Genomic DNA, 95199 nt, shown 5'->3' with positions numbered 1-95199 from the left:
CCAAAGGATGTCGCCGGCCTGCTTTGCCCCGGTTCTAACATACAGAACCTGTCTGTTCTGTGTGGCTGATTATACAAGGATGTCGCTTCGCTCCGCTCTTTTTGCCGCTTCCCGTCCTGCGGCCGGAAACCGGCAGGGATAAAGTGCCGTGCCCTCACGGTAGACGGGCCGCTTCGCCTGCAAGGGAAGCTTCGCCGCCATCCTCACCCGTTCCCCGCCGTACGCGGGACATTCAGTCCGCTCCGGCGGCGCGTGCGGCTTCCGGTGTCGCCCCTGCCTGCTCCGCTTTACGCCCGTCTTTGTGTTGGTCACGGCACCACAGGGGTGCCCCCCGACACTTAGGAGCATAACTATGTCCCGATTCATGCGTGGCGACAGCGTAGAGATCATGGCCGGCTTTCCGGATAACAGCATCGACTTCATTCTGACCGATCCCCCGTACCTCGTCGGCTTTAAGGACCGCTCCGGCCGTTCGATCGCGGGCGACGTAACCGACGAATGGGTGCTTCCGGCCAGCCGTGAAATGTTCCGCGTACTCAAAAAAGACAGCCTGGCGGTGAGTTTCTACGGCTGGAACCGCGTGGACGTCTTCATGCAGGCATGGAAAGCAGCGGGTTTTCGCGTCGTCGGGCACCTTGTGTTTACCAAAACGTACGCATCGAAATCGGCATTTGTCGGGTATCAGCATGAAAGCGCCTACCTGCTGGCCAAAGGGCGCCCGCCGCTGCCGGCAAAGCCTTTACCCGACGTGATGCCCTGGCAGTACACGGGTAACCGGCACCATCCCACTGAAAAGCCAGTAAGTGTGTTACAGCCGCTTATCGAAACCTTCACGAAGCCCGGCGATCTGGTTTTAGACCCGTTTGCAGGTTCCGGCTCGACCTGCGTCGCGGCGGACCAGTGCGGCCGCCGCTGGATCGGGATCGAACTGCTGGAGCAGTACCACACCGCCGGCCTGCGTCGCCTGGGTGAACTGCGCGCCGCCCGTGCCGCTTATGCCGCATAACTTTTTTCTCAACCAGACCATAAGGACAGCACCATGACAGACCAGACACTGACGGCCGGCAACGATCAGCTTAATGACGACATTAACGACCTCGAGGAATCGCTTTACGAGTTTCATCTGCGGTTACGGGATATGACAAAGCGCCATCTTTATCGCGGTGCGGCGCCGGCCCAGAAGATGGCCGGGATGCTGATCGAGCAGATTGATACAGAACTGGTGGCGCTATACCGGCGCGCTGCCGAGATGCGCGGTCACCTGAAATAACGGACGAGGCGGTCATTTTATGACCGCCTGCTGTCTGTGCGCGAAGACTGCCGCCGCTGCGCTTTTTTCCACAGGGTTATCGCCAGGCTATGCACCCGGATTGTGGACAAATGAAAATCGGATGTTGCTGCGCGCCGCTTTATTCCGCCATGCGGCGGGACAGGGCAGAAAACCCGAACCGTGCGGACTGCGGCCGGTGCCGTGACTTCACTTTAGCCCGGCCGCTGCGCGTTCAAGAGATCGCTCCGCTCGCCATCCTCGCCCGTTCGCACTCGCTCCGCCGCGCTTACTTCCGTCGCGCCGCCGCTCAGAAATTCGCGCCAGCGCCGTGCGTAATCCCGTCTCCCGCTCGCTTGCGCTGCGGCCTGCGGTGTCGCTCCTGAACACTCCGCTTTCCGCCGGGCTGTCATTCAGTCACGGCACAGGCCGGAACCTTAACCCCCTCTGACTGCGGAGATGTCTGATGAACACACAACCCCACGTTTTACAGCCGGCGTCTGTTCTTGCCGATTTTGTCAGCCTGCGTTTTCTGCCTTCCCTGTTTGGTCACGATTACGCGCAGGCCGAAAACAACGTGTACCTCTACGCCAGCCGCTACCTGGCGAACTATGACGGTACTGTCTGGAACTTCGTACAGCTGCCGGGCGGCGGCGGTTACATGAAGCCGGAAGGTGAAGAACGCTATATGTACTCCAATCCATACCACTGGACAGAGTTGGAAATCAGCGCCGACGCGGCGGGGATCATCATCACGGCGCTGGTTCTGAACCATCGTAGCTGGCTTTACGACCGCCATGACGACGAAGAACTGAGTGCGCATTTCTGCCAGCGCCACCGCCAGCTTATGGAGTGTGTGAAAACCCATCCCGAAGCCGCCGCCATTTTCTGCGCCCTGAACTGATAAACAGGGGCGGTGATACCGCCCCTGTTTAAAAGGAAAAAACCATGTACGGAACCGTTAATGAACTCTGTGCCCGATTATTACAACGTTACAAATCTGACGAGCTTATGACACTGATTATCTGGACAAAAGAGGACGTGCTGGCCGTTCTTGACGACGAAAGCGTAATGGAAGAAACCGCCGCTGATATCGTGCAGCAAATCAGCGGGCTGGACGCACAGCACGATTATGGCGTGAGCCTGGAAACGCTCCAGGCCGTGCTGGAAAATATCCGTGAGGAGGAAAAGCAGGCCCGCGTAGCGACCGTGCCCGCCGCCGCGCTTGAGACGGCGATCAGGGTGGCGTGGGACTTCATGCGGCTTGAGGATGCGCAGAACGGAGAAGGTGCATCTGCCCGCCGCTTCCCGGCGGAAACGGCGGCGCTCTTTCGGATCAGCGCGCTGCTGAGAGAGCAGAGCGGCGAATAAATCTGTATCTGATAGCACGGGGGCGGCAGGGCCGCCCCGGTAAGGAGAAAACTATGTACGGAACCGTGAGCCAGTTGTGTAGCCGCCTGAAATCGCAGTTTCAGGGCGAGGAAAAGATAACGCTGATCGTCTGGCGTAAAGAGGACGTAATGAAGGTACTCAGTGATGAACACCTGACGGAGGAAACCGCCGCCGAGATCGTCTGCGACCTCGCCACGTGGGACAGGGAGGCGCAGCATGAGGCGGGCGTAGGGGCTGAAACCCTCCGCGTTCTTGCCGACAACATTCACTATGCCGCCGCACAGCGCAACCGTCTGGTGACGCTTTTGGCCAGCGATGTGGAAATACTGTTGCAGGCGGCGGGCAGGCTGCCGGATGCAGGCGCAGGCAGAGAAACGGATGCGCTTCAGGCCGCACTCAGGCGCGCATGCCTCGCCATGAACCAGTAACAAAGAGGGCAGGCAGGGCAGGGAAGCCCGCCGCCATTTCCGGCCCGGGCGAAACCCCGCCGCCTGCGGCGGCATAACGGCAGAAGACGCGCCTGACGGCGCGCTTCACGCAGTTATGCTCAATCCTGCTGAGTGCCGGGGATCAGGGGAAATAGAACCAGGCCGCTGAAATGAGATCATCACTGATTTCAAAAACGGCAATGCTTTCAAGTGGAGAGGGTGACAGGCCGTGAATAAATTCATGATCAAACACTTTGTTACCCAGCACCGTTCTCGATATCAGTTCCGCTTTGAGTAAAGGATTATTGAAACGATTGTTGATGTAGAAGTCGCGCAGCGCCGGTTTGCCCTGTGTTGAGGGCGATTCAGTAGGCATGCGGTAGCCTTTGAAATCATCTGCAAAACATGCCATGAAAGCGTCAATATCATGCGCATTATAGGCCTCGAACTGTGCAGCAACAGGGCGTGTGACAGACATGGCAATCCTTCTTCAAGTGAATTTATATGCTTTATGTAAGAATTAATATTCATTGTGAGGCGTTTGACAACAATTTTTTCCGTCCGCGGCAGTTTAACAGCCAAAGGTCCTTTACCCCGAGCGTCCGGGCGCGCTGTCATGCTGCGCACAGAGCCGGCAGGCCGTCTCTGCCCTGCGAGTTTCCATCGCTGACGCAACCCCTGCAACCGGCTAGCGCCGGTGCCTTCACCGCCCCGGCAGAGGGGCCGCCGCGGCTCCAGGGAGGACCGCCGTGCGGTCCCTGACGGCTTTTACTGCCTTTCGGCCTGGTCTTTCGCGGAGGGCTTTTCGTAGCACCCTCATCCGCCCTGCCGTATAGGTACGCTTCGCCGTTCCTCGCCCGTTCGCACTCGCCATAAACCCGGCTCGCTTGCGCTGCGGCCTCCGGTGACGCCCATACTCCGGTCGTCTGCCGTTGCTCCTTTGCCCTTCGCCGCGAAAGGCCAGACCGGAAAGATAAAACCCGCGTCAGAGAAGGTCTTTTTCGGGTCCGCAGCGCGTGCTGCACCCACTCAGCCGGATTTAAGGAGCTATGCCATGCAAAACACACTCGTAAACGTCACCCCTGATGCAACAACCAACCGCGCCCCGATCAACGCCGCCGGGGAAGTCATTTCAGAGACCTTTTTTGCGCCCGTTGAAACCGATCTGATTGATAGCCTGCTGGCTCGTTATAACTTCCTGCGCACAAAGCTGAATGACCTGTCCGTATCAATCCGCGGTGGTGACAATCATGAGGCAGTGGGGCACTTCCTGAGAGGCAACCTCCACGGCAGCCGGGGCTACCACGTGCCGCCCGTGTCGAAGCTGTTTGACCTGCCCGGCGCGCTGGCGTCACTGAATGCCGATTTCTGGCAGCAGGCGCTGAGCCTGACCGACGTTTACGAGTACATGCCCAACGATCGCCGCAATGAGTGGAACAATCAGATCCATGAGATGAAAGCGCCGGATTTTGAGGAGAACGCCGTGCGTGCCACGCTCACCGAGCTGCTTTTCTCACGGCAGAAATTTTTCTCCGAGCGCGTTGACGGTATTTTTCGCAGCCTGTCGCGCAGCCACGTGACCAACCGCCCGGAAGGCTTCAGCAAGCGCATGATTATTGAATGCATGTTCGATCAGTGGGGCACGTGCAACTATGACCGCACCGGCTACGTGGACGACCTGCGCAAGGTGATCGCGAAATTCATGGGGCGCGATGCAACCGGCCTGAACACCACCAACAAAATTTTAAAAATTGCGCGTGACCGTTCGGGCGATTGGGTTGCCATCGACGGGGGCGCGCTGCGCGTCAAAGCCTTCCAGAAAGGCACCATTCATCTTGAAGTTCACCCGGATATGGCCTGGCGCCTGAATGACATTCTGGCCTTCCTGCACCCGGCTGCCATACCGGCGGAGCACCGCCAGAAGCCGCGCACGAAGGCGAAAACCTTTGAGCTGCACACAAACCTCCTGCCGTTTTCCGTACTGAGCTTGCTCGGTGACCTCCAGACAGAACGCACCGAGCCAGAGCAGCGCAACCGCCGGGAAGAGCCGCGCCCGCCCGTGACGACAAACCCCTATAACCGCCGCTTTAAGGGCTATTCGGATGAGAACCCGGCTGCGCGCGCGGAAGCTGAAAAAGTGCTGCTGAGCTTGGGCGGCGTAAAGATGAACATTAACGCCTTTACCTGGTTTGAATTCGATTACGACCCGACCACGGCGCTGGAAGATATCCAGCTTTCCGGCGCGCTGCCGGAGCAGAAAACGCATCAGTTTTACCCGACCACGGGCGAACTTGCCGCGCAGCTGCTCGATGAGGCGGACATCCGCGAGGGGGAAACCTGCCTGGAGCCGAGCGCGGGCATGGGAGGGCTGGCCGACCTGATGCCGAAGGCGCAGACCACCTGCGTGGAAACTTCGCCGCTGCACTGCCGCGTACTGGAGGCCAAAGGCCACAACGTGATCGAAGCCGATTTTCTGGCGTGGGCATCGGTGACCGATCAGCGGTTTGACGTGGCGGTGATGAATCCGCCGTTTAGTAAAGGCCGCGCCGTGGCGCATCTGAACGCGGCGGCGGAGCTGGTGAAGAACGGCGGACGCCTGGCGGCCATACTGCCCGCAGGCAGCGACCGCAAAAACCTGCTGCCGGGCTGGGACTGCAGCTGGTCCGCGCCGATGGAGGGCATGTTTGCGGGAACCGGGGTTCGTGTGGTGCGCCTCATGGCCTACAAGCCGGAATAAACCCGGCCCGGCTGGCAGGGGCGACCCTGCCGGACACCGCACCGGCCCGCTAAACGGGCCGGGAAACTGAACCCCGAGACAGAGCAGAACATCATGACCCAGGAAGAAAAATTCACGCTTAACACCCTGCAGGCCTTCACCGGCTGTGATTTTGAAGCCTACCGCAACCGGGGCGAAGCGTTTCGCCAGCGCCTGAGCGGTGCCGTGCTGAACGCGCTGCAGCTGCCGGACAGCTGGCGCACAGACTGCGAGATGCGGGGCGAGTGGGGCGGAGCCTATCCCGTACACCTGCGGCTGACCCTCGCCGATGCCGCCGGGCTTGCCGTCGAGCTGGTCAGCCCGTCGGCCGATTCGCCGGTTTGGTGCGCGGTGCTGACGGATGCGCGCACCCGGTCGCGCGTCCCGCTGAGCGCTGGCTATAGCTTTGAACCTGCTACGCTTCGCACCACGCTTGAAAAAATCGCAGAGTACACGCGGGCGGGCTTCACCGGTGCCGGTGAGCTGGTCGCCGCGCTTCGGATGGGAGGGCACGCCGCATGATCCCGAAATCACTTTCTCTGGTCACCCTTCTGCCGGAACGTCAGGCCGCCCTGCAGGCTATCGCGGTGGTTGAGCACGCGCAGCAGCGGGGGGCACGGCTGGCCCGCCATCCCTACGCCGCCGCATTTATGAAGCAGCTGAGCGGCAGGAGCCGCGTCAGCGTCCAGGCTCTGAACCGCATCCGGGGCATTTACCTGCGCCCGCGCGAAAAGCGCGCGCCGCTGCCCGAGTGGGAAGGGGCGCTGGATGCTTTCCTCAGCACGGCGGGTGAGGTATGCCCGCTGCCGCTGCCGGGCGAGCTGGCCACCACGTTGTTTCCGGAGGCCGTTTTCCTCCGGGCAGAACGTGCGAAACACGCTGCAGATAAGTCCCTCAGCCACGCGGCGCGGCGGGAGCGGCAGGCCGCCGACTATCAGGAACGCCAGCTGGAGAACCGCATCCGCCAGGCTGAAACTGAGCTGGCATTTCGCACGCCGGAGACGCTGCGCGGCTGGTTCGCCGCCTGGTGTGACAGCGTGCCGGAAAACGATCTGAAGAACATGATCGCTGCGTGGGCGCGGCGCTTTCCGTCGCTGAACGGCTTGGAAACCCTGCAGCCGTATGCCGGAGACATTGCCTGCGAAGTGGCGGGAGAAATTCACCTGCGATCGCTGCACATGGACAGCGTGCAGAAGGGCATGAACCGCTGGCTGGTGCCAAACAAGCTGACGGCGCATTCTTATCAGGAACAGGTGACTGATGAATATTGAACTATCCCCAATATGGGGATATAATATCCTCTAGTTGGGGATAGGGACTAACCATGCACGCGTTATTTATTGAGCTTTCTACCTTTGAGAAATACCGGGCCGACTATCTGAATGATGACCAGTTCAGGCTGTTTCAGAGCATGCTGCTGGCCGACCCGGAAAAAGGTGATCTGATCCCGGACACGGGCGGGTTACGTAAAGTCCGGTTCCGGGACGAGCGACGAAACAAGGGCACCCGTGGCGGGATCAGGGTTATCTATTACTGGACCAACGAAAAAGGCCAGTTCATCCTGTTTACCATCTACGATAAAGATCAGCGTGACGATCTGACCAAACAGCAGCGCGACGCCCTGGCGGCGGCGCTGAACGTAATTAAAAAGGGGCTGAGACATGACTGAACGCGACATTTTCAGTGAGCTGATGACCGGCATGCAGGAGCTGAAAGATCACCAGGACGGAAAAATTACGCTCAAGACTTACAAGGTCAGCAAGCGCGAGCCCGTCACCATCGCGCCGCAGGAGCTGCGCGACGTGCGCGAAAAACTTAACCTTTCACAGGCCGTTTTCGCGCACTACCTGCACACGGGCGAGACCACCTATCAGAACTGGGAGCAGGGCAGGGCTAAGCCGAACGCTCAGGCCGTACTGCTGATCCGCATGGTGCAGCAGAACCCGGAAACCCTGCAGACGCTGGCGCAGCTTTAGAGAGCATACCGCTGCACTTTTACCGCGAGGAGATGCCTGATGACGATGTTTACTCCCCCGCATCCAGGCGGCCTGATCACCGAATACATCGAAGATAACAACATAGGGCTGCGCGCGCTGGCGAAGGCGCTGGGCGTATCCGCTTCGGCGCTGGGTAAAGTCGCCAGCGGAAAAGCACCGGTCAGCCCGGAAATGGCGGTGCGACTTGAGGCGGGAATGGGTATTGCGGCGCGCCTCTGGTTATCCATGCAGGCCGCCTGCGACCTGCACAAAGCGCGTGCAACCACAGACGTTTCCGGCGTGCACCTGCATCCGGGCGTGCTGGCCGCTTACGCACAGAATCGGCCCGGTAAGTAACCCTGCGAAAGATAACCGTACACCGCGCCGCCTGGCGCGGTTTTGCTTTGTGCTTTCTGCGAGCCCGGAACAGCAACACCGCCGCCCTGCGGGCCGGGAAAACCGGTGCTGGCGCACCGGTCCTCTCCGCCTGGATGCGTATGGCCATAATCTCCCGACCCGGTTCAGCTTCTGTTTTTCTCCAGTCAGTTCTGACTTCCCGCCGCATAAAAATATGCTTAAACAGCAACAGCAACAGCAACAGCAACAGCAACAGCAACAACAACATGGCCCCCTTCGGCTCCCCGGCAAGCCGGGTCGTCGAGCCCTACTGCGCTAACCGGCAAAGCCGGTAAGCTCCGCCGGAACGCAAAAGGCCGCGCTCCGTGCCTGACGGCTAGGGTCTGATGGCTGAGGTCAACGGCTGCTGCCGGCTTCGCCGTCGCTTTCACCGTCCCGGCAAAACCCCGCCGGGCCTTTAAGGCCAGCCCGCGTAGCGGTCTGAAAGGTCCCTTCTGACGCTTCCCTGCATTCCGGCCAGCCCTTGCGCGGAGGGCTGGTCGTAGCACCGCCGGTTCAGGCAGAAAGGGGTGAAGTGCACGCCGCCAAAAACTTTTCGCCAGGGGCCGCTAAAACTTTTTGTCGTCGCCCCTTTATGCCCTCACTTCGTCGTTGCTCCTTTGCCCTTTGCCGCGAAAGGCCAGACCGGAAAGAAGAAACCCGCGTCAGAGAAGGGCTTTTCAGGCACCGCGCGGCGGTCAGCCGGATCATTAATTTCAGACAGGAGCACATCATGACATCAACCCAGACGGGCACCACCACCGAAATGCGCTGCGTAGCGGCGCTGGGCGACGGCGCATTTTCGCGCGAGCTGGCCACTCACGTCACGGCCGCTTTCAGCAATGTTTTCATTGAGGACGATCAGGGCAGCCACTTTCGCCTGGTCGTGCGCGAGCCGTCAGGCGCGCTTATCTGGCGCTCGTTTGATTTTGAACATGATGCGGGCTACTGGCTGCGCAGGTACATCAACAGCCAGGGCGTGCGCCAGTCCCTGCGTGACCAGCTGACGGCGCTGACCGACCTGAATGACGTCGCGATCACGCTCACCCAGCGCCGGGAATTTATGGCCCATATCCTGAACAACCTGGCTGGAGCCGTGGCGCAGCGGGTGCCGGAAAATCAGATGATGCTTCCGGCTGATGATTCAGAAGTGTGGAAAGAAGCAGGGCGCATCGCGCTGGCGCACTTCGGGCTTCAGGGGGAAAAAGCATTCCTGAAGGCGAGCCAGTGGCTGACCGCTGAGCTGGAGCAGAGCAGTAACGTACAGGCGTAAAAAAAGCAGGGTAGCCCCTGCTTAATTCACGGCGGCCAGTCCCACCTGGCTGCCCTATCAAAGACCAGACTCTCAGGAGAGCAATATGATTTTTGACCCTCAAATCCTCGCACAGGCAACGGCATTTGTAAAAGCTTTCAATAGCGGACGTGGCGTGCGCGTACCGAAAATGACCTTTAACCAGTGGCCACACTTCATGCGGGCCGTACGTCAGCAGCTGGAGGTGCAGGCATGAGCATCGCAACGCCCCTGATTTTACCTTCCGCGCTGGCACCCGTTACGCAGAACGACATTATCCGCGTGCTGGGCGAATACACCTTTATCCGCCTGGATAACGGCGACGAAGCGTTTTATCACCACGGGAACTGGATCACCGGCGCGGACGCGAGCTGCGGTGAGCCTTCCGTATTAGGGCTGGCGCAGAGCATGGCGCGCGCAGGGTGCAAGTCCCTTCGCTACGTCGAACTGCCTGTCCCGGATGATAAGGAGTGGAGCTGGGACGACGTGGTGACGCAGCTGGTATGTGCGTCATTTACGCGTCAGGTGCGCGGCGAATTGATCGTAACAGCAAGCGAAAATACCCGATACGGTCGCGGCGTGCATGTGTGTTCCGATCCGCTGCTGAGTGGAATAAATAATAATCTCTGGTTTCCACTGAACGCGGCAGAAGACTGGCACGCCGGTATCGAGCGCGTGCTGACCATGAACGGCGTGGCGGAGAACGTGGTTCGGCTGGAGCCGCTGCGTGACAGTCCCAAATACACCGATTTTAAGGTGACTTATAACCGCAAAGTCTGCGCCTGATGTGCAGAGGGGCCGGAAAGAATCCGGCCTCATGACGTTGTTTTTCCGTCCCGTTCTGAGCGTCACAGCATTGCAGAGGTCTTCACAATGAAATCCGAATCTATCAACTCACTGACCGCTTCACTTTCTGAAAAAACGTTCACCATCCTTGATTTACAGGCGCTGTCACAGCGTGCGGAAGCTTCTGAAGAGGTGAACGATAACGCCCGCCGCATCAGCCTGGCGGCATCCACACTATTGGGTTTCGCAGAGCAGACGGGGATTGGCGACAGCACCGAACCCGCAGAAACCGCTGTCACCGATCTTCTGACGGACATTATGCACCTGTGCGCGCACTGCTGGCCGGTTGATGGTGCCATCACATTTGTGAGCGTGCTCAATACCGCCCGGATGCACTTCGATGCGGAATCCGATGAACATGCACAGTGGGACTGAATGAAATGAATATGACCATCACAGATATTACGGAAGGCATGAACAGTTCGCACGAAGGCTATGCGGCTCTGGTTGCAGACTCTGTTTCCTTCAGCCTCGGCCGCCCGCTGACAAATGAGGAGTACACGCAAATCTACAACATCACAGAACGCGCAATTTCGGATGCGGTTCAGCAGCTGGAAAACAGCGAAACTGCGGATGATAAACCGCTCACGCAAGAGCAGTTCAACGACCTTGCTGACTACATCTGGCGCTGGGGCGTGTTCACCGGACCGGGGGGAATTCATGGGCATGAATTTCAGGCACTGACCGTCATTGATGAGCCCACCGAGGAACCGGAAGGGCGTAAAATTTACGTCGGTGTTCGCTACCCGTTAGCGGTGTATGACTTTGACATTGGCTTCACGGTTCTGCGCTCCTGAAAAGAAAAATAACATTCCGTGATCGGGCGAAAAACGAGCCTGCTCAACTAACCAAGTAAAATTAAAATCACATGATATCGGGAGCCGTCACTCAGACGGTATGCAAAAATGACATCATTAAATGATGTTCAAAATAAGCCAAATGAACCGGAAATTTTTCGCTGCGCGGTTATCAGTAATGCGCATATGACGCAGCGCGATTCTGAGATTCTGGACTCATTGGCACCTAGGCTGAGTGGCGAAGATGGTGCCTTTCACTGGATACATCCCACGCGGTACGGATTTCTGATCCACTTTCAGCAAGTTCGGAAGCGATTGAGGAACTTAGGATGGCTGGGCTGTCTGATGACTTCTGTCACATTGTCACCTTTCGGTCTGAAAAGCTCCAGGCTTCGGTGATTCACTTTGACGCTGATGCTGACCTGTTTGAAGGATTCAGCGTCCACAACTGGTAAAATAATTCCGGCAGGCACTCATTATCCCTGCCGGAATTCTTCATGATGCAGGCTGATTGTCCTGCGGCGCGTTTTTCTGCTGTACTGCCTCTGTCTTACGCAGAGTCCGTTTTTTCTTTCCACCGCCCTCGTTCAAAACAGCGGAAATTGCCTTTTCACTGAAACGAAACTCCATGGCATCCAGTGCCGACTTAATATCCGCTACCGTGTAACCCTTCTCTTTCGACAGCACCATAATGGTGTCCTTTAGATTTTCCAGTGCCGCCTCTCTGGTGATGCGCTGCGGCGTCAAATCGGGTAGGCTTTCCAGCTTCTTACGCGCCTCATCCAGCTGCTCTTGGGTGAAAACATTACGTGCCGCCATCTCATTTCTTCCTTCGCAATAGTAAAGCCCCGATTTTGCTGGATTTTTACCACCATTTCCACCCCCATCACCTCGCATGACGCTGGTTTACTTATGAGCAGCTAAGTGGCAAAATACTTACTATTGATTAAAACACAGGACAGGAAATGTTTTGTGACCACCGCCAGCACGCTGGCAGTGATTCCCAAAACGACCTGCTCAGGGCTCCGCCCCGAGACCCGGGTAATGTGCCAAGGTTGAGTTATGTCGAAAAGTGAAAAGCGTCAGAGGGAAAAACTGGTTAAGTGCCGCTGCACAGAGGCCGAGTATGAGGCCATCAACAAGAAAGCTGTAGCAGCCGGGCTGACGACTTCTGAGTACCTGCGCCGTACGGCACTTAACCGACGCATCACCGTACGCACTGATGTACGTATGATGAACGAGTTGCTGCGTCTGGGTGGCCTGCAGAAACACCTGTACACCCAAATGCAGACGAACATGACAACCGAATTAAGCCACCAGTTTTCAGAGGTGCTGACAAGTATCAAGCACGCTATTAATACGCTGGACATGACGCCGGTGCCAGTCGAGGACATGAAAGACAGATGAATGTGATTATCCCGCCGAAGCGTCGCGATAAAAAGACAAGCTTTAAAAAGCTGGTCAGCTACGTGAGTACGCGTGAAGAAAAGAAACCGGGTGAAACCGTGTCACCCGATGCAGCTCCTGTCACTGGTGCTGAGTACGTCGCTACGCCAGGATTTGGCCAGCTGGTTGATTATGTCGGACGTAAGCTTGCAGCAACGACTACGGATATCGTCAGCATTTCACCGGAGGGCATTCAGCGCGTGCTCTCCGGTGAAGTGCTATGTGAAACAAACTGCTGGTCTCTTGAAACAGCTGCGTCAGAAATGGACATGACTGCCTCACAGAACCGCCACTGCAAAGATGCGGTATATCATTTTATTCTGTCCTGGCAGGAAGAAGAGGACCCGTCACCCGATGCAGTATTTCGTTCCGTGCGCTACAGCCTCAAACAGCTGGGCATGGAAGAACATCAGTATGTAGCCGCTATTCACCGCGATACCGACAATATCCACTGTCACGTATCGGCAAACCGCGTTCATCCTTCAACGTTCCGCGCGCAGAACATGTGGAACGACGCTGACCAACTGCAGAAGTGTTGCCGCGTGCTGGAGCGCGAACTTGGTTTTAAAGTTGATAACGGCAGCTGGCATATGGATGAGTATGGCGACCTGCACCGCACCCGCCGTGACATGCCTTCAGCTCCTCGAGGCGCAGCAAAACGTGAAATATTTTCTGATAAAGAAAGCCTTCACGGCTATGCGATTCGTGAAGTTCGACAGATGTTATCTGACGCGATTGAGCAGGAAAAAATGAGCTGGGATCATCTGCATAATATTCTGTATACACGCGGACTGGGTCTGCGTGAGCAGGGCGGTGGTCTGGCTATCTATGACCTTATGGATCCTGAAGGTGTGAGTGTTAAAGCCTCCGATGTGCATCCGGACATCAGCCTGAATTCAATGCTCAGTCAATATGGTTCATATCAGCCCGCACCTGCTGTTTACAATCCTGACCGTCCTGAGGACGGCAGGCTGAATATGCAAACCTGTTACATGCCGCAGCTGCACGTGCGAGATCAGGAAGCCCGACGTGAACGTCGTGAAGCCCGAGCTGTAGCCCGCGACATTCTGCGCGCGCGCTATGAGGCTTATCGTACCGGCTGGGAGAAAACAGACCTGCGCGCAGGCGAACGCTTCCGCCAGATAGCTTCACACTATGTTGTGGTTAAAGCGCATGTACGTGGCACCGTAAGGGATCCTCTCATGCGCAAGCTGATGTATCGCGTAGCAGAGTTTGAAAAGATGAAAGCGATGGCTGAACTGCGTCTGCAGCTGCGCGAGGAGCGTCAGGCACTAAAAGATAAGGGTGAGAGCCGTCCGCTAAGCTGGAAGTCATGGGTTGAGCGTGAAGCTGTAAGGGGTGACGCAGCGGCGCTCAGTCAGATGCGCGGCTGGGCTTACCGTGAGAAACGGGCTGCACGTCAGCAAGAAAATACGTGGCCGGTGCCGAATGCCGTTATCCACTATGGCCCGGGCGATAATGTACCAACATTCAAATCAAGTGAGCATGAGACACGTTTGCTCCGCGACGGAACGGTAAGTTATCTCCGTGACGGGAAGCCGGCTGTTACCGATTTTGGTGACAGGGTTGAAATTTATCCTGCGGCCGACAGCAAGTCCGATCGTTACAACAATGACCTGGCCGCCGAGCTGACCGCGTGGCGCAGTGGCGATCATACAATCCTGATCGGAGAGCAAAAGGCTGTTAACCGCGTACTGTATTCCGGAGTAGTCAGGAACATTAATAAACATGACGGTCACGTATTCAAAGTCAGCGACCCGAAACTGATGACCAGCGTACATGCTACGGAAGAAAGTCTGAAGAACCAGAATGTTCAGCCTGAACTTAAACGGGCCGAACCTCAACACAGTGACGACGAAATTGTTCGCCCTGTTAACATAGATTTACCACGACCATAAGGAGATTTATAACGAAGACATAACTCAAATTGAAGTGCTTAGACGCTGATTGCACAGGCTGGACCCCTGTACAACCAGCTAACCATAACAACCTTGCTAGGAGGCTGCCATGGCTGCCGTGGATCCTATTGTATATGCACAATTGTGCAAGCTATTTCCTAAACTAACACAAATCCAGGTCACTGATGCTTGCCTGTATGCATCGGGTGCTACTTACAAAGAAATAGGTGAACTGCGCGGAGTTTCACCGGAAACAATAAAGAAATCGCTCGAAGCAGCTCAAAAACGTCTTGAGATTGGAAATTTACAAACTCTAAGAATGGTTTTTCTGAGCCGAATTATTTTGGGTGGTAGTTCAAATAACACGCAGTTTGAAAGCTCAATCTCATTCGGATCAATCCCTCTCTCAGAAGAAGCCTTTATTCCGCTTGTTCCCGAACTCTCCTTACGACAAGCAACGTATGTGTTTCATTTTGTCTGTGGTTTAACTTTTGAGCTGATAGCTGACGTGGTCGGAGTAGCGACTGAAGATATCAGGAATGCCATCGATGGAGCGCTAAGTGCTCTTCAGATTCCTTCTTTAAGTGCTCTCAGGATATACATTTTAAGCAAGCTGCTTATTAATTTGGTTTTAGTTTCAGGTCCAGCGATTAAACACTAAATATTAGTCTTTATTACGAAAAACTTAGCCTTTATAGCACCCCTGGTAAGGGGTGCTAACATACTCAGTATTTTGTTAAATTAATGATTTATAACACTTTTATCTGCTAAAGGTCACAGACTTCTAATTACTACTACCTGTCAGAGGTAGTTTCACACCTAGGACAAATCCTATTTAATAGCGGGACTTACACAAAACATACAGTTTTTTAAATGGAAGGCTTTCATGGCTGCTGACGTGACAACTAAAGGATTATCACTGCTTTTAAAGTTATCACCTGAGAAAGCTGAAATTCTGGCTGAGTCTGCTGCCCGATCAGGACGGAGTAAAACCAGGGAAGCATTAGTTCGTCTTGAAGACTCACTTGAATCAGTTACCGATCTCGCCTCACCAGGGCTTCGTTTCCCGGTAATCGCAATAAACAAAGAATAAAACCTTCACCAATGCCGGATTAATTCCGGCCAGTTATTACTTATTTGCGCTCGTGCGCAGGGCTTTCCTATGCCTGTTTTAGGCAAGCCGCTCTTTAACAACGTGCCCGTTATTACCCTGATCTCAAGGTCCTCTCTTGCCGACATGCATTACAGATGTGCGGAAGATGTCCGGAGGCTACGTCATGGCCTGCAATACATCAGGGGAACCTGCCGGGAGGCGGGACAGCGAAAGGAGTGACTGTTCGATTTATTAACTCACTTCACTGGCCGGGACAGTGCAAAGTCGGAATTGTGGCGGTGCTGTTATACCCCTACGTACAAATGCGATGTATCCATTTCAGGCCCCGGGGCGATCCGTCGGGCAACCTGTATCTGGAGAAGATTAGCCCTGCACGTGAGTGCGGTCGTGAACGGGCGTCCCTGACAGTAACTACCCACATAACGCACAGTGACATATAGAAGTCTGTGCTTACCCACTTAAATGAGTGGGTAAGCCCGGAACGACTTAATTTTCTTTAATGGCTGATGCCCGAAGCACGGGCTGAAATTTGGGGTGAATCGTGAATCTATCTAAAAACAAACGCGAAGCTCTGAGAAACCAGTTTGGCGGCTGCTGCGTATATTGTGGTGAGCAGCTGCCCGCTCGGGGCTGGCATGCAGAACTTATTGACGAGGAGTACATAAGCAGTGGGCTTGCGGCAGTTTGCAGAGACTGTCGTATAGCTAAAGGCAACGCCACTCCTGAGGCTTTCAGAGCCATCCTGGCAGAGCAGGTTGAACGGGCACAGCGTAGCAGTATCAATTTTCGTACGGCTCTGCGCTTTGGTCTGGTCTGTAAGGTGAAAGAGCCAGTGCAGTTCTGGTTTGAACGTCAACTGGGATCAACAGTCTTAACCGTACGACCTTACACTGCGTCAGTACACCGTAACAGCCTACAAGCCTAATATCTGCGCCTCACTCGAACCTGAATAAATATCACCATGCCGGCTAAGTAACCGGCATTTTTCATTAAATAATACGCCTCATCGAAAAGCGCATTTGCCCTGATCGGCCAGTGCGCTTTTCGTTGCAGCGGACCTGCGGCCAGCGCACGCGGTCAGACTGACATCGGCTTAAATTTCTTTTAATACGATGCGTAGAGTCTAATAACACCGTTCTGGCGTCTGTCAGTCTGGCCAGAACACCGGGAGGCACCCGGCGCTGCAACATCCCTTCTGAATGGCGGGTATCCCGCTTTTTGCACAGTCAATCCCGGGCAGCCTGAGGCCACCGGGCAGACAGTGCCGGCCATGAGCTATCCGGAGTCTTCTCTATGTCACTTATTGAACGGGCAGGGCTGTTTCCGGCTCTGTTTCTGACTGGCTGTGCCCAGCAGGCGGTCATCACCGGGCCGCCGTCGGGCAGCGTGGTGGAGGGCATGCTCTCGCGCAGCGCGGCTGACATCAGCGCCATGCAGTACCGCATACACCAGAGCAGCCCCTCAGCGCAGCGCCCTGCGTCTTCAGCAAGCGTGAAAGCATCAGTGCCGTTGTTATCACGTCCGGCTGTCGCCCCGGCTTCACTTCAGAAACCACAGGGCACGCTTTCGCTATCGTCAACTGCTGGCGCTGGGCCTGCAGACGGCTTTGTGCGGCAGAGTGGCGTGGCGCCAACGCTCCGTGCAGCTCTACGCAAAATCGTCCCGCCCGGGCATACCGTCGTGTTTGATAAGGCCGTTTCCGCAGACGCGCCGGAGCTATGGCAGTGGACGGGTAACGATCGCTGGCCGTTCGTCATCAATAAGCTGCTGGCTACGCGCAGCCTGAAAGCGACCATTAACGAGAAAACGGGCACGGTTACCGTTGAGCCTGCGCAGCGCGCGCAGACAACGCGCGTACCTGGTAAGGGGTTGTCATCGCCCATTCCAGCTGTGGGGTCGAACAAGCCAGTGCCGGCAATGGCACCCGGTAAATCGGACACGGCGGCGCCTGTAAAAAACGTTACTCAGACAGTACCCGGGCGTAATCCGTTCCGTGACGATGCTAAAGCAAAAGCGGCCAGTGCTGCTAATGTGCCGGTTTTACCTGCTTCATCACAGATCCCCATTGTGCCTGTTATCACACCGAAAGTGGTTCAGGTGCGTCACTGGCGCATTGAAACCGGCAGCACAGTGAAGGACTGGCTTTACAGTCAGGCCGCTACAGAGACGTGTACCGTGCCCGGTATTAAAAACTGGACCGTCGCCTGGCTGACGCCGACCAACTATCGGGTTGATGCACCGCTCACCTTTGACGGTAGTTTCCGCGAAATGCTGAACCAACTTTTCATACTCTACGGTACGGCGAAGGTGCCTCTCTACGCCGGAACACGTACCGCTCAGTGTGTGGTGTCGGTGGACGATAAGGAGGTTCATTAATGTTCATGTACTGGCTGCTGGTTATCTTTGCAGGATTCCTGCTGGACGGACTTTCCACTGACCAGCGGGCCGTGCATGAGGCAGGGCAGCTGCAGGACCAGACGCAAAGTCTCCGGGCCACTCAGATGGTGCGCTATATGAACCGCATCAACGACTGGCGCTATCTTAACCCCACGGCGGATAACGTCAGCGTCAGTGATACGCAGCTCACAGGCTGGAAGAGCGTTTCGGGCCTCAGTAACGTGATCGCCGGCGGCAGAACATACGTGTGGCGCGCCGGAGAACCCGGGCTGATGGCGGCGCTGCTGACGCAGACCCGTCAATCCGCCCTCGCAGGACACGTAGTCTCTCGCCGCCTGCTCGACAATAGTGGCACCGATATGCAGCTTACCGTTCCCTCCGCCATACCCGACGGCAGCGTCGTATGGGTTAACTGACTTCCCTTTCTTACAGGATACAGCAATGAAATTACCTCACCGGCTAACCGCGGCGGCGGCGCTCTGCCTGCTGGCCAGCGGCTGCAGCACGCTTGATCGCGTGGATGCCACTGAAAAACGGGCGGGCGCCGCCGAGGCGCAGGCCGATGCTCATAAACGCGCGCTTGAGAGCGGTCAGGTTGTGCGCGATCTGACGTCACAGTGGATTAATCCGGTTCCCATCAGCGGAATTGCCGGGCAGCGCTCAGAGCTCCCTCCGTGCGCGATCAAAATCAACCGCCCGGGCATGGTGTCGCTTGCTTACGTCAGCTCCTTCATTACTGACCAGTGCCGCATTCCGGTTGTTGTAACGCCTGACGCACAGGCAGCGATGGCTGGCAGTGGAGGTGGCGGCAAAACAGAAAAAATTTCCGGCCCGCTACCAGCTCCAGATGCCAGCGGTATGGTGCCGCTGGCTGCAATGGGACAGACCAGCAGTCAGCCGGTTGCAGTGCCTCAGGGCGAGGGCGGTCTGCGCGGCGTCAGCTGGAATGGCTCGCTCAGCGGCCTGCTGGACAACGTGACCACGCGTCTTGGTCTGTCCTGGCGCTACGAGTACGGACATATCGCTATCTTCTGGCTCGATACCCGAAACTTCGCCATCAACTTTATGGACAGCGACGCAAGTTTCGTCTCGAAAACGGTGAGCGGCACAACGACGTCTACCGGGACCAGCGGCGGAGGTGGCGGTAACACAGGAGACAACAGCACCAGTCAGACTACAACGGCGACCATCAAATCTAACATTTTTAAGGATGTGGAAAATACGGTGAAGTCGATGCTGACACCGGGCTCCGGACGTCTCAACCTGTCAGCCGGCGTCCTTACTGTTACCGATACGCCGCGCGTGCTCGATGCCATTGGCCGCTACATAGACGATCGCAACCGCGAGCTTAACCGTCAGGTGATGATTTCGGTGAAGGTCTTCAGCATTGAGAATCGTCATCAGAACCAGCTGGGCATTGACTGGAATGCGGTACTGAACACCGGCAGTGTCGGGATGTCACTGACCAGCCCGTTTACCGGTGCTGCAGCGGATGCGCTGAGCGGCGGTGTGGCGATTCTGGACGGCAAAGGCCAGGGCACGCAGACGTTTCTTAAAGCCCTCGATGAGCAGGCAAAGCTCAGCGTGGTTACCTCCGCCTCGGCGCTAACCACTAACCTGTCTGCCGTGCCGGTACAGAACGCCATTCAACAGGATTACGTACCAAATATCAGCACAAGCCAGACAGCGAACGTCGGGACCAGTACCTCAATTACCACAGCAACGATCACCACCGGCTTTAACATGACTGCATTGCCGTTGTTGTTCCCTAACTCTCCAAAAATGCAGCTGGAATTCTCCATCAGCATGTCGGACGACCCGACATTCACGTCATTTACTTCCGGTGGCCAGAACGCGCAGCTGGCCAAGACAACCCCTAAAACCATTGTTCAGCGAGTGATCATTCAGTCCGGCCAGACGCTGGTACTGAGTGGCTATGAGCAGTTAAGTGACTCCGCTAACCGGCAGGGAACAGGCAGCTACAGCTTCTTTGGCCTGGGCGGCGGCGCGCGCGGCGACGACGGGCGGCGCATGTTCATCATTCTCGTGACACCTGTGGTGCTGGGATAAGGAGACGTTATGGCTTCTGAACTGATGCAGCCGACGATCAGCGCAGTCCCGTCGGGGAAATACGCGCTGATTGCTGGCCTGCACTGGCAGTGGGTAGCTGCGCGGGGTAGCCGGCGCATGAGAATTGAGGCCCGGGATCAACTGGCGAGCTACTGGCTGGCTCTGCCTGCGGGTACGGCTGATGAGCCGGCGGCCTGGCTCGGCGCGCTTGCCGACGACGCGGCAGGCCTGCCAAAGGGTAAACGCCCGGCCTCGCTTACGGCAGCGGTGCTCGGGAGCATACCTGCCGACTGCTGGGGCATTTTTCTACTTCCTGGCGGAAATTACTGGTTCATGGCAGTTACCGGCGGTCACCCCTCGCCCTATGGCGATGTGACGGGCGATGCTGCCACCGTTCTCCGGGCAGCTGAACAATTCCGGGACGCGGCGCCAGCGCCTTCTGCGGGCTGGGTAGTGTTCGACCCGGATTCAATGCTGGAGATGCCGGATGCACGCCGTGATCCGCTTGCAGCTCTGCTTCCAGCAACTGTGCCGTCCCGAGCGCTGCTGAATAAAACTGACAGTCGTACAACATCCCGCTTACTGCTACTGGGCGTGGTCTGTGTGGCCGCAGCCTGGTATGGCAACCACTGGCTTGAAGTCAGAAAGAAAGCGCAGCATGACGCGTGGGTACAGGCTGAACTGACCCGCGCCCGTGAGGCGGCAGCACTCAAGCCCGCCACCCTGGCTAAGCCTTGGGGCGGTCAGCCGGACTTCTCAGGCATGCTCAGCGCGTGCGTGAAGAAGTGGCGCCAGGCGCCGCTGTCGATTGCTGGCTGGGTATTCAGCCAGGTTATCTGCGAGTCAACGGGACAGCTCACGCTTCACTATGCTCTGCCGGATGGCGGAACGGTCGGTGACTTTGCCGCCCGGCTGCCACAGCTTTACGGTCCAGGTATGCAGGCTATTTTCAACATGCCCGGCCCCTCTGACGACGCTTCCTTTAAAGAATCTGTGCGTTTCACTCCGGTCTTGCCCGAGGCACTGTTGCCTGGTGACGAGCAGCTGCGACGCATGACCAGCTATGCGCAACGCCTGCGGGCGAACCTGCGCTTCAGTGAACCAACCCTGCTTGCTCAGACTGTCGGCCAGGACCAGATCCCGCTGCCCTGGAAGCGTTACAGCTTTACGTTCATTACCGATATCCCGCCGGACCGGCTGTTTGACGCCTCGCGTTTCCCGGGCAACGGACTGCGGCTGAGTTCCGTAAAGGCCGAGCTGCACAGCAGCCGGCTGACCTATACCCTGGAAGGAATGCTCTATGCAGAGAAATAAGTGGCGCCCCCTGCTGCTGCCCGCGTTTTTCATCAGCCAGCTGGCTGCTGCCAGCCCGACGGCATCAGTGCCGCCGGCCGCGCAGAATGAGGTTAAAAAGGAGAATGCCCTGATTGGTGCTGGCATTCCTGCATCCCCAGCTGAAGCCGTGAGGCAAGCTGATCCCGTGGCGCAGGACAACAGCTTCGGACGTCTTGAGGATATTCAGACCAAAACGGTGCTGTATGAGTTCCAGCTTGCACAGGCTAAGGCGCTCAATGAACTGCAAAAAAACGGTTATGACGCGGTGCTGGGTGGCCCCTTTAATCCGCAGCCGGCCACACCGACGAAGGACAGTGCCGCTGCGAAACCGGCGGAGGAAAGTCGCGCGCTGCCGCTGATTGTGGAGATATCCGGCGGACAACAGCTTTCCGCAACCCTTCAGCTTGACGGCGGAAATCAGGTTCGCGTGCAGGCAGGCAGCCGCATTCCTGGCACAGCCTGGACGGTAGCTAAAATCACATTCGGTGAGGTGACGGTCAGCAGCCCTGACAAAGGGCTCGTCTCACTGGCATTCGCGGGGTAAGCGTATGGAATTCAGCGAAGAAACTGTGAATCTGCTTCACCTGGACGACAGAAATCCGGAGCAGGTGAGACTGTACGTTTCAACCGAACACCGCGCCAGTCCGGCTGTGCAGTCAGAAATTGCCCGCGCCCGGCGCCAGATCCCGGATCTTGATATACAACCTGTTCACCTGAGCGAGTTGCGCCGACAGCAGACTGGTCGCGCTGGCATCGCCACCGCAGGCGACTGGTCGCCGGAGCAGAAAAAAGTTGTGAGTTTCATGCGTCGCGCAGGGGAACTGCACGCTTCTGACATCCACATCCTCATCGGAACCGATAACATTACGTCGGTAGTATTCCGCATCCACGGTGATCTTGAACTGCAAGCCGAGCTGGACGTTGAGGAGGGCATGAGCCTTGCCTCAACCATCGTCATGTCTATGTGTGACGTTGCGCCTCAGGCTTTCAGTGAAACCGATGAGCAGGACGGACGCTTGCGTAATGAGTTCGTGTCGGCTCTGAACCTTTATGCGGCGCGCTACTCAGCTGTGCCTACAGAATCTGGCCTTTACGTCGTATTACGCGTCATTCTTGATGAAAGTCAGGACATTCCCTCACTGGATACGCTGGGTTACCTGCCAGAACAGCAGAAGCTGATCCGTCGAATGCTTAAGCGTCCTGAGGGCATCATCATCACGGCAGGCCCCACAGGATCAGGCAAAAGCACCACAATGCGGACCTTTTGTCAGATGTATGTAGAGATGACCGGTGGTAAGCGCAGGCTGATAACTGTGGAAGACCCGGTTGAAGGTAAGGTGCCAGGAGCTATACAGACAACGATCATAGCCGACCGTAACGATCCTGAATCTGTAACCCGCGCCTGGCAGCGTCGCCTTTCTGCACTCAAGCGACTGGACTACAACGCCGCGGTGATCGGGGAAATACGCGATACCTGGTCTGCTAATGCCAGCATCAGCGAAGCAAAGAGTGGAACGCTGGTCAAGACAACGACGCACGCCAATGACGGAACCGGCATCATTGATCGCCTGACCGATACGCTGGGCATAGCGCCGGGGATGGTCCTGGATCCACAGGTAGTTATTGGCCTCATCGCGCAGCGCCTGGTACAGATGCTTTGCCCATCCTGCAAAAAAGGGTGGGCAGACGTCAGAGATACCCTTTCAGAAGACGACCGCGAGCTGGTTGAGACCCAATGCGACACTAAAACCGTTGCGTTTCGCAACCATGAAGGCTGTAGCGCACCGGGCTGCTGGCGCGGTATCACCGGGCGCAAGGTTATTGCGGAAGTCATCCGTCCTGACGCCCGCTTTATGCAGCTCTATCGCGATCATGGCAAGCTCGCGGCGCGAAGCTATTGGGTTCATCACATGGGCGGTATTACGCGCGGAGCACACCTTATGCGTTATATCGCGGCCGGGGAGGCTGACCCCATCGATGCAGATAAGCTCAGTCCGCTCGATGAAGACGCCCTTAATCTGCTGCCTCCTGAGACGGTTGCCCTTTATCTGACCGGAGGCGGTCATGAATGATTTCTTTCGCCAGTGGCGTGCACGTCTTCAGGGAGCCCTTACAAAAAGCAGTGCTCGCTCAGAAGGGCTGGGCCGATGGATCGGACAGAAAACCTTCAGCACTACTGATCGCATGACGTTATATGAAGACCTGGCTTTCCTGCTGGAGAACAACCAGAAGACTGAGGACGCTATCGCGGGCATGCAACGTAGCCGACGGCGAAAGAATGATCCGATGCTTCTGTGCCTCAGCGACGTCAGGCGCGCACTGACTCGCGGACGAGGAATAGAAGCCGGGCTGACTGGCTGGGTTCCACCTCAGGAAACAACCATTTTGCGGGCAGGACGCGCGGCGAAAGATTTGCAGGGCGCTTTGCACAGGGCAATTTTCGTAGTCAGGGGTATGGGCGAGATGAAATCGACCACTATCTCAAACCTCAGCTATCCCGCACTGCTAATGGGGAGCACGTTCTACATGATGAAAATGGTGTATGAGCGATTTCTTCCGCAGCTGGAACGGATGGTGCCAGTCGAAAGCTGGACAGGTGCACTGTGGTGGCTTGGGAGCGTCACACATTTCTTTATCGATAACCGGTATTTGCTGGTCTGCGTGCTAGCAACATTTAGTGCATGGGTGATCTGGTCTTTACCCCGATTAACCGGTCTTGTGCGTAAACGCATCCTTGACCATCTTTTTCCCTGGAGTCTCTACCGTGAGATGCAGGGAGTGTCATTTCTTCTGAACCTGAGCGCGCTTTTGCGTGCAAACGTCCGCACGGAAGAGGCACTTGATATGCTCAGCCGCAATGCCACGCCGTGGCTGTATGAGCGCCTGACGGCGGCCAGGCGTCAGGTTGCTCGTGGGAAACATCTTGGACTCGCACTGGCAGATAGTGGCTATTTATTCCCTTCACGTGATGCCATCGATCGTCTGAGTCTCCTGACAGCAAGTCCCGGGGGAGAAGACAATATCGAAAACTTTGCCCGTATGTGGCTCAGCAAAACCATCAACCGCATAAAACGAACGACCCGGATACTTCAGGTAGCCGGAATGCTCACCACCGCTGGCTATTTGCTGCTCACGTTCATTGCTACACAAAACTTGGGCGACTTAATCGGCAACCACTGACCATCATCTCTGAGGCTTATATGTCCACTCTGAAGAAAAAAACTATCTCTGCCGTTCATCGCGGCGCTTTTAACCTGACTGAGGCTGCTATCGTCGGGGTTCTGGTCCTTCTGGCAATTATCTACTACATCTCCAGCGGCAACAGTCTGTTTGGGCGTTCTGATTATACGGAGGAAATTACGAACGCCAGTGACATGATGACAAATACTCGAGGGCTCCTGAAAACAGCCGGGTCATATCAGTTCAGTTCATCATCTGATATGACCGGCGCGCTGATTAAATTTGGCGGCGTACCCAGCACAATCGCTATAACAGGAGATAAGTCAGCTGGTAGTGCAACGATGACTAACCGCTGGAATGGCACTATTACCGTCGCGCCGGTCAGTACAGGTGGCGGTTCGAAGACTGCATTTTCTCTGACATACACAAAAGTGCCGATGGAGGCATGCACGCAGATGTCTCAGAAGTTGAGTGGCGCTAACAACGTCGCATCAACCAGCATTAACGGCAGTACAACCAGTGGCACAGTCAGCGCATCTGTCGCTTCATCTCAGTGTGCAGCAGACAGCGGTTCTACCGGAACAAACACACTGGTCTTTACCAGTAATACCTGACGGGAAGGCCGGGGGAACCCCGGCCTACACCGAGTTCTGTTCTCTGTTCTTTCCCCGGTACACATCATGAAGAAACTTTTCATCCTGCTGCTGGCCAGCGGATTGATGCTGTGCGCTTCCCGCTCTGCGCAGGCATTCTGCTATAACGAAGCGGGCGCTCGTTATCACGTAGATCCACAACTACTGCGCTCTATCAGTAAGGTGGAAAGCGGCTTCAATCCTGTAGCTATCGGCTATAACCGCAATAAAAAAGGGCTGGTTACCAGTCGGGATTTTGGCTTGATGCAGATTAATTCTACGCACGTACCGCAGCTGCGTGCCATGGGCGTGCTGCAGAGCGAGCAGGACCTGCTGACCAAACCCTGCCTGAACGTTATGGTCGGTGCCTGGATTCTGGCCAAGCACCTCCAGGTCTGCGGTGTGACATGGGAGTGTCTTGGCAGCTATAACGCTGGCTTTGCCGACGACAATACCGCCCGGCGCATGATCTATGCGCGCAAGGTTTACGCCGATTACATGGCGCGCCGCTGACCTCCTACACGGAATAATTCATGAATTCATTTACAGACGGTCCGGCTACTGCTGTGTGGCTTGCCTGCTGCGCTGGGCTGTTTTCACTGCAGGCACTTCAGGCCAGCCGCTTTTTACGGATGCACGATGGTCCGTCCCTGACCTGGCCGCTTCTGACTCCGGTTTTCCTGATATACCTGCTTACAGCCGGCTGGCTGCTGGCGCTTCCTCCGGCTTTGCCTTTCAGCTCCGTACTTAGGAGTGTCGCCCTGCTTGTGCTGGCGGTGCCGCTCACTCTTACAGACCTTCGCTGCCAGTGGCTGCCAATGCGCTACACGGTGATGTTCTGGCTCGGCGGGCTGACGTCTGCCGCGCTGCCTGATGCAGTGCTGCCGCTTAAGGATGCAGTGTCGGCCAGTCTGTTAGCGTTTGCACTTTCCGGTGCCGTGCGCTGGCTGGCTAACCTCCGTCAGGATGAGGAACGTATGGGGCTGGGTGATGTTTACCTGATGGCCGGTCTTTGTGCCTGGCTACCCTGGCGGAGCGCTTGCTACGCCGCCGCTGGCGGACTGCTGCTGTGTTGTTTGTGTGCCGCGCTGACGCGCCAGACATCAAAACCATTTGCACCGGCACTGTTTGGTTACCTGTGCGGCTTAAGCCTTTTCTTTCCCCAATTACTGGCGGGAGTGCTCTGATGAAATTACTGAAACGTAAGCCGCGGACGGTACATCGCGGCAACATGCTGCTTCAGCTCGGCATCGTGATGGCCATCATCCTTTTTATCGCACCGGGTGCCATGGATCGCTATGCCGGCATGCAGCAGGAAAAGATCTGGACCGGCACGGCTTCTCACCTGAGCTTTGTGGCGCAGGCTGGCAAGCGCTACGTGCGCGATAACCGTGACAAGCTGCTGACGCAGGTCGCTGGCGGTCCGGTCATAGTTACCGGCGCCACCTTACGCTCGCAGGGCTATCTGCCCGCCGGATTTTCGCTGACAAATGACAGTGGCCAGACTTATCAGCTGGCGGTGGCCAGAGACCCCGGACAGGCAGGCCAGCTGGTCGCCTTTGTGCTGACTACCGGCGGCAGCGAAATTCCTTATAAAGGCTTGCGTCAGATAGCGACGGATACCGAGGGCATGGGCGGTTACGTCTGGCCCGCTAACATGGCAGTTGGTGCGGATGGTGGCTGGCAGGCGAGGCTCAGTGACTACGGGCTGAGCGGGCAGCAGGGCCGTCTGGCCGCATTCCTTTCCGCCGATGCGCTGGGAACTGATGCGGACGAAAGCGACCGGCTTTATCGCTATCAGGTCAATGGCCGCCCGGATCTGAACCGTATGCATACAACAATCGATATGAACGGCAACAATATTAGTAACGGCGGCACGGTGAATGCAAATACAGGTTCTTTCAATGGGCAGGTATCTGCAGGCAGCAATGTTACTGCCGGAGGCTCGGTAACTGCCAATGGAAATGTCATTGCTAACGGCGATATTAATGCAGGAAATAACGTTAATGCTAACAATGGAATAAATGCCAATAACGATATCCGCAGCAATAACGGATGGATAATTACGCGTGGAGATAAAGGCTGGCTTAATGAGTCCCACGGCGGCGGATTTTATATGTCCGACAATGATTGGGTGAGGTCGGTAAATAACAAAAATATTTACACCGGTGGACAGATGAGGGCCGGAAGTTTGCGATCCGACGGCGATGTTTCTGCAGGTGGAGTCCTGAGACAGGATCAGGTGAACACCGTAGGCGCGGGCTGTGGAGAGCTGGGGGCCATAAGCCATGACGCATCGGGTGCACTTTTGGCCTGCCAGTCGGGTATCTGGCAAAGCTCAGTTACTTCGAAAGATATAGTCTCAGCGTCAACCATAACCAAGCGATTTTCGGCGGCAACAGCAACGTGTCCGGCACCAAAAAAAGTTGTGGGCGGCGGAGGAAACTGCGAAAGCATTACCAATCAGGGAACCGTGTGGCTCGTAACATCAATTCCATCAGGTGACGCGTCCTGGATGGCTTATTGCGATTCAACAAAAGAACAGATGATTCGCTCAACAAGTTATGCCATCTGTGAGTAAACCGGTCAGCTGATGTATTGATCCTGCCCCCTGACTGATTTCATTCCCGCACTGCCGCTGAGTATTACTACAGCGAATGCGCCCTGCGCAAATCTAACCTCTCCGGAATTAATATGAAATTATCAATTTTCTCAGCCTTCCTGGGCGCATTAATGCTGTCTGGCTGTCAGTCCGCTACCGGTAATTACAATGGCAGAGATGTTAAGCAAGCGGAACAACCTTATCCGGCTGCTTATGCAAAAAACCGGGTTGATCTCCAGTTGCAACAACTGTGGCTTGAAGGAGATATGAACGGTGCCACATCGCTACCTGTTACTACGATCCGGGCCGACAGCGATCGTATTACGCTTAGCTGGAACGGCGACGCGATAGAGTTACTCAGTACGCTGGCCCGCGCCCGTGGGCTGACGTTCAGCTATACCGGCGTGCGACTGCCGCTCCCGCTCGACATTGATGTGCAGAGCATCACTTATGCAAACCTGCTGCGCATCATTCAGATGCAGACTGCCTGGCGCGCGGAGCTGGTGACGTATCCCGGTCAGATGGTGCTGCAGTTTATGCCATCACTTCCTTCTGAAGCGGCCCGCCATAAAAAAGGGGGCCGCTGATGAAAGCCCGATTCTGCATCCTGCTGCTGCCCGCGCTTCTGGCTGGTTGCACGGGATTTCACGCCTCAAAGACAGCACCGGTTGCCGGGCCCGACGGTGCACCGCCTCCCGGGCCGGAAGCCTATCTGTCGCCGCAGAAGCGCGACACGTCTGACGTGTCCGATAACCGCCGGCAGATGCTGACCGAAGGCGGGCGCACCACCGGTTTTCGCGGCGGTAAGGCGCAACGCGCGTGGGAGCTTCGCCGTGACCTGGAGGCCCGCGCAAAACAGCTGGACGCCACCTATGACTTTCGTCCGCTTATCAGCGCTCGCGGCTGGCTGCCGCCGGTCATCACCGAGGCGGTGGACGTGGCGCATGTCACGCCCGACCAGATACGCACCGCGAGCCATGTTTACGAAATCGTCCAGCCTGAACGCTTCGTCAGTAACCCGCCGACGTGGCGCGGCTGGCTGATGGCCGGACTCAGCACCGTGCCACCGGATGAGCCTGAAGGTGGCCTCATCCCGGAGAACGGCGTGCAGCGTGATATCTGGCAGGCAGCCGTCAATGAAGGCTGGGCAGAGGGACGGCAGAGCGCCGACGAAACGCTGGAAGCCAATGTTAACCGCCTGACGCGTGACTATAACGGCATGCTGCAGTATGTGCTGCTGCGCCGGCAGAATCTCATCACCGCGCCAGTGGTCACCGAGCGTCAGCAGACGGTCACCGGCGACAGCAATAAGCTCACCACCGGCGATCGTGAGCGCCGTCTGGAATCCCGCGCAGGCTTCGTTACTGACAAAGCGAAGTGGAAGCCTGTTATCAACACGGAGAAGCGCTGATGACATCTTCAGACCTGGAGTTGTTCGACTTTAGCGGCGGTCTCAATGCTGACACGCTGCGCAGTTTTATGGTGTGGTGCGCGCATAACAACGTGAGCGATATTCACCTGCAGGGGGACAACCATTTCGTGGTGGGCCGCTATGGCCGCCTTCTCAGGGCGAGCCCGTTCATCGTGGCCGACGACACGATGGCCAAACTCATGGATGAGGTATTTACCCCGGAGCTCCGTCCTCAGGTGCGTGGCGGCGTTTCAGTTGATCGCGCGATGCAACTCGATGGGGACATGAATGGCCGCTGGGGACTGAAGCGCGGCGAGCGTATCCGCTTTCGCGTAAACCTGCTGCAGGGTACGGCGGGGCGCCAGGACAGCACTATTGCCTGGACGCTGCGGGTTATTCCCTCCGATATCCCGCAGCTGGAAAGCTTGGGGCTGGAGCCGGAGCTGATGGCTAATCTTCTGCCGCCAAAGGGCATGGGACTGTGGGGCGGCATTACGGGTTCAGGTAAGAGTACCTCACTGGCCTCGACTTACCGGTACTGTCTGGACACTGACCCCGACCGTAAGGTCACCACCAAGGAAGACCCGATTGAGTTCGTCCTGGGGCGTCCTGACGACGTGCTCAAGCCGCTGCAGTCGCAGATAGGTAAGGACATTCCCGATTTCGCGACAGGCATCCGCGCAGACCTGCGACGGGCGCCATCTGTTATGGGCGTGGGAGAGATGCGCGACCTGGAGACTATCAGTGCTGGCATCCTTGCCGGACAGCTCGGCCATCTGCTGCTTTCCACAACGCACATTGACTCGCCCGGCGAAGCGTTCCCGCGCCTCATCAATGAATTTCCGCACGAGAGCCGCGATGCCATGGCGTGGTCGCTGCTGGGCGTGCTGCAGTACGTGGTGGTGCAGACACTGCTGCGAACAACCGATGGTAAGAGAATCGCAGTGCGTGAATTCATCCTCTTTGACTATTACCTGCGTGAAAAGCTTGCTGAGCTGCCATGGTCGCAGTGGGGGCGGCATATTAACGAAATTATCCGGCTGGAAAAGCGCCGCATCGTCGACCAGGCCTGGCAGTTGTACCGCGCTGGCCGTATTCCGGAATCCGAGCTGGCCGTAGTGATGTCACCGCGCCAGCGCCGGGAGTTTGAGGAGGGCACCGCGTGAGTGCGTTCAGAAAAGAGGATTATCCGCCAGGCTTCTGGCGGCGTGCCGGAAGCCCTCTGGACTTCGTGGGCATCCCCGCCTGGGTGTTTCTGCTTTATCTCTTTTGGTTCCGTTTTCCCTGTATGAACACCCTCTACGTCGTGAGCGGCATTATCGCCGTATTCCGCTTACTGAAGATGTTTGGCTGGGGCTTTACCGAACTTATCACGCGCGTGGCACGCGTTGCGCGCGGCAAAAGCCTGAGCGGCCGCCCGTGGTGGTACCGCCGGTTTACCGACGGTGAATAGCCGTCCTGACACAGCGTCACAGGAGGTTTTATGAAAACAGCGGACTATCCGGTGTGGCTTGCGGTTATGCCGGACCAGCGCGGTGCCGCGCGCGCCGACGCCGGCACGCATCCGGACGGCGGAAATGCCATAACGTGGAGCGCTAAAGACAAGCTCTGGTATGCCCGTCCCGGTGCCGACCTCAGCCGGCTGCAGGCCTGGCTGCCCGACCCGGGCAGGCGCAGCGGCGGGGGCGATCCGGAGACTGAGTTTCTGGATGCACTGACGGATGCCGGCCTGATCATTGATGGCCTGCCGGTGATGGACGGTGAAATTCATCGCGTGTCAGTGACCGATGGACCCCGTGGCAACGGGGACGGCGTCTATCGCGGCTTTCTCAATGGCAGCAAGCCGGGCGGCTGGTTTATTAACTACTGGACCGCCAAAACGCACAAGGACATTACGAAGTGGAAAGCCACCGGCGGGGAATCCGACCCCGTTGCACGTCTTCACATGCAGGCTGTTGCCCGACAGGCACGCGATGACTCCGCGCGCGTACTGGCCGCGACGCACATGCGCCAGACTGCCCGGGCAAAAGCTTTGTATGACAGTCTGCCTCCGGCCGATCCACAGCACGCCTACTTTATGCGTAAGGGTGTCACGGCGGACGAAGATATCCGCCAGACGCGAAACGGTGCGCTGGTCGTGCCGCTGCAGAATGTGGCCGGGGACTTTCGCACTCTGCAGTACATCCCGCCAGACGGGGAGAAATACCTTTTCAAAGAGGCGCCCAAGGCCGGCAACTTCAAGGTCGTTGGCGGGGAGCTTCGTAACGGCGAGCCCGTTCTGTACGCCGAAGGATACGCCACAGCAAAAAGTCTCAGCATGGCCACCGGACTGCCGGTCGTGATGACGGTGGATGCAGGCAACATGCTCAACGTGGCGGACGCGCTCAGGGCGGGCTATCCCGACAGCCCGCACCTGTTCATGGCTGATGATGATCATCATAAACCCGTCAATACCGGCAGGGTGATGGCCGAACAGGCCGCCCGGAATACCGGCGGTGCGGTGCTGATACCGGCACTGACCGCCGATGAACGGCGCGCCGAAATGACCGATTTTAACGATGTTCATCAGTCACGCGGAATCGAAGCGCTGCGCGCCGACCTTAGCCCCCGACTTAACGAAGCCCTCTCCGGGCTTAACTACAAGGAAACCGTTATGGCCACTCCTGACAACGCACAGCTTGCGCCGGACAACCTTCCCGCCGCGTCCCCGGACGCCGTACCTGATGCCGGCCCCTCACGCCGTCCCGGAGCAGCAAAAGAGAAAACGGATGACATTCTGAGGCTCCGCGATGAGGGGCTTACGCCCGCACAGATTGCTAAGGAGCTCGGTATCGGGCAGACCAGCGTTTACCGCATCCTGAAAGCGCAGCAGCCTGAAGCTGCGCCTGACACAGCAGCGCCAGCTTCATCGTCGGAACCCGCTGCAGCTGATGTTCCGGACGCCGTTGCTGATGTCTTGCCTGCGGCTCCGGCTGCTACACAGCAGGCTCCAGAGTCAGACGTGTCACTGTCATCCGGGCCGGCAGCAACGCAGCCCGTACCTTTGCCAGCCGGTGAAACTCAGCTACAGGTTAAAGATAATGTTCCCTCAGTTGCAGATGCGGAACCGGCCGTGGTCATCATCACCCCATCTTCTGACACTACTCCTGAACCTGTTCCGGACACAGCTGCTGCTGATGCCCCGCAGCCGATAATCGTACCGGAAAGCACCGAGGCAGCACGGGCTCTGGCACTGTCTCTGTCAGGACTGAGCGTGGCCCGTGTGGCCGCTGAGTTGAATACAGGGATGGGCGAAACTCTCCGCCTGATTGAGGCAGGCAGGAAACAGGAAAATCCGGAGAGTCCGGCCGGCGCTGATGGACCTGCAGTAACGACTGCGGTGGGCTTCAGCAGTGACTTCAGAGACATTGCCGGACGTCTGCGCGCACTCAGGAATGAAGCAGAGATACTGGATACCGATGTACTGACTCAGCAGTTGGGCTCCCTCGTTAACGAGCGTATGGGCCTGACTGAAATGTGGGCTCAGTCAAATGATACGGAAAACGCGCGTGTACCCTCTGAAGAAAGTGAAATGCTGGAAGCCGAATTGCGCGCGGAGCTGGATAAGCGTCCTGCATCGTCCACTTCACCTCTGACGTCGGCCTTTGGTGAGGAGAACGCCATCCTGGTGGGCTCACCGCGGCTGACGCCACAGGATGAAGATAAACCGCAGGAGACAGACCGCAATCGTGTCGATCTGGATAAGCTGATCAGTCGCATAACGCATGAGAAGCATCCTGACGGCAAAAGTGTACTTTTCATGCTCGATGGTGAACCTGCATTTGTTGACCGCGCTAACCGCCTTGTCATGGCGGAAGGCGCAAGTTCGCACGAGGAAAAAGTGCTGGCCGCGCTGCTGACGGCTGCTGAGCACTATCACGGTAAAATAGAACTCACCGGCAGTGACGAGTTTAAGGCCTTTGCTATCGGGCTTATCGTTGCAAACGATCTTAAAGTCAGCATGAAAAATGCCAGCCAGCAGCTGGCCCTGACTGAGGCACGCCGCGCCGCGGGTCAGCCCGTCAGTCCGGCGGCTCCGGCTGATGCCGTGCATGGTGACCAGTCGCCGCCTCGGGCCAGTGAGGCACCGTTCGCGCAGCCAGCTGCGCAGACCCCTCCGGCAGACGTACCCGTTCAGACTGTTTCACCTGTAATGCCATCAGCGCCGCAGCACGCTGCTCAGGCCCCCGTCGCGGCTGCGCCGAAAATATCTCCGGCGGTTCATACGCCGGCAGAAAAAGCCCGGGAGCCGGTCACCGGTAAAGTCACTGCCTTCGGGCAGGCGCCATTCCGGTTTGAACCTGGAGAGGGTGAAAGCACCTTTATTACGCTGCGCACTAAGGAAGGGCCGCAGACGTTCTGGGGTAAGGAGCTCGCTGGCCTGCTGCGCGAAGCGAATCTGAAAACAGGGCGTATGGTCACGCTGCAGTGGCAGGGTAAACAGCCGGTGACCGTTAAGGTGCCAAAGAAAAATGCAGAGGGCGTGGTCACACATTATGAAAATGAGAACACGCACCGGAACCGGTGGTCTCTGTCGCCAGCAGGCGGCACGCGCGTTCAGACTGGCGCTGATGACCTGGTGCCGCTGGCAGCCGTGGATGTAAACCGCTACACGCAGATCCAGCATACGCTGGTCAGCCGTCTCGGGATCAGCATTGACGCCCCGCCAAAACCAGCCGACGGGCTTTACTGGCTGAAGCCTGACGGGCAGGGCAGCACTCAGCCCGGCGATCCATTATCTGCACCACGGCCAGCTCACAACGATCGTGCCGGCGTTCCCGTCATGTCGTCATGGGGTAAAGATGGCCAGCCGGACCTGCTTCTGGTGCAAGGCGATGGTGATTATCTGCAGGGCGTGGTGCGGCAGAACGGTATTTACCAGCACGTGCTGGTCAGCCTGCCCGGCAGTGCGGAGGCACCGCCGATGGTGGTGAACCTTCTGACGCCTGAAGGGGCACAGCCTGTCGGCAGCGGCAACGGAATTAACCGCTCCAACGGCCAGCCGGTTTCGCGTGAGCATGTTGTGGTGCGGCTGACGGGCGATGCGCAGCCACGCATTGCTAAGCTTGATGTGCCAGCTGATGTACCCGCCGCACTTCATGCCCGACTTGGCTACGACGAACGCTACAAGGCAGAGTCCGGCTGGGTAAAGGAGCAGCCGGCAGCAGCACCACAGGCAGTACCGGCTACGCCGCCGCGGCCGGCCCAGTAATCGATCCCTCCGGAGATTTCACATGAAACTGAAAACATCGACCGCCCTTGTGGCGGTCTTTTTCTGCTGCATCGTTTCCGGTGCAGATGCCGCGACCTGCCGTGCCGGTACTGCTGCGCAGGCCGGCAGTGAGGCGGGCTACAACGCTGCGAAAAAGGCAAATGATGCGTGGTCTGCACGTGAAAGCCAGACTTCGGATCAGCTGCAGAACTGCCTGTCCGGTATCCGCAATATTTCCATCAGTCTTCCTAACCTGCCGAGCCTGCAGGACATCATGAATAAGGCTTCAGAGAAGGTTTGCGGGGCGCTGACGGACAAAATCAACAGCAATCTGCCGACCAGTATCGATCCGTGGCAGTCATACGGCCTGTAAGGAACCCTCATGCAAAACCCCGAATCCGCTGCGCCGCCCGGGATGGCGGCAGTGACCCTGACTGAACCTGAGGTTTATCAACACGCGGTTCATGCCCAGCATGAACGGTCGCTGGGCGCGGAGTTCGCGCGCAGCTGCCTGAAGAAACTGGGCTGGAGCCTTATCCTGAATGTGATACTGAGTATCGTCGCAGGCGTGCTTCTTTACCTCTACGTAAACAAGCCGCAGGAATATTTTGCCACGGAGCGCGGGCGAATCACGCCCGTCTACGCAACGGACAAGCCTGTCTGGAGCGAAAGCGACGTGCGTCAGTTCGGTGCTGACACCATCAGTCAGGCGTTTACGCTGGACTTCGTACACTACCGCGACCAGATGACCGCGGTGTCGCCGAATTTCTCCGAGGAAGGCTTTGTCGGCTACAACCAGGCACTGACAACCGGCTCCAATATCCTGTCACTGATTAAAGACAAGCGCATGAACCTGACTAACTCCTCAGAGCCTGGCGTCATCACCCGCCGGGGCGTGATTGGCGACCGCTACACATGGGAGTTCCAGTACCCCGTCACAATGAAACTGCAGGGTCAGAACAGCAGCACCCCGCCGCTGCGCTACATCTTCACTCTGCGCATCCAGCAGGCTGACCCGCGTCTCAAGCCGCGCGGTCTTGAGGTCACGCAGACCATCACCAACAACGCAGGATAATCCTATGAGCAACTTTCGCACGCTGGCCCTGTGGCTAGCGCTGTGCGGCAGCGCGGGCGCCGCCACGTCTGCGGGAACCACCCCGGCAGCAGGAACGGACGGCAACTGGCGCACCACGGCAACGACAGGCGGCTCGCCGGCTGCCGGGCAGGCTGCGGGAACCTCCGCCGGGCAGTCAGGACCGCTGCCCGGACAGGCATTGCCGCCGCCCGCGTCGGTCGCGTACGACCAGGCGGAGGCGACCATTTCGCCGCTGACGCCGGATGAAATACGCCAGCTGCGGGCTCAGCAGACCGAGCAGAACCGGGCGCTGGCCACGCCGGGTATCACGGCGGTGCCACGCATCAGTGCGCAGACCGTAAGCCTGCAGCCGGGCGCGAGCTTGCCGCTGGTGCGCACCGCCGTAAACTGGCCCGCCACGGTGAGCTTTATTGACAGCACGGGCGCGCCCTGGAAAATCCTCGGTGACCCGGTTTCGGGCTCCCCGGATATTGAGGTCAAGTGGCTTCCCGGCATGTCCTTTATGGTCATCACTGCAAAACGTGACTTCGTGAACACGCTGGTGACCGTGGGCCTTGATGGGCTGCCGGTGCCGCTGCAGATAAGCGTGATGAGCGGCGAAGCGGACACCGCCAGAAAGACCTGGACGGTGGATGCGCGTCTTGACCTGCGGATCCCCCGTCGCGGACCGGGCGCCGCGCCCGACGCGCCGGGTCCGTCGCGGATCGGGCTGCATGATGACGTGCTGCAGGCGTTTCTGGATGGTGTGCCGCCTTCGGGCGCAAAGCGCCTGAAGACAACCGGCAGCGTGCCGGATACGGCGGTGTGGCAGCAGGGGGATGACCTCTATATCCGCTCGCGTGCGGACATCCGCGATGAGTTTGACACCACGCTTTCCTCTGCAGATGGCACCCACCTGTGGAAGCTGCCGCTGACGCCGCGCGTGGCCTTCTCCGTTGACGGGCGGACCGAAGCCCTCAGCATTGCCCTGGAGTAAACATGAGCGATCAACAGAATACCGGCGGCAGTAATATCCGCCTGATGATGGGTCTGATAGCCGCCGGCGCAGTGGCGGTCGTGGGCGGGGGCTATACGCTGTACAGCTACTTTGCTGCGCCAGCACCGGAGACCTCCCGCGTTAATCTGACTCAGGTGGGCAGCAGCGTTCAGGTAAACGCACCGGAACAGCAGGATTACCGTGAGCGACTGCGTGAAAGCAACGCAGAGGGTGCGCGGGCTGCTGCAGCCCGGAACACGAGTTTTATTGCCAGCGTTCCGCTGCAGCAGGACGTGGTCACGCCAAAGCCTGTTACCGCGGTGACGCCGGTCGCGGCGGCTGCGCCTCCCCGCCAACAGCAGGCCAGCGGACGCACGCCGGAGCAGGAAAAAGCCCTCACGGAGGCGCGTGCAAAGTCGCTAGGTATGCTGCTGGCAAAGATGCAGGCGGAGCCGCAAGCCGGTGACCTGCCGACGGCTCAACTGCTGGGTGGGAAGGAAAGTGGCTGGGCAGCCTGGCGTGACTCTCAGCCGGGCAGCTACGTTCAGCAGGCTGCTGCACGCAGGAGGCAGGACGCCGGCAACGCACCGCCGGCCGCAATCGTGGTGGCACCTTACTGGCGCGGACCGGGTGAGATTTACACCGGGGTGAACTCTGACAACGGCACCACGCCAGTGCTGGGCCGCATTACCACGGGCCAGTATGCGGGCGCGGTGCTGCAGGCACCTGAAGGAGCGAAGCTGTCCGGCGATGGCGTGATTATTCATTTCACCACCATGGCGCTGAACGGCCAGAACTACCGCGTAGATGCGTACGCACTGCAGGACGACACGCTCGTGGCAAACATCGCGACTGACGTTGATCATCACTACATTCGCCGTATCGTGCTGCCCTCATTCTTTAAGGGAATTGGCGCGGCCGGTCAGCTTTACGCGCAGGCCAATACCCAGCTGCTGAGTAATGGTTTTAATACCGTTACCACACGGCCGTCCACACCGGATGGCACGGCAATCGCCGGGGTTATTGCCGGTGGTACGGCAGAGCAGGCGGCACAGGTACTGACCAGTGATGCAGCCCGTCTGCCGGACCGCACCGTGACGGTAAAGAATGGAGAGGTAGTGGCCATCCAGTTTATGCGCGGCGTGTACAGCACCGATGCTGAATCACCGCAGGGTATGACGCCCTCATCCGGCAGCGGCAGGCCATCTGACGCACTGAGCAGCAACCCGACACCGACCGCCGCAGACCTGCGCGCGGAAACGCAGGCGCGCATCCGTGCCGCCGAACAGAGAGGAAACGCCCGTGAATGAATTCGAACCGCAGCCAGCAGAAACTGCGCCGGTGGCCCCGGCCGCGTCACCGCCCGTCACGAAAAAACAGAACCTGCTGACGCGCCCGGTGCTGCTGGGTTATTCCCTGCCCTGGGTTATGGTTATCATTCTGGTACTGGGTGGTATGGCATGGTACCTGTTCTGGCCCGCATCTTCGTCACAGGAGGCAAGCCAGCGGGCGTTTGGTCAGGATGCCGGTCTGCAGGCCATTCAGTCACCTGCTGCTTCAGCGCCGGCGGCGCTACAGACAGGCGGCCTCAGTGTTCCTGCAGCGGTCAGCACAGCATCAACCGCCGGCAGCGTACCGGATGACCTTGTCTCAATGATTCAGGAGGGAAAAGAGTTTGAGGCGGCCAATCGCGAGGCCATTACGCGCCTGTCTGACACTGTGCGGGCCCAGACGAAGGCATTAGCCGCCCTGCAGCAGCAGCTTGACGGCGTGGCGCAGGAGAATGTACGGCTGGGCAATCTGGTGACCGTGCTGGCCGTCCGGCCTGCTGCAGAAGCGCCCGGGACTGTCGCAGGACGTAAAAGTACGCGCTCTGCACTGGCTGGTATGCGGCTGGAAAGCCTTCAGGACGGCATGGCATGGGTAAGCTGGCAGGGCAGAACCTATGCCGTTCAGCCTGGTGACCGCCTGGGTAATGTGACCGTACGCGATATCAGCCTGACGGAGCGCAGCGTCATGACCAGTGCCGGCGTGCTTCGCTAGGGAGGCGTCATGGGAAGTTCTCTTGACGGCATTCAGATGCTGTCTAACCTGGCCTCCGGACTGCAGAGCTCGTTCATATCACTGGCCCTGACGCTGGGTTCGCTGTTCGGCGTGCTGGGCGCGGGCGGGTTTCTTGCCCGACAGTCCTGGCTGGCCCGTAAGGCACCAGGCCAGTCGGCGAGCGGCGGCGCGGTGGTGGCTTGGGTACTGCTGTGCGGCTGCCTGGTGGGACTGGATCAGCTTATAGGTGCGGGCGCGCGTCAGGTAGGTTGGCAGGTTTCCTTTGACGCCATCAGTTACGTTGACCAGGGCACATTCGGGCAGGGGGCAGTCGCTGCCAATGCCCTGCTGAGCCTGCTGCGCATGATTGGCGTGTGGTTCGTCCTCTCCGGCGTCCTGCTGTGGCGTCGGTCCCGCAAAGATGGCCATTCCGGCCTGACGGCCGGAAATGACGTTAACAGCGGAACCGTGAAATTTATTATCGGCGTGATGTTCGTGTGTAACCCCTACCTGCTTGACGCCTTACAGAAAACCCTCGGCCTGCTCTGACGCAGGCCATTCAGCAATACGTCCGCACGGACGAATTCAACCGGCCATCCGGCCATCATATAAAGGAAAATACCATGCTTACTCGCCTTTACCGCGCGGCCTTTGTCCGCGCCCTTATGCTGTCTGAAAGCCTGCGTCAGCTCACTCTTCGCGGCGTGTATGCCTGGGCCGCGCTTATCTCACCCGTCGCGATGGCAGACGGTGACCTGGCTGATATAGCTAAAAGCGGAGCTGAAGGTGCAAAGTCTATTCAGACAAGTGGAATTACGATTATTCAGGTACTGGGGTTCTTCTCCGTGGCCGGTGGGCTTCTTTCCATTAAGGCCATGAAGAACAACCCGCAGATCCGGCCCTGGATGATAGCTCTCGCCATCGGTGGCGGATTACTGGCTATTGGTATCACTGAGATTATCAAACGCGGTATGACGCAGGTGGGCCTTACGCCTGTATCGGTCAGTTGATTTCTCCGGCCGCCCTTCGGGGCGGCATTCTTACACATTATCCCCTCTGATTTTTCATTCCCGACAGGGTATTACTATGAATCCTAATCACGCCCCGGTTTCGGCGGCGGGTTCACTGTTGCCGCTCATTCCGGACGTCAGCGGTGAGGAATCACCCCCTAAGCCGGTTCCTGTTGATCCCGGTACACCGTGCCGCTGCTGCGGTACGCGCGCTCAGCGCCTCTGGCAGGGGCCGGACGCACACCCGCTCTGCACGCTGTGCTGGCTGACCTTCAATCTTGACAGCCCCACGGCTGCTCACGGGCACCTTGCCTGGCTGCCCGATGCGCAGCCGGCTGACCTCCTCAACCTGCAGCGCCGTGTTCTTATCGGGCTGCACAGCGAAATCAAAGCGGTGCGTAAAGAGTCACGGAGGGTCTGGAACTGGCTCGCCCGCCACGCACGTGAGGTAGAGGGCGAGTGGGGCACCTCCCGCGCACCGGAGTTTGCCACAGCCTTTTCGCGGCTGCCTCCGCTTAAGCGAAAACGCCTGCAGCAACGGCTGGAAGGCTGCGTGCTCATACTGCCCGCTGATGTATTCAGCGACCTGACCCTGCTGCTGCCGATGGGGCGCACCGCCGAAAGCGCCGTGCATACCCCGGCCTGGACCACCTATACCCGGAGCGACCTGTATGCCCAACCCCCTCATCCGCTGGACTGAAGAGATCATCACCGCCGCAACGCGCTTTGCTGTGTCGCGCGATCTGCCGGATTACTGCGACCTTGAAACCGTGGTGCGCCTGACTGAAGACGACCGCATCCGTCACCCGGAGCTGAGTGCGCCTTATATCATGGTCACACACAATGGCGATTACCTCTCAGTGTCTGAAATATCTGGCAGCTACCGCGAATCAGACGAAACGCTGACTGCTGAGCATGATGATGCATGGCAGGGGCGTCTGCAGCGTATGACCGAGACGCTGACCGCGCACTATCGCTACACGGGACACCGTATCAGCATCGTGCACGAGTGTGATCCTGCCGGTGGTGCGGAAGAAATCAGGCGACTGCTAATCCCGCAGTATCAGTCCCTGAAGCGTACCGGGATGAAACTGCAGTACCTGCTTGACGAACAGGTACAGAAACTTAAGCCATGGGTGAACCGCGAGCGAACCTGGCTTGTGTGCTATACCGGCAGGGGGGTACTGGCCGGACATGAACTGCGTGACGAAAATGCGCGGCTCAGCGGACTTGTGAAGAGCAGCCCCGCGGCAGCGTTCGGGCAGAACCCCCTGCTTACTGAATTGACGGGACTTAAAATCCGTCATGACGCATTTCTCTCGCAGGTTGAGCGCGCGCTGGGTGACAGCGGTAAGGGCGTGCTGATGCGCCGCATAGATGCGCATGAGGCGGGCCGTATTCTGCGCATGCAGATTGACCCCGGCACCGGCTCTGCCTGGCAGCCACTGCTGCCCGATGACCGTATCATTCCGCGTGGGGTGCGTCAGGGGGCAGATGCCACTGCTGTTCTTGCGCCCTGGCTGAAATTCCAGGTAATGGGCACCTGCGTCGATGAAATTCGCAATAATCTGCTGAAAATTAACGGTGTATGGCACGGTGCGGTGGCGGTGAACCTGGGGCCGCAGAATCCGCAGAGTTTTGCAAAATTGCGCGAGCTGATTCCGCGGAGCGTGCCGTTTCGTATCCGTAAGGACCTGATGCCGGGCGGCATGCGCCGGCTGGGCGGCAAACAGGCGGTACTGAGCTTTACCGAATGGGTGCCGGGTCTTAAGCCGATTTTTCAATCAGTCTCGCTGCTGGCCGAGCGTGAAATGCATGAGCCGGTGTGCGTAATGACCATCACTGCCGCAACCTGGGGGGATTCACCGGAGACTGTGACCCGCAACCTTACGCTGCTGCAGCAGGCGCTGACCTCCTGGGGGATCTGCGGCGTGACCCAGACCTTTGGTGACCCGGTGAAAGCATGGGTGGCCACGCTCACGGCGTCCTCTGCGTCCAGCGGCCCGTGCCTGATGTATCCGCCACTGTCCGAGGCGCTGAATCTGATGCCGCTTACGCGACCCACGACATCGTGGAATGAGGAGGGTAATGCGATATTCATCTCGCCCGACGGCAGACTGATGCCGGTAGCGCTGTCGGCATCCAATCAGACCAAGAAAACCACCATCGTAGCGGGCGAATCCGGCGGCGGTAAATCAGTACTGATCAACCGTCAGCCTATTATCCTCGCGATGAGCGCGCAGAAGCAGCTGCCTTTTTTCGCGGGCATAGATAAAGGGTTTAGTTCGACAGGGATGGTATCAATACTGCGCGCGGGGCTGCCGCCGGAACGTCAGGACGAGGTGCTGAGTATTATCCTGCGCAACGACGCCGATCACTGTCGTAACCTGTTCGATATCCAGCTAGGCCTGAACGCGCCGCTGAGTTACGAGTCTGCGTTTATGCAGAATGCTTTGTCTGCGCTCTGTATTGAACCTGAAACAGGTCTACCGCCTAACGGACGTGATACGCCAATGATTCTGCGCAGGCTTATCAGCGATTCGTTCAAGGCCTGCCGGGAGGAGCCGCGCCGCTACGAGCCGGGGCTTGTACCGGATGTCGACGCGGCATTGCAGGATGCCGGCATCTGGGAAGCACACCCGGAATATAAAGATAACCCCACCTGGTATGAGGTGCGTGACCTGCTGCAGGACGCCGGCCATACGGTGGAGGCACAGCGGGCGCAGTTTCAGTCGGTGCCGGAGCTCGCAGACATGGCCCCCCGGCTGCTCAGCCAGGATTACAGGAGTATGTACGGCGGCATTCAGCGCGATGGTAGCAGCGAGCCGCTTATTGAATATATCGCCCGCTGCCTGCGCGACGCCTGTGCGCAGTACCGCATGTTTGCCGGACGTACGCGCTTCATGATAAGCCCGAAGGCACGCGTCATCACGGTCGACATTCAGTATGTCGCTGGTGACAAGTCAGCGGCGGGCTATCTGCAGACCGGCATGATGTACCTGTTCGCCGGACACATCGCCGGCGGCGATTTTGTGCTGCCTCAGTATCAGGATGAGCTCTTTCCTGCGCTGGATAAGCGCTGGCATGCGATACACCGCGCACGCGTACAGCAGCTGGATGAGGAGGTCAAAACCAAACAGTACGACGAGATCCACAACGCCAAAGGCGTGCCCTTTATCTTCCCGATGCTTGAAACCGATAACCGTGAGGAGCGTAAGTTTGGCGTACGTACCGTGCTGTCCTCACAGTACTTCCGCGATATGCCTGACGCGCTGCGCCAGTCAGCGAATAACGTTTATATGGTCGGCGTGGACCCGGAAGACCGCAAACTGCTTAAAGAGCGTTTTAAGGTGCCGGATGTCACGCTAGACCGTTTTGAACGCATGGGCAGCGGCCCGTCCGCCGATGGCAGCGGCGTACCGTTTCTCGGCATCTTCCGCATTAAGGGTGGCAGCACCATTGCCCACATCATGAAAAACACGGTGGGCCCGGAGGAGCTGTGGGGCCACAGCACCACGCCGGTGGACATGTCGCTGCGCCGCACGCTTGAGAAGGACGTGGGTGCCGAAACATCCCGTCGCATTCTCGGCCGCTTTTTCCCCAACGGCAGCGCCGAAAAAGTCATTGAGCACCGCCGCCGCACTGCCGGCGAAACGGGCGGGGAGAGCGTCATCCGGGCGCTTGCCACCGAGCTTATCGATCAACAGGGCTACGACCTCTAACCCTTCAGGAGTACTGATATGCAACTATCCACAGTGCGGCGCCCCGCGGGGCGCCGCCTGCTTGCCGCCTGCGTGCTGGCGGCGCTGGCGGCGCTGGCGCCCAACGTTCAGGCTTATACCGTTGAAGTGATAGACAGTATTCCTATCACAACAAAGGTTGCGCCGGCGCTACAGACCATGCAGGCCACGCTGGCTGAAATCCTCTCAGCCGAAAAGGAAACCGGTACGGCGGTGGTGCAGTCAGGTGACAAAATCACCACGGCCATCACCGAGGCGGCACGCACCCAGCGCGAGGCGGAGAACTTTAACCGCCAGACGGACCGGCTGGAGAAGGCGCGGGCGTCCTACACCGTACCTGACGCCATCTGCAGCGAGTCGGCCTCGGGCACCGCTGCGCAGGTGAGCCAGGCAACCCGGGCGTCAGCATCGCGGCTTGCCGGCGGAGGTGGCGTATCAAGCGCCAACGTGCGTGAAACGCTGGCAAGCCTGCCCGTTTCCCAGCGACAGGGCGGCTACCGCAGTGCACTGATTCACGCTGCCTACTGTACGGCGGAAGAGGCGAAGCTGTACGGAGGCACGGGTCTGTGCCCGGGTGTCTCAGCCCTGCCGGGCGGTGACACCGAAGCGCGATCACTCTATGACGGCGCGGGCGAAGCGGGAAAAGCACCTGAGCTGACCTTTACTCAGGCGCAGACAGACGCGGCCATGGCTTACCTCAGTAACTCAGCAAAGCTTGACGCCGGGCGCACGCCGGGTAAGGGCGAAATACAGACTGCAACCGGTCAGGAGTATCAGGGCCTGCTGACACAATATAAGGCGATGCAGAGCGCCGCAATGCAGCCGCAGCTCGACATGGTGGCGGCGAGCCAGCCGCAGGACGCCACGCAGGCCGCACTCACCGAGGCACGGCAGGCGCCGTCGGCTGAAAGCTATTTCCAGCAGACTGCATCAGCGCAGGCGAAGCAGACCGGGACCATGAGCGAGCGGGAGTTTGAAGCGTTTGAGGTCGGGCGCCGTTACGCCAATACCGCGTGGGTCACCGACCTGCAGGCCATGGACGGTGACAACCTGGCACGTGAAATGGCGCGTCAGCAGAGTCTGGCCAACTGGCTGGCGCTCGGCATCAAAAATGAGCTGCGACAGGCCAATATCATCAGTGGCCAGCAGCTGGCGCTGGCCGCAAAAAATGAGTACGCCCCGCAGCTGCAGTCGCTGTCGGCGCAGATGAGCGCCGGCGTCAGCGCACAGTAATCCTTCCGGAGAGAACATGACAACAATTGAGAGTTTCGCGCCGGACGCCGGCGCACTTTTTTCCCTGCTAGACGCGGGTGCCGGTCCGGTGCTGGTAAACGACCCCTGTGGTGCCCTGTGGGACGAGTTCTGGCAGGCACCGCATTGCCGAAACGTGTGGCAGTCCTGGCGGCTGGCGCCCGGCCAGACGCAGGAGGGCGACGTCTGGGACGCACTGGCTGCGCTGCGACATGTTCACGCCGCGGACGGTGCCGCGGCGCTGGCCGCCGCGCTGTTTCCGCCCGCGACCCACACTGACCTGACGCGCCGCCTTATGACCTGCGTTATGACCTTTGCCAGCGATACCGGACATTTTAACGGTCAGTCCTCCGGACTCGGCGCACTGGCCGGCCAGCTCTGGGCCGATGACCTCTGGGGGGCGATAACCCGCTGGAGCCGCCAGTATCCGTATCATCTTGCTCTGCAGTCGGCACGCGCGCTGCTGACGCGTGAAGGGGCAAGCGAATCGGTGCTGGCCATCTCCAGCCGCATGACCATTTTTCACCACCCGCACGTGGCAGAGACGTTCACCGGCGCACCCGGGTTCCGCCTCAGTACGCTGCGGCTGCGCCCGGCGCAGGTCATCTTTCTGACGCCGGACATCCGCTGCATGGAAAGCGACGAGCTGACGTCGGTGTACGGCTTTCTGCTGCATGCACTGCAGTCCATGGCGTCGCTTCATAACGTTAAATTCTCACTCGCAGAGCCCGTCAGGGCTGAAGAAGGAGGTGCCCGTGAAACCTTCTGAATCAGGTACCCCGGATAAGGGCGAAAAAAAAGCGCACATTACCCCGAAGCGTGCTGGCTGGATTGCGCTGAATATTTTCCTGCCGGCATGGGAAGTGTCGAGCTGGACGCGTCATGCCGGGCGCAACGTGTCGCGCCTGTGGCAGCGCATCCGGGAGGTGACGGCCGGGCGCGGGGCAGGAGACTACCGCCCCGCAGACTGGTCACAGGCGGTTCAGGACAGCGGCCTTACGCCTGAGCGTCTTGCGCGCAACCTGCGCGTCAGCCGCTGGATCTGGTGGGGGCTGATGTGGCTGACAGGCCTGCCGGTCATGGGTTTTATGCTGATGCTGATCGCCGCAGGCAGCAGCATCAGCGGCACCGGCTGGCTGCGCGTAGGCTGCGTGATGGTTGTGCTCCTGCTGCTCGCGGTAACCGGCTTCGTGCAGGCGCTGGCGGTGAGCTACCGCCTGTGGCAGCTCTCACAGAGGCGGGTATCGGCGTCAGAAGGGGGGAGTTTTCAGGCCTACCTGCAGGAGACGCGCTGGTGCCGTCAGGTGCTGAGCGGCGGCCTTTTCTGACAGAACGCTGAGCGTCACTGTGCCGCGGTGTGGTCAGGTACATCAGCATTGCGGTCTGCGGGGCTAGGGCTACACAAACCTGCCAGGAATATTCTTAGCCACCGGAACCATCAGGTCCGGGGCACGCGAAGGAGCGCCTTACTTACACCAGAAAGAGGCAATCTATGTATATCCGACTGGATGTTTTTGCCGGCATGCTCGGGCTCAGGCCCGGCGATCTGCTGCATGCCGTACGTACGACCGGCCAGCTTGACGGTCTGCCGCTTCCGGCACGGCGTCAGGTACGCGGTGCCGCCGTGATGTTCAACCAGTCCGAAGCCATCGCATTTTCGCAGCGCTGGCAGGCCCGTAAACCCGAACCGCCTGCGCCGTCATCCGGTGAGCCGCTGATGTCCGTTGAAGCTTTTGCTGAGCAGGCAGGTATTGCCCCGCTGGCACTCTGGCAGGCGGCCACCACCGGTAAAACCCTGAAGGGCATTCCGGTTCCGGTGGCTGTTAAATCGTGTAATGGCCGGCTGATGTTTGAGCCCGCGGCCGTTACGCAGTTCCTGCAGCGCTACCAGGCTGTTCCTCTTAAACAGCGGTAAAGCACCTGTCTGCGGGCATGTGCCGGTACTGCCCGCCTTCGCTGCCTTCTGATACCGAGACTGTAATGACACGAACTGACTGGCTGTATAAATTCCGCCGTATTCATAATCCGGACACACTCGAAAAGCTTTATGAGCACCTGAGTTATACCGGCGATCCTGCTGAAGAATTTGTGATGACGCAGGCGTATGACCACCGCAAGGCGGAACTCGCCACGGGTAAACTATTCGATCGCGTACCGCAGCACGTGTGGCATTTTGTGAAGTAACCCTTTCTGACGCCGTCCTTAGCGGACGGATGTCCCCCAGCCGGTAAGCGCCGGCACGTCCAGGAATACATATCATGCTGATTAACGCACTGAGATTCATCGCCCGGGTAGGCGGTATCGTGCTTCTGCTCTGCCTGTGCCGGTCGCAGGCAGAGCCCCTGATGGAGGCCGCTTTCGCCGGAAGTTTACCCGCCACGGGCTGGGTTATCCTGATTTACCTGGTATTAATCGGCACCGCATGCGCGCTGGTGCTTCCGCTGACTGCGGCTGTCATTGTTATCAGCCTGATCTGCAGTGCGTCTGACATATTCAGGCACCATCTAAACCTTATCCTGCGGGACGCCGCCGCACTCCGCTGCGGCCGCTGATTTACCCCCCTTGTATGGCCGCACAGGCGGTATTCACTCCTTCCTATCCGGTCAGGATCTGACCTGCAGGTAAACCATGAAGCTACTGACTAAAATTCAGGCGGCAGCATTGCTGTGCGCCGCGTCCTGCCCGGCCTTTGCCGACAGCGTGGACTACCAGACCATCAGCGATGCCGCCAGCAAGACCGGTGACCTGTCCCGGCAGGCGCTGGTGATGATTTTCGGCGACGTGGTGCTCACACCCTTTCAGCCCGGGCAGGCGACACTTATCGGCTCGCTGTTTGCGCTACTAAACGGCGTACTATGCGCGGTGGCGCTGGTGTGGTTCCTCATCGTTACGCTGAAAACCCTGTTTAAAGGCGGACAGGATGGCAAGGTCTTCAGCGCTGGCCGGTCCATGCTGCACCCGGTAATGAGCTTTGCCGGCTTTATTACGCTCATCCCAACGGCATCAGGCTGGTCGCTGTCGCAGCTGGTGATGTTGTGGGCGGCATCGACCATGGGCATCGGCAGTGCCAACCTGTTTACCGACAAGGCGGCCGACATGATAAGCAGCGGCATGTCACTGGTCGTGCAGCCCACCGCACCCTCCACGCGATCGGCGGCGCGCGCCGTGTTTGAGATGAACCTGTGTAAGTACGCGACAAACAGCGAGCTTTCCTCGCTTTATCAGGACGGTCAGGCACGCACGGCGCTGATGCAGACGAAGGGCGGGAACGGCGACTACACCACCGGTAACGGCAGTGCTTTGTGCGGAAGTGCCCGCATTCCGGAGCCTTCAACCGGTGTGATGGACAGCCTGTTCGGGTCAGCGGTAAATACGGCAGGTGTCACCTCGGCGTCACGGGGCGCACTGGACACCATGCAGTCTACGCTCGATGCGGCCGCACAGGCTTACGTCGCCAGCTATCTCAGCCGGCGTGACCAGGACAGCGGCACGCTGGCTGATCCTGAAACCAGCATTCAGAACGCGGCGGCCGCGTATGAAACCACGGTGAATAACGCCCTGAACCAGCTGAACTACAAAGACTCACTGCAAAGCCAGCTGACAACGCAGCTTAAAACCTACGGCTGGATTTCGCTGGGTGCCTGGTACAATACGTTTGCGACGGCCAACAGCAAAACGAATGAGGTGGCCAATGCGGCTCCGGTGACGTCAGGCAGCAGTCTTCACGGCGAAACGGGAACCGGCGATCTTTATCATCAGGTCTTTGCGGCATATCGTTCACAGGTTCAGAATAGTACATACACGGCACCGCTCGGCACACAGACGGCTAAAGATGATGGAGCTGCTTCAAGCGCAGTTGATCCTGATGCCATATTTGTCGGTTTATTTAGAAGTCCAGTTCAGCGTTTAACAAATGCATTAGCAACTGGAAGGGTTGGAACTGAAGCCAATTTTTCAAATCAGGTTAACCCTTTAATAAAAATGCAGACAATTGGTGACTATACGTTATGGGCAACCGAAGGCGTATTGACCACTTATACCCTCGTTTATGCTGCCGCTTCTTCGGCGGATAACTCCATCCTCGGGACCGTCGGCAGGCTGATGCCATTCATTAACGTGACTGCGGCAGCTAAAGATGTCCTGGCTCAACTTTCACCGGCGGTTTATTTCCTGTTGTTGCTCTTACTTGCCGTAGGTTTCTCACTGGCGGTGTTTCTGCCTGCAGTACCGTTCCTGTACTGGATGGTGGGGGTATTTAACTGGCTGGTTAGCGTCATGGTGGGCTGTGCTGCGGGGCCGATGTGGTCTGCAACTCATCTGGGGGCTGAAGAGGATAAGGGAAGCCGCAGTGCGTATGGCTATATCTTCCTGATCGATATGATGCTGCGTCCCTCTCTGATGGTGCTCGGGTTCTTCTTTGCATCGGTTGCAGTTATGGCAGGCGGAACACTACTTAACCTCCTGTTTGGAACGGCACTGGCCAATGCAAATGCTGACTCGCTAATGGGGCTATTTAAATTGGTTGGATGGCTTCTGATTTATGCGCGCATAGCGACCTTTGGCGTAACCCGTGTATTCGGGCTGCAGGCCACGCTGGCAGATTATGTCATCACGTTTCTGGGTGGCGCGGGGATGGCCGGCATCATGGGCGGGCTGGTTGATGACGTTAAAGGCATGTTTGCAGCGACGGGCGGAGGTGCCAGAAGAACGCCAGGGCTGCAGAAAGTCACTAACCCGGAAATGCCTGATAATAAAGACGGAGTTAAGTAATTACACCTGGTGTTAATTACAGTTAAGCGTATAATTTAATCAGAGGAATTACAGCAGGAGGATGCCATGAAAACTCTACAAAGAACTGAGACAGGGTTGGATTTCAGCTGGGCTTTAATAAAAACTGTGTATTACTTTATTTATCTACCCTGCGCGTTAATAACTGCAGCACTGACTCTTATTGTCTTCATGGGTAGTTCTTCACACAATTTATATGCGACTGACTACTTTCTGTTATCACTAATGTGGATATCTATTTTAGTGCCATTAGGGTATAGAAGATTTGTTATTGCAGACAAGCGTCAGAAGCTTTTAAAAATGGTTGCACTACTTACCAGTGATGCACGTTTTAGCCCGAACAAGCAGCATCAGGTACTGGATGCAGGTCAGGGTAAATACCTGGGTATTGATATTAAATCTGGCAATATTCTGTACATCCACATGGTCAAAAAGGGCCTTGTTGATGTAATTGGCCTCACCATGCGTGACTGGAAGGAACGCGAGCTGGAGGGCAATACGCTACGGATCAATACTAAAAATCCTGATGTGCCGGTGTTGAGTATTAATGCTCACCCTACCGTGGCGAAAGAGCTCTTTAGTACGCTGGGTGCGATGAGCCATAACAGCTACCCGGAATCGTTCCCTAATGAGCCCTGGCCGCTGCACGTGGGTATCCAGAGCCGCTTTGTTGAGTTTGAACACAACGTGGTGGTCCCGCAGGTCAACTGATCCACTCTGACATCCTGACGCATTTTCTCTGACACCGGCCCCGCGCCGGTGTTTTCTTATCTGCAGTCCGGCGGGCAGTCTGCTCCCGTCTCCGTTCCGGAAACTTTCCTATGCAATCCTATAACCCGAACGCCACCGGCAGTAACGAGCCGGCTATGGTGATGCTCACCTGTTGTGTTGTGCTCCTGGTCTGCTGGCTCTTTTTTGCCGACTTTGTGCGCTGGAGCTGCTGGTTCCTTTACTGGATGTGGCGCTTTGCTGACTTCCCGCACATTCACCGCTACGCCGCCGAACGCATAAATCTGCTGGCTGCGACCGGTAATGGTGCCGAATCAGTCGGACTCAGCCAATGGCGCGATGTCATGAACCTTACTGCCAGCATTCTGTTTGTGCCTATGGTGCCGCTGGTCTCCGTGACCGGCTGGGCGCTGGCGCGTCACCCTGCGCTGGGTTTTCGCAGCCGGCGAGCAATCGACATTCACACGCTGCCCCGCGTGATGGCCACCTTCGCCCCGTCAGTAATTCCCGTTCTCTCCGGACACCGCGGGGACGGGCTCATGAACGATACCACCTCGGAAAACGCATGGGCGCTGAAGCCCGAGGAGTTTGCGGAGCAGAACGGGCTGATTAAGCGCCGCGTACTTGATCGCGACGCTGCGGCTGCCCTGTTTGATGCGCAGACAGGCCCGTCAATGACCACGCCGAACCAGTGGCAGCCGCACGAGCAGGCGCTGCTGGCCGTCTTTGGCCTGCAGGTTTTTGCCGATGACCGTAAGGCTGCCACCACGCTACTGGACGACCTGAACCGTTCGTGTATGACCCGCCGCCTGTTCCGACCCCCTGAGTTCCGGAGCGTGCCCGACTGGCAGATTGCTGAAAAGCACGTGGTGCGCGTGCTGGAAAGTCCCGGCGTGAGTGAGTGGTTGGAGACGCACGGTACGGTACGGTCCGCGCTGGCCGGACTCTATGGCCGGGACCTCCGCCTGCCGCCTGCCCGGTTCCGCTGGCTTAAGGGCTGTGATCGCACCCTGTGGTACGGGCTACATACTGCCGACACCGCAAAGGTTTTCGTAGAAGGTGCGGGCATCGTAGCGCAGGCGCGCGCGGAGCAGATGGCCGTCAGGCTTGGGCTGCAGCGTCCGCCGCTGATGACCGGCGAGGCCGTGGACGGGCTGCAGTCTGAACTTGAGTCGCTGGGCCTGGTGTATCCGCGAGACGTGCGGCTTAAACGCAAAAAGCCGCAGCGGGATATGCCATTCCCTGACGCACTTTACCTGCCCGGAGAGGGCGAAGATGAATTTTCTGACGGCGCCGATGCGCGCTGAGATAAGGAGCACACCATGACTGTTTTACGCCGGGAAGGCCTTTTTGTGGCCGAAATTGCAGGCGGCCTGCTGAGTGCGCGCCGCTACGTTACTCAGGATGAGGCAAAGTCGGATGAAAAGCCTTTTATCAGCATCGAGGCATCCGCGCCGATTTTTGTCATTCCGGTAAGGCAGACGCCCTGGTTCGTGGTGCACGGTGACGGACTCTATGCACAGAACGCGCACGACGCGCTGACTCCGCTTTACAGGGGTGAGGATGCCGCGCAGCTGCTGCGCTGCATTACTGACCTTCTGACCACTGTAGAAAGTAAATTTAGCATCAGACGGATCCTGCGAGATTACGGTCATGGCATCGCATCGGCGTTTCTGGCCGCAATACTGGTTGTCGGTGCCTCATTCGCATATGACGCTTACACATCCTCATCCACGCATCTGCTGACTACAGTGGATGCCCATCCAGTGTTTCATCCGGAAACCGGAATTGCCCGTTTCACACCGACTGAGCCAGCCGGTGTGCCGAGAATGCCAGCTCCGGGTATGCGCACTGATTCCCCGACCGGGACATCAGAGCAGACGCCGGCTTCAGTTCCTGCCGACGGCTGGAGCCTTCCTGTGAGCGTGCGCGCAGAGTTGCCCGCCCGGCTCAGTAAGGCGGCGTCACGCGGGCTGTTTACCGTACCCCTGTCATCCGGCCATGCGCGCACGATTTATGTCTTTGCTGACCCGGCCTGCCCCAACTGCCAGCGTATGGAGCGCCACATTGAAACCGCGGCCGGCACCGTCAACGTGGTGATATTCCCGGTAACGATTGAAGGGCGCGAGGATTCACTGAAAACGCTGACCCCGGTGATGGCACTGCCGGAGGCCGAACGTCCTGCCGCCTGGAAGCGGCTGTTCGCCGCCGATACGGGTGTGGGCGTGCCGGGAAGTACAGCGGTATCACCTGCTGTCTCAGACGAAAATCAGGCCGAAACGGCGCGTGGGGCTATTGGCGTCAACGAGGTGGCTTTCCGGGCTTACCGCCTGCCAGGCACCCCGTGGACGATTTCTGACGACGGTCGTTACGTGCCGCAGAGCGTGCTGAGCTCACCGGCAGCACTCACGGATTTTTTAAACGGAGGTGGCCATGACGGACAATAAGTCAGTGATCGACAGTGCACGCGTTAACCGGCATGCAGGACGTTCGTGGCTTATTGACGTGCTGAGTGAGACCGGGACGCTCGCCTGGGGGATGCTGGCTGCCGTCGTCGCGGGCATCGTCTGGCCCGCCACGCTGGTGCTGAGCCTGCCGCTGCTGATGTTCTGGGCACTGGTCGTGGGGCCCGCCGGCCGCTGGAAGATGCCGATGCGCATGCCGGCGGACATGAACCGGGATGACCCCTCCACCGAGCGTAAGGTGCCGGCGAAGGTGCTGGGCTTCCTGCCGGTGGCCACCGTGCGCATTCATACCGGCAGGGCAGCAGGTATCCTTTACGCCGGCTACCTGCGCGGCAGGGATGCTGGCCGCGAGCTGTGGCTCTCCATGGACGACCTGACCCGTCATGTACTGATGTTCGGCACCACCGGCGCCGGTAAGACGGAAACACTGCTGGGATGGGTGTTCAACGCGCTGTGCTGGGGTAAAGGGGTTATCTTTTCTGACCATAAAGCGCAGAACGACGTGGCGCTCGCCATGATGTCTATGGCCCGCCGGTTCGGGCGTGAAGACGATCTGCGCCTGATGAATTTCATCACCGGCGGGCGCTCGCGTGCGCAGGAATTGCTGGAAGACATGAAGGGGCGGCCGCAGACGAACACCACCAGTGTTTTTGGTATAGCGCAGGAGACTTACACCATCAACCTGATGGATTCCATGCTGCCGAAAACTGGCGGCAGTGGCGGAGACTGGCAGGAAAAGGCCCGCTCTATGAATCAGGCGCTGGTGACTGCACTGGTTTATAAGAGCCGCCGCGAGGGTACGACCATGTCGCAGCGGACCATCCAGTCGCACCTGCCGTTACGCAAAATTGCGGAGCTCTATGTACAGGCTGTTGAGGAGCAGTGGCATGAGGAAATCCGCGTTGCGCTTGAGAACTATCTGACCACACTGGCCGGCTTTGACCTGAGCAAGGTGAACACGCCTTCAGAATGGGACCCTGAGGCGAATCGTCAGCATGGCTATTTGATGCAGCAGTATACGCGCATGCTGAGTCTGTTTAATGACACCTATGGACATGTATTTGCGCGCGACGCAGGCGATATCGATCTGCGCGACGTGGTGCATAACGACCGCATCCTGATTGTGCTGGTGCCGGCGCTGGAACTGTCCGCTGCGGAAAGCAGCACGCTGGGCCGTCTTTACCAGTCACAGCTGGCCATGATTCTGAGTCAGGACCTCGGCGAGAAGCTGGAAGGGCGCCCGGGAGATAACATGAAGGTGCGGAAGTTTAAGGACCGCTTTCCGCTGCTCTGGATAATCGATGAGGTGGGTGCAGGCTACAGCGAAAAGCTGGGCGAGCTGGCCACGCAGATCCGCTCGCTGGGCTACTGCCTGTTGCTCGCGGGGCAGGAGGTGCAGCGCCTGAAGACGGCGGCGGGCGACGCGGTGTGGACCCTGATTGCCAACATGGGCGTACGTATAACCGGCAAAATCATGGATCCGAAAGATACGCTGGAAATCCTGCAGCTGATGGCCGGCACCGAATACCGCGCGCATATGAGCGCGCTGGTACAGCAGGGCAGCATCCTCGGCAGCGGCCTGAGCGACGACCCGCGCCTGCAGGTGAGCGAAAAGAAAAAGGTCGACGTGGAAGAAGTTCAGGCTTTGCAGGAAGGTGAAAACGTGACCCTGTTCAGGGGGCAGGTGGTTCGCGGCAGTTCGCTTTACATCGCTGACGCTGACAAGTTCACGAATGAAGCGGTGCGAATTAACCGCTTTATGGAGGTCAGTCCGCCTTCTGAAGCTCGCCTGCTGGCTGCGATGCCGTACCGCCGGCGCCGCAGTTACGTGCGGGCCGACCGGGTACAGCATATCCTGCAGGTGCTGGACGCACCGCCGGGGGCGCAGCATACGGATAAACTGGTGCTGACCGATCCGGCGCTGGCCGCAGTCTGTGAGTTTGATCTCGAATGTGAGTACAGCTGGAAGCGCCCCCCGTCAGCAGCGGTGCGCTCTTCGGTACTCTGGCGTATGGTACTGGAAAGCCTGCCCGTAAGGGGCAGAGGTTATAAGGTCCGCCTGCGTGAACCCCGCCTGATGAGCGTTTCACGTGAGGCGATTGAAAACGCCTCACAGAATTACGTGCCGCAGGCGCCCGTAAAGACGGCGTCAGCAGCTGACTGATGAAGAGGAGGAAACGACGGTGTCGGGTGAAACGCCTTATCGGCCTTATCGCACTACGGCTGCGCTACCTGCGTCCATGCCGTAATCCTTCCGTCAGCGCGGCGTTTCTGACTTCGCGGCTGTCGGACGTTTAGGACGCAGAGCGCGACGTCGCGCGTCATGAGCACAAATCCGGGCACGGCTGACGTCACAAGGTGCCCTTACAACTAAGGTTCAGCCAGCGCTGACCGATGCCCTGTATCAGCCGGCATACCGGTGACATAACACGATACCGACATACTTTCCCCTGAATTAAGCTGTTTAGCAGGGCCCTCCGGGGCCCTCTTTTTTTTACCTTCTCTGTAAAAATCCACCTTCGGTTTTTCTCTGATGTAACTGCGTGCGCTCTCTGCGCCGCATACCTCTGTAAGGAGCAAATTATGACAACCGGACTCAGTACCGGGGATGATCGCTGCCTGCCCGGCAGGGACGTGGAATATGTTAAGGGCTGGCGGCATCTTCATGCGCTGGCCTGCATGGAGGGGCGCCTGATGGCCATTGCGGCGGCTCAGAGAATCCGTGGTCATCTTACGGAAAGTGAACGTAATGAAATTTCGTTCACAGGTATTGAATTTGTCCGTGCGGGCTACAGCGTCCGCACGGCACTGGATATCAGCTGCGGGCTATTAGCCGCCAGCGTTGAGCAGCTGGCCCTGCAGGTTGATGAGCGTGAATGGATCTGGGCCGTTGACTATGAGTCTGGTGCCTGGCAGATGGAGGATGAAGATGATGATGAAATCTGCACCGGCAGTACCTGCTTTGAGGGGATCAGGTATCAACTCGTCCCCCACCGCAGCAACGCTGTTGACGCACGTGTTTATGTGCCAGAGGAGGTTACCGGAAATGGCCACTTCAGGATTACTGAGCTCGATACCGGCCGGCAGGTGGCCATACTGCCGGCCATGAATATAGCGAGAAATGTTGCCAGTTATGCAGTCTCTAATTACGGCGGATACGGTGACGTGCTCATCAGCGAAACGTCAGAAAAACCCACGCACCTGAGCGCCAGCGCATGGCTGCTTGGCTGAGAGCTTTACCCCACACAACCCACCTGAATTATGACTTTTACGCTCACCTTAAAGTCCGGATTAACAAGGAACCGAAATGAAACTGAACCCGCGAATCGTGGCCACCGCGTTGTGGCTGACCTTATCCACCGGCGCGGCCGTTGCTGCTCCCTCCATCGATGCCGGATTTTCGCCCGAAGGCAGTGCGCAGCAGCTGGTCCTGCGCACACTGGATGATGCTCATGAGAGCATCCGCCTGATGGGCTACAGCTTTACCTCCCCGGAAGTGGTGAAGTCTCTCGTCGCGGCAAAACGACGCGGCGTGGACGTCAGAGTGGTTGTTGATGAAAAAGGTAACCGCAATAAAGCCAGCCAGGCGGCGATGAATGTGGTGGTCAACGCCGGCATTCCTCTGCGTACCAATGGCCAGTACAAGATCATGCATGACAAGGTGATCATCACCGACGGACAGAACGTGGAGCTCGGCTCATTTAACTATTCACGCAGCGCAGCTGAATCAAATTCCGAGAATGCGCTGGTCGTGCGGGAAGTTCCGGCACTGGCGCAGACTTACCTGGCGCACTGGCAGTCACGCTGGGAGGGGGGAACAGACTGGCACTCTTCTTACTGAGCCCTGCCTGCACGATTAATCACCTTTCCGGCCTGCCTGTCTGCGCGCCAACGCAGTCGTCCTGCCGTTTTAAAGTTAAGTCGCTGATTTGGGGGATATGTAGTATTCTCAGCAAATTCGTATTAGAAATGCTGGAGGCCCGTATGCCGCAGACTGAAAGCCGTACTCAATCTGAGGTAAAACCTTCCCGCCCAGCGCCTCTGAGCCCCAGAGAGCGTAAAATGCGTTCCGTTGCGCGTAAGCGTGAAACACATTCTCCATTGAACGTGTTTATTCATAACAGCACCAAGCAAAAGCTGGATGAAATCTGCAGAGAGTCTGGATTGACGCAGGCAGAAGCAATTGAACGATTAATTGAAGGCAACAAAAGTAGCGATTAATGAAGGTGACTATTCACGGAAATTGATTGTGCAAACCCGTGGTGATACATTAGCTCGCAATTAAGTTCCTGGTTTGCCACGCCGAAAGGTGGCAAAAGCCTGGCGTTGACTGATTAGTGAAGGCCAGAAAAAAGAAAACCCCGATAATCTTCCTTGAGTTTGGCGACCTAGGAGAAGACTAACGGGGCTCACTGAATCTGCATAGAAGCTGTTGCTCTATGCGGGGAGTATAGTTTCATGCCCGAAAAACTGCAATACCCTCGGTGCTTACTCCTTCTGTGCAACATAAGCGCAGGAAGGCGTGAATAAGCAACTTACTGAAAACAACTCATTTTACCGGCAGGTAAAAAATCCTAATCCGGAATTTATTCCAGAGAACGGAAAGAAAACACTGCCGTTCTGCGAAAAAATCCGCGAGAAAGCGGCAGGCTTCACCCAGCGCATGGAGTTCCAGTCGCTGGTTGCTATGTCTATAGCTCGGGGGGAGCGTAAACGCCGTCCCCCGGAATTGCGTATGCGTGCACTGGAAGCCTCGCTTCAGGCGCTCTGCCATTATTTCAACCCGCTGGCCAATCGCGTAGGCGCCTCACTCACTACGATGAGTATCCGCTGCGGGCTTGCCACCGAGAAGAAACGCCTTTCAATCACCCGTTTTACCGGTGCTGTACAGTTTATGGCCCAGCTGAAGCTCCTCACTTATAACACCGAATACGATAAAGAAATTGGCTGCAATATCCCTACGGACATCACCTTTACGCCGCTGATGTGGCAGGTACTGGACGTCTCCGAGGAAGCTGTTGCGGCCGCACGTCGTAGCCGCATCGAGTGGGAAAACCGTCAGCGCGAAAAGAAGGGCTTACCACGCGCCGACGCCGGTGAGCTCATCGGCGCCGCCTGGTCATTCGTTCGTGAGCGCTTCCGGGAGTATCAGAAGTCACGGCGTGAGCATGGCATGAAGCGTCACCGCGCACGCAAAGACGCACCGCGTACCCGTAAGGACATTGAGCAGCTGGTTCGCCTGCAGCTGCAGAAAGAAATCCGTAATGGCCGTTTCTTTGGCAGCCTGGATGCGGTCCGCATGGAAATAGAGCGCCGCGTCACAGAGCGGATGAAGCTCTCACGCGGACATTACGCTCGCCTCGGTAATGACCTGCTGGTCACAACCTGACGCGTCTCTGACGCCCTCCATCTAAGACTACTGGCGCACCGCGCCGGATGACCCCTGCCCGCAATCCGGCTTCAGGAGCCGGTACCTATGCATTTCCGTCCTCCCTTTATGTTATCCGGTTGACGCCGGAGGCCCAGGCACGCCTGGACAAAGTAAATTGCACAAACATTAATCACAACAGTCCCTTACTGGTAATTCAGAAACGAGACCCGGCGCACACAATTTACCTGCGAGCAGGTCCGCAATCTGTAATCCTGAGTTATCCACATTAACCACGAGAGGGTATGTGATTTATCTTCTGCCCGGATATCGCGTTAACCACTATTCGACCTTTTTACAAACCGCGATGATCCTTTTAAAAACCCGATCTCCTTTCTCTTAAAAAGAAGTTATTACTTACCTTTAAAGATAAAACCCAGTCAGCATCCGTCCTGTGGACAGATGAATAATGTCCGCCCTTGCTGCGGACTAACGTCCGCGCCGGTTCGGATAGGACGCTTCGCGTCAGGGGTAGCACCCGTCGCAAGCGCCGGGCAGTCTCCATAGTTACAACAAACTAATCACATTACATCACGATCACAGTGCACATATCAGCATCGAGGGGTACCCACCCTGAAAAGCGCCGCCGCCCCGGCCAAAGGCCGGGATGGAGTCGCTTTTATAGATGGATGATGTAACTAGAATCAAAATCGCTGTCAGTAGTTCTGCTTTTAGCAACGAGAACACACTCGTAAGCGGCCCTTACGGCCCGCTAACGCGGAGATACGCCCCGACTGCGGCTACGCCTTGCCGTGACCACTCCGACCGCGCAAAATGGCTCCTGTGCGACTAAAAGCGGGTTTGGCTTTGCAGGGCAGAGGTATGGTTAGGCAGAACCTATCAAACCGGAACCGGCTACGCCGGGCTACCGGCGCCATGTGGCCACTTTACCCTGGCTAACATCAGCTGGCGCCTTCATGCGCTGTCGCGCATCTAAAACTGTTAGGAGATTACAAACTGGTACGGAATATCATTGAGAAAATCAGTTTCGGCCCCATCGCTCTAAAGCGGGCCATCTGGAGCGGAAAACTTGTTCCGCAGCCATTAGTGCCTGTCCCACGTTCAGCCTGCCTGACGTCAGTGGTCAGATGGGATGAATGGCTTGATATCAGCAACTTCGGTAAAACTGGCTGCATTGAATATTTCCGTTTTCAGTCTTCCGGAAGTACGGAAAAAGTCCAGCTGGCTGTTGGGGAGGTCAGCAGCCTTGTTCAGGAAGAAACGCTTGTAAATCACAGGTGCAATCTCACCGACGTGATCGGAATGAGTTCATCGAAAAAAAAAGTTTCCTCCGCAAAAGACATGGAGACGTTTGCTCAGATGTTCTGTCCTGATTACATCAAGCCGGTTACTGAATCCAGAATGAGGGAAATGATAACGTATCCCTCAGTTAAACTTGATGATATGACATTCAGCGCTTTTTCCTGGACTGGCAGAGGCCTTTACTGGAACAATGATGATGGCTCACATCATTTGTCCGCAGCACGTCATATCGCACTGCAGCTCGGAATAAACTGGCCGCTTAAGGGCAGGCTGTCGAGGTACACCCTCAGTAAGCGCGGAGCAACCTTACTCAGTAGTCGCTGGCACCTCGTGCTGATACCCTTTTCTGCCGCTTATTCCACATTCATGGATGCAATGAAAGGGGACAAATGTCCGTTCGGACTGTCAGAAATGCCGGATAACCTTCACTATTACCACGGCGTTAACAAAGGACTGAACGTGGTATGGTTAGACCGGCACGACCCTAAGGCTGAACGGGCTGCGACTGGTCTTTTAAAGGCTGGATTTCCAGATTTAGGCCGCGTTCTGGAAGGGACAATAAACGACTGTATAGAAGAAAACCATTTCGACTAAACATCACTGTCCACTTCAGCCTCAACCAGTTCTTTTCCCTGGTTATGTATATTGCCTACTTTTTTGCTGACGGGATGCCAGGTAAATGCTTTTTCCGGAACGGCTGCGTCATGAGCAATTTCTTCTGCACGCGCTGGAGAGGTTTCATTGCTGAGCCATTCACGAACGGCATCAGGCGTAATCACCAGCGGCCGCCTGTCATGTATGTCGATCATGCCCTGATTACTGGCTGAGGTGACAATCACGAATCCCTCTTTACTGTGATCCTGACCGTACGGCTGCCTGCCGATTGCGGCGAAGAAAAGCGGTTCCTTTTTTTTGTGAAAGATGAAGAATGGCTGCTTCTCACCACTTTCTTTCTGCCATTCGAACCATCCGTCAGCAGGCACGATAGCGCGGCCATGATTCCAGAGAGGCTTAAACATGCGGCCGCTCGCAGCCGTCTCACCGCGCGCGTTGATAAGTGGCTGCTTATCCCACCATTCCGGTCCGTAGCCCCAGTACACAGGATCGAGGCGCAGCGAATCTTCCTGTTCGTTTAGAAGGAGTACTTTAGTGCCTGGTGCTACGTTAAAGCGCCCGATAGGTTCCGGATCAAATGTGATTTCATCCGGTGTCAGGCCGAGTGCATCAAAATAATCATCGCGGCTGCTGTACTGCGCAAATCTTCCACACATAGTTACCTCCTGCTGTTGATGTAAGGATAGCGACGTATACTGATATCAGGAGTATTAAATGCGCCCGCGCGACGGACACTAGGTCGTTATCTGGTTCACCCTAAAAGGCTGAAAAGCTGTAAAGAATGGAGTGTTTGCATGGCCTTTCAGAGTCCGGCCCAGAACTACACTGAAACGCGCCTTAATCTGGGCGATCTTGCGCATCTTTCCCCTTACTCAACCTATCTGATGCGCAGCGACAGTAATTTTCCCGATGCCGGTATTGTTAAAGGGTCCGTGCTGGCCATCGATCGCGCGCTGATACCCGCGCACGGTCAGCTTATCGTGGCTGAGCTTGACGGGGAGCTGACGTTAAGGCGTCTGCTGCTTAATCCGGTTCCTGCCCTGCAGGCGCTGGATGCGGACGAAACTGTAACGCTGCTTGATATAAGTCAGGCATTGCCCATATGGGGTGTGGTTGCCTATGCCCTCACTGACGTAGCCGGCGTAGGATTTAATGGATCTGCAGGAGAATAGGCATGTTTGCGCTGGCCGATGCCAATAACTTCTATGCCTCGTGCGAAACTGTGTTCAGGCCCGATTTGCGAGGTAAACCGATTGTCGTTGTTTCTAACAATGATGGCTGTGTGATCGCGCGTTCGGCGGAGGCAAAGCGCCTGGGGATAAAGATGGCGGCGCCGCTGTTTCAGAACGAGCGATTTTTCAGGCAGAACGGCGTGCATGTATTCAGTTCGAATTACGAGCTGTAGTAAGTTAAGTGGAATGCAACATTGGCTGAGTAAACTTTGAACAGCGAAACTGCTGACAAAGGTGAACGCAATGCTGATCCCGCCGGATGACCACGTCCTGTTACTGGCAGAGAGCTGGCTGAAACTGCTGTCCGACCTGGGGCGTGCGCCAGCAACGCTCACAGCCTACCGCAGTGCCCTACACCATTATTTTTCGTTCTGCAGCCAGAACAGTATCGAACCTGAAAAGGTCCGGTTTGAAGACCTGGCCGCCTACATCAGCCCCTAGCTGCCCGGCATGCTTTTACCTGCGGCCAGCGCCACGCTCCAGCTGCGCCTGTCGGCGATCCGTCTCTGGTATGATTTTCTGGTTTATCAGGATATATGCAGTTTCAATCCGCTACCGCGTGCGGGTTTACCCGGGGCCATCTATACCGGTCGGGGATTGGTCCCGCGTATTACCCGATTACCCGTAATACCTGACAATGAGCAATGGCTGCGATTTCTGAAACATGTTTCAGATGCCTCTCTGCGCGACCGGCTGATGCTTGCGCTTGCTTATTTTGGTGCACTTCGCCGGGCAGAGGTCACAGCCCTTACGCTTGAGGATATTGACCCTGCTCATCGCCTGATCCGCATTCGCGCAGAAACAACGAAAAGCCGGCGGGAAAGGGTTGTATGTTATGGCCCGGACGTGACGCCGGTACTGGCAAACCATCTCCGGCAGCTGAAGCAGGCCGGCCTGAAACAGGGTGCGTTGTTCTGCTCATTTTCTGATCGTAATTATGGTGCGCCTCTTTCTGTGTGGAACTGGAGTAAAACCGTACGCAGATGGGCTCTGGATGCCGGGCTTCCACACATTACAACCCATACTTTTCGCCATCTTCGTCTGACCCATCTGGCACGGGCCGGCTGGAAGCTGCATGAGCTGGCGACTTATGCAGGACACAGGGATCCGCGTACCACTCAGATTTATATTCATCTGTCAGGTTCCGACCTGGCTGGCCGGATAACCGCAGCCGTGGCTGAAACCGACAGAAAGGTTGCCGGGCTTATTTTTCGTGGGAGCTTTTCTGATGAATGAAGAAACGGCCAGAGTGACTTATGTGCCCTTTAAACGCACAGATTATCAACTGAGTGATGCGTTAAGCCCTGATGAAAGAGACGCAATACGCACATGCTACCGGCGGTCAGCTGCGCTCGATCAACCAGGTTCTCTGCCGTTTTTGCTGTTGCCCCTGCAGGACATAGCTTCGCGCAGCCGTATCAGTGCCAGGCTGGTCAGAATTATCATCCTTGCCGTTCTGGCAGAAACGCACCGGGCGGGGCAACCCTGCTGGATGTGGACGCAGAAAAGGTGGTTAACGCTCTGTCAGCAGCACAGTTCCGGCAGGCCTTTGCTTGTCGCCTTTGCCTTTCATCTCGGCCCGTTTCCCTCTGCGCTAAGCCTGCCAGTGCACGGTGCCCCATCGCTGTATGCCAGTGCTATCTATGGCCGGAGTATTGTCAGTCATGAACTTAACCGGCTGACAGACGTTCTGATCTCACTGGGATATGCCGGGCAGAATCAGAAACACAACCTGTCAGGTATGCTGGGTGTTCTGATGCTGATGAACAACGATCCACGTCTTGAAACATTCACGACAGAGCTGTTGTGGCGGGGGCAGAACTGCCACGACCGGGGGATCGCAAGAGTGACAGGAAAAATATCCTATGCGCTTGCTGCTATGGGAATTATAAAAAGCCCCCTGAGAATGCGTAATTATCAGGAATGGCATGAAAAGCCAACAGAAGGTATCGCGCCTGACTGGGCCCGGTGGTGCCGGAAGTGGCGGGAAACGTCGGTACTCCGTCCCCGCTCCAGAGAAACTCAGTACAGTTTTATTCTCCGCTGCGGCCTGTGGCTTGCCCGGGAAAAGCCGGAAATATGCGAGCCGTCTGACTGGACAATGGAAACCTGTGCCAGCTTTATTGCAATGGTCGGCAGACTGAAAGTGGACGGGCTGTCACTGGACACAGTTAAGGGGGGCCGGCGTTCAAACCGCTCAGGAGAGCCCCTGATGCCGAATTCCCGCAGCCGGTTTGTTTATGCCGTTCGCCGTTTTATGCTTGATTATGAAAGCTGGGGATGGGGCCGGTTAAAGTTCAGTCCGGACCGTCATCTGACCACGCCGGATACACCGCTGTTTCGTCAGGGCGTGAGTCCCCGTGTCATTGATGATCCGGTCTGGCTGAAACTGGTCTGGGCAAGCCTGAATCTGCGTCAGGAAGATCTGCTGAGCGAAATTCATTATCCCCTGACTATGCTTCAGGCTATGGCGGTTATCTGGACACATGCCGGGCTGCGACAGAACGAACTGATGCGCCTGACAATCAGCTGCGTTACTCCGCAGGCGGATGACATTCTGCAGGAAAACGGCAGCGCTATCCCGGCCGGCACCCTGTGCTATCTCAGCGTGCCGGCCGGCAAAACGTCTAAAGCTTTTGTAAAGCCGGTCTCGTCTGTTGTGAAAAAATATGTCGATATCTGGCTCAGTGAGCGACCTCAGGAGCAGGCAGCACTTACGGATGAACGCACCGGTGAAAAAGTTCGTTATCTGTTTCAGAACCGGGGTAAACCGGTGGGAAGAAATATAGTAAACCTCACTGTCATTCCGCTTCTCTGCGCCAGAGCTGGAATGTCTGCAGAAGATTCACGTGGTCCCATTACAAGCCATCGTGGTCGTGCTTCTGCCGTTACAGCACTGGCAAGTGTTGCCGGGGGTATGTCTTTATATGAGCTGATGCAGTGGTCAGGTCACTCATCCGCACAGTCGACAATGCATTATATCCGCATCCGCCCGACTCAGCTGGCAGCATCGTTCGTAAAAGCAGACAGGGTCACCCACATGATAAGCGTGCTGATTGACCATGATCCGGAAGCCGCGAGTCTGACCGGCCCCGCGACGTACTATGATCTGGGTGACTCATATTGTACGAACCCCTTCTGGAGCAGCTGTCAGCATCGGATGGCCTGCATCGGCTGCGATTTTAACCTGCTGAAGGAGAGCGCGCGCGGGCTGGTACTGGAAAGCAAAGCCTCTGTCAGACGTTACCTTGAGGACGTTCCGCTCACACCCGATGAGAGATCCATCGTTGAACAGGATGCAGAGAAAATTGAACAGGCTCTTAAAAGATTATCCCTTAAACCCGAATGATAAAACGGTCCGATTTTTGTTTGTGCCAGAAGCAGATATTGCTGCTGTGTTAATCGCTGCGGATAATCTTAATCACCGAATCCTTAACCAAACCGCACGCCGTAGCACCAAAAAATATGCCGGATGTTCAGCCTGGCAGGCTGAGGCCTCCGTTTTAAATACTGTGTGCCTAAGCATATATCGGCTATATCAACATCCTCAATGCGCTGTATATGAGAAAAAGAGCAAGAAGAGAGTTAATCAGCCGGGTGTGCCTGTAAAAAACGCGCTGAAAAAGATGCCCCGCCAGAGCCCATGTCATGTGACCAATATTGCCGATTATGGCCAGAATAAGGCTGACCATAAATATCACTGAAGATTCGTGTGTGTACGGCAGTACAAACGCAGAAAGAGCGGTAATGGCATAAAGGATTATTTTTACATTTGCAAACTGCAGCCAGAAACTGCTCCAGAATCCCATAACATTCTGGCTTCCGGTTACATCATCAGAGGTGCTGGTCGCAATCCGTAACGCCAGCCAGAGAATATACGCTGCACCCGCCCATGCCAGCCATTCGGTCACTGCCGGCAGTACCTTAACCAGTGTCAGTGCGAAGATACCACACAGTACCATGACCATCAGAAAACCTGCCCCCATTCCTGTCAGCACGGGCAGGCTGCGCTTTATGCCGTTTCCGTTTACCGAATTCAGTATAAGAATATTGTTGGGTCCTGGTGTAAGCGCTGTAATGAGTGTGTAGGTCATAAAAGCACTTATTACTTCGTGTGGCATCAGTATTACCTCTAGTTGAGTCTGATTTTATTCTGTAATTCGCTGACGAAAAAAATTAGACATCCTGTTGCATATTTATTACTCGCGGGCATTAACTTTCCACGGCTACCCGTTACACGATTTCCCGGAATGCTCAATTTTCACAGTTATCGTATGCCTAATACAGATCATGGGTTTAACGTCATTCCGCGCATGTTCCAGCGCTATGGAGTGAAAGACTGCCGGGGACGAGGCGTTTTCGGCCGGATTACAGACAGGGTTCTGCCGCCGGGTCAGTCTTCAGGTGGATCGGTATGAATCTGCAGTATTGGATCAGTGCAGACAGGAAATATCCTGCGACGGAATTCTGCATGCGTCCTGCAGAATAGCCACCTGAACGCTTCTGACCGCGGCATGTATAGCATTACTACGCGCGGCTTCATTGGCAAACGGAAGAAAGGCGTGCAGCTTGAGAAGCAACTGATCGCAGGTGACGGGGCTATTCTCATTAAGCAACAGCATAACGGCTTCACCCATTACTGTATGGAAAAGACTGACTTCTTCTTTGTACATATTATACCTGCCGGTCGTGGACGCGCTGCCTGAAATCAGCGCGGGGATAGATAAAATTGAGACAAGGCTTTTGTATTCCGGAGTTCCGGAAAAGCTTTAATTTTATATTTCAGTAACGGGGCTGCTGATAACGGCATTCCTGCTGGCTGAAGGTTAAGTTTACCGCTTACGCTTGTTATTCCGTGGATACCTTTTATCATTAAGCTCAGTTATAGGCGGCTCCGACTGATAGCGACAAAAATAAAAGCCACAAAAATTCTCTTTGACCGCCTGCAGGGCGGTTTTTTTTTCGTGTATCGCTTCAGTCAGGCAGGTGAACAGCATCCGGTTGCTTACCAAAGCGTCTGTCACCATCACAGCAAAAAATTTTCGGGCGGATCATAATACTGTGTTCAGCTTTACCGGAATACGCTGGAGTGCAGAGCGTACAGACACCGGGATGTGTCTTTAGTTTTCAGCACCCAGCCTGAACGGGACAACAGTGCATCTGTAGCGGTAATACTGGCCGTAACAATCGCGATCAGAGGTTTGAGCTGCACACCGTCCTCACCAAAGCATTCTGCTAAATCGGTTTCTTTAATGAAAAATACCGATGTTTTTGTGCCAGTTTTTATGCATGAATGCCACTGTTGGTCGTTCAGGATTCCGGATCGAATGCCAGTGAGTGACATGGCGTGTAAGGCATGCCGGATGCGAAATAAATCATCCTCTTCCAGCAGGTTTCCCCTGTTTGCACGCCAGAGATACGCCAGCTTGCCGGAAAGATTTGCCCGCTCCCCCTGCGTCTGGCCCTCATTCAGCAGCCAGTTAATATCTTCGGCCAGTTCCCGGCAGAAGAGGCGTTTCTTCCGTGCCGCCGCCAGCCATCTGCAGAGAAAGATATTTTCCTGAATGGTGGATTTAACCACGCCATCACTTCTCGCCAGACCCAGGGCAATAAGTCCGCACCATGCGAAGTGTGCAATATCTGTGTCAGATGCAGTCATAAATGGCCTGAAATGAAATTACCGCTGAATAATACATTTTTTTCTGAGACCTTTTCCCATACTGCTGTAAGGTCATTTTGACCGGTTCCGGAATAAGCTGACCGCCAGTATCTTCATTACGATGAAAAGCGGTCAGAATTATCAATAATCTGACTTTTATTCAGATTTTATCCGGACGACGACTTTGCCCTTCGCGCGCCCCTCAGCAAGATACTTAAGCGCGTCCGGGGCCTGACTGAACGGGAATGTCTTATCAATTACCGGCCTGATCTTCTGAGAGGCCAGCAGCTGGCCGATTTCTGATAACTGCCTGCCGTCCGGGCGCACAAATAAAAAGGAGTAAGCAACGCCGTGACGACCTGCAAGACGTCTGATCTTTCGGCTCATCATGCTGAACAGAAACTTCATGAACACGTTCATGTGCCGTGAGGCGGCAAAGGCGGCATCAAGCGGGCCCGTAAGTGAAATTATCTGGCCGCCCTTCCTGAGAATGTTAACCGATTTTTCAGTTTCTCCCCCGCGTAAGGTGCCGAGGACCACATCATAGTTGCTCAGGACTTTTTCAAAATCCTGCTTTTTATAATCAATCACCTCATCCGCGCCCAGGCTTTTGACAAGCGGGACATTACCGGTACTGGTTGTCGTCCCGACTCTGGCGCCAAGCTGCTTCGCGAGCTGTATGGCAAAAGAGCCAATCCCCCCCGCACCCGCAGGAATAAAGACCTTATGCCCTGGCCTGACGCGGGCCCGGACCTTCAGCGCCTGCCAGGATGTCAGGCCCACCATAGGAATCGATGCCGCCTGAACGAAGTCCAGATTTGACGGTTTGAGTGCAGCCGCGTCTTCAGGCACCGCAGCAAATTCAGCGAGAGAACCTGCCCCGAGGTCAAAAAGGCTGGCAAAAACCGCGTCACCCGGTTTAAAACGCGTCACCCTGCTGCCCACCTGACGCACCACGCCGGACAGATCACTGCCCATCGTGGCCGGAAGCGTGAAACGCAGTACGGGCTTAAACATTCCCGTCGGGATCATGTTGTCAATCGGATTCAGTCCGGCGGCATAGACCTCAACCAGTAATTCATCAGGGCGGATCGCTGGCAGTGGCACGTCCGAGAATCCAATGTCGGGAGATTTGCCATAGCGTTTAAATGTAAGAGCTTTCATCATCAGTGTTCCGGTGTTTTCAGGCGTTAAGGCTGCTATTGAAGTTTTTTGGGTAAGTCAGCCGGGGGTGAATGTCATACGCAGGGAAAAACGAGTCAGCCCTGATTCTGAGAATGCTGTACCGCACCGTCACCCTGACCGTCAGCCGGTGACTATCCGAGCCCAAACTGTTTGTGCAGAATGCGGTCGAACAGAGCCCGCGGAAGGAAACGCCTGGCAAATGCGCCCTGACGCGCCACCTTTCCTGAGGGATATTGCAGACGCGGGCTTCTCTCTTTTGCGGCAATCAGCACCGTATCAGCCACCTCGCCGGCTTTATCCGCAGACGACATCGCGTGATGAAATGCGACGAGGTATTTCTGACGGCTCCGCTCATATTCCGGGATGAGCCTGTCTGCAGGCGTTACGCTGGCGTCAAATGACGTCTGCGTCACGCCTGGCTGAATCACCAGAACGCGTATCCCGAATCCGCGTACCTCATGGTCAAGCGATTCTGAATACCCTTCAAGAGCATGCTTGGTTGCAGCATAATGTGCGTTAAAAGGCGCAGGAATAATGCCCAGTCCCGACCCTATGTTCAGGATGCGTCCGCCGCCCTGAAGCCGCATCACCGGCAGAACCGCGTTGGTGACCCTTACCGCACCGAACAGATTGGTTTCGAAAAGTGCCCTGACCTGTTCAACCGAACTCTCCTCTGCCGCACCCGCACCCAGGCCAGAACCGGCATTGTTGACCAGCAGGTCAATGCGTCCTTCAGCCTGCATCACCGTGTCTACTGCCCGCATGACTGACAGATCATCTGTGACATCAAGCACCACCGGGGAAAAGAGACACCCGTCAGCAGCGATTGCGCGCCGGCTTGTGCCATAGACCCTGTAACCCGCCGCCGACAGCTTCTCTGCGGTAGCCTTACCTATTCCGGACGACGCGCCGGTTACCAGGGCGACCATTTTTTTACTGCTCACAGGCATCTCCTCTGTATTGACTGACGTTTTCAGCGCGGGCTTTTTCGCGTTTGAATGCGCAATGACATTCGTCACTTATAACGCTCTGCAGCATATGACTGATGAAGATCACCCAGCAGCTGCTGACGCGCATGATCAAGAGAAGTCCAGTGTGCGGCATGGCGGAGTGGCGGAATGGTTATCCCTTCGCGCCGGTCAAAACCCACCATCGCAGCGTCAACAAGTTCCTGCGCATCCATCACTTCTGACAGAGAGTGGATATCCAGCCCGGCGCGTTCCCAGATCTCTGTACGCGTTGCAGCAGGGATGACAGCCTGGATATACACACCCTGCGCTGAAAATTCGTGCTGCAGTCCCTGCGACAGAAAAAGAACGAAAGCTTTCGTTGCGCCATAAACTGAAGCACCAAACTCAGGCGCCATGCCCACAACCGAACCAATGTTGACGATATTGCCCTGGCCGGAAGCAGCAAAACGTGGCGCAACAGCCGCCGCCAGCCGCGTGAGTGCCGTGATGTTCAGAGAAATCAGTCGTTCGATGCTCTCTGCAGTCTGATCGATAAAGCTGCCCGACTGAGCAATACCGGCGTTATTGATCAGGGTGCCGATACGACTGTCATCGCGCAGTCGGTTCTCAATCGCGGCGATGTCATCGGGCTGCGTGAGATCTGTTTTGATGACGTCTACCGCCACCCCCGTTTCCTGACGCAGGCGTCCAGCCAGCGCATGAAGTCTTACGTCATCCCGTGCCGCAATGACGAGGTCATGCCCGCGACGGGCAAATCGATCGGCATAGAGGGCACCTATTCCGCTTGAGGCTCCCGTAATAAGAACAGCGTCTGGTCTGGTCATCTCTTTTTGTTCCCCTGAACGGTTTTTGCATCATTTACTGGCCCGCGCTTATCGCGCTTTTCGTGCCCCAATCCGATGAGAGAACTCAACCGCACCGGGCTGCAGCAAAGATTACGCTCGAAATCTAAAATGTCAATCGGTTTGATTACAACCATAATCTATGTATAGTATGCAGAGCAGATTTCTCTGAACGCATAAACGGATGAGATATGAAAGTGACCAAAGCACAGGCGCAGGCAAACCGTACGCATGTGGTAGAAACAGCATCAACTCTCTTTCGGGAAAGGGGTTACGATGGGATTGGCGTGGCCGATTTGATGGCTGCGGCCGGATTCACGGTCGGTGGTTTTTATAAGCAGTTTGGTTCTAAAACCGATCTGATGGCGGAGGCGTCAAGCTGCGGACTTGCGCAAATCCTTGCGGCTTCTGACGGCGAAGATCTCTCCGTGTTCCTTGGCAAATATCTCTCCCGCGAACACCGTGACGCCCGCGCAACCGGATGCACCCTGGCCGCACTGGCTGGCGATGCAGCCCGACAGCCGGAAACGGTTAAAGCCGCATTTGCCGATGGCATTGAAAGCATTCTGGCTGCAATGAACAAGGCGTCCGGCATCGCGGATACTCATCAGGCGCGGGCACAACAGATCGCCCTGCTGGCGCAGGCGCTGGGGGCTATCGTCCTGTCGCGCGCGTGCCCGGACAGCGCTCCCCTTGCAGATGAAATCCTCGACGCATGCCGTCAGCGCATTCTGCCGCCAGAGATAAATTCCTGAGTCGGTAAACCGGCTCAGTCCTGTACCGGTATTCATCACAAAATATGAAGGCTTCCGGTTCTGAAGAGACGTTCATTGACGGAGAACAGATATGAAGTATTGCGCTTTAGGTAAAACAGGCCTGCGCGTTTCTCAGGTTGCACTGGGAACAGGTAATTTTGGTACCCGCTGGGGATACGGTGCTGAGCGGGATGCAGCCGGACAGATATTTAATGCTTACGCCGATGCGGGCGGCAACTTTATCGATACCGCTGATACCTATCAGTTCGGAGAATCAGAAGAGATTCTCGGGCAGCTCATGCAGGGACGCCGTGAAGAATTCATCCTCGCGACAAAATTTACTGACGGCGCCGCGCCGGATGCAGGCCGCCTGGTCACCGGCAACAGCCGCAAGGCGATGATTGCCTCGGTGGAAGCCAGCCTGAGACGCCTCAGGACGGATCGTATCGACATCTACTGGGCACACCGGCCCGATGGCATCACGCCGGCAGAGGAGCTGGTTCGGGGTTTCGAAGATCTGGCACGCGCAGGAAAAATTCTTTACGCCGGACTCTCTAATTTTTCGGCATGGCAGCTCGCCAGGACGGCAACGCTGGCTGAACTGACCCGTGCAGTCCCCATTGCCGCGGCCCAGTTCGAACACAGCCTCGTCCGCCGTGAACCCGAAGCGGACCTGTTCCCTGCCTCATTTGATCTGGGACTTGGCATCGTGACATGGTCGCCACTGGGCGGCGGCATGCTGACGGGCAAATACCGGCAGGGAGAAAAAGGGCGAGCGGAAGGCTTCGGTGGTCGCGTGTTTCAGTCGGAAAACTCGGCACAGCGCTCACAGATTCTCGATACCGTGCTGGCCATTGCTGCGGAACATCAGGCCAGTCCGGGACAGGTTGCTATCGCCTGGGCAGGTACGCACGGTGCGGTGCCGATTATTGGCCCCCGTTCACTCAGCCAGCTTGATGATAATCTGGGGGCGCTGGATTTACAGCTGACGCATGAGCAAATCCGGACGCTGGATGAAGTAAGCGCCCTTACAGCATCCGCTCCGGGCAGAGCTCCCTTGCTGTGGTGATCTGACATTTAGGCAACGTTCCGTCAGTTTCTTTTAGACATCAGAAAATCGTGTCACCGACATGATTTTCTGATAACCAGTCTTACGGGGCACTCCTGTTTTTCTTACTTTCCGGACAACTTCGATAACAGGTAACAGAAGCTTTTGACATCTGAAGATAACCTTACTCTGCACGAATCAGTTTCCTGAATGGGTCCATTCAGAATGCAGCCTGTGGTGCTTTCGCGTTTACCCTGGGCGTGCGAAATCTGACAGAGATTTGCATAGCTTCATTCAATCAAGTCTCAGGACCGGAAATTGACAGCATCAGTCTGGCGTTTTTAATCGGTACTAATACAGCATCCGTGTTTCGCTCATCGCAGACGTTGGCCTGACGTCAGTCCGCTCTGTGCCAGAAGCGGACATTAACTCTCGTATCTAAATAGGCTAAAGGTTACAGGCGGCGCTCAATATGTAACACCGGCTGGCGTCAACATGCTATTGATACGGCAGGTCTGACTGCCTTATTTATTGCATTTTGTTCACCAGAACAGCTTATCCTGGCTCGCCTAGCCCATTAAAAATGCAGACTTTGGTTGCTTCAGCCTCATTCGTAAGCAGACTGGTCTATCTACTGACTGCGTAAAGAGACAGATCATGACATTTTTATATGCAGGTTCTGAAATCGCCTTCGAAAAACTGTTTAGTGCTGCGTGCGTGCTTTTTTACAACCACGGCATGTGAACCGATAAGTCAGTTCCATTTGAGAAATACTGTCTGAGTATCTGTTTTTATTGTATGGGTCGTCCGGAGTGCCTCGCGGCGGGCGTTATTTTGCGCAATCATTCAGGCGTGAGACACCGGCACTAACGCACTCGCTTCGCTGAGGGTTTTGAGTTCAGCTAACGGATATGCCTTTTAGCTACCTCATAGATCTTCTCAGCGTGACGCACGTTAGCTCTGGCGGCTTGCCCAGCCGAAAGGCAAAGCCGGGCCAGAGTGCAGTTCCGTTACTGACGTAAAGCTGCATGCCTCCAACGTCGTAGCGTCCGGAGACATAGCCACCGTTGACCAATGCAAACAGACGATCCAGGACTGGTGCCAGGCCGCCATGAGTATGTCCTGAAAGCTGCAACGATATGCCCAGATCAGCCGCCACGCTTGCTCGTTTGGGCTGGTGATCCAGCAGCACGATCGGGGCATCCGCTGGCGCATTTGCAATGGCCTTGCGGACATCCGGGCCAGTAAAGCCTGTGTCGGACGCCGTGAGGTCAGTAACCCCGGCAAGTACAAGCGAGCCTGCGCCTCGCCGTAATACGACATGCCGGTTCTCCAACGCCGTCATGCCCAATGCCTGGACCTCCTCAAGCCAGTCGACATGGTCAAAGAAGAACTCGTGATTACCCGTGATGAAGTAGATGCCATCGCGGGCACGCAATTCTTTTAAGGGACTTACGTCCAGCTTACGATCCTGCAGCGAACCGTCGATGAGGTCTCCGGTCACCACGATAAGATCGGCACCGATCATATTTGCATCCCTGACCACAGCTTGAGCCCATTGCTGATCGAATAAACGACTGATGTGCAGGTCGGTCAGCTGCAGCACGCGGTAGCCGGAGAACTCCTCCGGCAGGCCCCTGACCGCGATCTCGATGTGTCGTACGACCGGCGAGACAATCGCGTTTCTTACACCAATCGCTGCGATTACCAGTAATCCCAGTCCCAAGCTGCAGGAGGACACCGCTGACGGTACCTGGAGAGTGATGCCTGCCGCTAGCTTTACGCTGATGTGCAACACATCGATCAGCAGCTGCAGGAAAAACAGCAGCAGGATTGAGATGAAGGCCCAATTGAATCCAATCACCGCACTGCGCGACATCTCGGGTGAGAAGACACTTCCTGAAGACAGTCGGCAAAACAGGTGATACTGCGAGCCAACCAGAATGGCCAGCCCAAGTCCTATCTTAATCGGCAGCGCAAGCGGCAAAGGCCACAGGAAGCGAGCGATGACATATAGGCCCGGCAACGAAAACATGATGTGGAACATTCGAAAGTCCTGTTGTCTTGCGGGATCGTTTGCTTAGCCTTCCTGGCGTGGTCGCAGGCCAGTGTCCATAAGGGCCTGACGCTCCGTGCTGCCGTTGGCGATCATCCAACCGGGATATTCCATCGGCAGCGCGCTGGCCTTATCTAACTGCGCGAGTTCCTCTGCCGACAGTTCAACCTCGGTACAGCCCAGGTTGGCTTCCAGCTGCTCAACCCGAGTGATGCCCAGAACGATGCTGGTCACCTCAGGCTGATGGCGAAGCCAGGCCAGTGCCACCGCTTCCATCGACAACCCGCGCGCGCCACATATGGCATCCATTGCCTCCAGCACCAATGTGCCACGGCCTTCATCGACCGGTGGGAACTGGATGGTCGAGCGCCGGCCGCTTTGTTTGCCGTCGCGATATTTCCCGGTGAGGTAACCGCCTGCCAGCGGACTGAACACGATCATGCTCAACGCTTCCGAAGCCAGCATGGGCAAGACTTCGCGCTCGGCATCACGGCCGACCAGCGAGTAGTAGCCCTGATAGGACTGAAGTTTCGCCAGATTTTGCTGCCCGGACACACCCATAGCTTTAGCTACCTGCCATGCGGCCCAGTTCGATACGCCGACATAACGGACGTAGCCCTGCGCAACCATATCCTCAAGCGCTCGCAGCGCTTCGTCTATAGGCGTCGCTGGGTCCCAGCCATGCAGCTGGTAAAGGTCGATATAATCGGTGTCCAGGCGTCGTAAGCTTTCTTTTACCTGGCGCATCAGGTGTCCGCGTGAGTTGCCAGCCTGGTTGGGACCGCGGCCGGTCGCGTGGCCTGCCTTGGTGGCGATGACCAGATCCGAACGCTTGGCGCCCAGTGTCTTCACTGCGCGGCCAATCAATTCCTCAGCCTGGCCACCAGAATACACATCGGCGGTGTCGATGAAGTTGACGCCCGCGTTGATTGCGCAGTCCATGATGGCCTCCACCTCACGGTATTCAAGGCCGCCCGCTGCGGCGTACTTTGCCTCAGGCTTTCCGAATGTCATCGTGCCAAGGCATAGCTCTGAGACAAACAGACCTGTGGTGCCAAGTCGGTTATAGCGCATGTTGATAACTCCTCTAAAATGAGGACTTATCAAGCCACAGAAATATGGAACTTGCAAGTTCCGTAACTAGGCGGTATCGTTAATCAACTCAATGAGGATAAGTAATGAAAAAGCAGGTTGCCGTAATGGCTGCTGATCAGGTTAAAAATGGGCCGGCTATCCAAGCTCCCGCTCGTGGACGCAAGCGTGATCCGGCGCTAGACGCTGCTATCCTTGATGCTGCGATCGAGGTCGTGGCTGAGGTGGGCTACGAGCGAATGACCATGGACATGGTGGCGCTGCGGGCCAAGACTGGAAAAGCAGCGGCCTACCGCCGCTGGAAGTCCAAAGCCAACTTGATCATCGATGCAGTGGCGCACCTGAAGCGTATGCAGGTTGATCTGGATGCGCTTCCAGATACCGGAACGTTGCGCGGCGACCTGCTTGGTTTGTTTAAACCTTCCAGTATGCAGGAGGGCGAGCGCAAGATGCGGATCATGGCCGGCCTGGCCTCAGTGCTCTCGCAGCATCCCGAGCTGGCCGAAGCTGGCAATGCCGCCATCGTAGAGCCATGGGCCAGCGCAAATCTACGGCTGATGGAGCGTGCAGTTAACCGGGGGGAAGTTCAGGCCGGAGCCGATATAAATACGGCCTCGCAAGTGATGCCATCCATGGCGGCCTATCGTGCATTGATCCAGCGCAAGCCCTTTGAACTGCAGTTCCTCACCAGCGTCATCGACGGCGTGCTGTTACCTGCCCTTGGTATTGCAACAGCTGTGACGTTTTCAATCCCATCCGAAACACTTAGAAAGGCTCATCAACATGAATAACGCGATAGGCCATGTGAGCGTGCTTACCGTCATTGTTGCTCCCCTCCGAAAGTCCCTAATGTCATAACCTATTTGTCTCAGGTATAGCTGCCACAACCCAAATGTCATGGGGTGGTTCGCACTAAGGGCATGCAGTACGCTGTCCTAATGCCGAAGCTAAATACTGCTGACCTGCCCCCAGGATTAGATACAACCTTCAGTTAGTAATGTCGGTTGGTTTTTCTTCATATTTCCCGTTTCGCCAGCCCGCGGCAAATTCAGCCGGAGTCTGGTAGTTCAGAGATGAATGTGGACGGCACTCGTTATAATCCTGCCGCCAGTCATTAATCGTTTTCCTTGTGTGGACTATATCGCTGAACCAGTGTTCATTGAGGCACTCATCTCTGAATCGTCCGTTAAAACTTTCAATAAATCCGTTCTGAGTCGGCTTGCCTGGCTGGATAAGACGCAGTTCCACGCCATGCTCAAAGGCCCATTGATCGAGCGCGCGGCAGGTAAATTCCGGGCCCTGATCGGTTCTTATTGTCGTCGGATACCCCCGAAACAACGCGATGCTGTCCAGAATACGCGTGACCTGAACGCCTGAAATACCGAAAGCAGCGGTGATCGTCAGACATTCCTTCGTGAAATCATCCACACAGGTCAGGCACTTGATCCTGCGACCGTTGGCCAGTGCGTCCATAACGAAATCCATCGACCATGTAAGGTTCGGCGCATCCGGGCAAAGAAGCGGAAAGCGTTCGGTCGCCAGCCCTTTACGGCGTCGTCTGCGTTTTACGCTCAGTCCATTAAGGTGGTAAATACGGTATACCCGCTTGTGATTGACGTGAAGGCCCTCCCTACGCAGCAACTGCCAGATGCGCCTATAACCAAAACGTCTGCGTTCAAGCGCCAGCTCAGTAATACGCCCTGATAAATGTGCATCGGCAGCCGGACGCTGAGCTTCGTAGCGGCAGGTCGACAGGGACAAACCTGTAAGCCGGCAGGCACGACGTTGCGACAGACCGGTCGCATCGCACATCAACACCACGGCTTCCCGCTTCTGGTCTGTCGTCAGTACTTTCGCCCCAGAGCCACCTGAAGCGCCTCCTTATCCAGCATGGCTTCGGCAAGCAGCTTCTTGAGCCTGGTGTTCTCTTCCTCAAGCGACTTCAGGCGCTTAACCTCGGGCACTTCCATACCGCCATACTTCTTACGCCAGGTGTAAAAGGTGGCGTCGGAAATGGCGTGCTTACGGCAGAGCTCACGGGCAGAAACCCCGGCTTCAGCCTCGCGGAGGATACTGATGATCTGTTCGTCGGAAAAACGCTTCTTCATGGGGTTGTCCTCATGTGGCTTATGAAGACATTACTAACATCGCGGTGTATTAATCAACGGGGAGCAGGTCACCATTAAAACCTGCTGGGTAAAAGCACTAAAAATTGTCGCTGTATAAATGCCAATCTGGCAGCAAGCGGAATTGCCCGAGAAAAGTGTATAAATAGTATCTACCTTGCATAAGAACTTTAGGCAAGGCGACCTGCTGAGCTAAGGTTATATTTCAGGATCGCCCTGAAATATAACCGCATTAAACACAGGCGCTCTATCGTAGAAAATACTATGAAAACTAAAGTTTATTTAAAAAGCCAAAGCTTTCACGCATTGCGTCTTTCATTGACTGTGCTTCATTAAGCTTTATTTTGTAAACGTTATCATTAAAATCAACAATAGTATTATAAAAGACTTCCTTATAATAATCATATATCCCATGAGTTATTAGGTACTCTTTATATCCAAATTTATAGCTCTCTCTCTGATTTTCCTCGGCGCCCATTACAGGAACTTTTTTTGAGTTAGGCGTGGTAATACTTTTTACATAAGAGTAAGCTGAAAGATCATCTTTATGAATATCTACTGTGATTGTATCTTCAAACTTTTCATCCATGTTATCAATGGAGAACGGATCCCTTTTTTCTCCATTAATTACTTTAAGAAAATCAACTTTTAAAAGTGATGTTATAGGCGAAAAGCGCAGTAATCTCACATGGGAATAATCTGCTGAGCTCTCTCCATAGAGCATACCATCTGATATTAGCTTATCAAATAGAGAAGTTACATGCTCATAAGGTTGGTTGGCAAATTTGTCATATCCAGATAGCCTGAAAGTTTCAATTGTAATCTCATTGATAAATGATGGCTTATCTAAATAGTATAAAAATTGCAATAAATTGTCGAATTTGGGCGATGAAATGAGTGAGGTTCTTAAGTGCTTATAAATATCGCTTTTGATATTATCATCATTAATAGCTGTAATAGAGCATGCAGCAAAGAACTCCTGTACAGACTTATGGAGAAAAACAAATCGGTCATTTCCATCAGACTGCAGCAAGCATGTTATTTTTACAAGGTCATTAGTAAATGATTCTGCAAGTTTTTTATCATACCCATGGCTACTAAGAGCACTTGTTACAAGTTGATGAAGCTTATGTGAATCGAGCTGATATTCTTCGGTTAACAATGATTTAAGGCAAATGTTAGAAAATAGCGTTCTTGCGGGTTCCGTCTCAATGCCTGACTCTCTTTCCCTGTCATTGTAACCTTTTGTTTTATCATGTCGTGCATATAAAACGCCAAACAGCTGCCGGTAAAAATCAGTGATATCTTTTGGTACTTCGTCCATATATGGAAAGCAATGGTATAGAAGCGTAACCATAATAGGATTATTAATGGTTTCTTCAAGATAAGTGTTCTCGATCAGTAGATCGCAAAGATTTCGAAATGTTGTTTTATTAGATCTGTTATCCTGTCGCTCAATCAGATTCAATATGTGCAGTTTATCAACTAAATCTATTGTTTCGACAAACATGTTTTGGATGCCAGGCATCTGGCAAACCTGTGTATTTGGCCTGCTTGTAGTTATAACTGGACAGGCATAGCTTTTATTCAGTTGCATAATTGAATTAAAGGCTTTAATTGTAGTTTCTTGGCGAATTTCGTCAAAACCATCTAATAATAAAACTACTTTTTTGGATTGAAGCAAAAATTCAACATTTGAGTCTGTGACATTAACGTGAAAACTTTTAAGTAGATCTTTAAAGTATGCCAGTACATCACCGTCAGGAACATTCCTAAGTTCTATAAAAAAAGGAACTCTATCACCTTTCGAGATCTCTTCAAGAAATAGCTTGCGTAATATTGTGCTTTTCCCTTGCCCGGCTATACCAATGATATTTACAACTCCGCTAAATGTAAGGGTAAAGCCATCTTTTACAGTTAATTTATCATCATTAGATGCAGTGGAAATTGTCATTGGATGATAAATATCCGAGAGCATTACATCATGATCAGGGTTGATGAGTGTGCGCATTTTAAGAGTCTGCTGAAAATGTTTCTCGGCAAATCTATTTTTAGAAAAATCGCTCAGTAATTCTTTAACTATCTCTTTTGCATCTTCAAACTGATTAGACCATGGAGAGTCTAAAACCTTTTTAAGCATTACTTCAACGACTTTTACTGCTACGAGTTGTAAACCCTTTGCAATAATTGCTTCTACCATAATATTACTCCTTAAAACTGCTAAAATATTTTCTGTTTGCCTGACTGGTTGGAACCACTATCATCCTGCGTTCTAGGAGGGTTTTTAGCTAACTACAAGATTTTAAGCAAATAATATGTGACGGAACTGTGCGCTGGGAAATCGAAGAATGAGGTCACGATCTGGCCGTGTCTTCAGAGAACACATCCGCCGGCAGAGCCAGCGCATAGCTGACGCCGTGTCTGAGCGCAATCCCCTGACGCGCCCGCTGTACTGTTTTCTGAGTATCCATGATCAAGAGTGACGCGCAGCAACGTTTGCGTGATAATGCGTTTTTGACTTAAGCAGAGGCACAAAATAATGCATACAGAACTGAATAAGCTGATCGATACCTGCACGCAGGCGTTTATGACGTGGATGCCGCACGACCTTGGCGGCGCGACGTCCGGCATCATCATTGCGGCCTTCTGGCTGGCGGGCGCCTACATGATAGGCCATGCGCTGACGCCTGCGCGCAGGTCCGCCTGAATCCACTCCGCATCCAGATACCCAAGCTGCCCGTTCATTAGCCCGCTATCCGTCACGCCCGTAACCGTTCCCTGTCGCAATGACCTCCCGCTGTGCCCTTTTGCTCTCTGTTTCTCCCGCCACTGCGGTTTAGCGGTATTCTGACCAACGGCCGCTCTGCATCCGGAATCCCTTATCTTGTGCCTTCAGCAGCTGATAGAACCACTACATTTAGTATCTTCGCCCGCTGCGGCCCCGCCGTACCTTCAGCGACCAGAACCGGAACAGGCCGCTGGGTGTTCAGAAGCGCGACGACCTGCAGGGCTGCCTGTGGGCGCGGTATGTGACAGAGCAGGCCGCCCACGGCAGTATGCCGCTAAACCGGCCAGAGTGGCTGCAGAAAACCCAGCTGGATGCGCGCGCCGCCGACAGTCAGCTCGTTGCTGCCTGGCAGCATCCGCGCACCGTGAAGGGGCCACAATGGAGACCGTGACTGTGCGTATTGAAGACCATCTGAAGGCGCAGGCTGAGGACGTGCTGGCCCGCCACGGCGTCAGCCCGACCGAGGCCGTCAACCACCTTTATCTGTATGTGGCCCAGCACAGCCGGCTGCCGTTTCGTGTCCGTCCGGTATCGGAATCCCCGGAGGATGTTTACCGCAGCCTGCTGCAGCAGGCTGCGTGCGGTCAGTCCGCTGCTCAGCCGCGTGGCTGGCATGCCAGCCGGTGCGCCGGAACGTCCTGAAATAATCCGGCACTGCCTGCACCGCTGCCGCCAGCTGCAGCAAGATATTGACCGAAACACTGAATTTATGGCTGGCGTCAGCTGCCGCGATACGCTGCCCTGTACAGGCGACGAAGACACCGGCGACTAATGGCGCTGGCTGACGATCCAGCTGAGGCGGGCTATTCTGGCGCTTGAAGACCCCGCGACTGATCTCTCCGCCACGCTGACTTCTGCTGAGAGCTAGATCGGTAGTTATTACTGGCAGCTGGCAACCTGAATCGATCTCTATGACGTCCCGGCATCTTACGAAACAGGACGTCCGGTATGATTGTTAATAAAATGGCAGAGAACTTCGCAGGATTCATGGGCGGTGACTTCTTATCCTGGCTGCTTGTCATTTTTGCCGTGACCGCATTTTTTTACTTCATCTTTGAGAACAGCCGGCGTCAGGCAGAAAGAAAGCCCAACGCCGTTCTGCTGTAGGGCGCAGACGTTAAGTTGAACCCGTACGAGGCTGTAATATGATCGCAACTCCAAGTCTGAAGCCTTCCTGAAAGCTCTATTGCTCAAAACTAGTGTATTTCACATGTAATACATTTGTATTTTATATCGCTTGATCTCTTGGGTGAAAGTAAGGATAGTAGTACTACAAATGTATTACTTTAGAATTACGCCTAGGAGGTCATAGATGGCTGGAAATGGGATTGAACGGCAGGCTTTTGTTATCGCAGCAATGAGCAACAAAGGCGGTCCGGGTAAAACATCCTCTACTACAAATACTGCAGTTGCTCTGGCGCAGATGGGGAAACGTGTATTGGTCATCGATGCAGACCAGCAGGCGAACGCGACAGAAGTGCTGACGCACGGCAGAAAGTTCTATGCTCAGTTTGGTCCGACAATCTGCGATTTATATAATAATCAAAAGTTCGACGTGCGTGATGTGATTATTCCTGCAAAAAACGGGGAAGAGGATATTCCAGACCTTTTCCTGATTCCGTCAGACCCCTCTTTTGAGCGCGTCATGGAAAACAGCATGGCAAGGCCACATCGCGAAAAGATTATGCTGCGTCACCTTAAACCTGTGATGAGTGAGTTTGATTTTATCCTTATCGACTGCTCGCCGGCGCTGAACCTGTCGTCAACCAATGCCGCGTATGTTGCCGATCACGTTATTATTCCAATTGATGGCGGTTCTTTCTCACTGACCGGAGCCGAAACCGTGCTCGACTATCTGGATGAGATAAAAGAAGAACAGTTCTCGCACTACAGTCTGTTCCGGAATGAATTCAACAGCTCAAAAAAGAAGATGAACACATTCCTGCAGGATGAGCTTGAAGGCAATGAGCGCTTTAAAAATAACGTGCTTGAGACCCGTATTCGCGCGGATGAAAACATTGCTCAGGCTCAAGTGGTATGCAAACCCCTCTATTTTTACAAGCGTGGTGCACTGGTGCTGAATGACTACCGGGCGATGGCCAAAGAAATCATCTCTATCAAAGAAGGAGCCTACTGATGGCCGGAAAACTCGAACGTCCACAGGTACAAAAGCCTGCAGCAGCAAAGCCAGAGCAGGAAAATCGCCTGACTAATGTCAGAAGTAAACGTAACAGGACGACCAGTGAGACGCCGAAAACGATTCGCCTGACGGCGGACGAAAAGCTAATGTGTGCAAAGCTGACCGGTGCCGTTCAGGATCTGGCGCCAAGCAAAACCATTACTGATTCAACCATCCTTCGCGCGGCACTTTATCTGGCCAACCAGGCAGGACCTGAAAAGCTGGTTAAAATGGTGAAAGAGTATCTCTGATTGCTTCTGGCCAGAAGCGCAGTTAGAGCGCTTCCGGCCAGACATTCCTTTTCGCTTTAATTACTGGTTAAAGTCATCCTAGTCATATTCTGGGCATTGAAATGGGTAATTTCACTTACCCTCTTTCCATCTACAATTTCCTGCATAAACACATTTTCGCCATAAACCTTCAGTAGTGCATATTTTTTACCGTTCTGGTTATATGTATCAAACGATGTGTTAGCTGCAAATGAGCTTCCGTAAATAACGAACGTTGTGCTCACAAGCAACAAACCCATGATGACGCGCACAAAACATTTTCATATCGCGATGAAAGCGGACGTGATGATGTTTAGTTAATGATAAAAGAGTTATTTTGCATTACATTTGTACGACAGTTTAAACAGGTAACCCCGAAAAGTTGGGGTTCATAATGAGGGAAAATATAAGATGGAAGTGATTCATGAATTTACAACAGCGCTGATTAAGGCGTTTAGTCCTGTAAAGGCTTACATAGACAACATTAGCGATAAACCTATGCTGCTTGTAACCACCCTTGCAGCTATATACACGGCGCGTGCCGCCATTGCTACATCAAACAGCACAAAAGTGTCAGAAGCAACGCTTCTTCACACGCAGAGAACCAGTCGCAGAGATGAGTTTATCAGCCGTTATAACCTTCTTCTTGAGCAGCATAAGGAGCAGCTGAATATTGTAAAATCCTACCTCGATACCAAAAAAGGTAAAGAGCTGCTCGACGGACTCATTGAGGAAACTGACCATCTGACAGCATTCAAAACGCTGCAGGGACACAACATCATCAGCCCGTACATGCGTGTGCTATACCATCTTTTGCGTCATATCGATGCGCACTACATCGATAATGCAACTGAAGAGGATAAAAAAAAGTATTCTTCCATTGTAAGGTCACTTATCAGAAACGACGTCCTGTTCCTTGTTGCGGTTAATGCGAGCTATGTTATCGAAGACAATAAGGAAAACGACTACGGAAAATATCAGAGGCTGTTGAGGAAGTTTGATTTCTTTGAACACGCTCTTTTTTTCAATGCCGTTGACGTTACTCCAGGGCTGGACAAGGATGCCGTCAGTAATGCCCAAAGTGATGTTCTTATCGGCCTGAGTGCGAATCACGGAGAGGAAATGAAAATCAGAGCGGTTAATCATGATTTGACGAATGCGAAATTCAAGATCCCATTTATAGTATCCTGTATTTTTGATAACCCCCTTAATTCTGAGTCTCTTGAATGCCTCAGAACGATAGTGGTGGATTTTGAAAATCAAGCAGGCGAGGACCGTGATGATTACTTGACTCGTAATGAAGACAATCTTAATCCGAGGACATTTATTTATGATTTATATGGAAGGAAATATATTAAATCATCGGATGATGCGGTAGTTGAAATGGAAAAAACCGGAAAGGCCGATTTGGATTTCTATAATCAACTGCCAGACGTTGATGAAAGCTATGTTAATAATTACCTGTCAATTTTAAAAGATAAAGACCCCTTAGCATTGACCGGTGACTGCTATATCAGAATATACGATGCTAATAATCATGTGAGTATTAAGGGACAGAGCGAATTCTGGGAAGGCTGTACGCAGTTTCTTGCCTGGCAAAAACATCTGGAATCGTTAGCTAGCGGTGATGCAGACCGTAAATACATTCAGCGTGAAAAGCAGCGGCTGTCAGATTTTCACAGTGCCGTACTGAGCCAGCGCCTGATGGCCTGACAGCGGGCGGCTGATAAAGCCAGCCGCCAGTGTCTCTTTTCTTAATGGGTAACAAAACAGGCATACGGTTACCCGCCCTCCCCTTCACCACCCTTCCGGCCTCAGCCCTGACACCACGCGGCCTGCAGGTCGATTCTGCGAATAAATCCCGTCCGATCGGGGCCGGAGCCGTGGTTTTGCTGCGTAACCGATACCGGAATACACTGGGTTTTGTTACCCTTCCCTTTGCACGCCCGCGATTTATTCCGGTGGCGGCAGCTTCTGTACGGGGGCAGAATAGACGTTAGAAGGACGATTTACGGATTTTGAAATCTGACGGGGTTTGCCCCTGCGAAATCGAAAAAATTCGCCCAGCGCACCGGTGTAGTACCTGTGTATTACATTCGTAACAAGGTGCCTGCGACCACTGACAGTCTCAGACGAGGACGATATTAATGACGGTATCACTGGAAGACATTCCTGCGGTGAGCCCGGGCGGGCTTACGCTTACCCCGGCAGAGCGCCTTACGCTCCTGGAGCGTGGCGTGCTCACCCTCGCACAGCGTGACGGGAGCACCCTGATTCTGTGGCTAAGCAGATCCGGCCATCTCTCTGAGCAGTACTATCCGGCAGCGCCGGCAGCCGCGCTGGACCGCTGGCGTGAGGAGTATCCGGATGCCCCGCCCGCTCACCGGGTTCATGACGAACCGGAACAGGATGACGGTTTCGCGCCCTGAAAAATAGGGTCCTGAGGTGTGTTGTGTATGACAAAAGTATTTCAATTGTCATACTTATGCGCGCCGGTTCACATTCTGCACCGGATTGCGGTAATACGACTTATGCAGTCCTTACGTGTTTCATCCGTAATACAGAGGTAATACAAATGCACGTCAGGAGTATGTCATGCTGATGCCTACGGCCGGCTCCACCGGTGTGGCTGCACAGAGCTGGGAAACGGCACTCGCCCTGCGTGGCATGGCGCTGCTACAGCACGACCTGCCGAAGTACCTGCTGGCGCCTGAGGTGGCCGTGCTGCTGAGCTGCTTTGACGACGAGCGTCAGCGCATGCTGTTTGCGTTTCTGTGGAATAGCGGCGCGCGCATTACCGAGGCGCTGATGGTGACCCCGGAAGATCTGCAGCTGGACGGTCCGCGTCCTTTTGTCCGCCTGCGTACGCTCAAGCAGCGCAGCCGAGGCCGGGGACGTCCGGCAAAGGACGAGAAGGTCGCACGCGTGGTGCCACTCCTCGATGGCGCCTTCGTCCGGGAATTGCATCGCTATCTTGCCACCTTCCGGCCCGGGCGGCGCACCCCGCTGTTTGCGGTAACGCGGAAAACGGCATGGAGCTGGCTGCAGCAGGCGAACGACAGAGCCAGTGCGGCCGGCATTGCTTTTGCTGTCACGCCGATCAGCCCGAGAACACTGAGGCACAGCTTTGCGATGCACCTGTTCCTGAATCACGTGCCGCCGAAAGTGGTCCAGACCTATATGGGACACGAGCGCTATGAAAGCACTGAGCAGTACCTTAAGGTTTTTGCGCTGGACGTGGCGCCGCAGCTGGGGATCCGCTTTAACCTGGATGCGCAGGATTTTGCGGGTATGCTAATACGAAAATGAAATTCATTTGTATTACAAGTGTAATTCACTTGGCCTGCATAAACGTATTGTCATCTTTGAATAGGCTGAAATTAACCTGACTCAATGGAGCGCTAAATGTCACATCCACTTTTCTCAAGTTTTCCATCTAATCGATGCCCGGCTTGGCTCTGTCCTGCCTGTGAATCAGTCTCGCTGGCTATAGATGCCAGCACCTTCAGATACGATATGAACAGATACACCAGGATGAACAAGCATCATGGCTGGTTCGATCCACGTGACTATACATACATCTTTAGTTGTATGGTTCAGTGTTCCCGACCTGAGTGTAGAGAAGTTGTAGCTGTTTCAGGCATTGGCTTTGTTGATGACATTTGGGAGCTTGATGTTCATGGCCATCCTGAACCGGAATACATAGAGTTATTTCAGGCCAGGCATTTTTATCCTCCACTTCCGCTGTTTAAGACTAACGAAAACTGCCCTGAAAAAGTTAAGACGCGTCTTACCGATATCTCATCATTACTGACTGCACATCCTTCCGCTGCAGCCAATGCTATTCGTTCGTTACTTGAGGTTTTGCTTGATGATGTGAATGTGCCTCGTGTGGTACTGACAAAATCTGAGAGACAGCATTTTCTTAAGCTGCATGCGAGGATTGAGGACTATCCTCATTTGCTCGGTACACACTATGATGCATTTATGGCGCTCAAACATTTCGGCAACGCCGGAAGTCATGACGGTCAGCCTATAATGCAGAGTCATCTAGATGATGCTTGTGAAGTGCTTGAGATTATTATTCAGCAGCTTTATCACAAGCCTGCTGACATATCAGGCCATATCGCCCGCCTGGATAAGGCGTTTGCCAGAAAGTAAATATACACGCGCTGCTATTGGTTTTTGTGTCTGACGTATGTAATGCATATGATTTGCGCAATTTACGTTGCAAGGAATTTTATGTGTGTTTCCTTTACTGTGTACCAGCAGGATGAAAGCACGAATTTATTTTAAAATGCATGATTATGTATTACAATTGTAACACATTTATTAGCTACAGGCGTTGAAAAATGGGAACTCCTCAGGAGCACAGAGAAAAAAGGGAATATGCACTCTCGATTGCCTACGAACGTATCGTTGATGAGTTTCTTGCAGATATCCCGGTTATAGAGCGCATCTTGCTTGAGAGAATAGAACCGGACCACTGGTCAATTGTACATCCGGCGTGGCGCAATCATCCTGATCGCGTAGGCTTGCGAATTGATCTTAACTGGCTGCGTCAGCGTAACAAACGACGTGATAAGCTTGATGTCAGCATATGGTGTGATGATAAATTGTGCGGTATGTTTTTAGCCAAATTATCTAGAAAGCGCATAAATGTTGCACTGCGCTACCTAGAGTCGAACCCTTACCCAAATCCTCTACTGGGGTATATGCTTCCTATTGGTTTAATCATCGCTGAAAGCTTTGCATTTGCCTATGAGGCGAAAGAAGTCGCTGTAAGTCAGCCTGATAAGTCTCTCGTACCACTATATCGTCAGCGAGGTTATGAGCTTAATGCTGCTGACCAATCGCGGGAAAAGCGAAATTGTGACATCCGTGCAAAGGTGTTAGTTAAAAAGGTTTTAGGCTACTAATCGAGCAATTAATGAGCATGCGTGGTATAATGCATGTCTCATGAAGGGGTACAAGACATGGCAAAAGTTAAAAGCATAAGAGCAAATTTTACCCAGGCCACTTCAAAGGCTGAAGCGTCATCACGCACAGATAAAGATGTTAGGCCTGCTGCCCTTTCTCTTGACGATTTCACGGGTGAGTATCGTGACGTTGTAAAAGAACTGGTTGCGATCAAACGTCAGATTTCTCAGGCATCCGGAAATCCAGCGAACCCGACATTAAATAAAATCGTAGAGCAGGCTGTTATGCGAATTGTCCATGTAGGCCAGAAGCAGCGCATAGCACCTTCAAAGGTCAAAAAAACCGTTATGGCTAGTTCTGCTCAAACTCGCACTACTCCCGAATGGAAGCCCCAGCCAGATTTAGAACGGCGAGCGGGTATGCTTGCGGGTTCTGCTAAACTGCGTAAGATAGGTTAATTCAAACCCGCTTCGGCGGGTTTGATTCTTTTATTAGTGCAATAAAACGCACCTGTTAGATGATATTGTATTTCTTTTGTATTACGTTTGTATTCCAAATGCCGTGGTTTTAAATCTGTGCTTAAGGTGAATTAAATAATTTTCGCAACAGGAATATCATCCCACCTTGTTGTCCACGCCGGTGAAAGCATCTCCCGTTTCATCTTCCACTCCGTGCTCACCCCCTGTCCTGCAAACCACACATTACCCAGCCCGGACTGATTGATACCGTCCAGTACCTTCATCAGCTGCGCACTGTTGGCCCGCGGCTGCACATCATCAAAGAGATTCAGCTGACTGACGCCATTTGGGGTGAAGTCATCGAGCATAATGCCGGCTTTCATGTACCGGCGGTCTTCTAACCAGATGCGGTCAAGCGATCGCATAGCGGCCTCGATAATATCGCGTGTATCCTGAGTTGGCAGGCTGAGCTTCTCGCCGGCACTGTTACCATAGAAAATCTCATTCTCAGCGTGAGGTGATGTCCGGATAAAAACGCTGATGCGCCTGCAGAACTGACGTTCCCCCCTAAGTTTCTCAGCGGCCCGGGTCGCATACTGACAAAGCGCCTGCTGCATAAGCATTTTTGAGGTGATGCGCTCACCAAAAGACCTTGAACAGCAAATCTGCTGCTTAGCAGGTGGCAGCTCTTCAAGTGGGATACAGGATTCACCGTTAAGCTCACGGACAGTACGCTCAAGCACCACGCTGAAATTTTTCCTGATAAGGGCAGGGTGCGCGCGCGCCAGCTGCAGAGCATTACTGATCCCCATCAGGCTAAGCCTTTTACCGATACGCCTGCCAACTCCCCAGACCTCTTCCACTGGCTGCTTTGAGAGAAGGGTTTCGGTACGCCGGGTATTTCCCGACGTCAGCGCCAGCACACCACGGAACTGTGGCCATTCCTTACTCGCCCATTGAGCACTTTTTGCGAGAGTCTTAGTCGGACCCATGCCCACGCCAACTGTCAGGCCGGTCGTAGCCAGCACATGCGTGCGCAGGCGCCGGCCAAAGTGTTCAAAGTCTTCGCAGCCGTCGATGCCGGTCAGGTCCAGGAACATTTCGTCGATTGAATACTGCTCCACGCGGGGTGTCATTTCTTCCAAGGCCGTCATAACGCGCTGGCTGAGACTATGGTACAGCGCGTAATTTGAACTGAAGACATGGACCCGCTCTGAATAATCCTGCCTCTTAATCTGAAACCAGGGATCGCCCATTTTTATGCCAAGTCTTTTGGCGCCGGCGCTGCGGGCAATGACACAGCCGTCGTTGTTGCTGAGCACGATGACGGGCTTGCCACGCAGATCGGGCCGGAATAGTGCCTCGCAACTTGCATAAAATGAGTTGACGTCGGCCAGTCCGAACATGTGCATGGGTTACCTCCCACGTGCACGCGTACTGCTGAAGAACCAGGTGACGACGCCGAGCAGCTGCAGTTCTTCCGGATAGATAATGGCGTAAGCCGGATTCATGGGCAGTAACGCAAGGCGCGGGCGAAGCTGCAGCCGCTTAACTGTGAATTCGCCGTTAACCTCTGCGATAACGATATCACCGTGAGAGGCCTCTTCGGCGCGGTCGACCACCATGACATCACCATCACAGAGGCCAAGATCCTGCATACTGTTACCACTGGCCCGGACGAAGAAGGTCGACGCCCTTCTGCGAATACATAGCTCATTGAGATCAAGTTCTTTCTCAACATAATCCTGAGCCGGTGAAGGGAAGCCTGCGGGGCAGTATTCGCCATATAAAGGGATTTTCACAGGCGGCGTGAAAAGAGCTGGCCATAAAACCGTCAGGCCCTCAGCATAGATTGCCGGTCTCATAGTCCCGTATTCCTGACGTAACGAGACGCTGTAGTAATCTGTTTGCATAGATAACGCATAAAATTCCTCCTTTTCTTTTACTGTTTATTTGTACAGTATTATGGAGGCGAATTTGCGTGACAAGCAAAGCGAAACATTTATCCCTTTTTAAATTTTCATGTTATTGAAAATATTAATATTTTATTTTTCATCTACGGTGCTGACCATCTGGTTAACCAAATGCACCATGCTCTCTTTACTGATCTCATGATTTAGCAATGATGGCAGCATGTGAATAAGTTACAGTGTAACGGTGGCCAGTGCTATTGAACGTTTTACCGTATCCGCGTTTTCATAATCCTTGTAAGTACGCAGGCTGACACCAAGTTCAGCTGCTGCACGTTCTCTGCTCCATAGCAGACTCCTGCGCCAGAGTTTAAGCTGCCAGCCTGTCATTAAGCTCCCTCCCTTTATTAAAATAATAATCTACAAAAAAGTGCAGAAATTGCACTTTTTTAATAAAAATTTTTTGCTATCTCACTTTTTGCCGCCGATTTTCTTTTCTGGTTCTGCAGATAACTATTCAGCGTCGCCTGACAACTGTTATTGCCTTGAAATCCCGGAGTACCTCCCTCCTTGTCGTCGGGCAGCGCCGTGCCTTCACGTTAGCCGGGCCGCTTCGCCTGCAAGGGACGCTGGCGCTCTTCATCCTCACCCGTTCCCCGCCGTGCGCGGGACATTCAGTCCGCTCCGGCGGCGCATGCGGCTTCCGGTGTCGCCCCTGCCGGCTTCACTTTGCGCCCGGCTGCTGTGTCGGCACGGCGCAGGTGAGGCCGTGCAACCATTTACTGAGGAGAAAATCATGCCGAACTGGTGTGCAAACAGGCTGCGTGTGATCGGTCTGGCGGAAAACGTGAGTCAGGTGCGGGCGCTGATGCAGGGAGAGATGCGTCCTGCATATGCACGGGCGGAAAGAGAGGGTATCCAGCTGTTCCTAGCGGGCTGTGCCGGTCTGCTACGCCCGGTAACGAACGAAACGTATGAGCCTTTCCCGGCACTGACGGCGGCGGGGCAGGGTAAAGACACACCGGAAAACCGCGCCTTTACGCAGTGGCTCGCACAACTGCGCGGCGGCGCAGAACTGACGGACGAAAACTGTGCCCGGCTGCACGACCTGTGGCTGGCCACCGGACTAAGCAGCCGCACGTGGGATGGGCTGGATGATGAGGCACAGGCGGTGATGAACAGTTTATGGAAGCGCAAGTTTTTTGACTGGTCAGGCGTGCGTGGGAGCCGTGTAAGTGAGTTCTGGATCCGCACGAATGATAACGATGCTCTTGCAGATGGCTCTGCAGAGTTTGACATGCACCTGCTGCTGCCTACCCGCCTTGATGTGGAAATCAACGGCTTTAACGGCGGCCTGCTGGACAGTGTGCCTGGCGGCTATGAGTTCTATATCGCGCAGTACGGTGTGAAGTGGCCAGCGGGCTATGCACTGGAGGTGGGGGATTGCGGGCCGGACTTTATGGAAGTGCATTTTGATACACCCTGGTCTCCCCCTGATGGGCGGGTATTTCAGGCCCTGAGCAAGCGTTTCCGCGTGACTGCCGAGCACTGGTACGCGGAAAGCGGCTGTAACTTCTGCGGATTCGCCGCCTACAGCGACGGCGAACTGACCGACAGTTGCTGTGGTGAGCTGGAGCGGGATGAAGAGGACGAGGACGGAATTGCGTGTGTGATCGGGCCGGACTGGATAGTAAACAACATCGGCCATTATGGCGGCTGACAGGAGGCGGCGGGGGAAGCCCCGCCGGAAAGAATGATGAAAAGAGAATTTACCCTTGCAGGACTGATAGCCAGCCTGTCGGCATTTTCACCGGACACGCCGTGCGTGGCCCACGTCTGGCTGGCGGACGACTTTGAGGTCATTGACCCGGAACTTACGCCTGGTGAAGTGGCTGCCGCGATCGAACTGGCGGACAGAATGCTCGATGCTGACATCAGCCTCAGCTGGGGATTTATGCGCGACTGCGCAGAAAGCGTGAAGGCCCGGCGGGAGACTGAATGAACATCTGGCTGATCAGTTATCAGGAAGAGACAGGCAGCACCTCACACGAATACCACATGCTGCTAAGCGGGCAGGACTTTACGCTGGCCGAAGCCGCATGCGAATGGATGGGGGAAACCTGGTGGCCTCCGGAACGTCCCGTCTGTTCGCAGGGCTGCTACTGGCAGTTTGACCGGGGCAGCGTCTGGCTGAAGAGCATCGTTCTGCTTGAAGAACGTGAGGCACAGACGCTGACCGGCCTGCGGTTCCTTGATGAGTGGACGGTGAACGGTTCGCCGGATGCGCCCGTCATCTGCGACCGCAGCGACTGCCGGTGGGAAGATTACCGGCCCTGATATTCAAATCCGATGCCGCCCCAACCGGCGGCATCCTTTCAGTAAGGGATAAGATACCCTCTTAGCTTGCAAGTGGAGAGCAGAATTTAGAAGGCCATTTTCGAGGGACAGGAAAAGTGAACGTCTGCTTTGAGCGAAAAGCGGACGTTGCTAACAGCATCCTGTGTGAATCAATACGATCAGGTCAATGACGAGATAGGTACAAAGCAGAAAAAGGGCCTACTGACTAAGTAGGCCCGAGTTCCAAATATTTCGCAAAATTCAGAGAGTTTCTAAGATGGATAACAGTGTTGGAAGCTGACTCTCTCTCACACGGAATCTCCCCGTCCTAGATAATTCCGTTTCAATTCCGTTAACAAAGAAATGTACTGAATCAAAAACGGCTGAACTATTCATATATTTATTCTGATAAATTTCTTGGAGATTCTTTGAACTTACTATTTTTGTCTTTGCTAAAGTAAAAGGATCCACTGGGATGTTAGATAAAGACATGGACTTTATCTTAAGGTCAAACCCCTCAGAAAGACCATTTATAACTTTTCTCAGATCAAATTCTACTGGTTTCAACCCACTATCTTCACCAAATATTTTTTGCACCATAGTATAAGGCACTTTCATGCTCAAAGGAGGGTTAGTGGCATACAATATAATTTTCTTTCCTTGTCTGACGCCAAAGTCCACATTTAAATAAGTTGCTATTTCAACCTCAGAATGTTCGCCATTAGCATATTCTAAGCTTTGCTTACTTATACTTCTCATGGTAAATCTCAGCTCAAGTACTTCAGAATTGCTAGTGATTCTAAAACCATATCCTTTATCATCATCATAGAGGTTGTCATTTACTTTTTTTAATAATTCACTTTTAGTTATATCCTTTTCAATTTTATAAACTTTTACCTTTATCATTATCCAGCCTCCTGATTCAAAGTCTCGCAAGACATAGCTTTCGTTACTGGGTATCGCTTAGTATGCTCTTCAATGATAAAGTCATTGATCAAAAATATTTTTTCTTCTAATTGCTTCATGACTTGATCAAAATCTGCATCACTAAGTTTTTCTCTCTCTGTGGATGCAGAATTACTTTCTTTATATAACACTCTGAATTTTATATTTCTCCCAAGATATTTATCATCAAAACTGAGTTCAAAAGTTATAGTATAGTTCTTAACTGCTGAGGAAAATGATTTCCATCGAATTAAGCTCCGATAAAAACCATCACTGCACAACTCCTTAATTTGAGGAGCATTCACTAATGATAGGCCATCATAGGCGGCATTATTAATGTTAAAGGTTAGATTTTCATCGTCGTCAGATGCCATTTCCTGATTATTAATGTCATCATCATTTTCGTTATCAGTAGAAGATAAAAGCTTGCTTGATAATTCTTGTTTTTCTTCTTTAGGGTTCCCTTCAAGATTATCTCCATTAATATCCAGAGGTGTTTTTATTCTGCTTACTCGAACCTTTTCAAGGCCAGCATATTCAAATCCTGTTTTTTTATAATTTCCATCAAAATCATAAAGATGAACAGCGAAAGTATTTCTAAGATCAGTATCAATGATACTTGACAAATCTATTTCGTTGACAAAAATTTTGTCACAAACAGTTGATGAATATGTATGAATTATTTGGTTGAGAATCTCTGAAATGCGTGGAGTGTAGTTATATCTCACTGAAACATAGCCGTTTCTTACTATAAAAATTATACTTCCACTATACAACTTTTTCTGCTGAAATTTCCCTCTTCTAAAATCAAATTCAGTATAATCAATAGAGATGTGGTAGGTTTGCAATCCTGAGTAATGATCAATTTTCTCATGCCCTAGCAACTTGGGTCTATTTTCTTTAACTTTGTTTACAACGTCATATAGTTTCTCAATATCAAATTCTTCGTATATCCGTTTCACTGAGAAGACGTCTTGGCTGGACTTTGTTGCCAGTCTATCTTGTACTTCTCTGATATGATTATATGAAAATGGCAGATCTGATATTTTTTCTATCAATACCTCTTTTGATAAGTTAGATGGGAAAATCAATCCTCGGTTGAAAGCGATTTTCCTTAATGTAACATCTGTGATTTTTGCACTATTAGAGTGGAGGGCGGTATAAATGTCACTTTCGTTTGAAAACAACGTGGCTTGATATTTATTCATGTCATACTCCTTATGAAAAGTGACATTTTCTATTCACTTGCTTGCTGGCAACTTGGTACTCAAATATAGATAACTTTTGATTAACAAAAGGAATGGATACTATTTTATTCCTTAACATCTCGATATGAGATTGAGTGAAAGAATATATTCCTATGTAATCATTAATGGCAGATTGCAAATGAATACTTGAGTGTAGTGAGAATGGAGTTATAACGAATATTTTGTCAAATTGATTGAGTAATTGATAATTAAATATATACTCTAAAAGAAATATAAAATGATTACTGGAATCAACCTTTTCTTTCCAGAAGATATTCAATATTTTATTTCTTATTCTATCGCCACCATCATTTCTAATGTATGCGTGTTCATATGAGTAAAAAACCATACCAGATGTTATCATTTCAATTGTTGCTGGAAGGATTTTCCCTTTCGTTGCTATTTTATTATGTTTATCAGGGTAGAAATATGTGCAACTCTCTATTTCCGGAATTTTTTGCCATAACATATTTGTTTCTTGTGTTACTTTGTCAGTAATTCCTCTTCTAGTCTCAATGTGTTCTGTAACATCTAGTAAAAACCTGATCATAGTTGGGTCAAACACTGCAATCACAGCGTTCTCTGGGAAATCATAGCTTGCTGTAGCTGCTCCATTTAATTTATCAATTAAATCGGAGTCGTATTCATTATCATGATTATATATAAAAAGCAGGCCGTTAACTTGGTACGGCTCATTTGAGTTGTCAACAAATAGACGCCGCCACTCTGGACTTCTTGGCGCACAAGATACCTGTTGTGATAAACTCCGCACAGTGCTCAATATTGATTTTGTGCCGTCAAGCGTGCTGGCACAATAAGATTTCAAATCTGTTTGTATATACTGAGTTATATCTGAATAAGGGTCTTTATATTTGAAGACCACATCCGTAGGGTGAGTTTTTTTTGGGTTTTCAGATAAAAGTTGTTTAGCGTTTAGATGAGATCTTAAACAACAGTCCCAGCTTATATCCGTTGTATTTTGGGTTTTCCAGCCTAACTCATCAAAAATCCTACTGGAAATGATACCTGCAATCTCATCAATATTCTTAGTTTCTCCGCCCACACTTCCTCCATAGTTCTTTGTTTTATATAGCTAAAAATTGATTCATGCCGTTTTGACCCATTACACAATACGACTAATCAAATAAGAATAATCTTAATTAATTTAATCTTTTTTTTTTGAATCATCAAGAGCCCCACTACTGATAGCCATCAGTAGTGGGCATCACTGCTCATGCTTCAGAAAAAATACTGTTAGCAACGTCCGCTAT

Annotated in this window: 102 protein-coding genes and 3 pseudogenes; 86 read left to right on the top strand and 19 right to left on the bottom strand. The window is 54.8% G+C overall.

The window, feature by feature from the left end; all coding sequences use genetic code 11:
- Window positions 1–352: 352 nt before the first annotated feature.
- The 5 genes from ACNY69_RS20765 (at window position 353) to ACNY69_RS20745 (ending at window position 3087) form a co-directional block, all read left to right on the top strand.
- Window positions 353–1006 (top strand): DNA methyltransferase, encoded by a 654-nt coding sequence (locus tag ACNY69_RS20765; RefSeq protein WP_418800082.1) that lies wholly within the window; start codon window positions 353–355, stop codon window positions 1004–1006.
- 33 nt (window positions 1007–1039) lie between these two features.
- The gene (locus ACNY69_RS20760) at window positions 1040–1270 is read left to right on the top strand and encodes a hypothetical protein (protein ID WP_418800079.1); all 231 of its coding nucleotides are present in this window, start codon (window positions 1040–1042) and stop codon (window positions 1268–1270) included.
- A gap of 463 nt (window positions 1271–1733) precedes the next feature.
- Window positions 1734–2171 carry an antirestriction protein gene (locus ACNY69_RS20755; RefSeq protein ID WP_418800076.1) on the top strand — a complete coding sequence of 146 codons (438 nt, stop codon included), beginning with the start codon at window positions 1734–1736 and terminating at the stop codon, window positions 2169–2171.
- Window positions 2172–2215: 44 nt separating this feature from the next.
- Window positions 2216–2638 (top strand): DUF1380 family protein, encoded by a 423-nt coding sequence (locus tag ACNY69_RS20750; RefSeq protein WP_418800073.1) that lies wholly within the window; start codon window positions 2216–2218, stop codon window positions 2636–2638.
- 53 nt (window positions 2639–2691) lie between these two features.
- The gene (locus ACNY69_RS20745; protein ID WP_418800070.1) at window positions 2692–3087 is read left to right on the top strand and encodes a DUF1380 family protein; all 396 of its coding nucleotides are present in this window, start codon (window positions 2692–2694) and stop codon (window positions 3085–3087) included.
- A 142-nt stretch (window positions 3088–3229) separates the two neighbouring features.
- Here ACNY69_RS20745 and ACNY69_RS20740 read toward each other — a convergent pair whose 3' ends face one another.
- Complete coding sequence (locus tag ACNY69_RS20740; protein ID WP_418800067.1) at window positions 3230–3565, bottom strand: nuclear transport factor 2 family protein; 336 nt, start codon at window positions 3563–3565, stop codon at window positions 3230–3232.
- Window positions 3566–4141: 576 nt separating this feature from the next.
- Between ACNY69_RS20740 and ACNY69_RS20735 the strand changes: the two genes are divergently transcribed.
- From ACNY69_RS20735 to ACNY69_RS20680, 13 genes and pseudogenes are all read left to right on the top strand, one after another.
- A complete protein-coding gene (locus tag ACNY69_RS20735; RefSeq protein ID WP_418800064.1) occupies window positions 4142–5824 on the top strand; it encodes a DUF4942 domain-containing protein in 1683 nt (560 codons plus the stop codon).
- A 93-nt stretch (window positions 5825–5917) separates the two neighbouring features.
- Complete coding sequence (locus ACNY69_RS20730; protein WP_418800061.1) at window positions 5918–6364, top strand: conjugation system SOS inhibitor PsiB family protein; 447 nt, start codon at window positions 5918–5920, stop codon at window positions 6362–6364.
- Entirely contained in the window at window positions 6361–7113 is a 753-nt protein-coding gene (locus tag ACNY69_RS20725) for a plasmid SOS inhibition protein A (RefSeq protein WP_418800058.1), read from the top strand. Before ACNY69_RS20730 ends, ACNY69_RS20725 begins: the two co-directional genes overlap by 4 nt.
- A gap of 53 nt (window positions 7114–7166) precedes the next feature.
- Window positions 7167–7511, top strand: coding sequence for a toxin (locus ACNY69_RS20720; protein ID WP_278708904.1), 345 nt, complete (start codon window positions 7167–7169; stop codon window positions 7509–7511).
- Window positions 7504–7818 carry a helix-turn-helix domain-containing protein gene (locus ACNY69_RS20715; RefSeq protein ID WP_045834423.1) on the top strand — a complete coding sequence of 105 codons (315 nt, stop codon included), beginning with the start codon at window positions 7504–7506 and terminating at the stop codon, window positions 7816–7818. Before ACNY69_RS20720 ends, ACNY69_RS20715 begins: the two co-directional genes overlap by 8 nt.
- 39 nt (window positions 7819–7857) lie before the next feature.
- Complete coding sequence (locus ACNY69_RS20710) at window positions 7858–8175, top strand: HigA family addiction module antitoxin (RefSeq protein WP_283216845.1); 318 nt, start codon at window positions 7858–7860, stop codon at window positions 8173–8175.
- 772 nt (window positions 8176–8947) lie between these two features.
- A pseudogene (locus ACNY69_RS20705) lies at window positions 8948–9199 on the top strand (DUF905 family protein); the annotation flags it as partial.
- A 373-nt stretch (window positions 9200–9572) separates the two neighbouring features.
- On the top strand, window positions 9573–9722 hold the full coding sequence (locus ACNY69_RS20700) for a hypothetical protein (protein ID WP_045834345.1): 150 nt from the start codon (window positions 9573–9575) through the stop codon (window positions 9720–9722).
- Window positions 9719–10291 (top strand): hypothetical protein, encoded by a 573-nt coding sequence (locus tag ACNY69_RS20695; protein ID WP_418800053.1) that lies wholly within the window; start codon window positions 9719–9721, stop codon window positions 10289–10291. Before ACNY69_RS20700 ends, ACNY69_RS20695 begins: the two co-directional genes overlap by 4 nt.
- An 87-nt stretch (window positions 10292–10378) precedes the next feature.
- Window positions 10379–10726: a hypothetical protein gene (locus ACNY69_RS20690; RefSeq protein WP_418800050.1), complete on the top strand. Its 348-nt coding sequence runs from the start codon at window positions 10379–10381 to the stop codon at window positions 10724–10726.
- A gap of 11 nt (window positions 10727–10737) precedes the next feature.
- The gene (locus ACNY69_RS20685; RefSeq protein ID WP_418800047.1) at window positions 10738–11148 is read left to right on the top strand and encodes a hypothetical protein; all 411 of its coding nucleotides are present in this window, start codon (window positions 10738–10740) and stop codon (window positions 11146–11148) included.
- A 108-nt stretch (window positions 11149–11256) separates the two neighbouring features.
- Window positions 11257–11439: pseudogene (locus ACNY69_RS21695) on the top strand (DUF5983 family protein); the annotation flags it as partial.
- 38 nt (window positions 11440–11477) lie between these two features.
- Complete coding sequence (locus ACNY69_RS20680; RefSeq protein ID WP_418800044.1) at window positions 11478–11603, top strand: DUF5983 family protein; 126 nt, start codon at window positions 11478–11480, stop codon at window positions 11601–11603.
- Window positions 11604–11643: 40 nt separating this feature from the next.
- Here ACNY69_RS20680 and ACNY69_RS20675 read toward each other — a convergent pair whose 3' ends face one another.
- Window positions 11644–11967: a hypothetical protein gene (locus ACNY69_RS20675; protein WP_418800041.1), complete on the bottom strand. Its 324-nt coding sequence runs from the start codon at window positions 11965–11967 to the stop codon at window positions 11644–11646.
- 243 nt (window positions 11968–12210) lie between these two features.
- Here ACNY69_RS20675 and mobA point away from each other — a divergent pair, with 243 nt between their 5' ends.
- The 47 genes from mobA (at window position 12211) to ACNY69_RS20440 (ending at window position 59888) form a co-directional block, all read left to right on the top strand.
- Window positions 12211–12555, top strand: coding sequence for a plasmid mobilization protein MobA (gene mobA / locus ACNY69_RS20670; RefSeq protein ID WP_418800038.1), 345 nt, complete (start codon window positions 12211–12213; stop codon window positions 12553–12555).
- Window positions 12552–14513 carry a TraI/MobA(P) family conjugative relaxase gene (gene traI / locus ACNY69_RS20665; RefSeq protein WP_418800035.1) on the top strand — a complete coding sequence of 654 codons (1962 nt, stop codon included), beginning with the start codon at window positions 12552–12554 and terminating at the stop codon, window positions 14511–14513. The genes mobA and traI overlap by 4 nt, the downstream gene beginning before the upstream one ends.
- 109 nt (window positions 14514–14622) lie before the next feature.
- The gene (locus ACNY69_RS20660; RefSeq protein WP_418800031.1) at window positions 14623–15174 is read left to right on the top strand and encodes a helix-turn-helix transcriptional regulator; all 552 of its coding nucleotides are present in this window, start codon (window positions 14623–14625) and stop codon (window positions 15172–15174) included.
- Window positions 15175–15399: 225 nt separating this feature from the next.
- A complete protein-coding gene (locus tag ACNY69_RS20655; protein WP_418800028.1) occupies window positions 15400–15606 on the top strand; it encodes a TraY domain-containing protein in 207 nt (68 codons plus the stop codon).
- A 562-nt stretch (window positions 15607–16168) separates the two neighbouring features.
- On the top strand, window positions 16169–16552 hold the full coding sequence (locus ACNY69_RS20650; RefSeq protein WP_418800025.1) for an HNH endonuclease: 384 nt from the start codon (window positions 16169–16171) through the stop codon (window positions 16550–16552).
- Window positions 16553–16920: 368 nt separating this feature from the next.
- Entirely contained in the window at window positions 16921–18003 is a 1083-nt protein-coding gene (locus ACNY69_RS20645; RefSeq protein ID WP_418800022.1) for a TcpQ domain-containing protein, read from the top strand.
- Window positions 18003–18440, top strand: coding sequence for a type IV pilus biogenesis protein PilM (pilM, locus tag ACNY69_RS20640; RefSeq protein WP_418800019.1), 438 nt, complete (start codon window positions 18003–18005; stop codon window positions 18438–18440). The genes ACNY69_RS20645 and pilM overlap by 1 nt, the downstream gene beginning before the upstream one ends.
- A 25-nt stretch (window positions 18441–18465) precedes the next feature.
- Window positions 18466–20094, top strand: coding sequence for a PilN family type IVB pilus formation outer membrane protein (gene pilN / locus ACNY69_RS20635; RefSeq protein ID WP_418800016.1), 1629 nt, complete (start codon window positions 18466–18468; stop codon window positions 20092–20094).
- A gap of 9 nt (window positions 20095–20103) precedes the next feature.
- Window positions 20104–21408, top strand: a complete 1305-nt coding sequence (gene pilO2, locus ACNY69_RS20630) for a type 4b pilus protein PilO2 (RefSeq protein WP_418800013.1) — start codon at window positions 20104–20106, stop codon at window positions 21406–21408.
- Window positions 21395–21973 (top strand): type IV pilus biogenesis protein PilP, encoded by a 579-nt coding sequence (gene pilP, locus ACNY69_RS20625; RefSeq protein WP_418800011.1) that lies wholly within the window; start codon window positions 21395–21397, stop codon window positions 21971–21973. Before pilO2 ends, pilP begins: the two co-directional genes overlap by 14 nt.
- Window positions 21974–21977: 4 nt before the next feature.
- Window positions 21978–23501, top strand: coding sequence for a GspE/PulE family protein (locus tag ACNY69_RS20620; protein WP_418800008.1), 1524 nt, complete (start codon window positions 21978–21980; stop codon window positions 23499–23501).
- On the top strand, window positions 23494–24609 hold the full coding sequence (locus ACNY69_RS20615) for a type II secretion system F family protein (protein ID WP_418800005.1): 1116 nt from the start codon (window positions 23494–23496) through the stop codon (window positions 24607–24609). The genes ACNY69_RS20620 and ACNY69_RS20615 overlap by 8 nt, the downstream gene beginning before the upstream one ends.
- A gap of 20 nt (window positions 24610–24629) precedes the next feature.
- A complete protein-coding gene (locus ACNY69_RS20610) occupies window positions 24630–25223 on the top strand; it encodes a type 4 pilus major pilin (protein ID WP_418800002.1) in 594 nt (197 codons plus the stop codon).
- Between the two features lie 66 nt (window positions 25224–25289).
- Entirely contained in the window at window positions 25290–25754 is a 465-nt protein-coding gene (locus ACNY69_RS20605) for a lytic transglycosylase domain-containing protein (protein WP_418799999.1), read from the top strand.
- Between the two features lie 20 nt (window positions 25755–25774).
- Window positions 25775–26428, top strand: a complete 654-nt coding sequence (locus ACNY69_RS20600) for a prepilin peptidase (RefSeq protein ID WP_418799996.1) — start codon at window positions 25775–25777, stop codon at window positions 26426–26428.
- Window positions 26428–27822, top strand: coding sequence for a shufflon system plasmid conjugative transfer pilus tip adhesin PilV (pilV, locus tag ACNY69_RS20595; protein WP_418799994.1), 1395 nt, complete (start codon window positions 26428–26430; stop codon window positions 27820–27822). Before ACNY69_RS20600 ends, pilV begins: the two co-directional genes overlap by 1 nt.
- A gap of 113 nt (window positions 27823–27935) precedes the next feature.
- Window positions 27936–28430, top strand: coding sequence for a DotD/TraH family lipoprotein (locus ACNY69_RS20590; protein ID WP_418799991.1), 495 nt, complete (start codon window positions 27936–27938; stop codon window positions 28428–28430).
- Window positions 28430–29254, top strand: a complete 825-nt coding sequence (locus ACNY69_RS20585; RefSeq protein ID WP_418799989.1) for a type IV secretory system conjugative DNA transfer family protein — start codon at window positions 28430–28432, stop codon at window positions 29252–29254. The genes ACNY69_RS20590 and ACNY69_RS20585 overlap by 1 nt, the downstream gene beginning before the upstream one ends.
- Window positions 29254–30420 carry a plasmid transfer ATPase TraJ gene (traJ, locus tag ACNY69_RS20580; protein WP_418799986.1) on the top strand — a complete coding sequence of 389 codons (1167 nt, stop codon included), beginning with the start codon at window positions 29254–29256 and terminating at the stop codon, window positions 30418–30420. Before ACNY69_RS20585 ends, traJ begins: the two co-directional genes overlap by 1 nt.
- Window positions 30417–30707: a conjugal transfer protein gene (locus ACNY69_RS20575; RefSeq protein ID WP_418799983.1), complete on the top strand. Its 291-nt coding sequence runs from the start codon at window positions 30417–30419 to the stop codon at window positions 30705–30707. The genes traJ and ACNY69_RS20575 overlap by 4 nt, the downstream gene beginning before the upstream one ends.
- 30 nt (window positions 30708–30737) lie before the next feature.
- Window positions 30738–34505 carry an LPD7 domain-containing protein gene (locus ACNY69_RS20570; protein ID WP_418799980.1) on the top strand — a complete coding sequence of 1256 codons (3768 nt, stop codon included), beginning with the start codon at window positions 30738–30740 and terminating at the stop codon, window positions 34503–34505.
- A 22-nt stretch (window positions 34506–34527) separates the two neighbouring features.
- The gene (locus tag ACNY69_RS20565; RefSeq protein WP_418799978.1) at window positions 34528–34878 is read left to right on the top strand and encodes a conjugal transfer protein; all 351 of its coding nucleotides are present in this window, start codon (window positions 34528–34530) and stop codon (window positions 34876–34878) included.
- Between the two features lie 9 nt (window positions 34879–34887).
- Window positions 34888–35580, top strand: coding sequence for a DotI/IcmL/TraM family protein (locus tag ACNY69_RS20560; protein WP_418799975.1), 693 nt, complete (start codon window positions 34888–34890; stop codon window positions 35578–35580).
- Between the two features lie 4 nt (window positions 35581–35584).
- The gene (locus ACNY69_RS20555) at window positions 35585–36577 is read left to right on the top strand and encodes a DotH/IcmK family type IV secretion protein (protein WP_418799972.1); all 993 of its coding nucleotides are present in this window, start codon (window positions 35585–35587) and stop codon (window positions 36575–36577) included.
- Between the two features lie 2 nt (window positions 36578–36579).
- Window positions 36580–37887, top strand: coding sequence for a conjugal transfer protein TraO (gene traO / locus ACNY69_RS20550; RefSeq protein ID WP_418799969.1), 1308 nt, complete (start codon window positions 36580–36582; stop codon window positions 37885–37887).
- Complete coding sequence (traP, locus tag ACNY69_RS20545) at window positions 37880–38620, top strand: conjugal transfer protein TraP (protein ID WP_418799966.1); 741 nt, start codon at window positions 37880–37882, stop codon at window positions 38618–38620. The genes traO and traP overlap by 8 nt, the downstream gene beginning before the upstream one ends.
- A 9-nt stretch (window positions 38621–38629) precedes the next feature.
- Window positions 38630–39169, top strand: a complete 540-nt coding sequence (traQ, locus tag ACNY69_RS20540; protein WP_418799963.1) for a conjugal transfer protein TraQ — start codon at window positions 38630–38632, stop codon at window positions 39167–39169.
- A gap of 74 nt (window positions 39170–39243) precedes the next feature.
- A complete protein-coding gene (locus ACNY69_RS20535; protein WP_418799960.1) occupies window positions 39244–39630 on the top strand; it encodes a DUF6750 family protein in 387 nt (128 codons plus the stop codon).
- A gap of 76 nt (window positions 39631–39706) precedes the next feature.
- The gene (locus ACNY69_RS20530) at window positions 39707–40330 is read left to right on the top strand and encodes a conjugal transfer protein (protein ID WP_418799958.1); all 624 of its coding nucleotides are present in this window, start codon (window positions 39707–39709) and stop codon (window positions 40328–40330) included.
- Entirely contained in the window at window positions 40302–43352 is a 3051-nt protein-coding gene (locus ACNY69_RS20525) for an ATP-binding protein (RefSeq protein WP_418799955.1), read from the top strand. The genes ACNY69_RS20530 and ACNY69_RS20525 overlap by 29 nt, the downstream gene beginning before the upstream one ends.
- A gap of 18 nt (window positions 43353–43370) precedes the next feature.
- Complete coding sequence (gene traW, locus ACNY69_RS20520) at window positions 43371–44603, top strand: conjugal transfer protein TraW (RefSeq protein WP_418799952.1); 1233 nt, start codon at window positions 43371–43373, stop codon at window positions 44601–44603.
- A gap of 16 nt (window positions 44604–44619) precedes the next feature.
- Window positions 44620–45390 (top strand): prepilin peptidase-dependent protein, encoded by a 771-nt coding sequence (locus tag ACNY69_RS20515; RefSeq protein ID WP_418799949.1) that lies wholly within the window; start codon window positions 44620–44622, stop codon window positions 45388–45390.
- Window positions 45377–45949 carry a conjugal transfer protein TraX gene (gene traX, locus ACNY69_RS20510; RefSeq protein WP_140916801.1) on the top strand — a complete coding sequence of 191 codons (573 nt, stop codon included), beginning with the start codon at window positions 45377–45379 and terminating at the stop codon, window positions 45947–45949. Before ACNY69_RS20515 ends, traX begins: the two co-directional genes overlap by 14 nt.
- A gap of 164 nt (window positions 45950–46113) precedes the next feature.
- The gene (locus ACNY69_RS20505) at window positions 46114–46536 is read left to right on the top strand and encodes a hypothetical protein (protein WP_418799946.1); all 423 of its coding nucleotides are present in this window, start codon (window positions 46114–46116) and stop codon (window positions 46534–46536) included.
- 65 nt (window positions 46537–46601) lie between these two features.
- The gene (locus ACNY69_RS20500) at window positions 46602–46805 is read left to right on the top strand and encodes an Hha/YmoA family nucleoid-associated regulatory protein (RefSeq protein WP_128086743.1); all 204 of its coding nucleotides are present in this window, start codon (window positions 46602–46604) and stop codon (window positions 46803–46805) included.
- Window positions 46806–46879: 74 nt separating this feature from the next.
- On the top strand, window positions 46880–47173 hold the full coding sequence (locus ACNY69_RS20495) for a hypothetical protein (protein ID WP_418799943.1): 294 nt from the start codon (window positions 46880–46882) through the stop codon (window positions 47171–47173).
- A gap of 76 nt (window positions 47174–47249) precedes the next feature.
- The gene (locus tag ACNY69_RS20490) at window positions 47250–49391 is read left to right on the top strand and encodes a DotA/TraY family protein (RefSeq protein WP_418799940.1); all 2142 of its coding nucleotides are present in this window, start codon (window positions 47250–47252) and stop codon (window positions 49389–49391) included.
- A gap of 66 nt (window positions 49392–49457) precedes the next feature.
- The gene (gene excA / locus ACNY69_RS20485; RefSeq protein WP_418799937.1) at window positions 49458–50120 is read left to right on the top strand and encodes a plasmid IncI1-type surface exclusion protein ExcA; all 663 of its coding nucleotides are present in this window, start codon (window positions 49458–49460) and stop codon (window positions 50118–50120) included.
- A 110-nt stretch (window positions 50121–50230) separates the two neighbouring features.
- Window positions 50231–51445, top strand: a complete 1215-nt coding sequence (locus ACNY69_RS20480; protein WP_418799933.1) for a secretion/conjugation apparatus DotM-related subunit — start codon at window positions 50231–50233, stop codon at window positions 51443–51445.
- A gap of 15 nt (window positions 51446–51460) precedes the next feature.
- Window positions 51461–52585 (top strand): thioredoxin fold domain-containing protein, encoded by a 1125-nt coding sequence (locus ACNY69_RS20475; RefSeq protein WP_418799931.1) that lies wholly within the window; start codon window positions 51461–51463, stop codon window positions 52583–52585.
- A complete protein-coding gene (gene trbC / locus ACNY69_RS20470) occupies window positions 52572–54767 on the top strand; it encodes an F-type conjugative transfer protein TrbC (RefSeq protein ID WP_418799928.1) in 2196 nt (731 codons plus the stop codon). Before ACNY69_RS20475 ends, trbC begins: the two co-directional genes overlap by 14 nt.
- Window positions 54768–55297: 530 nt before the next feature.
- Complete coding sequence (locus ACNY69_RS20465) at window positions 55298–55834, top strand: hypothetical protein (protein WP_418799925.1); 537 nt, start codon at window positions 55298–55300, stop codon at window positions 55832–55834.
- A gap of 76 nt (window positions 55835–55910) precedes the next feature.
- Window positions 55911–56444: a phospholipase D family nuclease gene (locus tag ACNY69_RS20460; protein WP_418799922.1), complete on the top strand. Its 534-nt coding sequence runs from the start codon at window positions 55911–55913 to the stop codon at window positions 56442–56444.
- 143 nt (window positions 56445–56587) lie between these two features.
- Entirely contained in the window at window positions 56588–56824 is a 237-nt protein-coding gene (gene repA / locus ACNY69_RS20455; RefSeq protein ID WP_128085380.1) for a replication regulatory protein RepA, read from the top strand.
- 237 nt (window positions 56825–57061) lie between these two features.
- A complete protein-coding gene (gene tap, locus ACNY69_RS20450) occupies window positions 57062–57133 on the top strand; it encodes a RepA leader peptide Tap (protein WP_107320606.1) in 72 nt (23 codons plus the stop codon).
- Complete coding sequence (gene repA / locus ACNY69_RS20445; RefSeq protein ID WP_418799919.1) at window positions 57126–57992, top strand: plasmid replication initiator RepA; 867 nt, start codon at window positions 57126–57128, stop codon at window positions 57990–57992. Before tap ends, repA (ACNY69_RS20445) begins: the two co-directional genes overlap by 8 nt.
- 1119 nt (window positions 57993–59111) lie before the next feature.
- Window positions 59112–59888, top strand: coding sequence for a DUF6685 family protein (locus ACNY69_RS20440; protein ID WP_418799916.1), 777 nt, complete (start codon window positions 59112–59114; stop codon window positions 59886–59888).
- Here the strand turns inward: ACNY69_RS20440 and ACNY69_RS20435 are convergent.
- Window positions 59885–60565, bottom strand: a complete 681-nt coding sequence (locus ACNY69_RS20435; RefSeq protein WP_418799914.1) for an SOS response-associated peptidase family protein — start codon at window positions 60563–60565, stop codon at window positions 59885–59887. The two genes, ACNY69_RS20440 and ACNY69_RS20435, sit on opposite strands and share 4 nt — an antisense overlap.
- Before the next feature lie 138 nt (window positions 60566–60703).
- On the opposite strand from ACNY69_RS20435, the gene ACNY69_RS20430 reads away from it, so the two are divergent.
- The 5 genes and pseudogenes from ACNY69_RS20430 to ACNY69_RS20415 all read left to right on the top strand — a co-directional run bounded on the left by ACNY69_RS20430 (window position 60704) and on the right by ACNY69_RS20415 (window position 64490).
- Window positions 60704–61081, top strand: a complete 378-nt coding sequence (locus ACNY69_RS20430; protein ID WP_418799912.1) for a S24/S26 family peptidase — start codon at window positions 60704–60706, stop codon at window positions 61079–61081.
- 2 nt (window positions 61082–61083) lie between these two features.
- Window positions 61084–61311: pseudogene (locus tag ACNY69_RS20425) on the top strand (Y-family DNA polymerase); the annotation flags it as partial.
- Window positions 61312–61384: 73 nt separating this feature from the next.
- A complete protein-coding gene (locus tag ACNY69_RS21690) occupies window positions 61385–61582 on the top strand; it encodes a hypothetical protein (protein ID WP_472826297.1) in 198 nt (65 codons plus the stop codon).
- Window positions 61583–61591: 9 nt separating this feature from the next.
- Window positions 61592–62377, top strand: coding sequence for a tyrosine-type recombinase/integrase (locus tag ACNY69_RS20420; protein ID WP_472826298.1), 786 nt, complete (start codon window positions 61592–61594; stop codon window positions 62375–62377).
- Window positions 62370–64490 (top strand): tyrosine-type recombinase/integrase, encoded by a 2121-nt coding sequence (locus ACNY69_RS20415; protein WP_418799909.1) that lies wholly within the window; start codon window positions 62370–62372, stop codon window positions 64488–64490. The genes ACNY69_RS20420 and ACNY69_RS20415 overlap by 8 nt, the downstream gene beginning before the upstream one ends.
- Window positions 64491–64674: 184 nt before the next feature.
- Here ACNY69_RS20415 and eamB read toward each other — a convergent pair whose 3' ends face one another.
- The 6 genes from eamB to ACNY69_RS20385 all read right to left on the bottom strand — a co-directional run bounded on the left by eamB (window position 64675) and on the right by ACNY69_RS20385 (window position 69780).
- A complete protein-coding gene (gene eamB, locus ACNY69_RS20410) occupies window positions 64675–65262 on the bottom strand; it encodes a cysteine/O-acetylserine transporter (protein ID WP_418799906.1) in 588 nt (195 codons plus the stop codon).
- A 312-nt stretch (window positions 65263–65574) separates the two neighbouring features.
- Entirely contained in the window at window positions 65575–65814 is a 240-nt protein-coding gene (locus ACNY69_RS20405) for a hypothetical protein (protein ID WP_418799903.1), read from the bottom strand.
- A gap of 398 nt (window positions 65815–66212) precedes the next feature.
- A complete protein-coding gene (locus ACNY69_RS20400) occupies window positions 66213–66800 on the bottom strand; it encodes a DUF2913 family protein (RefSeq protein ID WP_418799901.1) in 588 nt (195 codons plus the stop codon).
- Between the two features lie 156 nt (window positions 66801–66956).
- Window positions 66957–67964 (bottom strand): NADP-dependent oxidoreductase, encoded by a 1008-nt coding sequence (locus ACNY69_RS20395; protein ID WP_418800088.1) that lies wholly within the window; start codon window positions 67962–67964, stop codon window positions 66957–66959.
- A 152-nt stretch (window positions 67965–68116) separates the two neighbouring features.
- A complete protein-coding gene (locus ACNY69_RS20390) occupies window positions 68117–68914 on the bottom strand; it encodes an oxidoreductase (RefSeq protein WP_418800085.1) in 798 nt (265 codons plus the stop codon).
- Between the two features lie 86 nt (window positions 68915–69000).
- Window positions 69001–69780, bottom strand: a complete 780-nt coding sequence (locus ACNY69_RS20385; RefSeq protein ID WP_113655295.1) for an SDR family NAD(P)-dependent oxidoreductase — start codon at window positions 69778–69780, stop codon at window positions 69001–69003.
- A 209-nt stretch (window positions 69781–69989) separates the two neighbouring features.
- Between ACNY69_RS20385 and ACNY69_RS20380 the strand changes: the two genes are divergently transcribed.
- Window positions 69990–70553: a TetR/AcrR family transcriptional regulator gene (locus tag ACNY69_RS20380; protein ID WP_418799896.1), complete on the top strand. Its 564-nt coding sequence runs from the start codon at window positions 69990–69992 to the stop codon at window positions 70551–70553.
- 91 nt (window positions 70554–70644) lie between these two features.
- The gene (locus tag ACNY69_RS20375; protein WP_418799893.1) at window positions 70645–71622 is read left to right on the top strand and encodes an aldo/keto reductase; all 978 of its coding nucleotides are present in this window, start codon (window positions 70645–70647) and stop codon (window positions 71620–71622) included.
- A gap of 901 nt (window positions 71623–72523) precedes the next feature.
- Here the strand turns inward: ACNY69_RS20375 and ACNY69_RS20370 are convergent.
- Window positions 72524–73648 (bottom strand): metallophosphoesterase, encoded by a 1125-nt coding sequence (locus tag ACNY69_RS20370; RefSeq protein ID WP_418799890.1) that lies wholly within the window; start codon window positions 73646–73648, stop codon window positions 72524–72526.
- A 33-nt stretch (window positions 73649–73681) separates the two neighbouring features.
- Window positions 73682–74731: an aldo/keto reductase gene (locus ACNY69_RS20365; protein ID WP_418799887.1), complete on the bottom strand. Its 1050-nt coding sequence runs from the start codon at window positions 74729–74731 to the stop codon at window positions 73682–73684.
- Window positions 74732–74835: 104 nt separating this feature from the next.
- Between ACNY69_RS20365 and ACNY69_RS20360 the strand changes: the two genes are divergently transcribed.
- Entirely contained in the window at window positions 74836–75540 is a 705-nt protein-coding gene (locus tag ACNY69_RS20360; RefSeq protein ID WP_418799884.1) for a TetR/AcrR family transcriptional regulator, read from the top strand.
- Window positions 75541–75736: 196 nt separating this feature from the next.
- Here the strand turns inward: ACNY69_RS20360 and ACNY69_RS20355 are convergent.
- Both ACNY69_RS20355 and ACNY69_RS20350 read right to left on the bottom strand, forming a co-directional pair.
- A protein-coding gene (locus tag ACNY69_RS20355) for an IS3 family transposase (protein WP_418799882.1) occupies window positions 75737–76857 on the bottom strand; the annotation gives its coding sequence in 2 pieces (ribosomal slippage) (window positions 75737–76599 and window positions 76599–76857; 1122 coding nt in all).
- A 289-nt stretch (window positions 76858–77146) separates the two neighbouring features.
- Window positions 77147–79075 carry an NACHT domain-containing protein gene (locus ACNY69_RS20350; RefSeq protein WP_418799880.1) on the bottom strand — a complete coding sequence of 643 codons (1929 nt, stop codon included), beginning with the start codon at window positions 79073–79075 and terminating at the stop codon, window positions 77147–77149.
- Between the two features lie 339 nt (window positions 79076–79414).
- Between ACNY69_RS20350 and ACNY69_RS20345 the strand changes: the two genes are divergently transcribed.
- The 10 genes from ACNY69_RS20345 (at window position 79415) to ACNY69_RS20300 (ending at window position 87489) form a co-directional block, all read left to right on the top strand.
- On the top strand, window positions 79415–79582 hold the full coding sequence (locus tag ACNY69_RS20345) for a hypothetical protein (RefSeq protein WP_418799877.1): 168 nt from the start codon (window positions 79415–79417) through the stop codon (window positions 79580–79582).
- A gap of 459 nt (window positions 79583–80041) precedes the next feature.
- Window positions 80042–80305 carry a type II toxin-antitoxin system RelB/DinJ family antitoxin gene (locus tag ACNY69_RS20340; protein ID WP_418799874.1) on the top strand — a complete coding sequence of 88 codons (264 nt, stop codon included), beginning with the start codon at window positions 80042–80044 and terminating at the stop codon, window positions 80303–80305.
- A gap of 670 nt (window positions 80306–80975) precedes the next feature.
- Window positions 80976–81800, top strand: coding sequence for a ParA family protein (locus ACNY69_RS20335; RefSeq protein WP_418799871.1), 825 nt, complete (start codon window positions 80976–80978; stop codon window positions 81798–81800).
- Window positions 81800–82093, top strand: coding sequence for a hypothetical protein (locus ACNY69_RS20330; RefSeq protein WP_163763189.1), 294 nt, complete (start codon window positions 81800–81802; stop codon window positions 82091–82093). Before ACNY69_RS20335 ends, ACNY69_RS20330 begins: the two co-directional genes overlap by 1 nt.
- 429 nt (window positions 82094–82522) lie before the next feature.
- Entirely contained in the window at window positions 82523–83824 is a 1302-nt protein-coding gene (locus ACNY69_RS20325; protein ID WP_418799868.1) for a putative phage abortive infection protein, read from the top strand.
- 434 nt (window positions 83825–84258) lie between these two features.
- Window positions 84259–84540 carry a hypothetical protein gene (locus ACNY69_RS20320; RefSeq protein WP_418799866.1) on the top strand — a complete coding sequence of 94 codons (282 nt, stop codon included), beginning with the start codon at window positions 84259–84261 and terminating at the stop codon, window positions 84538–84540.
- A 166-nt stretch (window positions 84541–84706) separates the two neighbouring features.
- On the top strand, window positions 84707–85420 hold the full coding sequence (locus ACNY69_RS20315) for a tyrosine-type recombinase/integrase (RefSeq protein ID WP_418799863.1): 714 nt from the start codon (window positions 84707–84709) through the stop codon (window positions 85418–85420).
- A 96-nt stretch (window positions 85421–85516) separates the two neighbouring features.
- On the top strand, window positions 85517–86272 hold the full coding sequence (locus ACNY69_RS20310) for a DUF4145 domain-containing protein (protein WP_418799860.1): 756 nt from the start codon (window positions 85517–85519) through the stop codon (window positions 86270–86272).
- 191 nt (window positions 86273–86463) lie between these two features.
- Window positions 86464–87030, top strand: a complete 567-nt coding sequence (locus ACNY69_RS20305) for a hypothetical protein (protein WP_418799858.1) — start codon at window positions 86464–86466, stop codon at window positions 87028–87030.
- A gap of 57 nt (window positions 87031–87087) precedes the next feature.
- Complete coding sequence (locus ACNY69_RS20300; RefSeq protein ID WP_418799855.1) at window positions 87088–87489, top strand: hypothetical protein; 402 nt, start codon at window positions 87088–87090, stop codon at window positions 87487–87489.
- Between the two features lie 131 nt (window positions 87490–87620).
- Here ACNY69_RS20300 and umuC read toward each other — a convergent pair whose 3' ends face one another.
- From umuC to ACNY69_RS20285, 3 genes are all read right to left on the bottom strand, one after another.
- On the bottom strand, window positions 87621–88895 hold the full coding sequence (gene umuC, locus ACNY69_RS20295) for a translesion error-prone DNA polymerase V subunit UmuC (RefSeq protein ID WP_418799852.1): 1275 nt from the start codon (window positions 88893–88895) through the stop codon (window positions 87621–87623).
- A 9-nt stretch (window positions 88896–88904) separates the two neighbouring features.
- Entirely contained in the window at window positions 88905–89354 is a 450-nt protein-coding gene (gene umuD, locus ACNY69_RS20290; protein WP_418799850.1) for a translesion error-prone DNA polymerase V autoproteolytic subunit, read from the bottom strand.
- A 279-nt stretch (window positions 89355–89633) separates the two neighbouring features.
- Window positions 89634–89789 (bottom strand): helix-turn-helix domain-containing protein, encoded by a 156-nt coding sequence (locus tag ACNY69_RS20285; RefSeq protein WP_418799847.1) that lies wholly within the window; start codon window positions 89787–89789, stop codon window positions 89634–89636.
- Between the two features lie 406 nt (window positions 89790–90195).
- Between ACNY69_RS20285 and ACNY69_RS20280 the strand changes: the two genes are divergently transcribed.
- The 3 genes from ACNY69_RS20280 to ACNY69_RS20270 are packed head-to-tail and all read left to right on the top strand — an operon-like array spanning window position 90196 to window position 91736.
- Window positions 90196–91119: a DUF1281 domain-containing protein gene (locus ACNY69_RS20280; protein ID WP_418799844.1), complete on the top strand. Its 924-nt coding sequence runs from the start codon at window positions 90196–90198 to the stop codon at window positions 91117–91119.
- A 33-nt stretch (window positions 91120–91152) separates the two neighbouring features.
- Entirely contained in the window at window positions 91153–91401 is a 249-nt protein-coding gene (locus ACNY69_RS20275; protein ID WP_418799841.1) for a hypothetical protein, read from the top strand.
- Window positions 91398–91736, top strand: a complete 339-nt coding sequence (locus tag ACNY69_RS20270) for a hypothetical protein (protein WP_418799838.1) — start codon at window positions 91398–91400, stop codon at window positions 91734–91736. The genes ACNY69_RS20275 and ACNY69_RS20270 overlap by 4 nt, the downstream gene beginning before the upstream one ends.
- A gap of 261 nt (window positions 91737–91997) precedes the next feature.
- Here the strand turns inward: ACNY69_RS20270 and ACNY69_RS20265 are convergent, their stop codons facing one another.
- From ACNY69_RS20265 to ACNY69_RS20255, 3 genes are read right to left on the bottom strand one after another with little or no spacing between them, the layout of a single operon-like run.
- On the bottom strand, window positions 91998–92642 hold the full coding sequence (locus tag ACNY69_RS20265) for a hypothetical protein (RefSeq protein ID WP_418799836.1): 645 nt from the start codon (window positions 92640–92642) through the stop codon (window positions 91998–92000).
- Window positions 92642–93889: a hypothetical protein gene (locus tag ACNY69_RS20260; RefSeq protein WP_418799834.1), complete on the bottom strand. Its 1248-nt coding sequence runs from the start codon at window positions 93887–93889 to the stop codon at window positions 92642–92644. The genes ACNY69_RS20265 and ACNY69_RS20260 overlap by 1 nt, the downstream gene beginning before the upstream one ends.
- Before the next feature lie 10 nt (window positions 93890–93899).
- On the bottom strand, window positions 93900–94991 hold the full coding sequence (locus ACNY69_RS20255; RefSeq protein ID WP_418799831.1) for a PD-(D/E)XK nuclease domain-containing protein: 1092 nt from the start codon (window positions 94989–94991) through the stop codon (window positions 93900–93902).
- Window positions 94992–95199: the final 208 nt, after the last annotated feature.

This window comes from Pantoea graminicola, assembly GCF_048452665.1.
In the GTDB taxonomy this organism is placed as follows: domain Bacteria; phylum Pseudomonadota; class Gammaproteobacteria; order Enterobacterales; family Enterobacteriaceae; genus Pantoea.
This window is presented reverse-complemented; position numbering and strand designations above follow the sequence as displayed.

What these genes read in the sequence shown, in the direction of transcription:
- ACNY69_RS20750 (WP_418800073.1), top strand. Translation starts at nt 2,216, where the DNA reads ATGTACGGAACCGTTAATGAACTCTGTGCCCGATTATTACAACGTTAC.
- ACNY69_RS20435 (WP_418799914.1), bottom strand. Translation starts at nt 60,565, where the DNA reads ATGTGTGGAAGATTTGCGCAGTACAGCAGCCGCGATGATTATTTTGAT.
- ACNY69_RS20395 (WP_418800088.1), bottom strand. Translation starts at nt 67,964, where the DNA reads ATGAAAGCTCTTACATTTAAACGCTATGGCAAATCTCCCGACATTGGA.
- pilN (WP_418800016.1), top strand. Translation starts at nt 18,466, where the DNA reads ATGAAATTACCTCACCGGCTAACCGCGGCGGCGGCGCTCTGCCTGCTG.
- pilO2 (WP_418800013.1), top strand. Translation starts at nt 20,104, where the DNA reads ATGGCTTCTGAACTGATGCAGCCGACGATCAGCGCAGTCCCGTCGGGG.
- ACNY69_RS20325 (WP_418799868.1), top strand. Translation starts at nt 82,523, where the DNA reads ATGGAAGTGATTCATGAATTTACAACAGCGCTGATTAAGGCGTTTAGT.
- ACNY69_RS20620 (WP_418800008.1), top strand. Translation starts at nt 21,978, where the DNA reads ATGGAATTCAGCGAAGAAACTGTGAATCTGCTTCACCTGGACGACAGA.
- ACNY69_RS20265 (WP_418799836.1), bottom strand. Translation starts at nt 92,642, where the DNA reads ATGATAAAGGTAAAAGTTTATAAAATTGAAAAGGATATAACTAAAAGT.
- ACNY69_RS20720 (WP_278708904.1), top strand. Translation starts at nt 7,167, where the DNA reads ATGCACGCGTTATTTATTGAGCTTTCTACCTTTGAGAAATACCGGGCC.
- ACNY69_RS20730 (WP_418800061.1), top strand. Translation starts at nt 5,918, where the DNA reads ATGACCCAGGAAGAAAAATTCACGCTTAACACCCTGCAGGCCTTCACC.
- ACNY69_RS20340 (WP_418799874.1), top strand. Translation starts at nt 80,042, where the DNA reads ATGGAGACCGTGACTGTGCGTATTGAAGACCATCTGAAGGCGCAGGCT.
- ACNY69_RS20300 (WP_418799855.1), top strand. Translation starts at nt 87,088, where the DNA reads ATGGCAAAAGTTAAAAGCATAAGAGCAAATTTTACCCAGGCCACTTCA.
- ACNY69_RS20675 (WP_418800041.1), bottom strand. Translation starts at nt 11,967, where the DNA reads ATGGCGGCACGTAATGTTTTCACCCAAGAGCAGCTGGATGAGGCGCGT.
- ACNY69_RS20555 (WP_418799972.1), top strand. Translation starts at nt 35,585, where the DNA reads ATGAGCAACTTTCGCACGCTGGCCCTGTGGCTAGCGCTGTGCGGCAGC.
- ACNY69_RS20740 (WP_418800067.1), bottom strand. Translation starts at nt 3,565, where the DNA reads ATGTCTGTCACACGCCCTGTTGCTGCACAGTTCGAGGCCTATAATGCG.
- ACNY69_RS20405 (WP_418799903.1), bottom strand. Translation starts at nt 65,814, where the DNA reads ATGTACAAAGAAGAAGTCAGTCTTTTCCATACAGTAATGGGTGAAGCC.
- pilV (WP_418799994.1), top strand. Translation starts at nt 26,428, where the DNA reads ATGAAATTACTGAAACGTAAGCCGCGGACGGTACATCGCGGCAACATG.
- ACNY69_RS20365 (WP_418799887.1), bottom strand. Translation starts at nt 74,731, where the DNA reads ATGCGCTATAACCGACTTGGCACCACAGGTCTGTTTGTCTCAGAGCTA.
- ACNY69_RS20655 (WP_418800028.1), top strand. Translation starts at nt 15,400, where the DNA reads ATGGCTGCTGACGTGACAACTAAAGGATTATCACTGCTTTTAAAGTTA.
- ACNY69_RS20700 (WP_045834345.1), top strand. Translation starts at nt 9,573, where the DNA reads ATGATTTTTGACCCTCAAATCCTCGCACAGGCAACGGCATTTGTAAAA.
- traQ (WP_418799963.1), top strand. Translation starts at nt 38,630, where the DNA reads ATGGGAAGTTCTCTTGACGGCATTCAGATGCTGTCTAACCTGGCCTCC.
- eamB (WP_418799906.1), bottom strand. Translation starts at nt 65,262, where the DNA reads ATGCCACACGAAGTAATAAGTGCTTTTATGACCTACACACTCATTACA.
- ACNY69_RS20585 (WP_418799989.1), top strand. Translation starts at nt 28,430, where the DNA reads ATGAAAGCCCGATTCTGCATCCTGCTGCTGCCCGCGCTTCTGGCTGGT.
- ACNY69_RS20500 (WP_128086743.1), top strand. Translation starts at nt 46,602, where the DNA reads ATGACACGAACTGACTGGCTGTATAAATTCCGCCGTATTCATAATCCG.
- repA (WP_128085380.1), top strand. Translation starts at nt 56,588, where the DNA reads ATGCCGCAGACTGAAAGCCGTACTCAATCTGAGGTAAAACCTTCCCGC.
- ACNY69_RS20260 (WP_418799834.1), bottom strand. Translation starts at nt 93,889, where the DNA reads ATGAATAAATATCAAGCCACGTTGTTTTCAAACGAAAGTGACATTTAT.
- ACNY69_RS20310 (WP_418799860.1), top strand. Translation starts at nt 85,517, where the DNA reads ATGTCACATCCACTTTTCTCAAGTTTTCCATCTAATCGATGCCCGGCT.
- ACNY69_RS20465 (WP_418799925.1), top strand. Translation starts at nt 55,298, where the DNA reads ATGGCCATTGCGGCGGCTCAGAGAATCCGTGGTCATCTTACGGAAAGT.
- ACNY69_RS20360 (WP_418799884.1), top strand. Translation starts at nt 74,836, where the DNA reads ATGAAAAAGCAGGTTGCCGTAATGGCTGCTGATCAGGTTAAAAATGGG.
- ACNY69_RS20535 (WP_418799960.1), top strand. Translation starts at nt 39,244, where the DNA reads ATGCTTACTCGCCTTTACCGCGCGGCCTTTGTCCGCGCCCTTATGCTG.
- umuD (WP_418799850.1), bottom strand. Translation starts at nt 89,354, where the DNA reads ATGAGACCGGCAATCTATGCTGAGGGCCTGACGGTTTTATGGCCAGCT.
- ACNY69_RS20280 (WP_418799844.1), top strand. Translation starts at nt 90,196, where the DNA reads ATGCCGAACTGGTGTGCAAACAGGCTGCGTGTGATCGGTCTGGCGGAA.
- ACNY69_RS20335 (WP_418799871.1), top strand. Translation starts at nt 80,976, where the DNA reads ATGGCTGGAAATGGGATTGAACGGCAGGCTTTTGTTATCGCAGCAATG.
- ACNY69_RS20570 (WP_418799980.1), top strand. Translation starts at nt 30,738, where the DNA reads ATGAAAACAGCGGACTATCCGGTGTGGCTTGCGGTTATGCCGGACCAG.
- ACNY69_RS20725 (WP_418800058.1), top strand. Translation starts at nt 6,361, where the DNA reads ATGATCCCGAAATCACTTTCTCTGGTCACCCTTCTGCCGGAACGTCAG.
- ACNY69_RS20565 (WP_418799978.1), top strand. Translation starts at nt 34,528, where the DNA reads ATGAAACTGAAAACATCGACCGCCCTTGTGGCGGTCTTTTTCTGCTGC.
- ACNY69_RS20480 (WP_418799933.1), top strand. Translation starts at nt 50,231, where the DNA reads ATGCAATCCTATAACCCGAACGCCACCGGCAGTAACGAGCCGGCTATG.
- ACNY69_RS20475 (WP_418799931.1), top strand. Translation starts at nt 51,461, where the DNA reads ATGACTGTTTTACGCCGGGAAGGCCTTTTTGTGGCCGAAATTGCAGGC.
- pilM (WP_418800019.1), top strand. Translation starts at nt 18,003, where the DNA reads ATGTTCATGTACTGGCTGCTGGTTATCTTTGCAGGATTCCTGCTGGAC.
- ACNY69_RS20525 (WP_418799955.1), top strand. Translation starts at nt 40,302, where the DNA reads ATGCCCAACCCCCTCATCCGCTGGACTGAAGAGATCATCACCGCCGCA.
- traJ (WP_418799986.1), top strand. Translation starts at nt 29,254, where the DNA reads ATGACATCTTCAGACCTGGAGTTGTTCGACTTTAGCGGCGGTCTCAAT.
- ACNY69_RS20645 (WP_418800022.1), top strand. Translation starts at nt 16,921, where the DNA reads ATGTCACTTATTGAACGGGCAGGGCTGTTTCCGGCTCTGTTTCTGACT.
- trbC (WP_418799928.1), top strand. Translation starts at nt 52,572, where the DNA reads ATGACGGACAATAAGTCAGTGATCGACAGTGCACGCGTTAACCGGCAT.
- ACNY69_RS20320 (WP_418799866.1), top strand. Translation starts at nt 84,259, where the DNA reads ATGACGGTATCACTGGAAGACATTCCTGCGGTGAGCCCGGGCGGGCTT.
- ACNY69_RS20505 (WP_418799946.1), top strand. Translation starts at nt 46,114, where the DNA reads ATGTATATCCGACTGGATGTTTTTGCCGGCATGCTCGGGCTCAGGCCC.
- ACNY69_RS20430 (WP_418799912.1), top strand. Translation starts at nt 60,704, where the DNA reads ATGGCCTTTCAGAGTCCGGCCCAGAACTACACTGAAACGCGCCTTAAT.
- ACNY69_RS20615 (WP_418800005.1), top strand. Translation starts at nt 23,494, where the DNA reads ATGAATGATTTCTTTCGCCAGTGGCGTGCACGTCTTCAGGGAGCCCTT.
- excA (WP_418799937.1), top strand. Translation starts at nt 49,458, where the DNA reads ATGAAAACTCTACAAAGAACTGAGACAGGGTTGGATTTCAGCTGGGCT.
- ACNY69_RS20590 (WP_418799991.1), top strand. Translation starts at nt 27,936, where the DNA reads ATGAAATTATCAATTTTCTCAGCCTTCCTGGGCGCATTAATGCTGTCT.
- traI (WP_418800035.1), top strand. Translation starts at nt 12,552, where the DNA reads ATGAATGTGATTATCCCGCCGAAGCGTCGCGATAAAAAGACAAGCTTT.
- ACNY69_RS20695 (WP_418800053.1), top strand. Translation starts at nt 9,719, where the DNA reads ATGAGCATCGCAACGCCCCTGATTTTACCTTCCGCGCTGGCACCCGTT.
- ACNY69_RS20685 (WP_418800047.1), top strand. Translation starts at nt 10,738, where the DNA reads ATGACCATCACAGATATTACGGAAGGCATGAACAGTTCGCACGAAGGC.
- ACNY69_RS20710 (WP_283216845.1), top strand. Translation starts at nt 7,858, where the DNA reads ATGACGATGTTTACTCCCCCGCATCCAGGCGGCCTGATCACCGAATAC.
- ACNY69_RS20715 (WP_045834423.1), top strand. Translation starts at nt 7,504, where the DNA reads ATGACTGAACGCGACATTTTCAGTGAGCTGATGACCGGCATGCAGGAG.
- mobA (WP_418800038.1), top strand. Translation starts at nt 12,211, where the DNA reads ATGTCGAAAAGTGAAAAGCGTCAGAGGGAAAAACTGGTTAAGTGCCGC.
- ACNY69_RS20330 (WP_163763189.1), top strand. Translation starts at nt 81,800, where the DNA reads ATGGCCGGAAAACTCGAACGTCCACAGGTACAAAAGCCTGCAGCAGCA.
- ACNY69_RS20745 (WP_418800070.1), top strand. Translation starts at nt 2,692, where the DNA reads ATGTACGGAACCGTGAGCCAGTTGTGTAGCCGCCTGAAATCGCAGTTT.
- ACNY69_RS20285 (WP_418799847.1), bottom strand. Translation starts at nt 89,789, where the DNA reads ATGACAGGCTGGCAGCTTAAACTCTGGCGCAGGAGTCTGCTATGGAGC.
- pilP (WP_418800011.1), top strand. Translation starts at nt 21,395, where the DNA reads ATGCAGAGAAATAAGTGGCGCCCCCTGCTGCTGCCCGCGTTTTTCATC.
- traW (WP_418799952.1), top strand. Translation starts at nt 43,371, where the DNA reads ATGCAACTATCCACAGTGCGGCGCCCCGCGGGGCGCCGCCTGCTTGCC.
- ACNY69_RS20370 (WP_418799890.1), bottom strand. Translation starts at nt 73,648, where the DNA reads ATGTTCCACATCATGTTTTCGTTGCCGGGCCTATATGTCATCGCTCGC.
- ACNY69_RS20605 (WP_418799999.1), top strand. Translation starts at nt 25,290, where the DNA reads ATGAAGAAACTTTTCATCCTGCTGCTGGCCAGCGGATTGATGCTGTGC.
- ACNY69_RS20275 (WP_418799841.1), top strand. Translation starts at nt 91,153, where the DNA reads ATGATGAAAAGAGAATTTACCCTTGCAGGACTGATAGCCAGCCTGTCG.
- ACNY69_RS20660 (WP_418800031.1), top strand. Translation starts at nt 14,623, where the DNA reads ATGGCTGCCGTGGATCCTATTGTATATGCACAATTGTGCAAGCTATTT.
- ACNY69_RS20315 (WP_418799863.1), top strand. Translation starts at nt 84,707, where the DNA reads ATGCTGATGCCTACGGCCGGCTCCACCGGTGTGGCTGCACAGAGCTGG.
- ACNY69_RS20755 (WP_418800076.1), top strand. Translation starts at nt 1,734, where the DNA reads ATGAACACACAACCCCACGTTTTACAGCCGGCGTCTGTTCTTGCCGAT.
- ACNY69_RS20460 (WP_418799922.1), top strand. Translation starts at nt 55,911, where the DNA reads ATGAAACTGAACCCGCGAATCGTGGCCACCGCGTTGTGGCTGACCTTA.
- ACNY69_RS20560 (WP_418799975.1), top strand. Translation starts at nt 34,888, where the DNA reads ATGCAAAACCCCGAATCCGCTGCGCCGCCCGGGATGGCGGCAGTGACC.
- ACNY69_RS20345 (WP_418799877.1), top strand. Translation starts at nt 79,415, where the DNA reads ATGCATACAGAACTGAATAAGCTGATCGATACCTGCACGCAGGCGTTT.
- ACNY69_RS20390 (WP_418800085.1), bottom strand. Translation starts at nt 68,914, where the DNA reads ATGGTCGCCCTGGTAACCGGCGCGTCGTCCGGAATAGGTAAGGCTACC.
- ACNY69_RS21690 (WP_472826297.1), top strand. Translation starts at nt 61,385, where the DNA reads ATGCTGATCCCGCCGGATGACCACGTCCTGTTACTGGCAGAGAGCTGG.
- umuC (WP_418799852.1), bottom strand. Translation starts at nt 88,895, where the DNA reads ATGTTCGGACTGGCCGACGTCAACTCATTTTATGCAAGTTGCGAGGCA.
- ACNY69_RS20375 (WP_418799893.1), top strand. Translation starts at nt 70,645, where the DNA reads ATGAAGTATTGCGCTTTAGGTAAAACAGGCCTGCGCGTTTCTCAGGTT.
- ACNY69_RS20420 (WP_472826298.1), top strand. Translation starts at nt 61,592, where the DNA reads ATGCTTTTACCTGCGGCCAGCGCCACGCTCCAGCTGCGCCTGTCGGCG.
- ACNY69_RS20600 (WP_418799996.1), top strand. Translation starts at nt 25,775, where the DNA reads ATGAATTCATTTACAGACGGTCCGGCTACTGCTGTGTGGCTTGCCTGC.
- ACNY69_RS20735 (WP_418800064.1), top strand. Translation starts at nt 4,142, where the DNA reads ATGCAAAACACACTCGTAAACGTCACCCCTGATGCAACAACCAACCGC.
- ACNY69_RS20495 (WP_418799943.1), top strand. Translation starts at nt 46,880, where the DNA reads ATGCTGATTAACGCACTGAGATTCATCGCCCGGGTAGGCGGTATCGTG.
- ACNY69_RS20765 (WP_418800082.1), top strand. Translation starts at nt 353, where the DNA reads ATGTCCCGATTCATGCGTGGCGACAGCGTAGAGATCATGGCCGGCTTT.
- ACNY69_RS20270 (WP_418799838.1), top strand. Translation starts at nt 91,398, where the DNA reads ATGAACATCTGGCTGATCAGTTATCAGGAAGAGACAGGCAGCACCTCA.
- ACNY69_RS20680 (WP_418800044.1), top strand. Translation starts at nt 11,478, where the DNA reads ATGGCTGGGCTGTCTGATGACTTCTGTCACATTGTCACCTTTCGGTCT.
- ACNY69_RS20400 (WP_418799901.1), bottom strand. Translation starts at nt 66,800, where the DNA reads ATGACTGCATCTGACACAGATATTGCACACTTCGCATGGTGCGGACTT.
- ACNY69_RS20610 (WP_418800002.1), top strand. Translation starts at nt 24,630, where the DNA reads ATGTCCACTCTGAAGAAAAAAACTATCTCTGCCGTTCATCGCGGCGCT.
- ACNY69_RS20385 (WP_113655295.1), bottom strand. Translation starts at nt 69,780, where the DNA reads ATGACCAGACCAGACGCTGTTCTTATTACGGGAGCCTCAAGCGGAATA.
- ACNY69_RS20515 (WP_418799949.1), top strand. Translation starts at nt 44,620, where the DNA reads ATGACAACAATTGAGAGTTTCGCGCCGGACGCCGGCGCACTTTTTTCC.
- ACNY69_RS20305 (WP_418799858.1), top strand. Translation starts at nt 86,464, where the DNA reads ATGGGAACTCCTCAGGAGCACAGAGAAAAAAGGGAATATGCACTCTCG.
- ACNY69_RS20380 (WP_418799896.1), top strand. Translation starts at nt 69,990, where the DNA reads ATGAAAGTGACCAAAGCACAGGCGCAGGCAAACCGTACGCATGTGGTA.
- ACNY69_RS20690 (WP_418800050.1), top strand. Translation starts at nt 10,379, where the DNA reads ATGAAATCCGAATCTATCAACTCACTGACCGCTTCACTTTCTGAAAAA.
- ACNY69_RS20760 (WP_418800079.1), top strand. Translation starts at nt 1,040, where the DNA reads ATGACAGACCAGACACTGACGGCCGGCAACGATCAGCTTAATGACGAC.
- ACNY69_RS20490 (WP_418799940.1), top strand. Translation starts at nt 47,250, where the DNA reads ATGAAGCTACTGACTAAAATTCAGGCGGCAGCATTGCTGTGCGCCGCG.
- ACNY69_RS20415 (WP_418799909.1), top strand. Translation starts at nt 62,370, where the DNA reads ATGAATGAAGAAACGGCCAGAGTGACTTATGTGCCCTTTAAACGCACA.
- traO (WP_418799969.1), top strand. Translation starts at nt 36,580, where the DNA reads ATGAGCGATCAACAGAATACCGGCGGCAGTAATATCCGCCTGATGATG.
- ACNY69_RS20350 (WP_418799880.1), bottom strand. Translation starts at nt 79,075, where the DNA reads ATGGTAGAAGCAATTATTGCAAAGGGTTTACAACTCGTAGCAGTAAAA.
- ACNY69_RS20530 (WP_418799958.1), top strand. Translation starts at nt 39,707, where the DNA reads ATGAATCCTAATCACGCCCCGGTTTCGGCGGCGGGTTCACTGTTGCCG.